Origin of the sequence: Achromobacter sp. Bel (assembly GCF_012928505.1) — a bacterium.
Classification (GTDB): Bacteria; Pseudomonadota; Gammaproteobacteria; order Burkholderiales; family Burkholderiaceae_B; genus Achromobacter.
The window spans coordinates 1-113378 of the sequence record NZ_JABBJN010000012.1; the positions used below are offsets into that span (position 1 = coordinate 1).

The 113378-nt window shown below is 66.3% G+C and carries 103 protein-coding genes and 1 riboswitch (1 of these 104 running past the window's edge); of the genes, 41 read left to right on the forward strand and 62 right to left on the reverse strand.

Annotation, left to right across the window (positions count from 1 at the left end; translation table 11 throughout):
* Positions 1-6081: filamentous hemagglutinin N-terminal domain-containing protein (locus tag HG262_RS09950; RefSeq protein WP_169270862.1), on the reverse strand; the 6081-nt coding region annotated here is incomplete at its 3' end.
* A gap of 24 nt (positions 6082-6105) precedes the next feature.
* On the reverse strand, positions 6106-7791 hold the full coding sequence (locus tag HG262_RS09955) for a ShlB/FhaC/HecB family hemolysin secretion/activation protein (protein WP_348984380.1): 1686 nt from the start codon (positions 7789-7791) through the stop codon (positions 6106-6108).
* Positions 7792-8147: 356 nt separating this feature from the next.
* Here HG262_RS09955 and HG262_RS09960 point away from each other — a divergent pair, with 356 nt between their 5' ends.
* The 7 genes from HG262_RS09960 (at position 8148) to HG262_RS09990 (ending at position 16384) form a co-directional block, all read left to right on the forward strand.
* Positions 8148-8660, forward strand: a complete 513-nt coding sequence (locus HG262_RS09960; protein WP_169270863.1) for a winged helix DNA-binding protein — start codon at positions 8148-8150, stop codon at positions 8658-8660.
* Between the two features lie 9 nt (positions 8661-8669).
* On the forward strand, positions 8670-10523 hold the full coding sequence (locus HG262_RS09965) for a dipeptide ABC transporter ATP-binding protein (protein ID WP_169270864.1): 1854 nt from the start codon (positions 8670-8672) through the stop codon (positions 10521-10523).
* Between the two features lie 51 nt (positions 10524-10574).
* On the forward strand, positions 10575-12107 hold the full coding sequence (locus tag HG262_RS09970; protein WP_169270865.1) for an ABC transporter substrate-binding protein: 1533 nt from the start codon (positions 10575-10577) through the stop codon (positions 12105-12107).
* 161 nt (positions 12108-12268) lie between these two features.
* Positions 12269-13192, forward strand: a complete 924-nt coding sequence (locus tag HG262_RS09975) for an ABC transporter permease (RefSeq protein WP_105556445.1) — start codon at positions 12269-12271, stop codon at positions 13190-13192.
* A 5-nt stretch (positions 13193-13197) separates the two neighbouring features.
* The gene (locus tag HG262_RS09980; RefSeq protein WP_169270866.1) at positions 13198-14073 is read left to right on the forward strand and encodes an ABC transporter permease; all 876 of its coding nucleotides are present in this window, start codon (positions 13198-13200) and stop codon (positions 14071-14073) included.
* A 70-nt stretch (positions 14074-14143) separates the two neighbouring features.
* The gene (locus HG262_RS09985; RefSeq protein ID WP_169270867.1) at positions 14144-15883 is read left to right on the forward strand and encodes a peptidase M14; all 1740 of its coding nucleotides are present in this window, start codon (positions 14144-14146) and stop codon (positions 15881-15883) included.
* A 63-nt stretch (positions 15884-15946) separates the two neighbouring features.
* On the forward strand, positions 15947-16384 hold the full coding sequence (locus HG262_RS09990; protein WP_169270868.1) for an acetyltransferase: 438 nt from the start codon (positions 15947-15949) through the stop codon (positions 16382-16384).
* On the opposite strand, the gene HG262_RS09995 is transcribed toward HG262_RS09990, so the two are convergent.
* The 6 genes from HG262_RS09995 to HG262_RS10020 form a co-directional block, all read right to left on the reverse strand.
* Entirely contained in the window at positions 16359-16562 is a 204-nt protein-coding gene (locus HG262_RS09995; protein WP_169270869.1) for an oxidoreductase-like domain-containing protein, read from the reverse strand. The genes HG262_RS09990 and HG262_RS09995 overlap by 26 nt on opposite strands.
* 30 nt (positions 16563-16592) lie before the next feature.
* Positions 16593-17150 (reverse strand): GNAT family N-acetyltransferase, encoded by a 558-nt coding sequence (locus HG262_RS10000; protein ID WP_169270870.1) that lies wholly within the window; start codon positions 17148-17150, stop codon positions 16593-16595.
* Positions 17151-17270: 120 nt separating this feature from the next.
* The gene (locus HG262_RS10005; RefSeq protein WP_169270871.1) at positions 17271-18818 is read right to left on the reverse strand and encodes a lytic murein transglycosylase; all 1548 of its coding nucleotides are present in this window, start codon (positions 18816-18818) and stop codon (positions 17271-17273) included.
* Positions 18819-18906: 88 nt separating this feature from the next.
* A complete protein-coding gene (locus HG262_RS10010; RefSeq protein ID WP_169270872.1) occupies positions 18907-20283 on the reverse strand; it encodes an MATE family efflux transporter in 1377 nt (458 codons plus the stop codon).
* Between the two features lie 8 nt (positions 20284-20291).
* The gene (locus tag HG262_RS10015; RefSeq protein WP_169270873.1) at positions 20292-20654 is read right to left on the reverse strand and encodes a sel1 repeat family protein; all 363 of its coding nucleotides are present in this window, start codon (positions 20652-20654) and stop codon (positions 20292-20294) included.
* A 69-nt stretch (positions 20655-20723) separates the two neighbouring features.
* A complete protein-coding gene (locus HG262_RS10020) occupies positions 20724-21431 on the reverse strand; it encodes a hypothetical protein (protein ID WP_169270874.1) in 708 nt (235 codons plus the stop codon).
* A 158-nt stretch (positions 21432-21589) separates the two neighbouring features.
* On the opposite strand from HG262_RS10020, the gene HG262_RS10025 reads away from it, so the two are divergent.
* The 6 genes from HG262_RS10025 (at position 21590) to HG262_RS10050 (ending at position 29103) form a co-directional block, all read left to right on the forward strand.
* On the forward strand, positions 21590-22525 hold the full coding sequence (locus HG262_RS10025) for a LysR family transcriptional regulator (protein WP_169270875.1): 936 nt from the start codon (positions 21590-21592) through the stop codon (positions 22523-22525).
* Positions 22526-22571: 46 nt separating this feature from the next.
* On the forward strand, positions 22572-23522 hold the full coding sequence (locus HG262_RS10030) for an adenosine deaminase (protein ID WP_169270876.1): 951 nt from the start codon (positions 22572-22574) through the stop codon (positions 23520-23522).
* A 157-nt stretch (positions 23523-23679) separates the two neighbouring features.
* A complete protein-coding gene (locus tag HG262_RS10035; protein ID WP_169270877.1) occupies positions 23680-24948 on the forward strand; it encodes a carboxylesterase family protein in 1269 nt (422 codons plus the stop codon).
* A 43-nt stretch (positions 24949-24991) separates the two neighbouring features.
* Positions 24992-25939 carry a tripartite tricarboxylate transporter substrate binding protein gene (locus HG262_RS10040; RefSeq protein ID WP_169270878.1) on the forward strand — a complete coding sequence of 316 codons (948 nt, stop codon included), beginning with the start codon at positions 24992-24994 and terminating at the stop codon, positions 25937-25939.
* Positions 25940-26078: 139 nt separating this feature from the next.
* Positions 26079-27572: a DHA2 family efflux MFS transporter permease subunit gene (locus HG262_RS10045; protein ID WP_169270975.1), complete on the forward strand. Its 1494-nt coding sequence runs from the start codon at positions 26079-26081 to the stop codon at positions 27570-27572.
* A gap of 142 nt (positions 27573-27714) precedes the next feature.
* Positions 27715-29103: an amidohydrolase gene (locus tag HG262_RS10050; protein ID WP_169270879.1), complete on the forward strand. Its 1389-nt coding sequence runs from the start codon at positions 27715-27717 to the stop codon at positions 29101-29103.
* Positions 29104-29115: 12 nt separating this feature from the next.
* Here the strand turns inward: HG262_RS10050 and HG262_RS10055 are convergent, their stop codons facing one another.
* Positions 29116-29613 carry an N-acetyltransferase gene (locus HG262_RS10055; RefSeq protein WP_169270880.1) on the reverse strand — a complete coding sequence of 166 codons (498 nt, stop codon included), beginning with the start codon at positions 29611-29613 and terminating at the stop codon, positions 29116-29118.
* Positions 29614-29788: 175 nt separating this feature from the next.
* Here HG262_RS10055 and HG262_RS10060 point away from each other — a divergent pair, with 175 nt between their 5' ends.
* On the forward strand, positions 29789-30592 hold the full coding sequence (locus HG262_RS10060; protein WP_169270881.1) for an aspartate dehydrogenase: 804 nt from the start codon (positions 29789-29791) through the stop codon (positions 30590-30592).
* A gap of 45 nt (positions 30593-30637) precedes the next feature.
* Here the strand turns inward: HG262_RS10060 and HG262_RS10065 are convergent, their stop codons facing one another.
* Positions 30638-32470 carry an ABC transporter ATP-binding protein/permease gene (locus tag HG262_RS10065; protein ID WP_169270882.1) on the reverse strand — a complete coding sequence of 611 codons (1833 nt, stop codon included), beginning with the start codon at positions 32468-32470 and terminating at the stop codon, positions 30638-30640.
* Positions 32471-32602: 132 nt separating this feature from the next.
* On the reverse strand, positions 32603-33490 hold the full coding sequence (locus HG262_RS10070; protein ID WP_169270883.1) for a LysR family transcriptional regulator: 888 nt from the start codon (positions 33488-33490) through the stop codon (positions 32603-32605).
* Positions 33491-33606: 116 nt separating this feature from the next.
* Between HG262_RS10070 and HG262_RS10075 the strand changes: the two genes are divergently transcribed.
* The 5 genes from HG262_RS10075 to HG262_RS10095 all read left to right on the forward strand — a co-directional run bounded on the left by HG262_RS10075 (position 33607) and on the right by HG262_RS10095 (position 36680).
* Positions 33607-34443, forward strand: coding sequence for an amidohydrolase family protein (locus tag HG262_RS10075; RefSeq protein WP_169270884.1), 837 nt, complete (start codon positions 33607-33609; stop codon positions 34441-34443).
* Positions 34440-35429, forward strand: coding sequence for a tripartite tricarboxylate transporter substrate binding protein (locus HG262_RS10080; protein ID WP_169270885.1), 990 nt, complete (start codon positions 34440-34442; stop codon positions 35427-35429). Before HG262_RS10075 ends, HG262_RS10080 begins: the two co-directional genes overlap by 4 nt.
* Before the next feature lie 144 nt (positions 35430-35573).
* Positions 35574-35957 carry an RNA-binding S4 domain-containing protein gene (locus HG262_RS10085; protein WP_169270886.1) on the forward strand — a complete coding sequence of 128 codons (384 nt, stop codon included), beginning with the start codon at positions 35574-35576 and terminating at the stop codon, positions 35955-35957.
* The gene (locus tag HG262_RS10090) at positions 35954-36310 is read left to right on the forward strand and encodes a translation initiation factor Sui1 (RefSeq protein ID WP_169270887.1); all 357 of its coding nucleotides are present in this window, start codon (positions 35954-35956) and stop codon (positions 36308-36310) included. The genes HG262_RS10085 and HG262_RS10090 overlap by 4 nt, the downstream gene beginning before the upstream one ends.
* Before the next feature lie 16 nt (positions 36311-36326).
* The gene (locus tag HG262_RS10095) at positions 36327-36680 is read left to right on the forward strand and encodes a DOPA 4,5-dioxygenase family protein (RefSeq protein WP_169270888.1); all 354 of its coding nucleotides are present in this window, start codon (positions 36327-36329) and stop codon (positions 36678-36680) included.
* Between the two features lie 4 nt (positions 36681-36684).
* On the opposite strand, the gene ppk2 is transcribed toward HG262_RS10095, so the two are convergent.
* Complete coding sequence (gene ppk2, locus HG262_RS10100; protein WP_169270889.1) at positions 36685-37848, reverse strand: polyphosphate kinase 2; 1164 nt, start codon at positions 37846-37848, stop codon at positions 36685-36687.
* 163 nt (positions 37849-38011) lie between these two features.
* Positions 38012-39202, reverse strand: a complete 1191-nt coding sequence (locus HG262_RS10105) for an aminotransferase class I/II-fold pyridoxal phosphate-dependent enzyme (protein ID WP_169270890.1) — start codon at positions 39200-39202, stop codon at positions 38012-38014.
* 152 nt (positions 39203-39354) lie between these two features.
* Here HG262_RS10105 and HG262_RS10110 point away from each other — a divergent pair, with 152 nt between their 5' ends.
* Positions 39355-40104: a hypothetical protein gene (locus HG262_RS10110; RefSeq protein WP_248293315.1), complete on the forward strand. Its 750-nt coding sequence runs from the start codon at positions 39355-39357 to the stop codon at positions 40102-40104.
* Between the two features lie 37 nt (positions 40105-40141).
* On the opposite strand, the gene HG262_RS10115 is transcribed toward HG262_RS10110, so the two are convergent.
* From HG262_RS10115 to HG262_RS10170, 12 genes are all read right to left on the reverse strand, one after another.
* Positions 40142-40798: a methionine ABC transporter permease gene (locus HG262_RS10115; RefSeq protein WP_169270892.1), complete on the reverse strand. Its 657-nt coding sequence runs from the start codon at positions 40796-40798 to the stop codon at positions 40142-40144.
* Positions 40779-41882, reverse strand: a complete 1104-nt coding sequence (locus tag HG262_RS10120; protein ID WP_169270893.1) for an ATP-binding cassette domain-containing protein — start codon at positions 41880-41882, stop codon at positions 40779-40781. The genes HG262_RS10115 and HG262_RS10120 overlap by 20 nt, the downstream gene beginning before the upstream one ends.
* A gap of 1 nt (position 41883) precedes the next feature.
* Positions 41884-42645 (reverse strand): MetQ/NlpA family lipoprotein, encoded by a 762-nt coding sequence (locus tag HG262_RS10125; RefSeq protein ID WP_248293319.1) that lies wholly within the window; start codon positions 42643-42645, stop codon positions 41884-41886.
* 253 nt (positions 42646-42898) lie between these two features.
* Complete coding sequence (locus HG262_RS10130) at positions 42899-43324, reverse strand: CopD family protein (protein WP_248293316.1); 426 nt, start codon at positions 43322-43324, stop codon at positions 42899-42901.
* Between the two features lie 96 nt (positions 43325-43420).
* On the reverse strand, positions 43421-44323 hold the full coding sequence (locus tag HG262_RS10135) for a DUF2242 domain-containing protein (protein ID WP_169270895.1): 903 nt from the start codon (positions 44321-44323) through the stop codon (positions 43421-43423).
* Positions 44324-44425: 102 nt separating this feature from the next.
* Positions 44426-45412, reverse strand: a complete 987-nt coding sequence (locus HG262_RS10140) for an ABC transporter ATP-binding protein (protein WP_169270896.1) — start codon at positions 45410-45412, stop codon at positions 44426-44428.
* Positions 45409-46467: an ABC transporter ATP-binding protein gene (locus tag HG262_RS10145; RefSeq protein ID WP_169270897.1), complete on the reverse strand. Its 1059-nt coding sequence runs from the start codon at positions 46465-46467 to the stop codon at positions 45409-45411. Before HG262_RS10145 ends, HG262_RS10140 begins: the two co-directional genes overlap by 4 nt.
* The gene (locus tag HG262_RS10150) at positions 46464-47360 is read right to left on the reverse strand and encodes an ABC transporter permease (RefSeq protein ID WP_169270898.1); all 897 of its coding nucleotides are present in this window, start codon (positions 47358-47360) and stop codon (positions 46464-46466) included. The genes HG262_RS10145 and HG262_RS10150 overlap by 4 nt, the downstream gene beginning before the upstream one ends.
* Before the next feature lie 4 nt (positions 47361-47364).
* A complete protein-coding gene (locus tag HG262_RS10155; protein WP_169270899.1) occupies positions 47365-48318 on the reverse strand; it encodes an ABC transporter permease in 954 nt (317 codons plus the stop codon).
* A 62-nt stretch (positions 48319-48380) separates the two neighbouring features.
* Positions 48381-50048: an ABC transporter substrate-binding protein gene (locus HG262_RS10160; RefSeq protein WP_169270900.1), complete on the reverse strand. Its 1668-nt coding sequence runs from the start codon at positions 50046-50048 to the stop codon at positions 48381-48383.
* Between the two features lie 194 nt (positions 50049-50242).
* A complete protein-coding gene (locus HG262_RS10165; RefSeq protein ID WP_169270901.1) occupies positions 50243-51517 on the reverse strand; it encodes a Zn-dependent hydrolase in 1275 nt (424 codons plus the stop codon).
* A gap of 55 nt (positions 51518-51572) precedes the next feature.
* Positions 51573-52949 carry an MFS transporter gene (locus HG262_RS10170; protein WP_169270902.1) on the reverse strand — a complete coding sequence of 459 codons (1377 nt, stop codon included), beginning with the start codon at positions 52947-52949 and terminating at the stop codon, positions 51573-51575.
* A gap of 120 nt (positions 52950-53069) precedes the next feature.
* Between HG262_RS10170 and HG262_RS10175 the strand changes: the two genes are divergently transcribed.
* The 3 genes from HG262_RS10175 (at position 53070) to HG262_RS10185 (ending at position 56258) form a co-directional block, all read left to right on the forward strand.
* Positions 53070-54053, forward strand: coding sequence for an AraC family transcriptional regulator (locus HG262_RS10175; RefSeq protein WP_169270903.1), 984 nt, complete (start codon positions 53070-53072; stop codon positions 54051-54053).
* A 103-nt stretch (positions 54054-54156) separates the two neighbouring features.
* On the forward strand, positions 54157-55254 hold the full coding sequence (locus tag HG262_RS10180; RefSeq protein ID WP_169270904.1) for an NAD/NADP-dependent octopine/nopaline dehydrogenase family protein: 1098 nt from the start codon (positions 54157-54159) through the stop codon (positions 55252-55254).
* On the forward strand, positions 55248-56258 hold the full coding sequence (locus HG262_RS10185; protein ID WP_211187136.1) for a 3-hydroxybutyryl-CoA dehydrogenase: 1011 nt from the start codon (positions 55248-55250) through the stop codon (positions 56256-56258). The genes HG262_RS10180 and HG262_RS10185 overlap by 7 nt, the downstream gene beginning before the upstream one ends.
* A 3-nt stretch (positions 56259-56261) precedes the next feature.
* On the opposite strand, the gene ampC is transcribed toward HG262_RS10185, so the two are convergent.
* Positions 56262-57437 (reverse strand): class C beta-lactamase, encoded by a 1176-nt coding sequence (gene ampC / locus HG262_RS10190; RefSeq protein ID WP_211187143.1) that lies wholly within the window; start codon positions 57435-57437, stop codon positions 56262-56264.
* 106 nt (positions 57438-57543) lie between these two features.
* Positions 57544-57634, forward strand: a riboswitch (glycine riboswitch).
* A 140-nt stretch (positions 57635-57774) separates the two neighbouring features.
* Between ampC and HG262_RS10195 the strand changes: the two genes are divergently transcribed.
* A complete protein-coding gene (locus tag HG262_RS10195; RefSeq protein ID WP_169270907.1) occupies positions 57775-59004 on the forward strand; it encodes a D-amino acid dehydrogenase in 1230 nt (409 codons plus the stop codon).
* Between the two features lie 123 nt (positions 59005-59127).
* Here HG262_RS10195 and HG262_RS10200 read toward each other — a convergent pair whose 3' ends face one another.
* The 3 genes from HG262_RS10200 to HG262_RS10210 form a co-directional block, all read right to left on the reverse strand.
* Entirely contained in the window at positions 59128-63840 is a 4713-nt protein-coding gene (locus tag HG262_RS10200) for an autotransporter domain-containing protein (RefSeq protein WP_169270908.1), read from the reverse strand.
* Positions 63841-63853: 13 nt separating this feature from the next.
* Positions 63854-64183, reverse strand: coding sequence for a hypothetical protein (locus HG262_RS30840; protein ID WP_211187138.1), 330 nt, complete (start codon positions 64181-64183; stop codon positions 63854-63856).
* Between the two features lie 163 nt (positions 64184-64346).
* Positions 64347-65672 carry an MFS transporter gene (locus HG262_RS10210; RefSeq protein WP_169270909.1) on the reverse strand — a complete coding sequence of 442 codons (1326 nt, stop codon included), beginning with the start codon at positions 65670-65672 and terminating at the stop codon, positions 64347-64349.
* A 97-nt stretch (positions 65673-65769) separates the two neighbouring features.
* Between HG262_RS10210 and HG262_RS10215 the strand changes: the two genes are divergently transcribed.
* Positions 65770-67287: a PLP-dependent aminotransferase family protein gene (locus HG262_RS10215; RefSeq protein ID WP_169270910.1), complete on the forward strand. Its 1518-nt coding sequence runs from the start codon at positions 65770-65772 to the stop codon at positions 67285-67287.
* A gap of 46 nt (positions 67288-67333) precedes the next feature.
* On the opposite strand, the gene HG262_RS10220 is transcribed toward HG262_RS10215, so the two are convergent.
* The 4 genes from HG262_RS10220 to HG262_RS10235 form a co-directional block, all read right to left on the reverse strand.
* Positions 67334-68662: an aspartate aminotransferase family protein gene (locus HG262_RS10220; RefSeq protein ID WP_169270911.1), complete on the reverse strand. Its 1329-nt coding sequence runs from the start codon at positions 68660-68662 to the stop codon at positions 67334-67336.
* Positions 68659-69741 (reverse strand): phosphotransferase, encoded by a 1083-nt coding sequence (locus HG262_RS10225; RefSeq protein ID WP_169270912.1) that lies wholly within the window; start codon positions 69739-69741, stop codon positions 68659-68661. The genes HG262_RS10220 and HG262_RS10225 overlap by 4 nt, the downstream gene beginning before the upstream one ends.
* Positions 69738-71036, reverse strand: coding sequence for an ArgE/DapE family deacylase (locus tag HG262_RS10230; RefSeq protein ID WP_169270913.1), 1299 nt, complete (start codon positions 71034-71036; stop codon positions 69738-69740). The genes HG262_RS10225 and HG262_RS10230 overlap by 4 nt, the downstream gene beginning before the upstream one ends.
* A gap of 111 nt (positions 71037-71147) precedes the next feature.
* On the reverse strand, positions 71148-72110 hold the full coding sequence (locus HG262_RS10235) for a helix-turn-helix domain-containing protein (RefSeq protein WP_211187139.1): 963 nt from the start codon (positions 72108-72110) through the stop codon (positions 71148-71150).
* Between the two features lie 231 nt (positions 72111-72341).
* On the opposite strand from HG262_RS10235, the gene HG262_RS10240 reads away from it, so the two are divergent.
* Both HG262_RS10240 and HG262_RS10245 read left to right on the forward strand, forming a co-directional pair.
* Positions 72342-72698 carry a DUF1428 domain-containing protein gene (locus HG262_RS10240; RefSeq protein ID WP_169270915.1) on the forward strand — a complete coding sequence of 119 codons (357 nt, stop codon included), beginning with the start codon at positions 72342-72344 and terminating at the stop codon, positions 72696-72698.
* A gap of 120 nt (positions 72699-72818) precedes the next feature.
* The gene (locus HG262_RS10245) at positions 72819-73331 is read left to right on the forward strand and encodes a VOC family protein (RefSeq protein ID WP_169270916.1); all 513 of its coding nucleotides are present in this window, start codon (positions 72819-72821) and stop codon (positions 73329-73331) included.
* A 94-nt stretch (positions 73332-73425) separates the two neighbouring features.
* Here HG262_RS10245 and HG262_RS10250 read toward each other — a convergent pair whose 3' ends face one another.
* On the reverse strand, positions 73426-73938 hold the full coding sequence (locus tag HG262_RS10250) for a DUF1993 domain-containing protein (protein ID WP_169270917.1): 513 nt from the start codon (positions 73936-73938) through the stop codon (positions 73426-73428).
* On the opposite strand from HG262_RS10250, the gene HG262_RS10255 reads away from it, so the two are divergent.
* On the forward strand, positions 73937-74098 hold the full coding sequence (locus HG262_RS10255; RefSeq protein ID WP_169270918.1) for a hypothetical protein: 162 nt from the start codon (positions 73937-73939) through the stop codon (positions 74096-74098). The genes HG262_RS10250 and HG262_RS10255 overlap by 2 nt on opposite strands.
* Here the strand turns inward: HG262_RS10255 and HG262_RS10260 are convergent.
* Positions 74095-75111 carry a PHB depolymerase family esterase gene (locus tag HG262_RS10260; RefSeq protein ID WP_248293317.1) on the reverse strand — a complete coding sequence of 339 codons (1017 nt, stop codon included), beginning with the start codon at positions 75109-75111 and terminating at the stop codon, positions 74095-74097. The two genes, HG262_RS10255 and HG262_RS10260, sit on opposite strands and share 4 nt — an antisense overlap.
* A 189-nt stretch (positions 75112-75300) precedes the next feature.
* On the reverse strand, positions 75301-75480 hold the full coding sequence (locus tag HG262_RS10265) for a hypothetical protein (RefSeq protein ID WP_105556490.1): 180 nt from the start codon (positions 75478-75480) through the stop codon (positions 75301-75303).
* A gap of 279 nt (positions 75481-75759) precedes the next feature.
* Here HG262_RS10265 and HG262_RS10270 point away from each other — a divergent pair, with 279 nt between their 5' ends.
* Positions 75760-76404 (forward strand): hemolysin III family protein, encoded by a 645-nt coding sequence (locus tag HG262_RS10270; RefSeq protein WP_169270920.1) that lies wholly within the window; start codon positions 75760-75762, stop codon positions 76402-76404.
* A 7-nt stretch (positions 76405-76411) separates the two neighbouring features.
* Here the strand turns inward: HG262_RS10270 and HG262_RS10275 are convergent, their stop codons facing one another.
* The gene (locus HG262_RS10275) at positions 76412-77593 is read right to left on the reverse strand and encodes an NAD(P)/FAD-dependent oxidoreductase (protein ID WP_169270921.1); all 1182 of its coding nucleotides are present in this window, start codon (positions 77591-77593) and stop codon (positions 76412-76414) included.
* Positions 77594-77661: 68 nt separating this feature from the next.
* On the reverse strand, positions 77662-78429 hold the full coding sequence (locus HG262_RS10280; protein ID WP_169270922.1) for a helix-turn-helix transcriptional regulator: 768 nt from the start codon (positions 78427-78429) through the stop codon (positions 77662-77664).
* A 155-nt stretch (positions 78430-78584) separates the two neighbouring features.
* Between HG262_RS10280 and HG262_RS10285 the strand changes: the two genes are divergently transcribed.
* The 3 genes from HG262_RS10285 (at position 78585) to HG262_RS10295 (ending at position 80863) form a co-directional block, all read left to right on the forward strand.
* Entirely contained in the window at positions 78585-79403 is an 819-nt protein-coding gene (locus tag HG262_RS10285; protein ID WP_169270923.1) for a sulfite exporter TauE/SafE family protein, read from the forward strand.
* Between the two features lie 229 nt (positions 79404-79632).
* Complete coding sequence (locus HG262_RS10290; RefSeq protein ID WP_169270924.1) at positions 79633-80025, forward strand: DUF4168 domain-containing protein; 393 nt, start codon at positions 79633-79635, stop codon at positions 80023-80025.
* Between the two features lie 139 nt (positions 80026-80164).
* Positions 80165-80863 carry a glutathione S-transferase family protein gene (locus HG262_RS10295; protein WP_211187141.1) on the forward strand — a complete coding sequence of 233 codons (699 nt, stop codon included), beginning with the start codon at positions 80165-80167 and terminating at the stop codon, positions 80861-80863.
* Here HG262_RS10295 and HG262_RS10300 read toward each other — a convergent pair whose 3' ends face one another.
* From HG262_RS10300 to HG262_RS10325, 6 genes are all read right to left on the reverse strand, one after another.
* On the reverse strand, positions 80864-81625 hold the full coding sequence (locus HG262_RS10300; protein ID WP_006225709.1) for an ABC transporter permease: 762 nt from the start codon (positions 81623-81625) through the stop codon (positions 80864-80866). It lies immediately after the preceding gene.
* Positions 81622-82545 (reverse strand): ABC transporter ATP-binding protein, encoded by a 924-nt coding sequence (locus tag HG262_RS10305; RefSeq protein ID WP_169270925.1) that lies wholly within the window; start codon positions 82543-82545, stop codon positions 81622-81624. Before HG262_RS10305 ends, HG262_RS10300 begins: the two co-directional genes overlap by 4 nt.
* Positions 82546-82640: 95 nt before the next feature.
* A complete protein-coding gene (locus HG262_RS10310; protein WP_169270926.1) occupies positions 82641-83579 on the reverse strand; it encodes a dihydrodipicolinate synthase family protein in 939 nt (312 codons plus the stop codon).
* An 8-nt stretch (positions 83580-83587) separates the two neighbouring features.
* Positions 83588-84760 (reverse strand): L-rhamnonate dehydratase, encoded by a 1173-nt coding sequence (locus HG262_RS10315; protein ID WP_169270927.1) that lies wholly within the window; start codon positions 84758-84760, stop codon positions 83588-83590.
* A 9-nt stretch (positions 84761-84769) separates the two neighbouring features.
* Positions 84770-85798, reverse strand: a complete 1029-nt coding sequence (locus HG262_RS10320) for a 4-hydroxythreonine-4-phosphate dehydrogenase PdxA (protein ID WP_169270928.1) — start codon at positions 85796-85798, stop codon at positions 84770-84772.
* An 8-nt stretch (positions 85799-85806) separates the two neighbouring features.
* On the reverse strand, positions 85807-86793 hold the full coding sequence (locus HG262_RS10325; RefSeq protein WP_169270929.1) for a tripartite tricarboxylate transporter substrate binding protein: 987 nt from the start codon (positions 86791-86793) through the stop codon (positions 85807-85809).
* A gap of 123 nt (positions 86794-86916) precedes the next feature.
* Here HG262_RS10325 and HG262_RS10330 point away from each other — a divergent pair, with 123 nt between their 5' ends.
* Positions 86917-87843: a LysR family transcriptional regulator gene (locus HG262_RS10330; RefSeq protein ID WP_169270930.1), complete on the forward strand. Its 927-nt coding sequence runs from the start codon at positions 86917-86919 to the stop codon at positions 87841-87843.
* Between the two features lie 88 nt (positions 87844-87931).
* A complete protein-coding gene (locus HG262_RS10335) occupies positions 87932-88273 on the forward strand; it encodes a zinc ribbon domain-containing protein YjdM (RefSeq protein WP_169270931.1) in 342 nt (113 codons plus the stop codon).
* 84 nt (positions 88274-88357) lie between these two features.
* Here the strand turns inward: HG262_RS10335 and HG262_RS10340 are convergent, their stop codons facing one another.
* The 10 genes from HG262_RS10340 to HG262_RS10385 form a co-directional block, all read right to left on the reverse strand.
* Positions 88358-88594: a hypothetical protein gene (locus HG262_RS10340; protein WP_169270932.1), complete on the reverse strand. Its 237-nt coding sequence runs from the start codon at positions 88592-88594 to the stop codon at positions 88358-88360.
* A 13-nt stretch (positions 88595-88607) separates the two neighbouring features.
* On the reverse strand, positions 88608-88844 hold the full coding sequence (locus tag HG262_RS10345; RefSeq protein WP_169270933.1) for a FixH family protein: 237 nt from the start codon (positions 88842-88844) through the stop codon (positions 88608-88610).
* A gap of 20 nt (positions 88845-88864) precedes the next feature.
* Positions 88865-90355, reverse strand: coding sequence for a cytochrome c oxidase accessory protein CcoG (ccoG, locus tag HG262_RS10350; protein WP_169270934.1), 1491 nt, complete (start codon positions 90353-90355; stop codon positions 88865-88867).
* Positions 90356-90431: 76 nt separating this feature from the next.
* Positions 90432-91433: a cytochrome-c oxidase, cbb3-type subunit III gene (ccoP, locus tag HG262_RS10355; RefSeq protein WP_169270935.1), complete on the reverse strand. Its 1002-nt coding sequence runs from the start codon at positions 91431-91433 to the stop codon at positions 90432-90434.
* Positions 91430-91606, reverse strand: a complete 177-nt coding sequence (locus HG262_RS10360) for a cytochrome oxidase (RefSeq protein ID WP_006225697.1) — start codon at positions 91604-91606, stop codon at positions 91430-91432. Before HG262_RS10360 ends, ccoP begins: the two co-directional genes overlap by 4 nt.
* A 2-nt stretch (positions 91607-91608) precedes the next feature.
* On the reverse strand, positions 91609-92346 hold the full coding sequence (gene ccoO, locus HG262_RS10365) for a cytochrome-c oxidase, cbb3-type subunit II (RefSeq protein WP_169270936.1): 738 nt from the start codon (positions 92344-92346) through the stop codon (positions 91609-91611).
* Between the two features lie 10 nt (positions 92347-92356).
* Positions 92357-93844, reverse strand: a complete 1488-nt coding sequence (gene ccoN, locus HG262_RS10370; protein ID WP_169270937.1) for a cytochrome-c oxidase, cbb3-type subunit I — start codon at positions 93842-93844, stop codon at positions 92357-92359.
* Between the two features lie 253 nt (positions 93845-94097).
* Entirely contained in the window at positions 94098-94259 is a 162-nt protein-coding gene (ccoS, locus tag HG262_RS10375; protein WP_006225694.1) for a cbb3-type cytochrome oxidase assembly protein CcoS, read from the reverse strand.
* Positions 94256-95230, reverse strand: a complete 975-nt coding sequence (locus HG262_RS10380) for a hypothetical protein (protein ID WP_169270938.1) — start codon at positions 95228-95230, stop codon at positions 94256-94258. The genes ccoS and HG262_RS10380 overlap by 4 nt, the downstream gene beginning before the upstream one ends.
* 101 nt (positions 95231-95331) lie before the next feature.
* Entirely contained in the window at positions 95332-96600 is a 1269-nt protein-coding gene (locus HG262_RS10385) for an adenosylmethionine--8-amino-7-oxononanoate transaminase (protein ID WP_169270939.1), read from the reverse strand.
* A gap of 147 nt (positions 96601-96747) precedes the next feature.
* Between HG262_RS10385 and HG262_RS10390 the strand changes: the two genes are divergently transcribed.
* The 3 genes from HG262_RS10390 to bioD are packed head-to-tail and all read left to right on the forward strand — an operon-like array spanning position 96748 to position 100070.
* Complete coding sequence (locus HG262_RS10390) at positions 96748-97935, forward strand: aminotransferase class I/II-fold pyridoxal phosphate-dependent enzyme (protein WP_169270940.1); 1188 nt, start codon at positions 96748-96750, stop codon at positions 97933-97935.
* Entirely contained in the window at positions 97932-98609 is a 678-nt protein-coding gene (locus HG262_RS10395) for an alpha/beta hydrolase (RefSeq protein WP_169270941.1), read from the forward strand. Before HG262_RS10390 ends, HG262_RS10395 begins: the two co-directional genes overlap by 4 nt.
* 24 nt (positions 98610-98633) lie before the next feature.
* Positions 98634-100070: a dethiobiotin synthase gene (bioD, locus tag HG262_RS10400; protein ID WP_169270942.1), complete on the forward strand. Its 1437-nt coding sequence runs from the start codon at positions 98634-98636 to the stop codon at positions 100068-100070.
* 39 nt (positions 100071-100109) lie between these two features.
* Here the strand turns inward: bioD and HG262_RS10405 are convergent, their stop codons facing one another.
* Genes HG262_RS10405 through HG262_RS10415 form a run of 3 tightly spaced genes read right to left on the reverse strand, consistent with a single transcriptional unit; the run spans position 100110 to position 103225 of the window.
* On the reverse strand, positions 100110-101306 hold the full coding sequence (locus HG262_RS10405; protein WP_169270943.1) for a CoA transferase: 1197 nt from the start codon (positions 101304-101306) through the stop codon (positions 100110-100112).
* Positions 101303-102190: a CoA ester lyase gene (locus HG262_RS10410; protein ID WP_169270944.1), complete on the reverse strand. Its 888-nt coding sequence runs from the start codon at positions 102188-102190 to the stop codon at positions 101303-101305. Before HG262_RS10410 ends, HG262_RS10405 begins: the two co-directional genes overlap by 4 nt.
* 42 nt (positions 102191-102232) lie before the next feature.
* The gene (locus HG262_RS10415; RefSeq protein ID WP_169270945.1) at positions 102233-103225 is read right to left on the reverse strand and encodes a tripartite tricarboxylate transporter substrate binding protein; all 993 of its coding nucleotides are present in this window, start codon (positions 103223-103225) and stop codon (positions 102233-102235) included.
* A 135-nt stretch (positions 103226-103360) separates the two neighbouring features.
* On the opposite strand from HG262_RS10415, the gene HG262_RS10420 reads away from it, so the two are divergent.
* Positions 103361-104224 (forward strand): LysR family transcriptional regulator, encoded by an 864-nt coding sequence (locus HG262_RS10420; protein WP_169270946.1) that lies wholly within the window; start codon positions 103361-103363, stop codon positions 104222-104224.
* 49 nt (positions 104225-104273) lie between these two features.
* On the opposite strand, the gene HG262_RS10425 is transcribed toward HG262_RS10420, so the two are convergent.
* The gene (locus tag HG262_RS10425) at positions 104274-105170 is read right to left on the reverse strand and encodes a LysR family transcriptional regulator (RefSeq protein WP_169270947.1); all 897 of its coding nucleotides are present in this window, start codon (positions 105168-105170) and stop codon (positions 104274-104276) included.
* A gap of 106 nt (positions 105171-105276) precedes the next feature.
* On the opposite strand from HG262_RS10425, the gene HG262_RS10430 reads away from it, so the two are divergent.
* Positions 105277-106341, forward strand: a complete 1065-nt coding sequence (locus HG262_RS10430; protein ID WP_169270948.1) for an NAD(P)-dependent alcohol dehydrogenase — start codon at positions 105277-105279, stop codon at positions 106339-106341.
* A gap of 103 nt (positions 106342-106444) precedes the next feature.
* Here the strand turns inward: HG262_RS10430 and aceA are convergent, their stop codons facing one another.
* The gene (aceA, locus tag HG262_RS10435) at positions 106445-107764 is read right to left on the reverse strand and encodes an isocitrate lyase (protein ID WP_169270949.1); all 1320 of its coding nucleotides are present in this window, start codon (positions 107762-107764) and stop codon (positions 106445-106447) included.
* A 323-nt stretch (positions 107765-108087) separates the two neighbouring features.
* On the opposite strand from aceA, the gene queF reads away from it, so the two are divergent.
* Positions 108088-108912, forward strand: coding sequence for an NADPH-dependent 7-cyano-7-deazaguanine reductase QueF (queF, locus tag HG262_RS10440; protein WP_169270950.1), 825 nt, complete (start codon positions 108088-108090; stop codon positions 108910-108912).
* Between the two features lie 21 nt (positions 108913-108933).
* Here queF and HG262_RS10445 read toward each other — a convergent pair whose 3' ends face one another.
* Both HG262_RS10445 and HG262_RS10450 read right to left on the reverse strand, forming a co-directional pair.
* Entirely contained in the window at positions 108934-109938 is a 1005-nt protein-coding gene (locus HG262_RS10445) for a cytochrome-c peroxidase (RefSeq protein WP_169270951.1), read from the reverse strand.
* 158 nt (positions 109939-110096) lie between these two features.
* A complete protein-coding gene (locus tag HG262_RS10450) occupies positions 110097-111005 on the reverse strand; it encodes a LysR substrate-binding domain-containing protein (protein ID WP_169270952.1) in 909 nt (302 codons plus the stop codon).
* A gap of 98 nt (positions 111006-111103) precedes the next feature.
* On the opposite strand from HG262_RS10450, the gene HG262_RS10455 reads away from it, so the two are divergent.
* Positions 111104-112180 carry a tartrate dehydrogenase gene (locus HG262_RS10455; protein ID WP_169270953.1) on the forward strand — a complete coding sequence of 359 codons (1077 nt, stop codon included), beginning with the start codon at positions 111104-111106 and terminating at the stop codon, positions 112178-112180.
* A gap of 73 nt (positions 112181-112253) precedes the next feature.
* Here the strand turns inward: HG262_RS10455 and HG262_RS10460 are convergent, their stop codons facing one another.
* A protein-coding gene (locus HG262_RS10460; RefSeq protein WP_169270954.1) for an MFS transporter crosses the window boundary here: on the reverse strand, positions 112254-113378 show its 3' portion. It continues 174 nt past the right edge of the window; only the last 1125 of its 1299 coding nucleotides appear in the window; its start codon lies beyond the right edge, outside the window; it ends in the stop codon at positions 112254-112256.

The following is a 113378-nucleotide window of genomic DNA, read 5'->3' on the forward strand; positions in this document are numbered from 1 at the left end:
AGTCAACGTTCCTGCGGCCTGGACCTGGCCATTCTGCTTCGCGATCAGGTCGCGTCCGGCCGTGATCGTGGCATTGCCGGCCGCGCTCTCGCCCAACGCGGCCACGACGCCGCCCAAGCGGGCGTCGCCGGTTGCGGTAAGCGTCAGGCCGCCGCCCGCGGCAATGACGCCATCGGCGTCCAGGTCCGCGCCCGCGCTGGCGCTCAAGCCGCCCGAAGCCTGCATTCTGCCGGCCGTGCCAACGCGCAAGTTCTCGCCGGCATTGGCCGTCAGGCCGCCCTCGAGCGCCGTGGCGATGCCGTCGATGCGGATATCGCGCAAGGCGCCCAGGACGATGGGAGAGCCCGCGGTCGCCGTTCCCGTGATGAACAGGTCGCGGCCCGCCTGAGCTTGCAGTGCGCCGCCGCCGCCCCCCGCGCCCGCCGCGGTGCCCGCGATGCCCGCGATGCGCAAGTCCTGGCCTGCGTTCAGCAGCAGCCCGCCGCTGCCCTGGGCCAGGCCCACCTGGCCAACGGTCAGATTGTCGTGCACATCAGCGTTGAGGGTGCCGTTGGCCACCGTCTTGCCGTTCAGCTCAGCGTCCGTGCCGGCCTTTAGAACGATGTCTTGCTGGCCAGAGATCGTGCCGTTCGCCAGCAGCTTGCCGCCGGCTTGCGCCTGCAACAGCCCGCCCGCTTGCAACGCGCTTTGGCTGCCCAGCGTGATGGCGCCGCCGCCGCGGGCCATAAGCGCTCCCGCATCGGCCAGAACCGTGCCATCCACCGACAGGTCCTTGTCGATTTGCAGCGTCGCGGATTGCCCGGCCACCAGCGTGCCGGCCAGCGCCGCGCTGTCGGCTTGCACATCGACGGAACCACCGGCCTGCTGGCTCGAATCCGCCACCGTGGCCAGTGCGCCGCCGGCCTGGATCGTCAGCTTGCCCGCAGCCAGATTCTGTCCCGCCAGGCTGATGTCGGAGGCCGCGTCCAGTATCAAGTCCGCCAACGAGGATACGGTGCCCGCCGTTGTCAGCGTGCCGCCTGCGCGCGCTTGCAGCACACCGCCCGCCAGCGCCCGGCTACCGGCCGCCAGTGCCATATCCAGGCCCGCGATCAGGTCCAGCGCACCGTTGGCCGACGCGGCCGTTCCGGATAGATCCATCCGGCCGCCCGCTTCCAGGCGCGCGCCCTTGTCCCCGCGCACGGCCCCGGCCAGTTCCAGATTGCCCGCAGCCGCCACTCGCGCTTGCTCCGACGCGTCCAGTTGCGCCGCTGCGCCGACGCGCAGGTTGCCCCCTGCGCTGAAATCCAGCGCGCCGTCGGCGCCCAGTCTGCCGTCCACGCGGATGTCGCGCACCGCGTGCAACGCCGCATCGGCGGAGGACACGAGGATGCCGTCCAACGCCAGATCGCGGCCGGCTTCGGCCTGCACGCCCTTGCCTTGCAACTGGCTGGCGGCGCCCAGCCGCATATCGTTGCCGCTCTTCAGGTCCAGCACACTGCCATAGGCGAGCGCGTTGCCGTCCACGCGCAGGTCGCGCGCGGCCTCCAGCGTCATGCCACCTTCGGCCAGCGCCGTGTCGGCAAGGTTCAGGTCCTGCCCGGCCCGCAGCGTCATCGACGCGTCGGATTGAAGGTGCGAACCGCCCGCGGCCGTCAACGCCTGCCCCGCGCTCATGTCCACGCCGCGCGCCGCGTAGACCTGCCCTGCCAAGGTCGCGGTACGCGCGGCCTGCATGGTCAAGGCATCCAGCGAACTGAGCGCACCCGCCACGCGCAGGTCACCAAGCGTCGTCACATTGACCGGACCCTTTGCCGCCACCCGCGCAAGTTCGCTCATCGACAGGTCGCCTCCGGCGTCCAGACTCAGGCGGCCGCCGCTGGCGGCAAGCGCGCCATCGACGGACAACTTGCCTGCGGCGGCCATGGTCATGTCGCCGTTGCCGCGCCATACACCGGCCAGCGTCATATCATTGCCGGCCCGGGCCTGCGCTCCCCCTTCGGCATCCCATTGCGCCGTCGTGCCCATGGCGATGTCGCGCCCGGCGGCCAACGACAGATTGCCAGTGGCCGCGGCCTTGCTATCGACGCGCGCGTCGCGTCCCGCGGTCAACAGGATGTCGCCGCGCGACGCCATCGCGCCGCCCGCCAGCAAATCGCCCGCCGCGCGCGCCGACACACCATCGCCCTGCGTGCGACTGGCGTCGCCCAAGCGCAGGTCGTTGCCTGCATCCATCGTCAACGGGCCGCCATAGGCCAGCGCCGCACCATCCACGCGCAGGTCGCGCGCGGCCTCCAGCGTCAGGCCCTTATTGGTTTCGGCCTGGCCGGTAAGGATCAGGTCCTGCCCGACACGCAGGGTCATGCCCCCCTCGGATTGCAGACGCGCGTCGACGCCCGCCAGCAACTGTCCCATGGCTTCCAGCAGCAGCGGGCCGTCGGCCAGCAGCTTGCCCGTGACCGTGGCATCGGTTCCGGCCTGAGCCGTCAATCCGGCCAGCGACGACGCCGTGCCCGCCACGCTCAGCGCGCCCTTTGCCACCATGGACAAAGGTCCGCCCGCCTGCGCGCGGCCGCCCACGGCCATGTCGCCCTCGGCGGTCAGGGTCAACGCGCCTTGGGCCGCGCCGGCCGCGCCGCTGACATCCAGCGCGCCTCCGGCACGCACATCGGTGCCTTGATTACTCAGCAGGCTGCCTGACAAGGCCACATCGCCCCCGGCCTGCAGACTGGCCGCACCCGTCGTTTCGCCCCCGCCCGTGAGCGTCGCCTTGTCCTGCGCCCGCAGTGCCAAGTCGCCATCGGCGCTGAGCCTGGCGCCGAACACCGCGTCGCGGCCGGCGGTCAGGGAGGCCGATCCTGCCGACACCATCTCGCCGCCCGCGATGAGGTCCCGCGCCGCCAGGGCGGCAACACCCTTGCCCTGCGTCTTGCTGGCGTCGCCCAGCAGCAGATCGCCGCCGGCGTTCATCGTCAATACGCCACCGTAGGCCAGCGCGCTGCCGTCCACGCGCAATCCACGCACGGCGTCGATCGCGATGGCGCCGTCACTCAAGGCCGTGCCCGCCAAGCTGATGTCCTGACCCGCGCTCAACGTCAGGCTCTTGGACGATTGCAGTTGCGCGGCTTGGCCTGTCTGCAAGTCCGTGCCTGCATGCAGCGACAGGGTGTCACCGGAGAGTAGTTGTCCCCCCACCTTTGCGCCGCCCGCCGATACCAGGGTCAACGCCCCCTGGGAGGCCAGTTCGCCGTCCACCGTCAAGGCGCCGCCGCTTTCGGCGCGCAACGCGCCACCTGCCTGCACCTTGCCCTGGCTGCCCACCGTCAGGCCACTTCCTGCCAGCAAATCGATCCCGCCCGAAACCGCAGAGGTTTCACCGTCCAGCCGCACGGCGCCGGCGGCTTCGATGCGGTTTCCGTTGTTGCTGCGCACGGTGCCCGCCAGCGCCACGTCCTGCCCCGCCTTGAGTTGCGCTTTGCCTTCGGCATCCAGTTGGGCGCCCTGCGCAACGGCCAGATTGCGGCCGCTTTCGAGTTTCACGTCGTTCGTGGCGGCGGCTTTGCCGCCCAGGCTGGCATCGCGGCCGGCGTTCAGTACGATATCGCCGCGCGCGGTCATTGCGCCGTCGGCCTGCAGATCGCCCCCGGCACGCGCCGTCACGCCTTCGCCCTGCGCACGGCTGGCGCTGCCCAGCCGCAAATCGTTGCCTGCGTTCAGGGACAACTTGCCGCCATAGGCCAATGCGGCGCCGTCCACGCGCAGGTCGCGGCCCGCGTCCACGTCCAGGCCCGCATTGGTTTTCGCCATGCCGGCCAAGGCCAGGTCGCTCCCAGCGCGCACTTGCATCGCGCCATCCGATTGCAGGCGCGCGTCCACGCCCGCCGCCACCCGACCTATCGCGTCCAGCAGCAACGGGCCGCCGGCCAGCAGCTTGCCGTTGATGGTGGCATCGCCCGCGGCCTGGGCCGTGAGTCCGGCCAGGGATGACACGGTACCTGCGACGTTCAACGCGCCCTTCGTGCTCAGCGCCACCGGGCCGCCCGCCTGCGCGCTGCCGCCCACGGCCAGATCGCCGTCCGACGCCAGGGTCAACGCGCCTTGGGCTGCGCCGGCCGAGCCGTTGACGACGAGCGGCCCCGCCGCGCGCAGTTCCACGCCCTGATTGCCGCTCATGCTCCCCGCCAGCGTGGCGCCGCTGCCCGCATGCAACCGTGCAAGCCCCAGGGATTCCAGCTGTCCGGTGACCACCGCGGCGCCCTGCGCGCGCACGTCCAGATCGCCGCGCGCCAGCACCCGCGCGCCTACCGCGGCATCGCGTCCCGCCTTGATTTCTACAGCGCTCTCGGACACCAGTTCGCCGCCGGCCCGCAGATCGCGCGCCGCATCGAGTCCGACGCGCTTGCCCTGCGCTTTGCTGGAATCACCCAGGCGCAAATCTGCGCCACTCTTCAGGTTCAGCGCGCCGCCATAGGCCAGCGCGCTGCCGTCCAGGCGCAGGTCGCTAGCGGCCTCGATAGCCAGCGCGCCGTCCGTCAGGGCCGCGCCGGCGAGTGTGACGGTCTCGCCCGCGCGTATCGTCATGCCGCGTGCCGACTGCAGCTGCCCGCCGGCATCGGACACGACATCTGCGCTAGCCCGCGCCTGCAGCGCGCCGGACGCGTACACCCGATTCGGCAACACCAGATCACGTCCCGCCTGCAGCGTGACGCCCTCCTTTGCGGACACGATGCCCGCCGCCAGGGAAGCGCCGCCGCCCTGCCCACCGGGCGTGGCGGGATCCGGCGTTTTGCCGGATGGATTGCCAGCGTTTTCCGCACCCGTGCCGGAATCCGTACCCGTGCCGGAATCCGTACCCGTGCCGGAGCCGTTTCCGCCGGCATTGCCGCCGGTCCCGCCCTGGCCGGGCTGCGGCGCGACCGCCTGGCCCGCCACCTTCAGGTGGCGGCCAGAGGTCGCGCTCACGTTCTGATCGGAAGTCAGCAGATTGCCCGACAGTGACAGATCCTTGCCGGCCGCCACGCGCAAGGCGCCTTGCGTGCGCAGGCTACCCTGCGTGCCCACGACGGCGTCGCCGCCCGCCCCCACGCTCAAGGCCCCGCCCGCCGCGACGGCGCCCTGGACGGAGATGTCGCGCACTGCGCCGAGCGCAACGGTTTCCCCGGCCTGCGCCGCTCCCTGCACGGCCAGGTCACGGCCGCTGTCCACGCGCAGATTTCCCGCCGCTTGCACGGTGGCGCGCGGGGCAATGCGGACATCGCCCGCGGCATTGACCTGCAGGTCCCCGGTCAGGGCGACCAGATTGCCGCCGATGTTCACGCCCACTCCTGCCTCGGTGCCGATCAGGCGCACGCTGTTGGCGTACATGCCGCCCAGCGCCGCGGTATCCAGGGCGACCTCGGGCACGGCGCCTTCACCCACCCGAGCGGAAACGTCGCCGGACGCGTAATCCACTCGCGCCGCGCCCACGCTCACGTTGAGCCGGTCGGCCCATACGTCCGCATTGATTTCCAGCGTGCGCGCCAGCAGGTCAACTTGGCTCAGGTTGGTGCCGTTCAGTCCCGCGCCTTCGACGCGGATCTTGCCGGAAGCAATGTCGAAACCGATGCTGCCGTCGGCGCCGACCTGCGGCCTGCCCGTGGTCAGGGTGGCACGATCGGCGTTGAGAAAGCCGCAGCCGTTGCAGGTAATGCCCGCGGGATTCGCGACGATCACGTTGGCCCGGTTGCCGGCCACTTCCAGGGTGCCGAGCAACTGGGACGGATTGGGCGCGGTGACCTGGTTCAGGATGGTGCTGGCGCGCCGATTACCCAGCATGGGGTTGCCGCCCACCTGGCCCGCCAGTTGCGTCTGGCTGGCGCCGCCGCTGTTGTTGAGCACGGCGCCGGACGGGCCGACATTGAACTGCGTGTAGCGGTTGTTGGATACGCCGCCAGCCGAAGGCGGCGCGATGTTGATGACGGGTACGCCATTGTTGACGCCCACCGACGGCTTGGCGCCAGGCACGCTCTTGTCCACCGAGATCGGCAAGGTCTGCGCCCACACCGGCGACCAGATCTGCGTGAAGACAACGGACCAGACAATCAGAGAGCGTAGCTTGAACATCGTGCGCATCCGGGGGAAGTGAGATCAGAACTCGAACATCAGGACCGCCGCGAACACGGTAGACGCGGTCTTCAAGGATTCAGGCTTTTTCAAGGGCCAGCCGGCCGACAGGTCGTAGCTGGCGTTGACATAGGGCATGCCGACCCGCCCGCGCAGCCCGGCAACGGCGCCGACCAGCGCGCGGCCGGACAGCGACGCGGCAGACGGACCGCCCACGCGCCCCGCGTCCAAGCCCGCGTACAACTGCTGGCCGGGCACGCGCAAGAGCTTGTCCAGGCCGAGCGACAAGTCATTGCGAAGCGTCCAGCCATCCTCGGCAGCCAATGTCAATTGCCCGTCAAAACCCCGCACCGCGTAACGGTTGCCGATGGTGAAGTAATCGGACGGCACGATTGGAGTCTTGGCATGCTGAATCTGCCAGTTCACCTGGTAGGCCCAGGGCTGGTCCGCCAGCTCGAACGGCAGATGCAGGCCGGCATTCGCCGAGAGAATCGTGCTGCGGCCGTTCCAGTGCGGATCACCGTAGACGTAGCCAGGCCTGTCGGACAGCCCCGCCAGTGTTCCCCGCACGCCCCCACCCACGTCCAACACGGCCCGGCCCAGATAGTGGCGGTGTCCGAGGTTGAACTCGTAGCCCGTGACGTCGCGCCGCTGCACGTCGATGTCTACGTCGTCAAGCGTGCTGGTGGTGCGCTTGCGCAGCAGCGTCAACGATGACGAGCCCTTGTAGGCAGGGCCGCGATAAGGCACCAGCGAGACGCCGGCCTGCACCTGCTTGGTGGCGCCGCCGTAGATGATGGGCTCGTCAAAGCCCGCCACGGTCTGCCGATAGGTTGACTTGCTGGCGCCCGCGAAGAACGTCCAGTAGCCGAAGGGAATGCTGTAATTCAGGGACGCCGCGCGCGTGTTTGAATTTGAGTCGCGCCAGCGCGCATTGCTGTTCCAGGACACCGATAGTTGGTCATACAGAAACAACGGTGAATCCAATGTCAGTCCGGCATTGACCTGATACTTGCCGATGGCGTCCATGCCGCCGTTGTCGCCGCCAACATAACCGTGCCAGCGCTTGCCGGAGCCCGGGCGGATGACGATGTCCGAATCGCCCAGTTCGGGGCCGGGCGCCACGTCTATCGTCGCATCTGCCTGACCGCCCAGCCGGCGGATATTCTCCAGCGCCTGATCCAGATCGCGCTGATTGAGTTCGCCGCCAGGGCCCGTAGGCACCGCCGTACGCCACCAGCCGACGGTGTTTTCGCCCTTGACGCCGGATATGCGCCCCGGCACATAGCGCAGCGTCAGCCTGCCCTCAGCCAACGACTGTTCGGGTACCAACACACGAGCGGTCACCCTGCCGCTATCGATCAGTTCGCCGGTCAGATATTCCTGGAAGGTCCGCAAACCTTGCCCGCCCACGCATAGATCCACCACCGGGCGGCTGGCTTGCAATACGAATGCGGGCGGCTGCGCGCCATCCCAAACCAGTTGTTTGATGACGAAGCAGGGAGTCTCGGCCGGAAATTGCAGGGCTTGTGCGGCACGCCGGGCTTCGGGAGTCAGGACGTCGGGACGTTCAGCGGCCCGCTGGCGCTGTGCATCGATTTCAAGTTCCTGCCGGCGCTGGATCTCAGCGGCGCGTCCGCCATCCGGCAGCGGCTGAGCAAAAACGGCTTTCCAACAGCCGACCACGGCGACGGCGACGGCGGCCAACACTCTCCCTCGCCTAAACAAAGCAACTCCCATACGTGTCTCTCGCCGAAAATCCGCGCTTTCTATCTGTTTTTGACACTTATAGTTACTAATTTCGCCGTGCCAGGACGGCATGTATCTATTTGTGTCTTTTATCTTGGAACTCTTGGCGCCCAAATTAGAAGAGTTTGCGCAGCAAAGAAATCGGATAACTCCGAATTTCGTGTCTTCTCGCGAGATTCCGGACTGTCGACACCGACCATCACCGACAACGCACCTGACCCTTATTCCTGCGGGTTATCCCGAATGCCTCCATATCAACAAATCGTCAATAATTCGCCAACATTTTGTCATCGATACGTCCCTAATCTGCCTTGTCCATGTCTGTATCCGTCCGGGACGCCATTGTTTCCTCCGCCCATCTCGCCTCTTCCGCCCCGGAGCTGTCCGAGGTGGAGTTCGGGCTGATCATCGCGTCCCACGCTTTCAACCGCTGGATGGTGCGGTGCATGGCCTGCGCCGGCTTGCCCGAACTGACCTCGCTGGACATCCTGGTGCTTAACCACGTGTTCCATCGCGGCCGCGGCAAGAAGCTGGCCGACATCTGCTTCACGTTGAATGTCGAAGACACCCACCTGGTGAACTATTCGCTGAAGAAGCTGGAGCGGCTGGGCGTGGTGCAAAGCGCCAAGACGGGCAAGGAAGTGATCTACACGACCACCGAAACCGGCGCCGCCGCCATCCAGCGCTACGCCGAAGTGCGCGAGCAATGCCTCGTCAAATCGTTCATCGACTCGCCTGCCGCGGACGACGCCAACCATCAGTTGGCCAACACCCTGCGCACTCTGTCGGGCCTGTATGACCAGGCTGCCCGCGCCGCCACCTCGCTGTGAGAATCCACGTTGTCTAGCACTACTGCCTCTTCGTCCGCCCCGTTGTTGTCCGTACGCGGCGTATCGGTCGATTTCAATACCGAGACCGGCGTGTTCCGCGCCGTCGACGGCCTGGACTTCGACGTCCGGCCCGGCAGGACGCTGGCGATCGTCGGCGAGTCCGGCTCGGGCAAGTCGGTCACCTCCATGGCGATCATGCGGCTGACCGATTACACCAGCGGCCGCATCGCCACCGGGCAGATCCTGTTCCGCGACCACGACGGTCGCGAAACCGACCTGACGAAGGCCACCGACGAACAGATGCGCGCGATCCGCGGCAACGACATCGCAATGATCTTCCAGGAGCCGATGACGTCGCTGAACCCGGTGTTCACGATCGGCGACCAGATCGTCGAGGCGATCATGCTGCATCAGCAGCTGTCGCGCACCGCGGCGCGCCAATCGGCGCGCAAGCTGCTTGAGAAGGTGCGCCTGCCGGACGCCGAGCAATTGCTGGACCGGTATCCGCACCAGTTGTCCGGCGGCATGCGCCAGCGCGTGATGATTGCGATGGCGCTGTCCTGCCAGCCGCGCCTGTTGATCGCCGACGAACCCACCACCGCGCTGGACGTGACCATCCAGGCGCAGATCCTGAACACCATCCGCGAATTGCAACGCGACCTGGGCACGGCCGTCATCTTCATCACGCACGATATGGGCGTGGTGGCCGAGATGGCCGACGACGTGGTCGTGATGCTGCGCGGCAAGAAGGTTGAACAAGGCACCGTCGACGAGATCTTCAACGCGCCCAAGCACCCCTACACCCGCGCGCTGCTGGCCGCCGTGCCGCGGCTGGGCAGCCTGACCGGCAGCGACCTGCCGCTGCGCACGCCGCAAACCGTGCTGGAAGGCGACACCCTGCGCGAAGTGGGCGAAACGCGCGAACAGGATACGGCGCGCTACGACGAACCGGTGCTGCGCGTGGAAAAGCTGACCACCCGCTTCGATGTGGGCCACAACCTGTTCGGCCGCGTCACGCACCGCGTGCATGCGGTAGAAGAAGTGAGCTTCGACGTCTACCCCGGCGAAACGCTGGCCCTGGTGGGCGAGTCGGGCAGCGGCAAATCCACCATCGGCAAGACCTTGCAGCAACTGGTGGCGCCGACCTCGGGCGCGGTGCGCTACAACGGCCAGGACATTTTCTCGATGGACGCCGCCGGCCGCCAGCGCCTGCGCCAGGAAATCCAGTACATCTTCCAGGATCCCTACGCGTCGCTGGACCCGCGCAAGACGGTGGAATTCAGCATCGCCGAACCCATCCGCACGCACAGCCTCTTGCACGGCGACGCGGCCATTGCGCGCCGCGTTGGCGAACTGCTTGAGCAAGTGGGCTTGAAGCCCGAACACGCCAAGCGCTACCCGCACGAATTCTCGGGCGGCCAGCGCCAGCGCGTGTGCATCGCGCGCGCGCTGGCCAGCAATCCCAAACTGATCATCGCCGACGAATCCGTGTCGGCGCTGGACGTGTCCATCCAGGCGCAGATCCTGAACCTGCTGATGGACCTGCAGAAAGACCGCGGCCTGTCCTACCTCTTCATCACGCACGACATGGCGGTGGTGGAAAAGGTCAGTCACCGCGTGGCCGTGCTGTATCTGGGCCAGATCGTGGAACTGGGCACGCGCCGGCAGATCTTCGAATCGCCGCAGCATGCCTATACCCGCAAACTGCTGGCCGCGGTGCCGGTGGCCGAGCCCGGCCGCCACATCGACACGTCGTTGATCGAAGGCGAAATCCCCAGCCCGGTCCGCCGCGTGGGCGACGAGCCCGCCATCATCCCCCTGATCGAATTCGCGCCCGGCCACCAAGTGGCCCGGGCGGCCTGAAGCCCCCTTTTTTCCCTCGGCCCGATCCGACTTCCCGTCCCTGGAGCGAACATGCAATCCCTACGCACCACCTTCACCGCCGCCGCCCTGACCCTGGCGCTGGGCGGCGCGATGCCCGCCGTCTTCTCGACCGCGCATGCCGCCGGCACGCTCAGCGTAGCCATCAACCAGGACCCGGGAAGCTGGGATCCCATCGACACCTTCGTGACCTTCTGGGGTTCCGTGGGCGGCAACCTGTACGACGGCCTGACGATGCGCGGCGCCGACCTGAAGCTGCAGCCGGGCCTGGCCACCAGCTGGGAATACCTGGACGACAACAAGCGCCTGCGCTTCAAGCTGCGCGAAGGCGTCAAGTTCCACAACGGCGAACCCTTCGACGCCGAAGCGGTGAAGTTCACCTTCGACCGCCTGCTGGGCGCGGAAGGCGCCAAGGGTCCGCAGAAGTCCAACTATGACTCGATCGGCGAGATCAAGGTCGTGGACGAGCACACCGTCGACTTCATCCTCAAGCAGCCCGACCCGGTGCTGCTGACCAAGCTTGCCGGCTACGGCGCCATGATCGTGCCGCCGAAGTACATCAAGGAAAAGGGCGAAGACTTCTTCAACACGAACCCGGTCGGCACCGGCCCGTTCAAGTTCGAGAGCTACCAGCCCAAGGTCAACGTGACCCTGGCGCGCAATGACGAATACTGGGGCGGCAAGCCCAAGCTGGACAAGGTCGTGTACCGCTTCATCGGCGAACCCGGCACCCAGGTCGCCGAGCTGCAAGCCGGCCGCATCGACATCGCCACCCTGATCCCGCTGGGCCTGATCGAGACCGTGAAGAAGTCCGGCAACGCCGACGTCATCTCGACCGGCGGTCCCGTGGCCTTCGCGCTGCGCTACAACACCAAGGGCGGCATCACCCAGAACCGCGACGTGCGCCGCGCGCTGATCATGGCGGTCGACCGCGAAGCCATCGTCAAGCAGCTGCTGCTGGGCCAGGCCAAGGTCATCGCCAGCTTCCAGGGCCCGCAGTCCTTTGGCTACAACCCCGAACAGAAGCCCCTGCCGTTCAACCCCGCCGAAGCCAAGAAGCTGCTGGCCGCGGCCGGCGTGAAGCCGGGCGCCACCGTGCAGATCGACGTGCGCGGCAGCGATTCGAACTTCCGCGAAGTGGCGCAAGCCGTGTCGGGCTACCTGCAAGCCGTGGGCGTGCGCGCGACCATCAAGCCGTATGAAACCGGCGTGCTGCTCAACGACATCATCCCGGGCGGCAAGACGGGCGAAATGTGGCAGAACCAATGGGGCGGCTGGACGTATGACTACGACAACACCGCCTACCTGATGTACCACACGGGCCAGAAGTGGAACCCGTACGACAACGACACCAAGCTCAACGGCATGCTGGAAGCGCAACGCACCGTCTACGACGTGAAGAAGCGCGAAGCCATGCTGCAGGAAATCGCCAGCTATGTCGCCGACCAGGCGTTGGAATTGCCGCTGTACAGCCTGAACACGATCGTGGGCGTGAACAAGCGCGTGAAGAACCTGGAAGTGCCGGGCGACATCCGTTTCCGCTTCTTGAACGCCTCCGTGGAGTAGGTACCACCCCTGGAGCGCTGACGCGCTTCCCCCTCAAGGGAGCATGCCCAAGGACCGGCGGAGCCGGCTCCTTGGCATCCCGCTTGAGCGGTGCACGTTGCGATGCCTGTTGAAGCATTAACCCAACCTACCCTCTCCGGCGCAAGCCGGGGCGGCGCCTTATGACCGGATTTCTCATTAAACGCGTGTTGCAGGCGGTCTTCGTGATCGTCGCCGTGACGCTGCTTGTCTCTTATGCCGTGCGCCTGACCGGCGACCCCGCGCTGATGCTCAGCCAGGGCTCGGGCAGCGTCACCGAACAAGACCTGGCGAACATCCGCCAGGCGCTGGGCTTGAACCGGCCCTTCCACGAGCAATACCTGTCTTATATGCAGGGCCTGCTGCATGGCGACTTCGGCCGCAGCTTCATGGGCGGCACGTCCGTCGCCAAGCTGATCGGCGACGCCCTGCCCGCCACCCTGATGCTGGCCTTCACCTCGCTGATCTTCTCGATCCTGATCTCGCTGCCGCTGGGCATCCAGGCGGCCATCAAGCGCGGCAAGGCGACCGACCAGGCGATCCGCATCCTGTCGCTGGTGGGCCTGTCGTTCCCCAACTTCTGGCTGGCGCTGATGCTGGTACTGCTGCTGTCGATCACGTTCCCGCTGCTGCCGCCCTCGGGCTGGAGCGGCCCCGCCAGCCTGATCCTGCCGTCCTTGACGATGGCCATCATCCTCAGCGCCACCAACATCCGCCTGGTGCGCACAACGATGCTGGAGACGCTGTCGGCGCAGTACATCATGGTGGCGCGCAGCAAAGGCTTAAAGGAACGCGTGGTGCTGTACAAGCATGCGCTGCGCAATTGCGCGATTCCGCTCATCACCTATCTGGGCCTGCAGTTCGGCGGCCTGATCGGCGGCATCGTCGTCATCGAGATGGTGTTCAACTGGCCCGGCCTGGGCACGCTGGCGTTCGACGCCATTTCCGGCCGCGACTACCCGGTGCTGCAAGGCACGGTCACCGTGCTGGCCACCGTCATCGTCCTGGTCAACCTGATCGTCGACATCGCCTACGGCATCGTCGATCCCCGTATCCGCACGCGGTAAGCATCATGCAGACAACCACCCCCACCGCCGCCGCCGCCGCCCCCAAGCCCTTCAAGCCGCGCAGCCGCTACCGTTCGCTGGAATTCGTGCTGGGCGCCCTGCTGACCGGCGTCATGGTTTTGCTGGTGCTGAGCTCCGGCTGGCTGTTCCCGGATGGCGGCGAATCGATGGACCTGGCCGCCCGCTTGATGGCGCCCTTCTCGTCCGCCGCGCATCCGTTCGGCACCGACCCGCTGGGCCGCGACGTGCTGGCCCGCGTAATCGTCGGCGGCAAGATTTCGCTGATGGTGGGCTTCGCGTCCGTCCTGGGCGGCGCCCTGCTGGGCATCATCATGGGCCTCATCGCCGGCTACTACCGCGGCTTCTGGGACATGATCGTCATGCGTTTCGCTGACGTGCAACTGGCGCTGCCCTTCATCCTGGTGGCCATCACGTTCATCGCCATCCTGGGCGGCGGGCTGTACAACGTGATCTTCTTCATGATCGTGTCGCAATGGGTGCAATATGCGCGCCTGGTGCGGGCGCAGGTGCTGGCCTTGCGTGAGCGCGAATTCGTGCTGGCCGCCCGCGCTTTCGGCGTGCGCGACCTGGCGATGATCCGCCACCACATCGTGCCAAACCTGCTGGGTCCGCTGGTGATCCTGATGACGCTCAACGTGGCCAACAACATCCTGCTGGAAAGCAGCCTGACCTTCCTGGGCCTGGGCGTGGATCCCATGATCCCCAGCTGGGGCGGTATGCTTGCCGATGGCCGCACCTACATGCAGACCGCATGGTGGGTCAGCGTCTTCCCGGGCTTGGCGATCATGCTGACCGTGCTGGGACTTAACCTGCTTGGCGACTGGTTGCGAGACCGCCTGGACCCCACCGGAAAGGTGTGAGGAAAATGCCCCGCAAGGGGCATTTTTCCCTTTTACCGGATGACGAAAGAACACCGAAGGAACTGAAAGCATGTCTTTGCTGGAAAAAACATTCGACCGCACGCTGGACGCCTGGACCCACGCCTACATGGCACCCGCCTGGCGCGGCGCGGTCGTGGAAGGCTGGCTGTTCGAAGGCGTGGACGCCCGCCGCGCGGCCGAAGCCCGGCTCGCGCAGGCCGGCGTCACGGCACGCTTTCGCAGCGCCTACAAGCCGCTGGTGCACTTCTTCCTGGAAGAAGTGGAGCACGACGGGCTGGTGTCTGCCCTGGTGCGTTATCCGCTGCACGAGCATGCCCAGGCCAAGCGCTTCACGCTGGAAGCCTACCCGCTGGTGGCGCTGATGGCGGGCGTGCGCGTGGTCATGCAGGCCGGCGCATCCGACCTGCACTATGACGTCACGCTGACCTACGCCGACGGCCACAAGGTAGAGACGCGCGTCTTCGCCCCTAACCAGTTGGGCCAGGCCCAGGACGGCAAGCCTGAGCTGTCGCCCACCGGCTGGCTGCGGGTGCGCGACGCCGAAGGCCTGGTCCAGACCGACGCCGCCCAGGCCACCGAGTACCAGCAAGTGTTCCGCAGCATCGTCGACACCGTGCGCAACCACCCGTGGGGCGCGCACGAGCCGTACTTCGACCGCCTGGAGATCCGCGTCGACCTGCCCGGCATGGACTTCGCCCTGCCTGTGGACGAGGAGATCGTCAGCACCTTCGAAGCGCTGCACGAGGACGTGTACTTTTCGTTGCTGGAACACTTCCAGCACCACTCTGGGCGCCCCTCCGGCGACCGCGGACTGCAGCCGGGCCAGATCATCCCCGACATCCGGCGCCATGACGGCGCGGCACGCGTGCAGATTTCCGTGGAATCGTTCGAGGCGCCGGCTCCTGTCGTCGCCACGCCGCTCGATACCGCGCTGGCTCAGCGCCGCGAACCCTTGACCGCCGGCCACATCGCCAGCTGCATGGCGGCGTTCGGCGGCGACGCGTTCCAGGCCGTATCGCGCCAAGGCCGGCCCGTGCTGGGCACCTATGTACGCGGCCCCGGCCCGGCTGTCTTCATTTCAGGCGCGCAGCACGCCAACGAGACCTCTGGCGTCGTGGGCGCCCTGCGCGCGGCGCAGACACTGGCCGCCGGCGGCAACGCGCACTTTGCGCTGATCGCCGCCGAGAATCCCGACGGCTATGCGCTGTTCAACCGCCTGCGCGAACACCATCCCCGCCACATGCTGCACGCGTCGCGCTACAGTGCGCTGGGCGACGACATCGCCTACCGCGAACATGCGCCGTTCTTTGAACGCGATGGCCGCCACCAGGCGCATGCGATCAGCGGCGCGCAGCTGCATATCAATCTGCACGGCTACCCCGCGCATGAATGGACGCGTCCGCTGTCGGGCTACCTGCCCCGCAACTTCGAGCTATGGACCGTGCCCAAGGGCTTCTTCCTGGTGTTGCGCCACCATTCGGGCTGGAGCGAACGCGCGCGCCGCCTGATCGAAGGCGTGACGGCCCGGCTGGCCCGCAATGTGCCAGGGTTAGTTGAATTCAATGCGCGACAGCTGGAACGCTTTCAGGCGCACGCGCTCGAATCCGGCTTCGACGTGTTGAACGGCATTCCGGTGCAGATCACGGAAAGCGACCGCGAAGAATTGCCGCTGGCGTTGATCTCGGAGTTTCCGGATGAAACCGTCTACGGCGACCGTTTTGTTTTCGCGCATACTGTGCAAATGGAAACCGTCCTGGCGGCGACCGAGCTGTATCGCTCAGGGCTGTAGCAGGCATGAAGGCGCGGCGGCCAAGGACCGCGGCGCCTTTTGACAAACAGAATCAATAAGAAAATGAATATCCGAGAACGCAATCACGGCGACGACCTGGTCCTGGCGGACATCTGGCTCAGTTCGGTGCGGGCCACGCATTCCTTCCTGACCGAAAAAGAGATCCAGGCCATGTACCCGCAGGTGCTCAACACTTACCTGCCGTCCGTGCGCGTGTGGGTCTGTGAGGACGATGCCGGCGAACTCGCCGGCTTCATGGGATTATCCGGCAACAAGGTCGAAATGCTGTTCGTGGACGCCAACAAGCGCGGCAAGGGCGCCGGCCGCCGGCTGCTGAACTTCGCGCGGTCGCTGCACGGCACGCTGTTGGTGGATGTGAACGAACAGAACCCGCAAGCGCACGGCTTCTACAAGCACTACGGGTTCGAAGACGTGGGCAGGTCAGCCCAAGACGATGCCGGCCGACCGTTCCCGATCATCCACATGAAGTTGGTGGGTTGATCGGTACTTCGTGGCGGGCGCGCCAGGCTTTCAGCGCCTCGCGGTAGGCTTCCATGGCCTCGTCGTAGCGGTCGTACACGCAGGGAATGCAACCGCTGTTGCAGCATTCCTCGGGCGCGGGGCGCTCCGGGGGAACGGGCTGCGGGTCGTTGTCTTCGGGGAGGGTCGTCGTGCTCATGGCGCAATGTTAGCGCCGATCCGCCCGCCCTCAGGCACTGGCCGGCGAGTGGGCGGCCCGCCATTCCCGGCGGCGGATTTCGTAGCGGACCTTGGCGCTGGCGTCGTCGCCTGCCGTTTCACCCACATACCGCAAGCCGGTCTTTTCCATGACACGGCGAGACGCCGCGTTGGAGCGCAACGCCACGGCCGACAGCACGTCCACCGGCAACAGCTCGAACCCCATTTCGATCAGCGAGGTGGCGATCTCGCCCGCGTACCCCTGCCCCCAGCACTGGGGTTGGAAGGCATAGGCAAGCTCGATGGCGCCCTGGTCGCCGGACACCGTGTACTTCAGGCCGGCGCGGCCCGCCAGCGCACCCGTGTGGCGATCCTCCAGCACATACATGCCATACCCGTACTCGACCCAATGCGAGACGTTCTGCGCCACGTAGAGCCGGCTGGCGGCGGCATCACGCGTGCCGCCCATCGTCTCCATCAGATCGGCGTTGGCGTGCATGTCGGTAATGAACGGCAGGTGCCCCTGCCGCATGCGTTGCGCGCGCAGCCGGGGAGTCAGGAAAATGTCAGGAAACACGGATTGCGGCATGACAAACGGGCCTATGACGGGACGGCTCCATCATAGCGTCGCCGGGCCGCTACCGGCGTCAAGTCTGCCGGTGCGGCCCCGTGTTTTACGCCATCTTCGAAGCCGGAAACGATCCCCGCCTTATTTAGGCGGAAGCGCGCGCGCCGCCAACGGCGGATCGGCCTTCAGGATGTCGAAAATGCGCTTGCCCACGCGGCCGTCCTGCGGCAGGTTGCGGCGCTCTTGCTCGGCGCGCACCGCGTCGCGGGTCTTGGCGCCCGGGATGCCGTCCGCCACGCCGATGTCATAGCCGCGGCCGTAGAGATCTTCTTGCAGTTGCTTGATCTCGGCGCGCGACAGGCCGGGGTCGTCCGTCGGCCAGGCCGCGACGATGCCGGGGCCGCCCTGCAAGCGGTTCAGCAACAGCGACACCGCCAGGCCGTAGCGGCGCGACTGGTTGTAATGCAGGATGGCGTCGAAGTTCACCGTGGCCAGGAACACGGGCCCCTTGGCGCCCGTAGGCGCGAACAGATAGGCCTGCTCGTCGTTGCCGGACGGCAGCTTCAGCACCGAGCCGTCGCCTTGCTTCAAACCGGCTTGCGCCCATTGCGCGATGGTGCGGCGGTCTTGCGACCCCACGTATTCCGCGTCGGGTTCAGGCGGGATCGCGGCGGCCAATTCGGCCGGCACGCGCACTTCCACGACGGCCGGCAGGCCATGCGTCCACTTGGCGCGGCGCTTGCGCAAATGGTTGGCGGTGGAGGCCAGCGCGTCAGGCAGCGAGTTGTACAGGTCGATGCGGCCGTCACCGTCGCCGTCCGCGGCCAGCTCGTAGAACGAGGTCGGGATGAACTGCGTCATGCCGAACGCGCCGCTCCAGGAACCCACGAAGCTGTCCGCCGGCACCGTGCCGTCGCGCAACAGGCGCACGGAGGCGTAGGCGTTCTTTTCCCACAGCGTTTTGTTCTCGGTGCAGGCGCGCGTCAACCAGGCGTTCAGCACGTCGGTCTTGCCGATCTGGCGCCCATAGTTCGTCTCGATGCCGAAGATGGCGACGAGCGTGGCCGGATCCACCTGATACTGCTGGCCGATCGCGTTCAGTTGCGGCCCGACCTTTTTCATCACGGCGCGGCCATCGTTGACGCGTTCGTCGTCGACCGTCTTGGCAATGTAGTCCCACCAGCTTTCGCGCCCTTCCGGCTGGCCCTTGGCGGATGCCACGGTCGTCGGCAACAGTTTGGCGTTGGCGGTGTACTTGTCCCAGTCGGCGACGGTCAGGCCGTTGGCCGTGGCGCCTTTGCGCAGCTTCGCGATGCACGCCTTGGTGTCCAGTTCGGTCGGAATGATGACCGTGGGCGCCGCGGCAGGGGCGGCGGCAGGCTCCGGCGTGGCCGTCGCGGCGGGCACTTGGGCCGGGGTTGGGGTTGGAGCCGGGGTCGCCGTGGCGGCCGGAACCTGTGTGGCGGCGGGCTTTTTCGCCGCCTCTTGCGCGGCGGTCACGTCGTCGAAGCTGCGCTTCGGCGTCAAGGCCGGCTGCACCGGCGCCGGGGCGGGCGACTGGGTGCGCGATCCAGTCGCCGACTCGGGCGATTGCGCCTGCGCGGCGCTGGCGGCTGCCGCCATCATGGCGGCGGCCAGCAACACGCGGGAAAGGGTATCGATTCGAGGGCCTGAGGAACGCGGACGCATGGTAATCCTGAAAAATCGAAGTCAGGCAGGATCGTACCGCGACCAGCCGCCGAAATCGAACCGCAAAACGTCAAAGCGCAACTTGGCGCTACGCGGTCAGTTTGGTCACCCGCGCGCCCGGCGGCTCGCGCAGCACGCGCAGGCAGACGGCCATGGCAATCACGCTGAACAAGGCAAAGCCCAGGCTCTGCCCCAGCATCACCCCCTCGGGGCCGCCATAATGCGCGCCCAGCCACACAAACGGCAAGGTTCCCAAGGTGGAACGCAACCAGCCGATGACCGTGGAATAGGTGGCGTAGCCCAAGTTGTTGAACACGGCGATCGACACGAAGAACAGGCTGTTCACCGCCCAGGCGAAACTGCCGTAGCGGCAGAAGAAGATGACCAGGTCGCGCCCCGGGCCGGTGACCTGGAACACATCGGGCATCCAGGGCGCCAGCACCGCCAGCACCGTGGCGGCGGCAAACCCGTAGAGCAGGGCCCACCTCGATGCCAGTCTTACGGTCTGTTTCACACGGTCCCACTGCCCCGAGCCCAGGTTCTGTCCCAGAATGGGGCCAATGGCGCCCGGCAGCACGAAAAACAGCGAATAGGCCAGTTGCAGCACGCGGTCAACCACCGTGGCGCCCGCTATGACGCTAGGGCCGAAAGTGGCATAGGTGGATACGGTGAAGATCACCGCCGCCGGCGTGGCCAGCGTGGTCAGGGCGGCAGGCAGCGCAATCTTGCCGATTGCCGCGAGGTCGGCCTGCAATGCGCGCAACGCCGGCCAGGTCACCAGGCGATGCTTGCGAAATACCAGCCACGCGCCCAACGCCACCGTGGCCAGACGCCCCACCCCGCTCGCCCAGGCAATGCCCACCATGCCGCCGTCCAGCACGAAAATGACGATGGGATCCAGCACGGCCACCGTGGCGGTGCCCGCCAGCAGCACCCACATGGACTGGCGGCCGTGGCCCGCCGCCCGCAGCAGGTTCGACAGCATCATGCCGACCCCCATCACCACCGCGAAGGGCGTGGTGATCAGTACATACGACAGCAAGGGGCCGCGCACGTCTTCCGCCAGCGCGATGGCCGCGGTAAACGGCCCGATCGCCGCCAGGAAAATCGCCCCGGCCGCCACCGCCGATCCCGCCATCAGGATCAGCGATGCGCCGGCCAGCGTCCGCGCGCGCCGCGCGTCGCCAGCCCCCAGCGCGCGCGATACCAGCGCCGCGCCGCCCACGGTGACGCCGATGCACACCGACGTGATCGTGAACTGCGTCATCGACCCGAACCCGACCGCGCCCAGCACCGCTTCATCCTTCAACGTGCCCAGGTAAAACAGCGACAGGAACTCCACCGCGAAGACGGCCAGCATGCTGGCCCAGCCGGTCAGGATCATTTCCAGGACGTGCGGGCCCAACAGCCCGGAGACGAAGCGGGCGCGCGGATCGGCGGTGGCGGCGCGGGCAAGGGTGGCCAAAGCGCGGCCTACTGCGTCGAGGGCTGCTCGCGCAGCTGCCGCAAGCGCTCGATGGCGTCCTGGTAGCCCTGCGCCGCGGCCGCCTCGTACCAACGCAGCGCGGCCTTCATGTCCACCGGCTCGAGGATCATGGCCTGCATGAACTGCGCGCCGGGATTGCCGCGCTCGGCATCGGCCAGCAAGGCGCGTTGGGCCATGGCGTCCTGGCGCGGCGATTCGCCATAGATGTGCGTGTCGCCGCTCAATTCGCCCTCGATCTGATTGCGTAGCGAAGGCGGCGTGTGCGCGAATTGATGCCGCCAGAACAGCGCGGTCAGCACCAAAGCGACAAGCAGGAAGGCGATCGAGATGAACAGGCTTTTACGGGTCATGGATAGAGCAGGTTGAGGGCGACCACAGCCGCCCGAACATGAAAGACAGGCAGGGAACAGGAACCGCGCTTACCGCGCGGCCGGCGCGAACCAGTACTGGAACACGCTGCTTTCGTTGGAATACCAGGGCAAGAGGCCGATGGAATCGGACTCGCGCCGCACGGTCACCAGCAAGCCGCCGGCCTCGGGGCGAAACAACGCCACATGCCGCCGCACGCCCATGGATTCGTACTGGCGCCAGTCGTGCCGCACGCTGACCCACAGCCGGCCCTGCGCGCAACCGGTGTGCCGGCGAATGCCGTCCGGAATGCCGGGCCTGGCATCGTGGGCCAGGGCGGCCGTGTCCTGCGCGCCATTCAGCTCAGGCAGATACGCGGCCGACCGTGCCCCCCGTCCGTCAAGCGCCAGCACGTCCCATCCGCCCGCCGCGCGCGTGAAGGCCACGGTGGCTGCGGGCGTCGACTGCCATTCGGGCAGCACTTGGTCGCGCATGCCCTGGAGATCCAGCGGGTAGCTCAAGAAATTGCGGAGGTCGTTCAAGGATTTCGTTTCGCGGTCGCCCGAGCGGTAGTCGCCCTGCGCCAGGTACGTGCCCGTCAGGTCCGGGCATTGCGTCGGGTCCGAGGGCAGCACCACGGGCGTACCGTCCCGAAAGGGCGGCCACTTGACGGAGACCTCGTCCACCTTGGCCACGCCGCATGCGCTTAAGGCCAGCGCCATCAGCCCCGCGCTGGCAAGCCGGATTGTCCGTCCCGCGCCCAATACCGCTGCATTCATGGCTGTCTCCCTACGAGCCGGCTTGCGGGCCGCTCCCACTGGCGATCCCCGCGTATCCGTTGTTTTGCCTGGCGACGAACTATATCCGAATCCCGCGCCGTCGTTGCCAAGCGCCCGGCACGGGAGAATAATCGGCACATCCCCACCGACCGCGCGCCATGACACCCTTCCGAGGCAAGCTCCGCATCCGGCACCTGGAAATCGTGCTGACCGTCTCCGAATTGGGCAACCTGTCCAAGGCGGCGGCGCAGTTGCACAGCACGCAATCCGGGCTGTCGCGCGCGATCGCCGAGATCGAAGAGCTGGTGGGCGCCCGTCTCTTCGAACGCACGGCCAAGGGCACCACCTGTACGCCGCTGGGCGAAGCCATGTGCCGGCATGCCCGCCTGTTGTTGACCGACTTCCGCAAAGCCGAGATCGACCTGGCCGCCATGTCGCGCGGCGACGAAGGCAGCCTGACCGTGGGATGCTTTTCGATGTTTGCCGGCTGGCCGGTCGCACAGGCTGCGCGCGCCTTTCGGCAAGCCTGTCCGCGCATCACCCTGACCATTGAGATCGGCACGCACGAGCGCCTGATCGAAGACCTGGACGCAGGCGGCCTGGACGTGCTGATCAGCCGCTTCTCGTCCACGGTCAACCCGCAGATCTACCGTTCCACCCCCTTGCTGGAGGACCCCGTGGTGCTGGCCTGCGCCACCGGCCATCCGCTGGCGGGGCGCACCGGCACCACGCTGGCGGACTATGTGGCCTACCCGTGGATCACCGCCCTGCCAGGCAGCCGCATCCGGGGCGAACTGGAAATGTCCCTGCGCAAGGCTGGCCTGGCGATTCCGGATATGATCGGCGCCCTATCCCTGGAATTCGGCCGCGAAATACTGCTGGAGGGGCAGTATCTATGGATGCTGCCGGGCAGCGTGGCCGCCGTGCGCCAGGCACGCGGCGAACTCGTCGTGCTGCCCGCCCGCCCGGCCATTGGAAAGTCGCCCCTGGCCGCCATCTGGCGCCGCGACCGCCCCAGCACGCTGCAGGCGCGCGCCTTCATCGCACAGGTCGAACACGCCATCCAGGCGGACAATATCGCACTGGCCGCATAAGCGCGCGGCCCCTGCCTTTGCATCACCCATTTTTATCGGAGCACCCATGTACGACTGGCTCAACGCATTGCCCAAGGCGGAACTGCACCTGCACCTGGAAGGCTCGCTGGAACCCGAGCTGCTCTTCCGGCTGGCGCAACGCAATGGCGTGGCGCTGCCCTGGCCCGACATCGATGCCCTGCGCGGCGCCTACAACTACGGCAACCTTCAGGAATTCCTGGACCTGTATTACCTGGGCGCCGACGTGCTGCGCACCGAGCAGGACTTCTACGACCTGACCTGGGCCTATCTGCTGAAGTGCCGCGAACAGAATGTGGTGCATACCGAGCCCTTCTTCGACCCCCAGACCCATACCGACCGCGGCGTGCCGTTCGCCGTCGTGCTCAACGGCATCCGCCAGGCGCTGGAAGACGGCCGCAAGCAGTTGGGCGTGACCAGCGGCCTGATCCTGAGTTTCCTGCGCCACCTGCCCGAAGCCCAGGCCATGCGGACGCTGGAAGAAGCCCTGCCCTTTCGCGACGCCTTCATCGCTGTCGGCCTGGACAGCAGCGAGAAGGGGTTTCCGCCCCGCCTGTTCCAACGCGTGTTCGACCGCGCCCGCGCCGAAGGCCTGCCGGCCGTTGCCCACGCGGGCGAGGAAGGTCCGCCCGAGTACATCTGGGAAGCGCTGGACCTGCTGAAGGTGCTGCGCATCGACCACGGCGTGCGTGCCGCCGAAGACCCCGAACTGATCGCCCGCCTGATCGACGAGCAGATCCCGCTGACCGTCTGCCCGTTGTCGAACACCCGCTTGCGCGTCTTTGAACACATGCGCGACCACAACATCCTGACGCTGCTGGACGCGGGCGTGAAGGTCACGGTCAACTCCGACGACCCGGCCTACTTCGGCGGCTACGTCAACGAGAACTTCCACGCGCTGTACGAGCATCTGGGCATGTCCCAGGCGCAGGCGCAAGCCCTGGCCGACAACAGCCTGGACGCGCGCATCGCCAAGTAGGCAGCGCCAGCCACCCTGCGGCGCCCCGGCCATGCGGATTCCGCATGGCAATGTTCAAAACCGGCATGGCCGCCCTGCCCCGATCCTCCCTACCATAGCCCCACGGCTGCGGCGCCTTCCGGCGCCGGCCGCACGACAACGATGCAAGGGGCAGGATATGAATCAACCCGTCCGGGCGGTGCTGCAGGCCGGCACGCTGACTGGCGAGCGCGATGCGGGCGGCATCTGCCGCTATCGCGCCATTCCCTATGCGCAGGCCCCTGTGGGCGCGCTGCGCTTTGCGCCACCGCAGCCGGCAGCATGGCGCGGCCCGTTCGACGCCACGCGGCCCGGGCCTGTCGCGCCGCAACTGCCTTCGCGGCTACGCGGCGCCATGGGCGACTTCGACGCGCCACAATCCGAAGACTGCCTGCACCTGACCGTGTGGACGCCCGGCGCGGACGCCGCGCGGCGGCCCGTGGTGGTGTGGCTGCACGGCGGCGCCTGGCAAAGCGGCGGCGGCGCGCTGGACTGGTACGACGGTTCCCATCTTGCGGCCCGGGGCGACCTGGTGGTCGTGGCCGTCAACTATCGGCTGGCCGCGCTGGGCTGGCTCTATGTACCCGGCCAAACCGCCAACGTCGGCCTGCTGGATCAGGAAATGGCGATCGATTGGGTGCTGGACAACATCCAGGACCTGGGCGGCGACCCCGAGCGGGTCACGGTCATGGGCCAATCGGCAGGCGCGTCATCGATCTGCGCGATGCTGGCCCGGCAGCCCCGCTTTTCGCGGGCAATTCTGCAAAGCGCGGCGTTGGGCCGGGGCTTTCGCAGCGCCGCGCAAGCCGACGCGCTGGGGCAGACGTTCCTGCAAGCCGCCGGCGCCGACTCGCTGGACGCGGCGCGCGGCTTGCCCGTGGCCGCCCTGCTGGCGGCGCAGCAAGCCCCCGCCGTGCAGGAGGTGCTGCGCGCCGAAGGCAGCAGCCGCAGCCAGTTCTGCCCGGTGCTGGACGGCCATACGCTACCGCACGATATCGCGCCCGCGCTGCAACGGGCCGCTTCCCGCGCGGATGTACTGGTGGCCTATACCCGCGACGAAATGGCGGCTTTTCCCGGCCACGCGGCCGATGCCGAAGGCCGGCAAGTCGGCGAGCAGGTCTTCGGCGCGCCTTCCCGCCAATGGGCGACGGATGCCGTGGCGAGCGGCCGGCAAGCCTGGCTGGCCCGCTTCGACGTCGCGCCGACGGCGCGCTTTGGCGCCTGCCATTGCATCGAGCTGCCGTTCGTCTTCGACACCGTCGACGCTTACACCGCGCCCATGCTTGCAGGGTTGCCCGAGGCCCAGGCCGCCCAACTGACCCGCCGCACCCAAGACGCGTGGATCGCGTTCATTCGCGGCGATGCACCGGGCTGGCCGATGGCGCCGCACCAGCACGTCCTGGCCTGAAACCGCGGCCGCCGCACACACCAACAATACAAGGGGAAATTCCATGTTCAAGCAAACCGCGCTGGCGCTTGCGCTGCTGGCGCCATTGGCCGCGTCGGCCGCCTATCCCGACAAGCCCGTGAAAATCATCGTGTCCAACCCGCCGGGCGGCCCGGTAGACGTGATGCTGCGCGTGCTGGCCAGCAAGCTGGGCGCCGCCTGGGGGCAGCCGGTCGTGGTGGAAAACCGGCCGGGCGCCTCCGGCATCATCAGCACCAGCGCGCTCGTCAAATCCGAGCCCGATGGCTACACGCTGGGCATGGTGGTGGCGTCCACCGTCACCATCGTGCCGTTCGCGGTCGATGCGCTGCCCTTCGACACGCAGAAGGACCTGCAGCCGATCTCCCTGGTGGCGCGCACGCCGTTCATCTTCATCGTGGCCAAGGACAGCCCGATCAAGACTTGGGAAGACTTCGTGCGCGAAAGCCGCGCGCGCAACCTGAGCGTAGGCTCGTTCTCCATCGGCACGGCATTTCATCTGGTGTGGGAACAGACCGCCCGGCGCGCCGACATCAAGGCCCTGTACGTGCCGTCGTCCTCGTCCGGCAAAACGCAGAACGACCTGATCGGCGGCCAACTGGATGTGGGCCTGGATGCGCCGTCCAGCGCCAAGGGCCTGATCGACAGCGGCCGCCTGCGCGCCATCGCCATCACCAGTCCCCAACGCTTCGGCGGCCTGCCCGGCACGCCTACGCTGAAGGAGTCCGGCCTGGACTATGCGCCACAACCTTGGATCGGCTTGATGGCGCCCGCCGGCGTGCCGAAGGAACGCGTGGCGTTGATCCAGAAGTCGGTGTCCGACATCCTGAAAGACCTTGCGATGCGCAAGCAGATGGAAACGCTGGGCATGATCCCGATCGGCAGTTCGCCGCAAGAGCTGGGCGCGACGATCGAGGCGGACCGCGCCGAAATGGCGCCGCTGATCAAGGAGCTGGGCATCAAGTTGCAATAGGCCCGCGCTTCCCGGCAAGGGCGGCCGCCCGCTGTCCGCGCTTGCCGGATTGGTATCGAGAATGCGTTCTTTTCAATTGACCGACGGTCAGTCGATATCTAGAATGGCCTTTTCGCCGCTGGTTCTTCCCTCCATGCCATTGCCATCCTCCCGACGCCGCGCCCTGGCCGTCGCCGTCAATCTGGGCAGCTTCATCACCATCCTGGACATCAGCATCGTCAACGTCGCGTTGCCGACCATGCAGACCGCACTGAAAATCGACATGGCCGGCCTGCAATGGGTGGTGGACGCATACGCCTTGTTCCTATCGGCCTTCATGCTCTCGGCGGGGCCGCTTGGCGACCGCTATGGCCGCAAACGCTCGTGGTTGGCCGGCGTGCTGTTGTTCACGGCCGGCTCGGCGATTTGCGGATGGGCCGGCAACCTGCCCGTGCTGCTGATCGGGCGCGCCGTGCAGGGCCTGGCCGGCGCGTTGCTGGTCCCGGGCGCGCTGTCGCTGCTGACGCAGGCCTTTCCCGATCCGAAAGCACGGGCGCAGGCGATCGGCGTATGGGCGTCCTGCAACGCGATCTCGCTGATCTTGGGGCCGATGCTGGGCGGCTTGCTGGTGGCGCATCTGAGCTGGCAGAGCATCTTCCTGATCAACCTGCCGGTAGGCGCGCTGGCCGTCGCCCTGGGCGCATGGAGCATCCAGGAAAGCGCAGACCCCGAACACGCCGCCTTCGATCCTGCGGGCCAGACGGCGAGCGTGGTCTGGCTGGGCGCGCTGACCTACGGCTTGATCGCCGCCGGCGAACACGGCTGGCATGCGACGGACGCCGTTGCCTCCCTGTGCGTGGCGGCCGCGGGCCTGGCCGCGTTCCTGATGATCGAACACCGCGCGGCGCGACCGCTGCTGCCGCTGGGCCTGTTCCGCGACGCCGGCTTCGCCGCGGCCAACTTCGCGTCCTTCGTGCTGGGATTTTCCGGCTATAGCAGCTTGTTCTTCTTTTCGCTGTACCTGCAGCATGTGCAAGGCTTGTCGGCGCTGGAAGCCGGGTGGCGGCTGGCGCCGCAGTTCGTCGCGGCCGGGCTGGTATCGACGGTGTTCGGCCGCCTGAACCTGCGCTTCGGCCTGCCCGCGCTGATGATCGCCGGCTACAGTCTGATCGGCGCCGCCATGCTGGGCATGATGCGGTTCGAAGCGCATACGCCGTGGCTCGTGTCCGGATCGCTGATGGTGATGCTGGGCTTGGGCATGGGGCTGGCGGTGCCGTCGACCAGCATGGCCGTCATGGCGACGGTGCCGCGCGAACGCTCGGGCATGGCATCCGCCACCATGAACGCGCTGCGCCAGACCGGCATGACGATAGGCATCGCGTTGCTGGGCGCGCTGATGAGCGGGCGCGCGATAGAGACGTTTGCCCGCATGCTGGCCGGCATGGGCGTGGCCGATGCGGCGGGCGTGGCGCGCGCCGCCGTCACGCGGCACGTGATGCCCGCCCAACCTGCTGGCGCCGCCGCCGGCTTCGCCGATGCCCTGGCCGGCGGCTTTCATGCCGCGATGCTGATCGCGGGCAGCGCATCCGTGTTGGCGGCATTGCTGCTGTGGATCGTGGCGCGCGGCGCCAAGCCCGCGTTGCATACGGTTTGAACACCTGATTGCGCCGCACGGAATTCCACCTTCCGGAATCAAACCGCGGTGATTTTAAGCATCCGTAACAAAGCTGCCGGGCGCGCGTCGCTTGGGTAAGATCCTCACCCAATAACAGGTTAACAACCACGAGGAGAAGACCATGCAGTCACGCAAGACGTTGTTCCGGCTGGCCCCGCTGGCGCTTGCCGCCCATCTGCTGATGGCCGGCCCCGCCGCCGCGCAAAGCGCGCCGGGCACGCAAGGCCCGTTGGCCCCCGCGCCCAATGCCGCGCTGTCCGAACAGATCGACCAGCGCGCGAAAGCAATCGAAGACAAGCTCATCGCCTGGCGCCGCGACATCCATCAGCACCCCGAACTGGGCAATCAGGAAACGCGCACCTCCAAGCTTGTGGCGGACCATCTGCGCGCGCTGGGCATGGACGTGAAAACCGGCGTGGCCGGCACGGGCGTGGTCGCCGTGCTCAAGGGCGGCAAGCCCGGCCCGGTCGTGGCGCTGCGTGCCGACATGGACGCCTTGCCCGTCAAGGAGCAAGTGGACGTGCCCTTCGCCTCGAAGGCCAAGGGCACCTATCTGGGCAAGGAAGTGGACGTGATGCACGCCTGCGGTCACGACACCCACACCGCCATCCTGATGGCCACGGCCGAAGTCCTGGCGGGCATGAAAGACCAGTTGCCCGGCAGCGTGAAATTCATTTTCCAGCCCGCCGAGGAGAGCCCGGCCGACTTCGAGCCCGACGGCAAGAAAATCTGGGGCGCCAAGATGATGGTGCAGGAAGGCGTGCTGGACAATCCCAAGGTGGACGCCATCTTCGGCCTGCACGTGTCCAGCGCCTATCCGGCCGGCTGGCTGTCGTGGCGCAGCGGTCCGGCCATGGCCGCCGCCGACCAGTTCTGGATCGACGTCACCGGCAAGCAGACGCACGGCGCGCGCCCCTGGTCCGGCATCGACCCCATCGTCGTCAGCTCGCAGATCATCCTGGGCTTGCAGACCATCCCCAGCCGCCAGATCAACAGCATGCTGGAGCCGGCCGTCATCACGGTGGGCGCCATCCATGGCGGTAACCGCATGAACATCGTGCCCGACAACGTCGCCATGACGGGCACCATCCGCACGTATGACGAAGGCATGAAGAAGGACATCCATCAGCGCATCGCCCGCACCGCCGAGATGATCGCGCAAAGCGCCGGCGCAAAGGCGGATGTGCGCGTGGTCGAACTCTACAACGCCACCGTCAACAACCCGGCGCTGACCGAGCAGATGGGTTCCACCTTGCGCCGCGTGGCGGGTGAAGGCAACTACGGCCTGCAACCGAAGTCCACCGCGTCGGAGGACTTTTCCTTCTATCAGGAAAAGGTGCCCGGCATGTTCTTCTATTTGGGCGTGACGCCCAAAGGCACCGATGTCGAGAAGGCCGCCCCCAACCATTCACCGCGCTTCTATGTGGATGAATCGGGCCTGATCAACGGCGTGCGCGCCCTGTCGAACCTGACCATCGACTACATGGCCCGCGCGCAAAAAGGCAGCTGAACGGCGCCCCGCCTATGCGGCGGCTTCGAATCCCTTGTGATAGGCGACCCGGCCTTGCGCCGGGTGCGTGAATACCTGCGCCATGAAGTACGCCGGCGGCACGCCGGGATACGTCAGCGCCGGCATCTGCGCGAAACCGAAACGCGTGTAGTACGCCGGCTCGCCCATCACCACGCAGCCCGCCGCGCCCATCGCCTTCAAACGGTCCAGCCCTTCCCGGATCAAGGCTGCGCCGATGCCTCGGCCTTGCATGCCGGGCAGCACCGCGACGGGCCCCAACCCGTACCAGTGGGCCGACCCATCGCTGATCTGAACGGGAGAGAAGGCGATGTGCCCCGCGATGCGCCCATCCACCCGCGCCACCAGCGACAGCGTCAGCGCGCCCGCCTCGCGCAGCGCATCGGTAATATGGCCTTCGGTCTGCAGGCTGTGCGGGTGGTCTTTGAACGCGGCTTGCGTCAGCGCGAAAATCGCGTCGTGGTCGTCCGGGGTTTCCGGCAGGATCAACATGCTTGCCCTCCCTGGGATCAAGCGGGAAGTGTAGCCGCGCCCTGCGGTCATTGCGCATTGACGCCCGCCGGCACGGTGGCTACAGTGGCCGGCAACCCTGCGCCGTGATCGGCGCGCGTGTCCCTGAATCGCCCGCGGCCCGCCGCGCCCCTTCTCCTAGCCCCTCTGGACCCTTATGAACAGCTACCGCGTCGGCATCGCCGGCTTCGGCGCCATCGGCCAAGCCGTGGCGCAATCCCTGGACGCCGGCGTGCCCGGCCTGAGCTTGGCCGCCGTCGCGGTACGCGACCCCAAGGCCCCGCCCGCCTTTGCATGGACCCAGGCGGCCCCGGTCTTCACCACCCTCGACGCCTTGCATGAACAGTGCGACGTCGTGGTGGAATGCGCGCCTGCCGCCGTGTTCCGCGACATCGCCGAACCCGTGCTGCGCCACGGCAAGAAGATGGTGGTGCTGAGCTCCGGCGCCCTGCTGCGCCACGATGACCTGATCGAACTGGCGCGCCAGCATCACGGCCAGATCATCGTGCCGTCGGGCGCCATCCTGGGCCTGGACGCCATCACGGCCGCCGCCGAAGGCGTGATCCATTCCGTCACGATGATCACCCGCAAGCCTGTGCGCGGCCTGCTGGGTGCGCCCTACCTGACCGACAACAACATCGACATCGCGGACATCACCGAACCGCGCCTGATCTTCCGCGGTTCGCCGCGCGAGGCCGCGGTGGGCTTTCCGGCCAATCTGAACGTGGCGGTCAGCGTGTCGCTGGCGGGCATCGGGCCCGACCGCACCACGCTGGAGATCTGGGCCGACCCGTCGCTGGAACGCAATATCCATCGCGTGGAAGTCGTGTCCGATTCGGCATCGTTCTCGATGGAGATCCAGAACATTCCGTCAGCCAACCCCAAGACGGGTCGCATCACGGCGCAAAGCGTGGTCGCCGCGCTGCGCAAGCTGACTGGCCCGCTGCGCATGGGTACCTGAACGGGCGCGCCCGGCCCGCGAGGCCGGGCGTGTCGACAAGAAAAATCAGGCCGCGGCGCGCAACGCCGTGCCGGCGGCCGGCGGCGTCATCGAGGCTGCCGCCCAGCCGCCCGCGCCATCCAGCACCAGCCGATGGGTGTGGAACGGATCCAGCGTGCTCCGATGCCCCACGCTGACCAGCATGCAATCGGGCAGTGCGCTGCGCAACAGGCTATACAGCATGTGTTCCAGCCCTTCGTCGGTCGCCGAGGTAGCCTCGTCCAGGAACACGATAGCCGGCCGATTGAACAGCACCCGCGCAAACGCCACACGTTGCTGTTCGCCCAAGGACAGGATTCGGGACCAGTCCGCGACCTCGTCCAGACGGCCGGCCAGATGCCCCAGATTCACTTGACGCAACGCGTCGGCCAGGCGCGCATCGTCCTGCGGCTGCGCCTGCCCGGGATAGGCCACGGCGCCGCGCAGATCGCCCAGCGGCAAGTAGGGCCGCTGCGACAGAAACAGCGCCGATGCGCCCTGTGGCCGTCGCACATGGCCTTGCGCGTAGGGCCACAACCCGGCCAGCGCCCGCAGCAAAGTCGTCTTGCCGCTGCCTGACGGCCCCTTGATCAGCAAGGTCTGCCCCGGGTGCAGCTGCAGATTCAAGTCGCGCAGCAGCATGCTGCCGTCAGGCCGCGTCACCGTGACGCCGTCGATGCCCAAACCGTCCGGCCACGGCGCGGTCTGCACGGACGGCAGGCCGCGCGCCGCTTCGTTCGCATCCAGAAAGCCGTTCAACCGGTCCAGCGTGGCGCGGTACTGCGCGAAGGTGTCGTAGGACGTGCGAAAGAACGACAGCGCATCCTGCACTTGGCCGAACGCCTGCGACGTCTGCATCACATCGCCCAGCTTGATCGCGCCGCTGAAGAAACGCGGCGCCTGGAGAATGAACGGAAACACCACGGCGACCTGGCTGACCGACAAATTGAAGCCGTCGAACTTCAGGCCCCGGTAGACCCGCGCCCACAAGTTCGCGATGTAGGCCGTGAACCGCGTCCATAAGGTCGCGCGTTCCGCCGCTTCGCCCTGATAGAACGCCACGTTCTCGGCATTTTCGCGCAGGCGGACCAGCGCGTAGCGGAAGTTGGCAGTCAGCCGTTCAGAAAGGAAATTCAACTGGATCAACGGCCGGCCGATCTTGAAGGCGAACCACGTCGCGAGGATCACATACAAGAAGACCACGAACACCATGGCGCGAGGTATGTCGATGCCGCCGATCGACAAGGGGCCGGACAAGCCCCACAGGATGCCCGTGAACGCCACCAGCGACACCACGGCGCTAAGCGCGCCGACGGCCAGCGTGCGCGACCCGGTGACGAACATCGCGATGTCCTGCTCGATGCGTTGATCGGGGTTGTCGACGGGCGCGTCGACGAAGTGCCCGCGGTAGTACGCGCTGGCGCCCAGCCAATCGCGCGTCAGGCGGTCGTTCAGCCACACACGCCAATGGATATCGAACGACTGGCCGGCATAACTGTCGGCCAGCGAGCGCACCACGTGCAAGCAGGCCAGTATCGAGAAGATCCCCAGGAAACGCCAGAACGCGGTGGAGTCCAGCGCTTGCAGCGCGCTATAGAAGCCGTTGTACCAAAAGGAGAACAGCACGGTCATGCGCACCGCGGCCATCGCCAGGAACAGCAGCAGCGCCAGCATCAGCAACGGGCGCCAACTGCGCCGGGGCGTCAGGTACGGCCATGCCAGCCGCCAGAATTTTCGGCCCCAATCGGTCGTGCGGGCCAGCGCCACCGCCATCAGCGCGGTCCCGACGGCCGTGATGCCAAATGCGCGCACAAGCCACAGCGCGCTTTCCGCCAATTGCTGCTGCCAGTTCAGATCCATGGGCACGCCCCCGAAAAGCCGTTTCTGGTTAGACGGGGCGGCTGAGCGGGGTTCCGAAGAAAATGGCGTTTTAAGCGTGGCTTAAGCGTTCTGAAAGGGCTGGCGAATGCGTAGTGAAAGGCTGGCGCAGCATCAGCGCGGACCCAGATCCAGATTGGCGAACAGGTCAGCCAGCGTGGGCACCGAACGGGCCGGCCAGATGGCGCTGAGGTCGAAGCTGGGCAGGCCCTGGCCATCGCGCACTTCGCAGAAGCGCACGCCGCCGAAGTTCATCGTCTGGATCCAGCTGGGCAAGAGCGCAACGCCGCACCCGCCCGCCACGCACGACAGCACCGTCAGCGTCCGGTTGGCTTCCTGCGCCACGTGCACATCGTGCCCGCCCTTGCGCATCGCATCCAGGACGCCCGCGTAGAACGCCGGCAATTGCGCCTGCGGATACATCACCAGGCCTGCTTGGGCGATCTGCGCCATCGACACCTGCCCGTCTTGCGCGACGACGAATTCGTCCGGAACGGCAGCCACCAAGCGGTCCCGCAACAATTGCCGTTCACGCATGCGTCCGCCCACGGCGACAGGCGTGTGCATCAGCCCGATATCGATCTCGCCCGTCTGCAGGGCTTCGGCCTGTTCGGCATTGCTCATCTCGCGCAGGATCACGCGCACGCCCGGCGCCTGGCGCCGCATCTCGCGCAGTGCGCGAGGCAAGGTGTCGAACAGCGCGGATGACACCAGGCCCACCGTCAGTTGCCCCGCACTGCCCCGGCCGATCTCGCGCGCCCGCTGCGCCGCCGCGTCGATGCGCGCCACGCTCGTCCGCACGTCTTCCAGAATGGCCAGGGCGGCCGGCGTGGGCGCGGCGCCCCGACGCGAGCGCTCGAACAAGCGCACGCCCAAGTCCTTTTCCATGCGGGCCAGCGCCTGGCTCAAGGCGGGCTGCGCGATCCCCAGCCATTCCGACGCCCGGCTGACGCTGCCGTGGTCCACCACCGCCAGGAAATAACGCAGGTGGCGCGTTTCCATATCATTCCAATATATAAAAATCAATTTTCCACAATGGAAAACTATACCCCGACTTCTTAGAATCCCGCTTTATAGAACAGCGCGGGCCCCGTCCGTGCACAAGACAGGAGACTGCTTTGCCCCCGCTCGCGACCGGCGCCGCCGTCGACACCCACGCGCACGTATTCCAGCAAGGACTGGCGCTGGCTGACATCCGCCGCCACACCCCCGACTACGACGCGACGCTCACCGATTATCTGGCGCTGCTGGATAGGCACGGGCTCGGCCACGGCGTGCTGGTGCAGCCCAGCTTCCTGGGCACCGACAACCGTTATCTGCTTGATGCGTTGCGGACGGCGTCCGGCCGCCTGCGCGGCGTGGCGGTGATCGCGCCCGGCATCGCGGACGCCGAATTGCGGACCCTGGCCGATGCCGGCATCGTGGGCATGCGGCTGAACCTGATCGGGCTGCCCGTGCCCGATCTGGCCGCCCCCGGTTGGCAGGCGCTGCTTGCCCGCGTGAATGCGCTGGGCTGGCATGTGGAAGTCCATCTGCAGGCGGCACGCCTGCCAGACGCGCTGCCCGCCCTGCTTGCGGCGGACTGTCGCGTGGTCGTAGACCATTTCGGCCGCCCCGACCCGGCACTCGGCGTGGCCGACCCCGGCTTCCAATACCTGCTGCAACAGGCAGGCAGCGGCCGCGTGTGGGTCAAGCTGTCGGCGCCCTATCGCAACTGGCAGGCGGCCGACTGCGCCGCGTCCGGCAGGCAGGCCGCGCAGCGACTCTTGGCCGCCTATTCCGCCGACCGCCTGATGTGGGGCAGCGACTGGCCCCATACCGAACATCGCCATCTGGCGTCCTACCCTGCGGCGACGCAATGGCTGGACGCCTGGATCGACGATCCCACGCAACGGCACGCCGTGCTTTCCGGCACACCGCTCAAGCTGTTCCAATTCCAAGGAGACAACCCATGAACCCTCTGATCAAACGTCTGGCGCGCCGCGGCGGCCTGCTATTGGCTGCCGGCCTGCTGACCGGCGCCGCGGGCGCGGCGTCCGCCGCCTATCCCGAACGCGCCGTCACGCTGGTCGTAACCTATCCGCCAGGCGGCACCGTGGATGTGGTGGCCCGACTGATCGGCCCCAAACTGGCCGCCGAACTGGGCCAGCCCGTGGTCATTGAAAACCGCGGCGGCGCCGGCGGCATGATCGGCGGCGCGGTCGTGGCCAAGGCGCAACCCGACGGCTACACCTTGATGCTGGACGCCTCCAACCACGCGCAGAACCCCGCGCTGCATTCCAAGATGCAGTTCGACACGCTGACCGCGTTTGCGCCCGTCTCCCTGCTGCTGCGCGTGCCGAACGTGCTGGTCGTCACGCCGTCTTACGAAGTCAAGACGGTGGCCGACCTGATCAAACTGGGCCAACCCGGCGCCAAGGACCAAGTGTATTTCGCATCGGCCGGCCCCGGCTCGGCACAACATCTGGCCGGCGAATTGTTCAACCTGCTGGCCAAGACGCAGTTGCAGCACGTGGCTTACAAGGGCGGCGGCCCGGCCATGATCGACGTCATGTCCGGCCAGGTGCCCGTCATGTTCGCCAGCATGGGCTCGGCCTGGCAGCACGTGAAGAACGGCAAACTGCGGGCCGTGGCCGTCGGTGGCCTGGAACGCTCCAAGACCGCCCCCGACCTGCCGACCATCGCCGAATCGGGCGTCCCGGGCTACGAGACGTATGAATGGAACGCCGTGTTCGCGCCCGCCGGCACGCCGCCCGCAATCGTCGACCAGGTGTCGCAGGCGCTGGCCAAGGTGCTGAAGGACCCCGCCATCGCCGAGCAGTTGGCCGGCATCGGTGCGGAACCCATTGGCTCGACGCCTGCCGAACTTGACACATTCCGGCGTGCCGAAATCGCCAAATGGCAGCGCGTCGTGAAGGAAGCCGACCTGAAGCTGGATTGAGTACTGCCGGGCCGACAGGCCCGGTTGCCGGATAGCCGGACTTGCGGCGCTCGAAAGAGCGCCGTTTTTTTTTCCCCCGGGCGCAGCCATTTCGGCGCGGCTATCATCACGGCTTGAAGCAGATTTCCGCTTAGGACAGGCAAGATGGACAAGATTCGACTCGACAAGTGGCTTTGGGCTGCCCGTTTTTACAAGACGCGCAGCCTGGCGGTGCAGGAAATCGGCAAGGGCCGGGTATCCGTGAACGACCAGCCCGCCAAGCCCTCGCGCGAAGTCGCCCCCGGCGACCTGATCACCCTGCGCAAAGAGGATCCGGCGCTGCACGTGCGCGTCGTCGCCGTCAGCGGCGTGCGCGGCCCCGCGCCGGCCGCCCGGCTGCTGTACGACGAAACACCTGAGAGCATCGCAGCCCGCGCACGCGCGGCAGAAATGCGACGCCTCGCGCCCGAACCCGCGCTGGGAATCGAAACCGGCCGCCCGACCAAGCGCGACCGGCGGCTGATCGACCAGATGCGAGGCAAATCATGAAACGCAACGCGACGGGCGGCCTCGTCTATTCCACCGAAAGCGGCCGCATGTGCCCCGTTTGCCGGCAAGCGCTTGTCCAATGCCAGTGCAAAGCCGCCGCCGTGCCCACGGGCGACGGCGTGGCGCGCGTGTCGCGCGAGACCAAGGGGCGCGGCGGCAAGAGCGTGACGGTGGTGCGGGGGCTGGCGCTGGATGCGGTTGCGCTGGGCGTGCTGGGCAAGCAGCTACGCACCGCATGCGGGTCGGGCGGCACGGTGAAGGACGGGGTGATCGAAGTGCAGGGAGACCACTGCGACCGCATCATCGACGCCCTGACGAAAAACGGCCACCGCGCCAAGCGCGCCGGCGGCTGAACCTTAAGAGAAAACCATGAATGATGTCGCCATTGACCGCGTCGCCAGTTGGCACGCCCATGTGTATTTCGACGGCGCCAGCCGTGACGCCGCATTCGCGCTGCGCGAACGCGTGATCGCCCGGTTCGACGGCAAGATGGAAATGGGGCGCTTCCATGAGCGCCCCGTCGGCCCGCATCCGCAATGGAGCTACCAGATCGCATTCGCCCCGGCGCACTTTGCCGAGATCGCGACCTGGCTGACCTTGAACCACGGCGCGCTGGATGTCTTCATGCATCCGAACACCGGCGACTCGCTACGGGACCACCGCGACCGCGCCGTGTGGATCGGGCGCAGCTACACGCTGAACCTGCAGGCGCTGGGCGCCTGAACGCCTACAGCGCCCGGCCCACGATCAGCGAATCCAGTGCCATGCCGGCGTCGCCGCTCTTGCCTTCGTACGGCAAGCGGCTCAGCACATAGCGCATCGCATTCAGGCGCGCGCGCTTCTTGCAATCGGACTTCACGACGATCCACGGCGCATCCGCCGTGTCAGTGTGCGCGAACATCGCTTCCTTGGCGCGCGTGTAGTCGTCCCACTTGTCCAGCGAAGCCAGGTCCACCGGGCTCAGCTTCCACTGTTTGAGCGGGTGCACCTTGCGCTGCAGGAACCGGCGGCGTTGCTCTTCCTGGCTGACCGAGAACCAGAACTTGACCAGATGGATGCCGCTCGTGACCAGATGGCGTTCGAAATCAGGCACCTGGCGCAGGAAATCCAGATACTCCTGCTGCGAGCAAAAGCCCATCACGCGTTCCACGCCGGCGCGGTTGTACCAGGACCGATCGAACATCACGATCTCGCCCGCCGTGGGCAAGTGCTGCACATAGCGCTGGAAATACCATTGGCCCTTTTCGGTGTCCGACGGTTTTTCCAATGCGACCACGCGTGCGCCGCGCGGATTCAAGTGTTCCATCATGCGTTTGATGGTGCCGCCCTTGCCCGCCGCGTCGCGCCCTTCGAACAGAATCACCACGCGCTGGCCGGTCGCCTTGACCCAGGCTTGCAGCTTCAGCAGTTCGACCTGCAACTGGTACTTCTGCTTTTCATAATTGCGGCGCAGCATGCGGTGGCGATACGGATAGATACCTTCGCGCCAATCGGTCGCCAGCTCCTCGTCGGGGTTGCGGCGCCCGCCTGGTCCCTGCGTATTGGCGTCCAGCAGCGCGCGATGCACGGCGCGGGCGTCATCCGGCGACAGTTCCTCGATGACGGAGCGCAGGGCTTCGTGGGCCTGCGCGTCAGGGCCGACCGTGTAGCGGCGCGCGATATCGGACAGCACCGACACGGTTTCCTGGCGAGCGGCGTTTTCGCGGGCGGCCACGCGCTTGCGGGCCTGCACTACGGGCTCGATGGGCGGTACCGTCGCCGGCTGCCGCTGGCGCGTGCCCGTGCCCGTGCCGGCACGGGTGCGGGCGGTGCGTTTGGCGGCGGCACCGGCGCGCGGGTTCGGCGCGGCGGCAATGTCTTCTTGTCCGGCTTGGGGTCTCTTGTCTGTCATGAATCCTGTCCTTGCTGCGCTTGTCGCCTGCCCACGCCCGCCGGCCAAACGCCGGCGGCCCATCAGGCAAAGGCGAAACCCTAACTCGCGCGCCGTGGCGTGGATTTGACGAGAATCAAACGTTGTAACATTTTTTACAGAATCAGGGTCCGCACGTCGAGACCTACACCCGGTCCAGCCCCTGCTTGAGGTCGGCCAGGATGTCGTCTGGCGTCTCCAGCCCCACGGACAGGCGCAGCAGCCCTTCCGACAGGCCGTACTTCTCGCGGTCTTGCGCCGAATAGCTGGCATGCGTCATGGACGCTGGATGCTGGATCAGCGTTTCCGGGTCACCCAGGCTGACGGCGATGCGCGCCAGCTTCAGGCTGTTCAACAGATTCCGGCCCGCGGCCAACCCGCCCTTCAGCTCGAACGCCACCAGGCCGCCGCCCGCCGCTTGCTGGCGCTGCGCGATGTCCGCGCCAGGAGTGCCTTCCAAGCCCGGGTAGAACACGTCGGCCACGGCCCGATGTTCGCGCAGCAGCTTGGCCACTTTCAAGGCGGATTCGCTATGGCGCTGCACGCGCAGTTCCAGCGTCTTGATGCCGCGCAGCACCAGAAAAGCGGTGAACGGCGACAAGGTCGCCCCCGTGAAATAGCGCAGCCCCTGCAACCGGATGGCGTCAATGTGCGCCTTGCTGCCCACCACCGCCCCGGCCAGCAGGTCGCCGTGGCCGCCCAGGTACTTGGTGGCGGAATGCAACACGATGTCGGCGCCATGCGCCAACGGGCGCTGCAGCACCGGCGTGGCAAAGGTGTTGTCCACGATGGTCAGCGCGCCCTGGCCGCGCGCGATGGCGGACACGGCGGCGATGTCGACCAGCCGCAGGTTGGGGTTGGCCGGCGTCTCGAAATAGACGGCGCGCGTCTTGGGGCCGATCACGGCGGCGACGGTCTCGGGCCGCGTGAAATCGGCGAAGACCGCGCGGATGCCGAAGCGGCTCAACCCCTGCGTGAACAAGGTGAACGCGGTGCCGTAGACGATTTGGTCCACGACGATCTCATCGCCGCTTTGCAACAGCGAAAACAAGGTGGCGGAAATGGCCGCCATGCCGGAGGCCGTGACGACGCCAGCCTCGGCCCCCTCCAGCGAGGCCAGCCGCTCTTCCAGCAGCGCTTGCGTCGGGTTGCGCGTGCGGCCATAGACATAGCCTTGCTTTTCGCCCAGGCGGATCTGATCGAAGGCCTCGATGCTGTTCTGGGTGTATGTGGACGTCAGATACAACGGCGGGGACAACGCGCCTTGTTCCTCCCGCGGGTCATAGCCCAGATGGATGGCACGGGTGGAGAAACCTTGCTGAGGGGTGTCGGACATTGTTGAACTCCTGTCATCGAATATTGCAAAGGCCTCGCGCCCTTGCCGGAAAACTGCGTTACATTCAAAACCATGTCCCCAATATCTGGTGCGCCATGATTTCCCAGGACAAGCCCCTGCAATCCCCGCGCGCGCGGCCTCGCTGGCTGCGTATGGCGCTCATTGCCGTGCTGGCGGTGCTGGCGTCGGCCGTGGTGATCGGCCTGCGCAACGCCGGCGAACGCGAACAGGAACAGGTGGCCGCCACCGAAATCCGCAAAGTCGCGGACACGTTGAGCCTGATGGTCGGCAACCCGGACGGCGGCCCCCAGGCCGTACCCGACATCGACCCGACGCCCAAGGCCACCGGTTTCTACGGTGAACTGGAACGCGTCATCAAGACCGTGGCCGGTGAACGGCTGGCGCAGCACAAGGCCTATCTTCAGGATCTGAACGACATCGGCATGCCCCGGCTGCTGGATGCGCACCGGCTGGCGCGCGACACCGGCCTGGTGGAAAGCCGCATGATCCTGGAGCAGGCCGAGCATCTGGTGCCGAAGTACCAGCAGCAAAGCCTGCAGGTACTGAAAGACATGCCCGCGCTGATCCGCTCGCTGGCGATCCGCGAGCCGGAAAAACAGAAGATGCTGACGAGCCTGGACGCGTCGCTGGCCCAACGCAGCGCCAACCTGGAACAGGTCTGGTCGCTGGAGGCGCGCATCCTGCGCGAGTTCGGCCAGATGATCACGTTGCTGGACGACAACCGCCAGCACTGGTACGCCGACCACGACGAATTGCTGTTCGACCGCAATGACGACCTGAACCGGTTTCATCAGCACATGGCGGCGATCGGCAAACTGTCCGCCGAGCAGGAAAAACTGGGCAGGCAGCAGTTGGCGAGCATTCTCTCGGCGCTGCCCTGACCCGGTTTGTCCGCGCGCCCGCATCGCCACGCCCGGCCTATCGCTTATGGTCGGCGCGGCGCGACAGCCATTCGCCGGTGAACTGCACGATGGACACCAGCGCGATCAGGATCACGATCACCTCGAACATCACGCGGGTTTCGTAACGTTCGTAGCCGTAGCGGATCGCCAGGTCGCCCAAGCCCCCTGCACCGACCGCGCCCGCCATGGCCGACGCGTTGATCATGGCGATGACGCTGACGGTCATGCCGCCGATGATGCCCGGCAAGGCCTCGGGCAGCAGCACGTGGCGCACGATGTGCCAGCGCCGGCATCCCATGGCGCGCGCCGCCTCCACCAGCCCGTGATCGACATCATTCAGGCTGACCTGCGCGATGCGCGCGAAGAACGGCACCAGGTTGGCCGACAGCGGCACGATGGCCGCCCAAGTGCCCAAGGTGGTGCCCACCAGAAAGCGCGTGAACGGCAGCATGGCCACCAGCAGGATGATGAACGGAATGGCGCGGAATGTGTTCACCGTGATCGACAGCGCCTTGTTCAAGCGCGGCTTGGGGTACAGATTTCCCGCTGCGGTCACCGTCAGGACGACTGCCAACGCCAGCCCCGACACGATCGCGATGACGGCGGACACGCTGACCATCGCGAGGGTCTGCAGGAACGCCTGCAGGTATTTATCAAACATCGGCAGCGACATAACCCAGCACCTTGATCTGATCCGCCAACCGCGCGGCGCGCGCGGCCTCTTCCTGTAATGCGCCCGCCGGCACCGACACCAGCAGACTGCCCTGCGCATGCCCGCGCAGCCGGTCCAGGCCGCCATGCAGCAGCGTCGCGGCCGGCCCCATCGCGGCCAATGCCTGCAACGACACGCCGTCGGGCCGCCCATGCCCCGTGAAGCGCAGCCGCAGCACGGCGACGCCTTCGCGGCCATGCAGATCGGGCACCAGCCTGGCTGCCAGGTCGGCCGGCAGTTCATGCTGCAACGGACGCAGCAACGCGCGCGTGGCGTCCGCCTGCGGATTGCCGAACACGCGCCAGACCTCGCCCAGTTCCACCTTGCGACCGCCGTCCAGCACCAGCACCTGATGGCAGACTTCGCGGATCACCGCCATGTCGTGCGTGATCAGCACGACCGTCAGCCCCAGCTTGCGGTTGATGTCCTGCAGCAACGCCAGGATCGAATGCGTGGTCTCCGGATCCAGCGCCGAGGTGGCTTCGTCGCACAGCAGGATTTCCGGCTGATGCACCAGCGCGCGCGCAATGCCTACGCGCTGCTTCTGGCCGCCCGACAGTTTGGACGGATAGACATCCGCCTTGTCGCGCAACCCCACCATGTCCAGCAGCGCGTCAACCCGCACACGCGCGGCGGCGGACGCAACGCCGGCCACGCGCAGCGGCAGCGCGACGTTCTCGGCCACCGTCTTGGCGGAAAGCAGGTTGAAGTGCTGGAAGATCATGCCGATGCGGCGGCGCAGGCCCACCAGCGCGTCTTCGTCCAGTTGGCCCACATCCACGCCGTCCACCAGCACGCGGCCGGCGGAAGGCCGCTCCAGCATGTTGATGGAGCGCAGCAATGTGGACTTGCCCGCGCCGCTGCGCCCGATAATGCCGAAGACTTCGCCGCGCGCGACCTGGAACGACACATCGGACAGCGCCGTCACCGTGCCCTGCGCACTTTGATAACGTTTTTGCAGCCCCTCGAAGACGATATGGGCGTCCGGCCCGGGCGTCTGCCCGGCCGCCGTGGCCGGACCGGGGTGGGAGAACTCGTACTGCATCTCAGAAAACCGGAATCACGGAGCCTTCGTACTTGCTCAGGATGAACTGGCGGACTTCTTCCGAGTGGTAGGCCTTGATCAATTCGGGCACCCACGGCGCATTCTTGTCTGTCTCGCGCACGGCAATGATGTTCACGTAGGGATTGTTTTCCTTCTTTTCCACCGCGATACCGTCGCGCGTGGCGATCAGGCCGGCCTGGTAGGCGAAGCTGTTGACGATCGCGGCGGTGTCCACGTCCGGCAAAGACCGCGCCAACACGACGGACGCGCTTTCGACAAAATTCAGCGCCTTCGGATTCGAGGTCACGTCGGCCAGCGTGGCCGTGCCGGTCGCCGGATCAAAGCCATCCTTGAGCGTGATCAGGCCCTGGTCGCGCAGGATCACCAGGGCGCGAGTCTGATTGCTGGGGTCGTTCGGGATGCCCACGCGAGCGCCGTCCGGCAGATCCTTCAGCGACTTGTACTTCCTGGAATAGAAAGCGATGGGCGAGATCAGCGTGTTAGCCACCGGCACCAGCCTGTAGCCGCGCTGCTTGATCTGGTCGTTCAGGAAAGGAATATGCTGGAAGGCATTGGCTTGCAGGTCGCCGTTGTTCAACGCTTCGTTGGGGCTGGCAGTGCCCGTGATGACCACGGGTTCGACCGCCAGGCCGTTCTTCTTGGCCACCTGCGTCACCACTTCCCAGATCTGCTCGTCGACGCCGCCCCGCACGCCCACTTTGAGGGGCTGGGAGTCGGCGGAAAACGCCGGGCCATGGAACATCGCGGCGGACGCCAGCACGGCGCCCAGCAATGCCTTAAGGACGAGACGCGTCCGCTTGAGGGGCGCGGTCCGGCCCTGCGCGGCGCGCGCGCCCTGAATACCGATAGTCATGGTGGAATCGCCTCTGCGTCAATGCGGTGATGAGAGAGACGATTCTAGGGACGGCCCCGGCGGCCACGAACGAATACTTCGTTGAGTCCTTATTACGGGGATCTTTGGATATGGTCGGGCGGCATAAGCCGTCCGCGGCGGATCAGAACGGCTTGACGACGACCAGCGTCACGATGACGGCACAGGCGACGACGGTGATCGGCGCGTAGAAGTCCACCCCGGGCGGCCGCTTCGGGCTGCCATTGGCCATGCGGCGCAATGCGCCGCTCTGGATGCCCAGCAAGGCCGACAAGGCCAGCGCGGCGCCAACCTTGATCCAGATCCAGTTCATGGCAAACCAGCCAAAGGTCATCGCCAAATGCAGGCCGATCAGCCACGAGACGATCATTGCCGGCGTGGTTACCCAGAGCGTCCAGCGGCGTAGCGCGCCCAGCATCCTGCGTTCCTTCGGCGCGTCGTCGCCGTCTTGTGGCTGCGACGACAGCAGGAACAGCGAAACGAATAGCGACCCGACGATCCAGGTGACGACGGCCGCCACGTGGGCCATCTTGAGAAGTTGGTATGTCATGGCCGGCATTATCACCGCTTGCGCGCAACCTGAAGCGCCGAAAGCGGGCGCCGGGTTGCGCCAAGGCAAATCGGCGCCGCGTGATCGAGGCGTGGGTTAGTTGCCGGGAGCCGCCGCAGCCGGCGTCACAGCCGGCGTCACAGCCGGCGCCGCGGCCGGCGGGGTCGCCGACGCGGCAGACGTGGCGGGAGCCACCGTCGTGGTGCCAGATGACGGCCCGACCGCCGGCGTCAGCACCGGCTTTGCCGCGTCGGCTTCCGTATTGCCCGGCGCGGCCGGCGATGCCGCGTGATTCGGCTCCGCTGCGGCCGCCGGCTTGTCGCCTGCCCCGGAGGGTCCGTTCGCGACGGCCGGGTTCAGGGTGTCGGCAGGCGTGTCCGGCGCAACCACCGGATCGGCAGGCGCAGGAGGCTTGGGCGCGTTGGCGCGGGCCCGGGCGGGCGGCGGCACGTGCGGCGCGGCGGCCGCTTCGGCGTCCGGCAGGAAGCGCTGCAGCAGCTGGAAGAAGCCTTCGTAGAATTTCGGCCGCGACACGGTCTGGCTGGCCGTCTTTACCAATGAATCGTCGCTGGATCCGAACGGCATGGACACCTGGCCCAGCACGCTCACGCCCACGCTGGCGGAACTGCTGGTGCGCTTGATCGAGTAGCGGTCCTGCACGGCGTTGGCGAACACCGTGGCACGCTGGTTGGCACTGCCGTCCGAGGCGCAGTCGATATTGAAATTGATCTGGGTATGCAGCCCGTCTTCACCCTGGAAATTCTTGTGCCCCGACACCCGCGCCGGATCGAACCGGTCGATGTTGTAGCCCTGGCTCAGCAAAGCGCGGCGGCCCGCGTCGCAGGCGGTGGTACTGGCGGTGGGGAACGTGCGGGAAAACACCTCGTTCTGGGTGAAATCCTCTCGTTCGTAGGCCGGCTTGGGGGAGGTACATCCGGCCAAGACGGCCGTCAGGACGGCGAACAGCGGCAAAGCAACACGACGGGTAACGCAGGGCATAAGGGGTCCGGCTGGGAGCAACAGCCAGCATTATCGGCCAATAATCAAAACCCATATCAGGGACAGATTGCACCGGTGATACGTTGAAACAGGTTTGGCCGGCTATTGCGTCTCGGCCACCCGAATGCACCGCACCTCGTGCCCCGGCGCCACGGGCTCGATGCCGGGCACCGCCGCCTGGCAGCGGGGCTGCGCCAAGCCGCAACGCGGCGCGAACGAACAGCCGGGGGGCAAGGCGGCCAAGTCAGGCGGGGACCCCGGAATGGTTTCAAGTCGTTGCCCTTTGCGCATCGCGCCATGCGCCCTGCCCTTCAGCAAGGCCAGGGTGTAAGGATGACGGGGCGCGCGCAACAGGTCGGCGACGGTACCTTGCTCGACGATCCGGCCGCCATACATGACGGCGACGCGGTCCGCGATCTCGGCGGCCGCGCCGATGTCATGGGTCACGAACACGATGGACAGTCCCAGTTCACGCTGCAATTCGCGCAACAGCAGCAGGATCTGGATCTGGACGGTGGCGTCCAGCGCAGTCGTGGGTTCATCGGCCAACAGCACCTTGGGATTGCAGGACAAGGCCAGCGCGATCATGGCGCGCTGGCGCATGCCGCCGGACATCTCGTGCGGAAAGGCCTGCAGGCGGCGCTCCGGGCTCGGAATGCGGACCCGTTCGAACAACGACAAAGCCTGCGCGCGCGCCTGGGCGGCCGTCTTGCCCGTATGCCGGCGGACCATCTCTTCAATTTGACGGCCCACGGTGTAGACCGGATCCAACGCCAGCAGCGGTTCCTGGAACACCATGGACACCACGGGCCCGCGCATGCCCGCCAGCTCGCGCGGGCTCATCGCCAGCACGTCGCGCCCGTCCACCTGCATCTGGCCGCGGATGCGCGTGCGGCGCGGTGGATGCAGGCGCATCAGTGCACGCAGCGTCACGCTTTTTCCCGAGCCCGATTCGCCGATCAGCGCGACGGCCTCGCCGCGCCCCACTTCCAGGTTCACGCCATTGAGTGCATGCACGGTCTTCGCGCCGGCCTGGAAAGCGACTTCCAGGTTGCGGATACTGACGAGCGGTTGCGGGGCGGACGTCATGCCAGCGCTCCTGAAGCGGCGTAGCCGGAATCGGGTTGATGGATCAGGCAGCGCACGGCATGGCCGTCGCCCTGCCGCGTCATGGCGGGCGCCTGTTGCGCACAGATTGCGCGAGCCTGGGCGCAGCGCGTATGGAAGCGGCAACCCGAAGGCGGATCGATGGGATTGGGCGGATCGCCCGACAGCGGCGCCGATTCGGTGCGCTGCCCCGGCTCCATCGACGGCATCGACCGCAGCAACGCTTGCGTGTAGGGATGGCGCGGCGCGTCGAACACCTGGTCGACGGGGCCCAGCTCGACGACTTCGCCCAGGTACATGACCATTACCCGATCCGAGATGTACCGCACCACGTTCAGGTCATGGCTGATGAACAGGTACGTCAGCCCGAAATCGTCCTTCAGGTCCAGCAGCAGGTTCAACACCTGCGCTTCCACGGATTTGTCCAGCGCCGACACCGCTTCATCCAGGATGACCAGCCGCGGATGCAACGCCAGCGCGCGCGCGATGTTCACGCGCTGGCGCTGGCCGCCGGACAATTCATGCGGATAGCGGCCGGCAAAGCGCTGCGGCTCCAGGCCCACGCGGCCCAGCAAACCGCGCGCCACCGCGATGGCGTCGTTCCGGGCCGTGCCGTGCACCCGGGGGCCGAAGGCGACCGAATCTTCGATGGTCATGCGCGGGTTCAGCGACGAATAGCTGTCCTGGAACACCATCTGCGTCTGGCGCCGGAATTCCCGCAACGCCAGCGCGCGCGAGCCGACCGCCATGCCGTCGAACACCAGTTCGCCCTGGTCCTGCGCGATCAGCTGCATCACCAGCCGCGCCGTGGTCGACTTGCCGCAACCGGATTCGCCGACCACGCCCAGGGTCTCGCCCTTCTTCACGTCGAAGTCGACGCCGTCCACCGCGCGCACGGCGTTGCCGCCCCGCTTGCGCGACAACGGATCCCGTTTGAGCGGGAAGTGCTTGACCAGCCCGCGCACGCTCAGCAGCGGCTGGGCCGGGCCACCCACATCGTCGTGGGCGGCGCGAGCCGTTTCGATCAGTGCGCTCATTCCTTGACCTCCATGGCAGACCGCAGGCCGTCGGACAGCAGGTTGAACGACATGGACGTGATGAAGATCATCACGCCGGGCAACGCCGCCACCCAGGGTTGCGTATAGATCGCAGTGCGCAGCGTATTGAGCATCAACCCCCATTCGGGTTCGGGCGGACGCACGCCCAGGCCCAGGAACGACAGGCCGGAAGCCAGGATCATGGACACGGAGATCAGGCTGGTCGAATACACGAATATCGGACCCAGCACGTTGGACAGCACGTGCGCCCGCACGATGGTGAACGGCGATGCGCCCGAGGCCCGGGCCGCGTCGACATAGTCGCTGCGCCGCACCTGCGCGGTAACGCTCTCGGCCACGCGCACGACCTGCGGGATGAAGACGATGGTCAGCGACACGATGGCGTTGAAGATGCCTGCCCCCAACGTGCCCGACAGCGCGATCGCCAGCAGCACGGACGGAAACGCGTAGAACACGTCCACCACCCGCATGATCAGCGTGCTGGTCCAGCCCCCCACGTACCCTGCCAGGATGCCGATGGCGCTGCCTGCGGCGAAAGCCGCGATGACCGGCACAATGCCCATGAACAGGGACAGCCGCGCGCCCAGCATCAGGCGCGACAGCATGTCGCGGCCCAGCTCGTCGGCGCCCAGCGGATAGCCTTCGGTGCCGATGGGCCGCAAGCGCTTAAGCATCGACGCCTGGAAAGGATCGGCGGGAGAAATCCAGGGCGCCAGGACCGCCATGACGATCAGCGCCAGGATGACGGCGCCGGCGGCCACGGCCACGGGATCACGGCGCAAGCGGCGCCACACGTTGGACCAGTAGCCGGGCGACCGGGCGACCGGCACCGCAGCTGGCGCGGCCGCCGGGCTTGCAAGGGAATGGGTCATGCGATCAGCTCCTTTCGATGCGCGGGTCGAACAGGCCTTGCAGGATGTCGACGGCCAGATTCAGGACCACGAAGAACAGCGCCAGCACCAGGATCGTGCCTTGCAGCAGCGGCAGGTCGCGCTGGAAGATCGCGGCGTTCAGCAGGAAGCCTGTACCCGGCCAGGAAAAGACGGTCTCGATCAGGATGGAGCCGCCCAGCAGGTAGCCCAGCTGCAGGCCCATCACGGCCAGCGCCGTGGGCGCGCAGTTCTTGGCCACGTGCAGGAAAACACCCAGGTCGGTCAGGCCGCGCGCGCGCAGCCCGACCACGAATTCCTGCGACAGGGTCTCGGCCACCAGGGCGCGCACCGTGCGGGCGATGATGCCCATGGGGATCACCGACATGGTCACGGCCGGCAGGATCATGTGGCGGAAATGCGCCCAGTCCGCGGCCCATTCGCCCGAGCCGCCCGGCCCCGCGCCGGTAGGCGGCAACCACATCAGTTGCGTCGAGAACACGATGACCAGCACCATGCCCAGCCAATAGTGCGGCACGCTGACGCCGATGACGGACACGAACGACGCCAGGCGGTCCATGGGCGAGTTGCGGTAATAGCCGCCGACGAAACCCAGGAACGCTCCCACGACAAAGCCCAGCATCGTCGCCAGACAGGCCAGCCGCAAGGTATTACCCACCGCGTTGAGCACTTCGGCGGCGACGGGGCGGCCGGTGGCGATGGAGGTGCCCAGATCGCCATGCAGCGCGCGCCACAGCCAGCCCGCGAACTGCTCGATGAGCGGACGGTCGAAACCGTACAACTGCATCAGTTGCCGCTGCAGGTCGGCGGACGCGTCGGGCGGCAGGATCGACACCAGCGGATCGCCAGGCGCCAGATGGATCAACAGGAAACAGAGCAGCGCGACCCCCGCCATGATGGGCAGGGCGTACACCACGCGCCGGAAGATGTAGGACAGCATAGGCGTCACCGGCTAATGCGAGCAGGACGCCGCACGGCGCAGCGTCCTGCTCGCGTTCAACATCAATCCATCGACATCGTGGCGATATCGATGAACCAGCTCTTGGGCTGCACCACGCCCTTGACCTTCGGGGACATCGCGCGCGGCCCGACGTCATGCGCGATCCAGACGAACGGCGCCTCCTCCACCACGCGCGCATGCAGCTTGGCCAGCGCGGCGTCGCGTTCCGCGGGCGTGAAGGTCGTGCGCGCATCCTTGATCAGGCCGTCGATCTCGGCGTTGCCGAAGTAGCCCCAGTTGTTCGACGTGGGCGGGAAGGTCTTGGTGCTGACGAACCGCACGATCGCGAAGAAGGGATCCATGGCCGCGAAGCTGACGTTGATGGCGTCGCTGCCGTTGGCCGACGGGTCCTTCGCGCCCTTGCGCCAATTGGTGAACAGGGTGTTCCACTCCACCACGTCGAAGCTCACGTCGAAGTAGCAGTCTTTCAGATTCTGCTGCACTAACTCGTTCATGGGCAGCGGCTGCATCTGGCCCGAACCCGACGCGGAGGTCTGCACCTTGACCTTCACCGGCTTGGCCTTGGAGTAGCCCGCGTCCGCCATCAGCTTGCGCGCGGCGTCCGGGTCGTACTTGATGTCGAACTTGGGGTTGCCCCACCAGGGATGCCCCGGCGGGACGGTGCCCTTGGGCTCGGCCATCATGCCGCCCAGCAATTGCTTAAGCTCGCCCCGGTTCACGCAAAGGTTGGCGGCCTGGCGCACGCGCTGGTCCAGCCACGGGGACCCTTCCTTGAACGACAGTTGCCACGGCCACACGTGCGGCTGCTCGTTGGAATAGATGACAAAGCCCCGGGCCTTGATCGCCTCGAACGCGTCGGGCGCCGGCGCCTCGATCCAGTCGACCTGACCGGACATCAGCGCGGCGGTGCGGGAATTGGCCTCCGGCAGCGGCAGCATCACCACGCGGTCGATCTTCGGCCGGCGCTTCTCGTCCCAGTACGCGTCGTATTTGACGACTTCCAGCCGTTCACGCGGCACGAACTTGGCCATCTTGAACGGGCCGGTGCCCGCCGCGTCGGCCGCAAACGCGGCCCAGGCCTTCTGCGACCGCTCTGCCGCATCCGTCACGGACGCCGGCACCGCGGCCAGCTTCTTTTGCCACTGCGCAGGCGACGCCATGTACAGGTTGGTCAGATTGATCGGCAGAAACGAATCCGGCTCCGAGGTCTTGAGTTCCACCGTCAGGTCGTCGATCTTGCGGGCCGACACCAGCGTCGGCATGCGCGAGGCGGTCACGCCTACCTGGCTGGGATCGAACTGCGGCGCGCTCTTATCCAGCACCTTGCCCACGTTCCACACCACCGCGTCCGCATTGAAATCCGATCCGTCATGGAACTTCACGCCCGGACGCAACTTGAACACCCAGATCGTCTTGTCGGCGGCGTCCACCTCCCAGGACAAGGCCAGGCCCGGGATCAGCACGCTGGGCCCGTCCTGCTTGGACAGGTCCCATTGGGTCAGTCCGTCGTACATCGGAATACCGGTGAACCGGTTGCCCTCGAAGCCCTGATCGGGCTGACCGAGCGTGCGCGGAATGTCTCCCGCCGTCATGCCGATGCGCAGCACCTTTTCGGCACGCGCCATGGCCGGCGTGAGGATGGCGGCGCCTGCCGCCGTCAGCGCCAGCGCGGCGGCCAGGGATTTGATGCGGATACTCCGTGTCTGCATTGCGGTTCTCCAGGGTCACGTGCACAGACTTAGTACACAGAATTTGTATAAGCAAATTCTGTGCCATATGCAGGGCACTGGAGCCCCCAGGGCTTGGCCTGGGAAATGCAGTCAGGAACGGCGCGCGGCGCCGGCGGACGGCACCACGGCAGCGCAAGATGCGCCGACGTGGTGCGGGTATGCGCGCAAGCGGATCATGCCGCCACGCCGGCTTGCGCCAGCATGGCGCGCAGCAGGACGTTGCATCCTGCTTCCAGATGCTCGGGACGCGCGTCCTCGATCTCGTTATGGCTGATGCCATCCTTGCACGGGACGAAGATCATCGCCGCCGGTGCCACGCGCGCCAGGTAGACAGCGTCATGCCCTGCGCCGCTGACCACGTCCAGGGCGGACATCGACAAGGCCTTGGCGCCTTCGCGTACCGAATCCACCAGCGCGGGCGCGAACGGCTGCGGCGGGAAGTACACCACTTGATCCACCTGGGCGGTAACGCCCCGCGCCGCCGCTGCCGCCTCAGCCGCCGCGCGTAACGCGGCGTCCATCGCCGATAGCGTGGCGTCGTCGGCCGCCCGCAGGTCAACCGTCAAGCGCACGCGGCCGGGAATCACGTTGCGGGAATTGGGGAACACGTCCATCCAACCTACCGTGCCGCGCGCGTTGGGCGCATGCGCCAGCGCGATCTGGTTCACGGCCAGCACCAGCTCGGAAGCCGCCAGCAAGGCATCGCGGCGCAGCGGCATGGGCGTGGGGCCCGCATGCGCTTCCACGCCGGTCAGCACCACGTCGTACCAGCGCTGGCCCAATGCGGCCGTCACCACGCCGATCACGGTATCGGCGGCTTCCAGCACCGGCCCTTGTTCGATATGCGCCTCGAAGTACGCGCCCACCCCGTCCGGCTGCGCCGGAGGCACGGCGGCGGCGCCGTCATAGCCAATGCCGCACAAGGCTTCGCGCACACTGACGCCGTCGCGGTCCTGCTGCGACAATGCGTGCTCCAGCGTGAAGGCGCCCGCGTATACGCCGGACCCCATCATCACGGGCACGAACCGCGAGCCCTCTTCATTGGTCCACACCGCCAGTTCCAGCGGCGCGTCGGTCTGCACCCCCGCATCGTTCAGCGTGCGCAGCACTTCCAGCCCGGCCAGCACGCCATAGTTGCCGTCGAATTTCCCGCCGGTGGGCTGGGTGTCGATATGGCTGCCCGTCATGACGGCGGGCAAGCTGTTGTTGCGGCCCGGCCGGCGCGCGAAGATATTGCCGATGGCGTCGACGCGCACCTCGCAGCCGGCCTCCATCGCCCAATTGACGAACAGGTCGCGGCCTTGCCTGTCCAGGTCAGTCAGGGCCAACCGGCACACGCCGCCTTTTTCGGTGCCGCCGATGCGGGCCAGGTCCATCAGCGATTGCCACAAGCGCGCGCCGTCCACACGCAGGTCGGCCAGGGAGGGGGTTGCGGAGGCAAGCGTCATGGAAGTTCCTGTTCAGGTGACGGCCGCGGCGTGCGGCATCGATGCAGGCCATTTTTCACTGTGTACCAGCGCCCTGCAAGTGCGCAAACGCCGCGGCGTCCTCCAATGCCAGGCTGCGCCGGTAGCGGGCACATCCCGCCGCCAGCAACACGATGCACAGCACCGTCGCCCCTCCGACCAGGATGGACAGCGACTGCCCCACGGCCGCCGGCTGTTTGAACAGGCGGTCGGTCAGCAAGGCGACCGCCGTGGTCCCCAGACCCAGGCCGATCAAGTTCGAGATCAGCAGGAACAGGGCCGACACCTGGGCGCGGATCTGGTTGGGCGGCAGGATCTGCATGGCCGCCGTGGACGTGGGCATCGGGAAGGATGCGAAGAACATCGCGGGCAGCAGCAGGCCCACCGACAACCACAGGCTGTCCACCTGCGTGAAGGCCACCGCCGGCAGGGCCATGCCGACCGCGCCAATCACGCCAGCGCGCAGCGGCGCATCGCTATAGCCCCGCCTGGCCAGCCAGTCCATCAGCCAGCCGCCACAGAACACGCCCGCGGTATTGGCCACCAGCACCACCACGCCCAGCATGTAGCCCACCTCCACCGGCGACATGCCGAACTTCCGTATGTAGAACGCGGGCGTCCAGCCCAACAGCGCGAACAGCACCATGGCGTAGAACGAAAAGCCCAGGTAATGGCAGAAGAACGTGCCCCGGTGCCGGCCCAGGAAACGCGCGGTGTCGCGCAACGTGGGCTTTTGCGCCTGGCCGGCGGCATTGCGGCGCAGGCCAAGCCGCTGCGGATCGCGCACCGTCAACAGGATCAGCAGCGCCACCAGCAGGCCGGGTAGCCCCACGATGAAGAACGTGACCTGCCACGGCCGCATCGCGCCGATCCACGGCACCACCACGATATCCACGCTTTTCAGCAGGTTGATCACGTAGCCACCGATCAGGAAGGCCATGCCGCCGCCGATGAACGACCCGATCGAATAGATGCCCACCGCGCGCCCCAACCTGTCGCGCGGGAACATGTCGCTAAGCATGGAATAGGTGGCGGGCGACAAGGCGGCTTCGCCCACGCCCACGCCAATGCGCGCCAGGAACATCTGCGCAAAGTTGCGGGACAAGCCACAGGCCGCGGTGGCCAGGCTCCAGAACGCCACCCCGATCGCGATGATCTTCGGGCGCGAATAGCGGTCGGCCAGCAAGGCGATGGGAATGCCCATGAAGGCGTAGAACAAAGAGAACGCTAAGCCGTGCAGCAGGCTGAACTGGGTGTCGGACAACTGCAGATCCTGCTTGATCGGCTCGATCATCAGCGCCAGGATCTGTCTGTCGACGAAGGAAAATATGTACGCTAGCATGCAGATCACGACGACGTACCACTCATAGGCGTAGCTTCGTCCTGCCTCTTGCTGCCGGGTGGCGTCAGTCATGTTGTTCCCTTGGAGTGTGCCGGGATCGGACTGCGTCCCGTTTGTCCATCTGTTGTAGGTCTTTGCGCAAACCGGCTCTATACGCCGGACGCAACGACTGTTCCCACCGCGCAGGAAAGCATGTTCAACGACACCTATCCGCTGAACCGCCATTGCTTGCTGGACTCGGGCAACGCCACCGAGATCAAGGACCAGGTCAGCCAGCACCTGTGGTCGCACCGCATGTGCGTCGCCCAGGGGAAACCCTTGCAATCGCGGCTGTACGGCGTGTTCTTCGGCAGCGCGGCGCTGTTCGACCTGCACTACGGCGCAGAGGTTGAAATCGACGCCGGAGACATCGCCAGCTATTACCTGATCCGCATCACGCTGCAAGGGACGGGCCTGGTCACGCTGGGCAAGCGCCGCGCCCCGATGCGCGAAGGCGGCCTGACGATCTCGTCGCCGTCGGAACCCAGCGTGATCAGCATCGGGCGGGATTGCCGCAACCTGATCCTGCGCGTGGAACGGCAGGCGCTGGAACAGCAGCTGCAACGCCTGCTGGACCGGCCGATCCGCCACGCCCTGGTGTTCGACCTGGAGGTGGACGCCGACGCCCCCGGCCTGGCCGCCGTGCGCGAAACGCTGGACTACCTGTGCCGGCTGTACCAGCATCCCGCCATCGACGGCGTCACCCAGACGCTGGCCGCGGGCTTTTCCGATTATCTGCTGGCCTTGCTGTTGACCCAGCTGCCCCACAACTATTCGGCGCAACTGCGCGCGGACCGCCGGCAGCCCCTGCCCCAGCATGTGCGCCGGGCACGCGAATACATCGAGACGCATGTCGACGAAGCGATTTCGCTGGCGGATCTGGCCGCGTATTGCGGCGTATCGATCCGCACTCTGCAAAACGGCTTCACGCAGTTCTTGAAGCAAAGCCCCAGCGACTATGTGCGCAACCAGCGCCTGGCACTGGTCCATGCGGCGCTTGAAGCCGCGCGCACGGGCGACAGCGTGACCGACATCCTGCTGCGCCATGGCGTGGCGAGCTTCGGACATTTCGCCACGCACTACCGCAAGCGCTACGGCTGCCTGCCGTCGGACACCTTGCGGCGGCATCGCGGATAGGCCCGGCCATTCCCTTGCCGGATCGGAACGGCGCTTGCGCGTTTAGCGCAGCCCCCGCAGGTCACCGTCGCTAGGATCAAGCTTTCATAGAAGGAGCTTGATCATGCGAATCAGCGTCATAGGCGGCGGCCACGGCTGCTACGCGGCGGCGGGCGAGCTGGCGGAGAAGGGGCACGACGTGCGCTGGTGGCGGCGCGACGGCGCGGCGTTCGAAGGCTTGCGTGACGAGGGCGCGCTGACCCTCACCGACTACCGCGGCACGCGCCGCGTCCCGCTGGGCCACGGGTCCGGCCAGTTGCAACTGGCCGACGCCTTGGGCGACGCGGTGGCCGATGCGCAACTGCTGGTCATCCCGTTGCCCTCCACGACGCACGACGCGCTGGCCCCTGACTTGGCGCCGCTGTTGCAGGACGGGCAGGTGGTATTCCTGCCGCCGGGCACCTTCGGCAGCTACCTCTTCGCCCGCGCGCAGAAGCACGCCGGCAACCCCGCCCGCGTGGCCTACGCGGAAACCGGCACCCTGCCCTACCTGGCCCGCAAACACGGCAACGCCGTCGTCGTCAGCGGCTACGCGACGCGCCTGCCTACCGGCGTGTTTCCCAGCCGCCTCTCTGAAGAGGCGCTGGCGCTGCTGCGGCAGGCCTACCCGGCCATCGAACCGGTCGAAGACGCCCTGTCCGGCGCCCTGATGAACGCCGGCCCCATCATCCACCCGCCGCTCATCATGATGAACGCCGGTCCGCTGGAACACTTCGACAAGTGGGACATCCACAACGAAGGCACGCAGGCCTCGATCCGCCGCGTGACCGATGCGCTGGACGCCGAACGCATCGCGATCCGCGAGGCGCTGGGCTACGCCGCGCCGCACTTCCCGCTGGCCGATCACTACGCCAGCGAAGGCGACGAATGGATGTACGGCCGAGGCGCCCACGGCAAGCTCACCGACAGCGGCGACTGGCGCGAAACCATCGACCTGCACACCCACCGCTATATGCTGGAAGACACGCGGCTAGGGCTGTCGTTCCTGGTGTCTACCGGTCGGTGGGCGGGCGTGCCGACCCCGGTGGCGCAAGGCTTGCTAAGCGTGGCCAGCGCGATCACCGGCCGGGACCTGTACGCGGAAGGCCGCACGTTGGAACGCCTGGGGCTTGACCGCCTGTCGCGCAGCGGCATGGCCGAACTGCTGGCGCAAGGATGCTGACCATGGCCGACAGAATCTGCGTAATCGGCGCCGGCCGCATGGGCGAAGGCATCACCTTGTCGTACCTGTTGGCCGGGCGGGACGTGACGCTGATCGACATCAAGCCGCGATCATCGGCTGAACAATCGGAGCACGACGCGCGCGTAGCGGCCAACCTGCGGCGCGAGCTCGCCACGCTCAGCCGGCTGGGCCTGTTGGACGCCGCCCAGACGGACGCCGCCATGCGTCGCGTGCGCCTGTGCCGGCGCGACAACGCCATGACAGACCTGCGGGCGGCGCGCATCGTATTCGAAGCCGTACCGGAACGGCTCGACGCCAAGCGGGACGCCTTCCAGTGGTTGGGGCAGACATGCGCGCCGGACGGTGTCATCGCTTCCACCACGTCCACCTTCCTCGTCACGGAACTGGCCGAACTGGTGCCGCACCCCGAGCGTTTCCTGAACGCGCACTGGCTGAATCCGGCCGCCTTGATCCCGCTGGTGGAAGTCAGCCGCGGGCCGACGACAAGCGACGCCGCCCTGGAGCAGTTGTTGGACACCTTGCGCCAGGCCGGCAAGGTGCCGGTGCAGTGCGCGCCGTCCGCCGGCTACATCGTGCCCCGCATCCAGGCCCTGGCCATGAACGAGGCCGCCCGCATGGTGGAGGAAGGCGTCGCCAGCGCCGAAGACATCGACACCGCCGTGCGGCTGGGCTTCGGGCTGCGCTTTTCGGTGCTGGGATTGCTGGAGTTCATCGATTGGGGGGGTGGCGACATCCTTTATTACGCGTCGCGCTACCTGGCCGCCGAAATCGGCCCCCGCTTCGCCTCGCCAGACGTCATTGCCCGCAACATGGAGGAAGGCCGCAACGGCCTGCGCGACGGCCAGGGCTTTTACGACTACGCCGGCATGGACGTGGACGCCTACAAAATGGAGCGTCTCGGACAGTTGTGCGAGCGGCTGGACGTGATGGGATTGCTGCCGCGCGCGGGCGGCGCCCCTGCCGCCCCTGAACCCCGGCGCTGACGCTCAGCGCAGTGCTTCCAATATCCGGTAAGCCAGCCTCACCCGGGCCTCGTTCGGATAGTTCTTGTTGGCCAGGATCACGATGCCCATCTTCCTGGCCGGCACGAACGCCACATACGCGCCGAAGCCGTTGGTCGATCCGGTCTTGTTGATCCACACCGCCTGCTGCGGCGCAAGCGGCGGATTCAACGCGGTCGCCGGATGGCTCTGGCTATTCAGCGTGCCCGCGTTGGCCGTCAGCAGTGCGTCCAGCGCGACAGGATAGGCCAGTTGTTCCCACGCCAGGTCCTGCGTCATATCCCCGATCCGGTAGTAGCCCACATGGGTGCGCGCGACGGCGCGCTGGATGGCCGAGTCGCCCGACGTATCCATGTTGGCCTCGACAAAACGCAAGAGATCGCGCGCGCTGGTCTTCACGCCATAGGCTTCTGCCGCCAGCACGCCGGGATTCACGCGGACCGGCGCATCCTGCTTGTTGTAGCCCTGCGCGTAGTCCCCCAACGCGTCGGCCGGCACGTCGATGTACGTGTGCGTCAGACCCAGTTTCGGGAACAGCGTTTTTTCCATCGCCTGCGCGAACGGTTGGCCCAGGCTTTTGGCCGCCACCACGCCCAGCATGCCGATACTGGGGTTGGCGTAGGTGCGGTGCGTGCCTGCCGGGTACTGGGGCGTCCAGGCCTTCAGGTAGTCCATCAACTGCGCGTCGTTGCGCACGGCGTCGGGCACCTGCAGCGGAAAGCCCCCGCCCGTGTGCGTGCCCAGATGGACGAGCGTCAGCTTCCCGAAAGCGGACCCCTGCAAGACGGGCAGGAACCGTGCCGGACTGTCGTTCAACGACAACTTGCCCAGCACTTCCGCATAGGCCGCCAAGGTGGCGGTGTAGGTCTTGCTGATCGAGCCCACCTCGAACAGGGTATCGCGGCTGACGTTGGCCTGCGTCTGGCGCGACGCCACGCCGTAGCTGTAGAACTGCTGCCGGCCGTCCCGGGTGATGGCGATCGCCATGCCGGGCACGCCGTATTCGCGCATCACGGCCTGCGCGGCGTCGTCGATCGTGCGGCCGGCCTCGGTCGGGTCCACGGGATGCGTCGGCGCGGCAAAGACCTGCGAGGCGCCTGCCGCCAGGGCAAGAAACGCCAGCCCCGACAAGGCAAGGCGCCGGGTCCGCTCAACGTTCAATCTCATGATCCTATTCCTTCATTTCGGGCTGCTGTTGATCGCCCGACATAGTACTTACCCTGAATCCAATCCGACAAGAACTTGGCTATTCTCTATTCCGTCGATTCAAAACCGCGCAGAAGAGACTGGCCCTTGCGGCCGGCGCCGACGGAGCAACCGCCCCGGAAACTCTCAGGCAACAGGACTGCGCGCGTCTAGACAATCTGGAGAGAGGCGCCGTGCGCGCCCACCGAAGGGGATCCCGCCGCCGTCAGCGCAGCGGGTGAAGCTCTCAGGTACCAAGACAGATGGGGTGCAACGGCCAGTTCGGGCCGCGGCCACTCAATCTGGAGCCATCATGCCCCGCATCGCCATCATTGGCGCCGGTATCACCGGCGTCACGTCCGCCTATGCCTTGTCCAAACTGGGATACCAGGTCACCGTCTACGACCGGCAGCGATATCCCGCCATGGAAACGTCCTACGCCAACGGTGGCCAGCTGTCGGCCAGCAACGCCGAAGTCTGGAACAGCACCGCCACGGTCCTGAAAGGATTGCGCTGGATGTGGCGCAAGAACGCGCCGCTTCTGCTGAATCCCGCGTTCAGCTGGCACAAGTATTCGTGGCTGGCGCAGTTCATGGCGCAGATCCCCAATTACCGGGAAAACACCATCGCCACCACGCGTCTGGCGATCCAAGCGCGGCAGCACCTGTTCGACATGGCCGAGGCCGAGGGCATCGATTTCGACCTGGAGCGCCGGGGCATTCTGCATATCTATCACGACGCGGCCAGTTTCGACGCGGCCCGCCGTTCAAACACGCTGCTGCAGGCAGGCGGCCTGGAGCGCTTTGCCGTGTCGGGCAGCGAAGCCCGCAACATCGAACCCACGCTGCAGACGGATTGCTATGGCGGCTTCTACACGCCGTCGGATGCCACCGGCGACATCCATAAATTCACCAGTGGGCTGGCGCGGGCATGCGCACGCCTTGGCGTCACCTTCATGCAGGATGCCGATGTCGGCCAGATCAGCCGCGACAACCATCCTTATGTGCTGGACGTACTGCGCAACAACGGCACGGTGCGCGAACAGCACGAGACCGATGCCATCGTCATCTGCGCTGGCGCCGTCAGCCGCAAGTTCGCGCGGCAACTGGGTGATTCGCTGAATATCTATCCCGTCAAAGGCTATTCCATCAGCGTGCATCTGGACGACGCACAAAGCCAGGCGGCCGCGCCCAGCGTCAGCTTGCTGGACGAAGCCTCCAAGATCGTCACCAGCAGGCTGGGCGACCGCTTCCGCGTGGCAGGCACGGCGGAGTTCAACGGCTTCAACATGGACATCCGCGCCGAACGCGTGCAGCCGCTGGTCGATTGGACGCGCAAGCACTTTCCCGGCATCCGGACATCCCGCGTGGTGCCGTGGTGCGGCCTGCGTCCCATGACGCCCAACATGATGCCGCGCGTCGGTCCGGGCAAGCGGCCCGGCGTGTTCTACAACACCGGGCATGGCCACCTGGGGTGGACCCTGTCGGCAGCCACGGCGCAGATGCTGGCGGCAAGCGTCGGGAAGGCGCTGCCGACGACCTGAAACGGCCCTTGAAACGGCAGACGCCGCCCGCAGGCGGCGTCTGGCCTTGCACCGGGCACTGCCACGAAAGCCTCTCGGCCCCCGCGGCGACCCGGCCTCAGCGACGGTCTTGCTTACGCACGCTCAGTACCGCCAGGTCACGCCCACGGAACCGGCGTTCTCGCGATTGCCGCCGCCGAACTGGCCGCTGTAGGTGATGCCGATGGTGGCAGAACGCGACACTGCGATATCCACGCCCAGTTCGGTGAATGCCGCGTCACGCGCCAGCGGCGCACCCGAGACCGTGAACGGCTGGCTGCCGTTGAACGCCAGGCGCGTTTGCGATTCGACGTCGCCGAACGCATGGCGCCAACCGGCGGCGGCGCGCAGCACGCCTTCCGTCTTGCCTGCGATGAACGTCGTCTTGCCGCGCAGGCCCAGCGTCGTCGTGGTCAGCGAATTGCGGTTGCTTTGCCCGCTCAGCGCCGCCACGCCACCCGACTCCTGGAAGCCGCGGGTACGCGTGTCGGACCACGCCACGCCCGCGAAGGGCTCCAGCTGCGTCCGCTCGGCCACCGGCCACGCATAGCCCACTTCAGTGAAGAGCTGGCCCGTGCTGGCGCCGTAGTCGGCGGTCAGCTTGTCTTGCTGGCCCGCGACCGCGACGTTGCGCGTCGTGGAAATGTCGTGCCAGGTGTAGCCGGCGCCGACCAGCAGGTTGATCTTGCCCGGCCCGGCCTGGAAGGCCTTGCCACCGTAGACCGTGGCGCTGTAGCTGTCGACATCCGCCTTGGACGAATTCGCATCGACACGGATGCGGCTGTCGGTATAGCCCAATGCGCCGCCGAGACGCCAACCCCCGCCCACCGCATGGTCCGCGCCGACGAACAAGCCGCCGGTTCGCTGATCCACGCGAGATGCGTTGTCGTTGCCGCCAAGCGTCTGCCAGGTGCCGACGAGCTCGGCCCAGGCGGGTTGCGCCATCGAACCCGGCAACGCCGACGCCGGCGTCGTGCCGCCTGCCTGCGCAGTGGCGGCGCCCGGCGCAAGGCCGGCATCCAGATTGGCGCGCAGGCTCTTGAACGGCAGGTTCCGCGACAGTCCGCTCAGATTGTTCAGCCCGGACGTCACGCTGGCGTGCGCTTCACCGGACAGGCTGTCGAACACGCCGGCGGGTGCGCCCTCCGGCAAGGTCAGCACGTACTGATACAGCGGGTTCGCACCGGACAGGCTGTCCAGCGCATTCGCGGCGCCGCGCTGGTTTGACGTGCCTGCCGCGTCGGCAAAGCGCATCGGACGGGTGCCCGGCGTGGACGGCGTGGAGGGTTCTACCGGCACGCGCTTGCGGTCCAGGCGCAAGGTGACGGCCTGCGCCTCGTAGCCCAGATTCGCGTCCAGATACGCAAACTCGGACGACGCGGAGGAGAATGCCCCGTTGATCTGGTTGGCGGTCAGGATGGTATAGCTGCGCTCGCCCGCCAGATTGCCGTCCGGGCCCACATGCAGCACCGAACCGCCCAGATTGGCCGTGCCGCTGACGGCAATGCGGTCGCTCTCGTTGGATTGCGAGTCCGCCTCAACGCGGTATACCGAACCGGCTTCCAGCGTCAGGTCGCCCGCCACATGCAGCGTGCCGATGGAGTTCCCTGGCGCGATGACACCACCCGCCTGCACGGTGGTGCCGCCTACGGTACCCGTGCCTTGCAACACGCCGCTTTGGGCCACCGTCACTTGGCCACCCAGCTTGCCTTGCCCATTGATGCCGACCGACAAGATGCCTTGATCAATGCGGGTGGTTCCGGCAAAACCCGCGCTGTCGCCGATCAATGCCAACATGCCTGCGCCGGTCTTGGAAAAGCCGCCCGTGCCGGACAGTACGCCCGAATAGGTACTCGATTGCGGGGCGTCCAGATGCAACGCCCCGGCCGCTCCCACGTCCACATTGCCGGACAAGGCGCCGCCCGAGGCGGCCAGCGTACCAGCCGTCACGCGCCAGTTCTGCGCACTGCGGCCCGACAACGTCAGGACACCCGCGCCAGCCTTGGTCGCTTCGCCCGAGCCCGAGATGTCGCCGCCGAACGTTCCGCTAGTGGCCTGATTGAACACGACGAAACCGTTGTTCTGCAGATTGCCGCGGATCGAATCCGTATTGCCCACCAGCGTGCCTGCTTCGACACGCGTGTTGCCGTAGGCGTTGTTGCCCGTCAGCACCAGCGTGCCCGCGCCGAGCTTCACCAGATCGCCGGCGCCCGACAGCGCCTGGCTCACGGTGAAGACATTGGTGGCCGACGCGATATCGAACGCGCCGCCCTGCGTGCTCCATTGCAGATTGCGCGACGTCTGCGAGAAGCTCTGGCCTGTCACGCGCAGCGTGCCGCCGTTGAACATCAAGTCGCTTGCGCCATCGCCCAGGCTGGCGTCCTGCGACACACTGAGCACGCCTTCGGACAACCGGGTGCCGCCGGTGTGGACATTCACGCCGTTCAGCACCAAGGTACCCCCGCCCGTCTTGTCCAACACGCTGGAGCCCTGAATCGGCGCGCCCACCGTGGCGGTCACGCCGGCAAGCACACGCAGTTCGCTGCCGTCGCCCACCGTCTGCAACGCCCCGCCGGCGCCTGCGAGCGGGCCGATCTGCCATCCGTCGGTCAGGAATTGCAGGCCCTTGAATGCCTGGGTGCCAGAGACCGACACCTGGCCGGCGGTGCCTTTGAATACAGCATGCTGCTGGCCCCACGTGCCCGACCAGCCTGACTGTCCATCCGCCTCCCACTGCATGCCACCAGATCCCCATGTTCCTGAGCCACCGGTCCAGACGAGCAAAGCACCAGGCGTAGTGAGGGGAGCCACGCGCAGGTCGACGAAACCGGCACGCGTGGTGTCGATCAAGAACTGGTCCCGCGTATGGTTTGCCGGGATCGTGTCCAGCGTCAGCCCGTTCCCGCTCAACGTACCGCCGTAGGTGAACAAGCGGTAGTAGCCGATGGTCGGCTGCGCATTGTCGCGAATCTGCAGCTTGGCGTTCAAGTCAAGGTTGCCCACCACCCGGGTGGAACCGGTCGTGCCGGCGTTGGCCGCGTCGGGGCCAGGATCGCCCAGGTAGTAGCGGAACGTGGATCCGTCCTTGAGCGACAAATCGCCATTGATCCGCAAGCGGGAATAGCCCGAGCTGACCAGCATGCCGCCCGCCAGGATGTCCGTCGTCCCGACGCGGCCCGTGCCCTGCAGGCGTCCGCCGGCGTTGATGGTCACGGTGCCGCCCAGCGCGCCGTTCGCCAGATAGAGTTCTCCCCCGTCGACAATGGTGGAGCCGGAAAATCCAGAGCCGTCTCCCGAGTAATGGAATCGGGCCGCACCTGTCTTGCGGATCGTCCCCTGCCCCGTAAACCGCTCGCCGGAAGGAAAGATCTCGGCATTATCAAAAACCACTTGCGCACCCTGCGCAATATTAATGTTTCCCGGTGGGATCATCGATGAGCCCGGCCCGTTCACATAGCGGATCGTGCCGCTCTGGATGTCCACCAGTGCATTGAAACCACCCGTAGAGCCCGTGACGGTCATCGTGCCGGCGCCCTGTTTGATAAGGGTCGACTCCGAATACGACATGTTGTTAGCCACAGAGAAATCATCGCCACGATTGAAGATCAGCGTACTCCCCGCAGCGGCGGTCAAATATCCCGTTCCCAGACTGCCCGCCGAACCGCCGGTGCCGATTTCCAGCGTACCGCCGCTGGTGATTTCCGTGCCGCCGCTGTAGGTGTTGTCTCCCGCCAGTGTCAACCAGCCCGGGCTACTGTGAAATACCGCTCCATACCCCGAGATGCCATTGGCAATGAGCGTGCGGCCGGCTCGTTGATTGCTGAGCTTGCCTTCATTCAAGACCGCACCCGTTCCCAGCGTACTCGACGAGTCCACCGGCGCCCCCGCGTCGGCAAGGATGATCTGCGACGTAGGGTCGATTTTCGTCGTGCCGGTGTACGTGTTCGTGCCGGTCAGCGCGACCAGCGAATGTTCTGTCGCGCTGAGGTTGCCGGAGCCCGAAATATCCCCCGAAACACCGCCCGTGAACCCCTTGAACACCAGCGAGCCGTTATTGAGGATGCCCTGTCCCGAACTGCCGTAGCTTCCCGTTCCGCCCACTTGCAGCGTTCCGTCCGCAATTTCGATGGCGCCGGCGATGCCCTGGTCATGTTGGAGCACAAGCGTGCCGGAGGAGACCTTCTTGAACATGGACCCGCCAAGCAGCGCGCCCGCAAAGTTGCCCTGCTCAACGACTAAGGCTTCCTGCGAACCGAATCCGACATTGACGGTTCCACTTCCCTGAAGGTTCTTGATGTAAGCGGTGCCGCCCTGAAAGTCCAATGTGCTGTCCCGCCATACAACGGTGGACGTCGCCTGGCGAGTCAGCTTGCCAAGCGCGTCTTGCCCTGCGGCATTGGCCAAGGTGCCGCCGAGTACGATCAATGTACCCTGCGGACCGACGGAGATTGGCCCGCCATCCGTCAATTGAATAACGCCCTCCCCCCCCATGTCCCCAAACTGCGCAATGCCCTGCAAATCCACGCCGCCACCGATCGTCAGCGTGGCAAATTGGCTTGCCTTCACCACGTTACCCGTATTCTCGTCGAACACGAGTTTTTGCAACGGCGTAAGGGCAGCGTCCAAATGCGCCACCAATGTGCCGCCCGCCATATGGACCGGCGCGTTGCCCAGGGGATTAAATGGCAGCTCGTATATATCACCGACGGCAATCACCGTCCCATGCGCCATCGCCGAGCTCAGCAGCATCGCGCCGCCCACTGCCCATGCCGGGACAAAACTGCGGGAGATCGCGAGTGCCAGCGGGCGGCGCGTCATACCTGGGGGAAATTCATTTCTGGCCAACTCGCCATATTGCGTGGCGTAATGCGGTGCTTTCTTGTTTCTCGTTTTCATACCGGATTTTGAATCTGACGGTTATTAACCCAGGCGTATGCCTGATGCGGCTTTCATTCAAATCACGCAAGCCGCGAGATAATAACCTACAAATTTTTACATCAAAATTCAAACCGATACGCTTGCCTGACGCGCAGCCGACAATCGGCCGCGCATCGCCCCTGAGCGTCACCGTCAGGTCCTTGCCCCCGCACAGCGGTTCGACATACTGGGTGGTCTTGGCGGCCTCTTCGCGCAACGACATGTCGTTCAGGTCCATCGCCATGCGGCCGACTCACGCATGCGACAGGAACAGCAGGTCGTTGATGATTGACGTCATGCGCTCAAACCGCGTGCTGGCCACCTGCCATCAACGCACCGGGGCGGCGGGCACGTGGCATTGATCCCGGCTACGAACCGGGACGCACCTCAGCTCGTAGCTGGCCGACTCACGACCGCTGCGGCGTCAAGCTGCGGTTGCGGGCCGCGGCGCGCGCGGCGTCGCGCTCATCCGTGGGCAGGTACACCGCGCACAGGAAGTTCGCGCCCGCGATGATGGCGAACATCAGCGCCAGGGGCGGCCAGTTCAGGCCGAACTTGTGCGCCACCCACAGCCCCACCAGCGGCGTGGTGCCGCCGAAGATCGCGCCACAAAGCTGGAAGCTGAGGGAAATGCCGGTATAGCGCATCTCGATCGGAAACGCGCGCGGCAGGTACGGGGCCAGAACGGCGTAATACGCGCCGATCAGGAAGATGGCCACGAGGATGCCGATCGCGATGTTGGTGATGTTGCCCGTCAGGATGAGCATCATCATCGGCACGGACCACAGCGTGGCCAGCGCCGTCACGTACACCAGGAAGCGGCGCTCGCCGATCTTCATCGCCACGTAGGAAGCGAGAGGGAAGCTGATCAGTTCGACCACGCCGGCCCAGGTCACCACGTCCAGGATCTGCGGGCGGGTGATGTTCAGGTACGTGGTGGTATAGGTGATCATCAGGGTCGTCACGAAATAGAATCCCGAGATTCCCAGCAGGCACAGACCGATTCCCAACGCCAGCGCGCGTTTGCGCTCGCGCAGCACCAGGCTGATCGGCGCAATGTGCTCCTTGCGCTTTTCCTTCAGGCGCTCTTCCAGTTCCGGGCTTTCGTTCACGCCGCGGCGGATGACGAAGGCCACCAGCACCAGCAGGCCGCTCACGATGAAGGGCAGGCGCCAGCCCCAGCTCAGGAAGTCTTCCTTGGGCAGGTCGGAGACGATGCGGAACACGCCGGTGGCGAGGATCAGGCCAATCGGGCTGCCGTACTGCGGCGCGGACGCGAGCAACGTGCGCCACTTGGGTGGCGCGTGCTCGGCCGCGATCAGCACGGCGCCTCCCCATTCCCCGCCCACGGCGATGCCCTGCACCAGCCGCAACGCCACCAGCAGGATGACCGCTGCCAGGCCAATGGAGTGATAGGACGGCAGCAGCCCGATCAGCGTGGTCGCAATGCCCATCACCATCAGAGTGATGATCAGGCTCTGCTTGCGACCGACGCGATCGCCCAGGTGGCCGAAGATCAATGCGCCGAACGGGCGCGCGAAAAAGCCGATGGCAAACGTGCCCAGCGAAGCCAGCGTACCCATGAAGGGATCGTCGGTCGCGAAGAACACATCGCCGAACACCAGCGCCGCGGCGGTGGCGTAACAGTAAAAGTCATACCACTCGATCATGGTGCCAAAGAATGCCGCCGAAGCTGCGCGAACCGGCTGGCGCCGGCTGCTCTTGCTGTCCATTTAATTCCCCTTGTATGCCTTGATGGCTGTGATTGACGATAGCAGCGACTGGCTATATCTTGTATAGCCACAAATGCCAATGTTCTAAGGCCACTTGATGAAAGAAGTGCTTCTCTCTGATCTCCTTGCCGGGGCCCTCTCGCGGCAATCCGAGCAGCCCTTGCAACGGCAGATCTACGAGATCGTGCGCCGGGCAGTGCTCGACCACACCCTGGTCGCCGGGCAACGGCTGCCGTCCTCGCGCGCGCTGGCCGAAGAGCTTGGGATTTCACGCATAACGATCTCCCTGGCTTACGACAGGCTGATCGCCGAGAGCTATCTCACCGCCCGCGAGGGCAGCGGCACCTTCGTCGAACACACCGGCGAACGTCCGCTGGCGGCGCCTTCCCCGGAAACGGCGGCCCGCCAGCGCCTGGGGCTGTCCACCCGCGGCGAAGTCACGGGCGGCGGCACGGGCGGACTGGGGCAGCACACGGGCGCCTTCGTGCCGGGCATTGCGGACGCGACGCTGTTCCCTTTCCATGTCTGGAGGCGGCTGCTGTCGCGCCACCTGGGCAAATCGAACCTGGCGTTGGCTGGCTATTCCAAGGATGGCGCGGGCTTCGCGCCACTGCGCGAGGCCATCGCGAACTACCTGCGCATTTCGCGCTCGGTCGTCTGCCAGCCGGAACAGGTCATCGTGACTGCCGGAACCCACCAATCCGTCGACCTCTGCGCCCGCCTGCTGGCCGACACCGGCGACGCCGCGCTGGTGGAAAGCCCCTGTCACTGGGCCTTCCCGCCGCTGCTGACCGCGGCGGGCATCCGCGTCCATCCCGCCCACGTCGACGAAGGGGGCCTGAACCTTTCCACCAGCAAAGTGCCGAAACGCACGCGCCTCGTGATCAGCAGCCCTTCGCATCAATATCCCACGGGTGTCGTCATGCCGCTGGCGCGACGCCTGGAACTGCTGCAAGCCGCGCGCACGAGCGGGTTGTGGATCATTGAAGACGACTACGACAGCGAATTCCGCTACGACGGTGCGCCGATTCCGTCCCTGCAGGGCCTGGACACCGACGGCCGCGTCATCTACATGGGTACGTTCAGCAAGACCATGTTCGCCGGGCTGCGCATGAGCTACATGGTCGTTCCAGAACATATCGCGCACGCATTCTCCAACGCCTGCTCGCGTATTTACCGGCCAGGGCACCTGCATCTGCAGGCCGCGCTGGCGGATTTCATGGATGACGGGCATTTCTCGCAGAACATCAAGCGCATGCGGCTGGAGTACGCGGAACGCCAGCGCCTGCTGCGGGAAGAACTGTTGCGGCAAGTCGGCCCGATGGTCGAGCTGTCGCAGGCCCGGGCGGGGCTGCACGTGTATGCGCGCCTGTCGCCGCGGGTGTCGGTATCGCAACTGGTCGCCCACGCGCAAGCCGAGAATATCGTGCTGGGCCAGCCCCACTTCCTGCCCGATCACGCCCAGGGAGACCGCAACGCGGTGGTGCTGGGCTACGGCGGCGTGCCCGGATCGCAGATTCCGGCGGGCGTGGAGCGCTTCGCGCGCGCGCTTGACCGCGCCAGCAGCACGGCGCCCGCAGCACGCCCCAGGCGACGCCGCGCGGCGCCGGCCTGAGTGGACCGTCGCGCGGGCAAGCCATGGCTCCCGCGCCAGCCCGTCCCTACAGCTTGGCAAACACCTCGTCGGCCGCATGCATCAACTGGTCCGCGTTGTCCAGGCTGAACGGCAGTTGCGGCCGCAGCTTGATGACGTTGCCGCGCAGGCCGGTGGCGCTCAGCAGCACGCGGTGTTCGCGCATCAAGTTCACGAATCGGTGCGTCTCTTCGGTGGCCGGCGTTTTGGCCGCCTGGTCCTTGACCAGTTCGATGCCCATGAACAGGCCGTCGCCGCGCACATCGCCGATCCAAGGATGCTTCTGCGCCATCTCGCGGAACTTATCCCGCAGATAGGCGCCGGTGCGCGCCGCGTTTGCCTGCAGGCCTTCGTCCTGGATGACATCCAGCGTCGCCAGTGCCGCCGCGCTGGAGACCGGATTGCCACCGAACGTGTTGAAGTAGCGCGCGTCGCGGCCGAAGCGTTCGAAGATCTCGGGACGCGCTACCACACCGGCTATCGGATGGCCGTTGCCCATGGGTTTGCCCATGGTGACGATGTCGGGCACCAGGCCATGACGCTGGAAGCCCCACATGCACGAACCGGTGCGCGCGAAACCCGCCTGCACTTCGTCGGCGATGAACAGCCCGCCGGCGGCGCGGATGGCCTCGACGGCGGGCGCCAGGAACGGCGCGGGATCGGTATAGACACCGTCGCTGGAGAAGACCGTATCCACCAGCAGCGCTGCCGGACGTATGCCATGGCGCAACATATCGTCGATGGCCTCCTGCACCCGGGCGGCAAACCACGCGCCGATCGTTGCGGGATCGTGCCGGTAGGTGTCGGGCGCGCTCACGGCACGCACGTCGACGCCCAACGGCACGGTCTTGCCCAGCGAGGGCGACACCGCCGCGACAGCGGCCGTAACGCCGTGGTAGGCCAGCTCCGTCACGATGACGCCGCTGGCGCCCGTGTGGCTGCGCGCGATGCGCAGCGCCAGGTCGTTGGCCTCGCTGCCGGTGCACGTAAACATCGCTTGCGACAGCGCGGACGGAAACGTGGCCACGAGGCGCTCGGCGTACTCCACCACGCCGTCGTGCAGATAGCGCGTATGCGTATTGAGCACCGCGGCCTGCTCGGCAATGGCCGCGACCACGCGCGGATGGCTATGCCCCACCGACGCCACATTGTTGTAGGCGTCCAGGTAGCGTTCTCCGGCGGCGTCATACAGCCACACGCCCTCGCCGCGCACGATGTGCAGCGGATTGTCATAGAACAGCCGATAGGCCGTTCCAAGAACGCGTTGGCGCCGTTCGATCAGGGCTCGCTCGGCGGCGGGCAGGCTGCCGGCGGCAGCGGGGTCGAACGCGTTCAACATGGCCTTGTCCTTGCTCATGCAGGATTCTCCAAAGTGGCGCCGCAGGCCCGCGACAGAATGTCTCGGGCGCGCCCTTGCGGCAAAGCCGCCAGTCGCGCCAGGCCGATCCAGGCCGGGGCGTTGTTGCGCAGGATGTAGGTACGGTTTTCGGGGTGCTGCTTGGCACGCCAGCCCGTGATGGCCACGGTCAGCAGCAGGCGCGCGGCAATCAGGTCCGGCAGCAGCGCGATCTCCGGATACGTCAGCGGATTCAGGCGGTGGTAGCGGGCCACGCACAGCGCAGCGCGATCCAGCGGGCTGGCCGAATCTTCCAGCAGGTACGAGCAGGCCACCGCGAGGTCCTGCACAAGCGGCGCCTGCACCATGTCGCCGAAATCGAGGATGGCCGAAATACGGTCGGGCTGCGCCGCGTCCACCAGGACGTTGTAGGGGTTCAGGTCATTGTGGATGACCTGGCGGCGCAGGCCCGGCAGCGCCGGCCGGACATGCGCCATGAACCGCGCCAGGGTGCGCTCGGCCAGCGCGCGCTGACCAGCGTCTTCGATGTCGGCCAGCAGATCCGCCATCTGTTCAGCGTGCTGAAGATCCCACAGCAGCGTGTGGTTCGCAGTCGGATGTTCGAACCCCCGCAAGGCCAGATCGAAGCCCGCCAGCGCATGACCTAGGGCTTGCGCCTGCGACGCGCTGCGTGGGGTCCTGTAGAGCGGCGTGCCGGACAGAAAGGTGATCACCCGGATGGCGCGGCGTACGCCCGCCGGCCCATCGTGCCAATGCACGTAGCGGCCGTCGCGCGTCAACAGCAGGTGCGGCACCGGCAGGCTGCTGTCGGCGCGCATCAGGTGAAGCTGCGCCTGCGTCTGGAAGTCCGTCACCGCCGGATCCTCGGCGGGATGAGTGGCCTTCAGGACATAGGCGCTGCCATCGTCCAGGCGCAGGTGAAAGTTCTGGTCGCGCTCGCTGCTCAGCAATTCCGCCTGGGTACGCAGCCCGAAGACGTCCCAGGCAATCGCCTGGGCATCGTCGATGGTCAGTTTCGGGGCTTCGGCCGCAAAGAGCGCCTGTTCGGTCGTCGGAGTCGCCGTGCTGCGGATCGTCATGCGGCGATCTCTTCCAGGCCGCACCATTCGGCAATGAACAATGCGATGGTCTGCGTCACCTTGCGCACCGATTCCAGGTTCACCGACTCGTCGTTGCCGTGCGGCATGCGGCATTCCGGGCCGTAGACGATGGCCGGCGTATCGGCGTAGAGGCCGTAGAACCGGGCATCGGTCGCAGCCGAGGTGACGTATTCCTGCAGCGGCTCATTGAAGACCGCTTCATGGCTGACGCGCAGCGCCGCCTCGACGTCCTCGGAATCCTTCAGTTCATAGCCTTCGGCCATGAAGCCGTGGTAGATCACCTTGGGCGGGTGCTTGGCGAGGAAAGGATCCCGCGCGGCCACTTCCGCGACGAACGCTTCGATCTCCGCGCGGGCGGCCTCCAGGCTCTGGCCCGGGAACACCGCGACGCGCATGTCGAAGGTACACCAGGCGGGCACGCTCGAAGGCCAGTCGCCGCCGGCGATCTTGCCCAGGTTGAAGCGGATGGGATGCGGGTGGTCGCAGAAATGGGTGTGCTCGCATTTGCGGCCGTTCCAGCGTTCTTCCAGTTCGTCCATCGCCTGGATCATGAAGATGGCTTTCTGGATGGCGTTGGCGCCTGCGCCGGAAAACGCCGCCGACGCGTGCTGGGGATCGCCATCGACCTGCACCTGGAACCACATGGGCCCGACCTGGGCCCGCATCAGCATCGGCAGCAGGGGTTCGGGAATGAATGCGGCATCGGCGCGGTAGCCCCGCTGCAGGCAGGCCAACGCGCCGTTGCCGGTGCATTCCTCTTCCACCACGGATTGCAGGAACACGTCCGCCGCCGGCTGCAGCCCTACCCGGCGCAGCGCGTCCAACGCCGCCATGCAGGCGATAAGGCCCGATTTCATGTCGCCCGCGCCGCGGCCATGCATCCAGCCGTCGATGATGGCGGGGTCGTAGGGATCGCGGCTCCACTGCGACCGGGGCCCCACCGGCACCACGTCGATATGGCCGTTCAGGATCAGCGACCGGCCCTGGCGCGTTCGCGAGCGGTGGGTGCCTACCACGTTGAACGCGTTGTCGTACGAAACGGCTACCGGCGAGAAGCCCGGCATGTGCTTGATGGCATCGATGTCGATCTGCCAGCGGTCCACCTCATAGCCCCGCGCCTCATACTGCGCCGCCATGAAATCCTGCGCGGCTGCCTCTTCGCCGCGCTGGGACGGGATTCGGACCAACTGCGCCAGCGTATCGGTCTGGTCGGCATAGCCGTCATTGACGGCCGCGAGAATGCGCGCTTTCAGCGCTTGGGTCAGCTCGGGCATGGATGTTCCACGGTTAGGGACAATGCCAAAGATGATAGGGGAAATTGGCGCTAAGTCAGATAGCCAATCCCAAGCAGTTCATATAGCCACTTTTGGAATCCGCGCGCAGGGTCATTGATAGCGTTCGCGATAGCCCACCGGCGACATGCCGCAGTATTTATTGAAGATGTCGCGAAACGCCTTGGTGTCGTTGTAGCCCACCTCGTACATCACTTCCGACACGCTTTTGCGCGAGGTCTCCAGCCGCTTCTTCGCGGCTTCGATACGGACCCGCTGCACGTATTCCACGATGCTGTTTCCCGTGGCTTGCCGGAACCGCCGTTCCAGCGTGCGGCGGCCCATCGCATGACGGTCGGCCAGCGCTTCCACGGTGATCTTCTCCGTGTAGCGGCCTTCAATCTCATCCTGCACGGCCCGCACGACATCGTCCGCGTGGCCCTTCTGGCCCATGAACACCGCGAAAGGGAGTTGGCTCTGCCGGCTCCAGTCCAGCTGGAAGTATTTGGCGCACCAGATGGCGGTGTCGCGGTCCGTGTATTTCTCGATCAGGTGCAGCACCAGATGCGCCGCTGAAAACGCGCCGCCGCTGGTGTAGATGCCGTTGTCGGCCATGACGATCCGGTCGCTGACCCACTGCACGTTCGGGAACAGGCTGGCGTACAGGTTCTGCGCCACCCAATGCACCACGGCCTGCTGCCCGTCCAGCACCCCGCCCGCCGCCAAAAGCGCGGCGCCCATGCACAGGCTGGCGACTTCGCCGCCTTCGCGGTGGTGCCGCGACAACCAGTCGATGAGTTCGCGGTTGGACAGCACGGCATCCGACACGGCGCCCAGCAACGGCGGCGCGATGCAGATGTCGATGTCCGTGGCGTCGGCCAGCACCATGTCGGCCTGCACCTTGATGCGCCCGTCGTCCAGGCTGACCTCGCGGGTCAGCGCCAGCGTACGCACCCGGAAACGCGGTTCACGCCCCTGCGCGGCCAGGTATTCGTTGGCGACCAGGAAGCCATGGCGCGCGGTCTCCAAGGAAGCGATATTCGTTCCTGTCGGCAATAGGAAAGCGACGTTTTTCATTGGGGCGGAAAGTCCGGGCAACGGGTGCCGCGGAGCGGCGATTTTCATGACGCCAAGCATACCCCCGCGGACTGTCGCAATCTACCCGCAAGAATGTCGCAATCCCCTATCTGAAACCGCCGCCAATCCCGATACAGTGGCATCTGCCGGCTCTCATGCCGGACGGCGGCGGCCCTGGCCAGCGGGCATGGCCGCCGCCGAATAGAACAACATGGATCAAAGGAGCGTTTGATGGAAAAGTACATAGATGGTTACCTCCTCGCCGTCCCCACGGCGAATCTGCCGGCGTACAAAAAAATGGCCGAACAGGCCAAGGACGTCTGGCTGGAACACGGGGCATTGGACTATCGCGAAGGCGTGGCCGACGACATCGACAAGGAGGGCTTCGGCTCATTCACGGCCGCCGCGGGTGCGAAGGAAGGCGAAACGGTGGTGTTCGCCTGGGTCTTGTTCGAAAGCAAGCCTGAACGCGACCGGATCAACGCCAAGGTCATGGAGGACCCCCGGCTGACCGGCATGTCCTGCGACGGCGTGTTCGACTTCAAGCGCATGTGCCTGGGCGGCTTCAACACGCTGGTCGGCAAATAAAAAATTCCGACGGCGTGTCGAAACCGGCACCGCTCGTTCGTCGTATCAGCAGGAGCTGCCTGACCACATCGGCCCAGGCGCTCCGTCCCCACCGACAGTCAACGATTCTGGAGAGACAACATGGCTACGCCTGCAAAGCAACCTATCCCCGACGGCATGCACACGCTGACTTCGCACATCGTGTGCGAAGGCGCTTCGGATGCCATCGCCTTCTACAAGAAAGCCTTCAATGCCGAAGAGCTCGCGCGCTTGCCCGGGCCCAACGGCAAGATCATGCATGCCGCCATCCGCATCGGCGACTCCGTGCTGATGCTGATGGACGACTTCCCGGAATGGGGCAGCCTTGGCCCCAAGGCGCTGAAAGGCTCGCCGGTGACGCTGCACCTGTACATGAACGACGTGGACGCCGCGATGAAGCAGGCGGTGGCGGCCGGCGCCACCGTGACGATGCCCGTCGCGGATATGTTCTGGGGCGACCGCTACGGCCAGGTAGTGGACCCGTTCGGCCACCGCTGGTCCATTGCCACGCACAAGTTCGATTACTCGCCCGAAGAAATCCAGCAGAACATGGCCAAGATGGGCGAAATGACCGGCTGCGGCGACGCGGCGGCGGCAGCAGCCGCCAAGCAATGAACGCATCGCGTCGACGCGTGGACAGCTGAAAGCCCGCAGCGGCCGGACCCAAGAAGATCCAGCCACTGCGGGCCTTTCTACGTCTGTCCGGGGCCTACTGCGGGTACGGCCCCAGGAAATCCAGCTTGCCGATTTTCACGCCCGCGTTGCGCAGGATCGCATAGGCGGTCGTGATGTGGAAATAGAAGTTCGGCAGCGCGAACGTCAGCAGGTAGCCATCGCCCTGGAATTCCGGCTTGAAGTCGCCGAAGTTCACGACGATCTTGCGGCTTTCCGCGCCGTCCACCTGTTCAGGCGTCACACTTTGCAGATAGGCAATAGTGTCGGCGATGCGCTGCTGCAACTGCGCGAAGGTCGTCTCTTCGTCCGGGAACTTCGGAGCCTGGCCTTGAGACAAGCGCTGCACCGCGAACTTGGCGGCATCGCTGGCGCGCTGTACCTGGCCCGACAGCGGATACATGTCGGGCGCCAGGCGTGCATTGACGAGCGCGGCGGGGTCGAGCCCTTCAGCCTGGGCATGGGCGACGGCCTTTTCCAGCAAGTCGGCCAGCACGGTCATGCCGCGAACGAAGACAGGCACGGACGCCTGATAGATAGAGAGGGACATGGCGAAGATTTCCAAAAAAGCCGGCCTGGGCGAAGCACGCGCTGCGCCTGCATCGGGAATGCGGCGATCTTACCGCTGCGCCGCGCCGTTTCCCCGGCAGCCGGCCTCGACAACAGCATTCCCGATTTCCGAACAATCGTACCTGCGCAATGGCGCCTAGGATTCCGGCCGGCCCGCGCCCGTGCGGCGCAAGCCCTGGAAAAAACGCCATACCAGCGCCGACGCGTCCGGGCCGCCGCGCGCATGGTATTTCACGGACGCGTCGCCGCCGCTCCAGGCATGCTCCAGCCGCGTGATTTCGCACAGGCGCAATACCGTCTTGCGCCCACGCAGCAGGTCCACGCGGCGGTATGCCTTGTCGGTGCCCAGGCCCAGCACGCGCTCGACGGGGATGTCTTCCGGACGCACGTCGTTCAAGGCGCGGAACTGTTCAAACAACTGTTTGGCATTGCGGGGCGCCACCGCCGGATCCAGTTGCCCCTGCAAGATCAACGCGGGCATGCCCAGGCGGAACACAGCGGGATCCGCCACGCCTTCCACCAACGGCAGCAACGGCTTGAGGCTGCCGCGGCGCATCGTGCCGATGCCGCTGGCCGCGCTATGCGCATCGCCCACGACAGGGCCGGAATGCATCGCCACGGCGGCGATCAGCGAGGGGTGCCGCAACGCCACCAGCGCCGCCATGCCCGCGCCCGCGGACAACCCCGCGATGTAGACCCGTTCCGGGTCCAGGCCGTGCCGCGCAACTTCCGAGCGGATCAGCGCCGCGATCAGATCGGCTTCCGCACCGCCGTGCTGGGCGTCAGGCTGGAACCAGCGCCAGCAGCGCTGCACCTGGCGTGTCATCGACTGCTGCGGATACAGCACCATGAAGCCACCCGCATCCGCCCACTGGTTCATGCGCGTGCCGCGCGCGAACGCCAGCGACGTCTGCCGGCAACCATGCAGCATCACGACCACCGGCATGTCGGCGCGCGGCCCCGGCACCGGCGTATAGCGCGCGAAAGTCAATTGGCGCCCTTGGCCATCGGAGAACTGCCGCGACGATTCCCAACGCCCGCCGCCCAATGACGGCGTGGCCGCCTGGCGGGGTGCCGCGGCTGGCGGCGCAAGCTTGGCCGCCGTCTTGCGCGCGGAAGCGGGGCGTTTCCTTGCGGTCTTGGGGGACGCCATGCGCAGCGCTGCGCGCTGGAGTTTGCTTAGTTTCTTTGCGGCTTTGAAAAACAGACTGGTAAAACTGCGTGCCATTGCTAGGCCTCGGCCAGTAAACCTTCTTGACTTCGCGTCGGCGCACGGGCGCCGCGGGGCCGCTCGCCGCGGCACGCCGGCCATCGCGCCCGCACGGTCACGGACGCCTGGAATTCAGAATCTTGCCGCGGGACCGGCACCGCCCGTCAACAATTGCAGACAGGACATCAACGCCACGGCGATGGTCAGCACGGACAATACCCTGACCACTTTACTGGAGTCGGGACGCGTCAACATGGCGGTCATCCGCGTGACGATGTACGCCCCCACCATAAGGCCAATTGCCGGAATCATCGGTGCCTCCCCTAAGAGTATCTGTTGTGCGGGCGCGCATGCGCAGCCGCGGACGCGAGCCTGGGAAATAGAACGTGCGCCGCCTCTGCGGGCGGATCAATTCGTGCGTGAAATGTATCACAGAGTAACTACTCGACTGCGTATTTCCTTGCGCTCGGCATTGGCCGGATTTGCACAAAATCAAGCCGCGCCGCATCAGCTGCGCCGCATGTGCACGGCCCCTTGAGCCTGCGGCGCAAAGCGCCTATGGTGTAAGCCTCGCACCAACAAGACGCATTCATGTTTCCCAACGACAGACCCCAGACGCTGGGCGAAGAGATCGCCAACACCATCAGCCACGGCGTGGGCGCGGCAGGCGCCGTGGCCGCCGCCCCCTTCCTGATCGTCGCCGCCGTCCGCCAGGGCGACGCCGCCTTCATCGCGGGCGCCGCCGTCTTCGCCGCCTCGATGTGCCTGCTATATCTGGCTTCCACCATTTATCACGCGCTGCCGCTTTGCCGCGCCAAGCAGATCTTCAACGTGCTGGACCACTCGGCCATCTACCTGCTGATCGCGGGCACCTATACGCCATTTGCGCTGGGCGCGTTGCGCGGCCCATGGGGCTGGACCCTGTTCGGGCTGGTATGGGGGCTGGCCCTGCTGGGTGTCGGGCTGAAGGCCAGCAAGCGGCTGAACCGCCCGGCTATCTCCACAGGGCTGTATCTGGCGATGGGCTGGCTGGTGATCATCGCGGTGAATCCGCTGATCGAACGCGTCCCCACCGGCGGGCTGTGGTGGCTGGTGGCCGGCGGCCTGGCCTACACGGGCGGCGTGGTGTTCTTCGTGTTCGACAACCGCTGGCGCTACAGCCATTTCGTGTGGCACCTGTTCGTGCTTGCCGGCACCGTCTGCCACTTCTTCGCGGTGCTGTGGTACGCCGCCTGACGGCGATTCAAGGGCGGCGGGCCGCTTCCGCTTCGGGCATGGCCAGCAGGCCGCGCTTCATCAATCCGCGCACCCCGGGCAGCAGCAGCGAACCGCCGAACAGCAGATCGCGCCACAGCCCCGGCCCCGAAGACTGGAAACACGGCGTCAAGGCGCGGCTCAAGGTCTGGTACATGCGCGACGGCAGCAGCCGGCTGCGCGCATAACGCGCCGGCCCCTCGGCCGCGCCGTGCTGCCCCAGCGCACGAGCCAGCGCCAGCGCATCCAGCACGGCCAGCGTTGCGCCCAGGCCCAGTTGCGGGCTCATTGCGTGGCCGGCGTCGCCCACCGCGCAATACGGCCCGGCGGCCAGCCCGCGCGGCCAGGTATGGCGGTAGGTGGCCACGGCCAGGTCCTCGTGCCGGGACACTTGTTCAACGATCGGGGACGCTTGCGGCCACAACGCCAGCAGTTGGTCCTTCCAGTGCCCGATCGGTGCCGCGCGCCACGCAGGCAAGGCATCGTGGCGGATGCTCCAGAACAACGACAGCCGGACGCCCTTCGGCCCCGTCTCGGTGGGCAGCAGGCCCATCATTTGCCGGGTGCCGCGAAAGCGCTGCAGCAGCTGCGTCGCGCCTGGCCAGTCCGGCACCCAGAACTGCCCCCACAACGCCCCCCATTGGTAGACACGGGAACGGGAGGCCAGCCCCACCTGTTCGCGCAGCGCGGATGCAGCCCCGTCGGCCACCACGAACACGTCGAACGAGGATTCGGCCTGGCCGCCGCTGTCGCCATGGACCACGTGCGCCCTGCCCCCCTGGCGGCCCAGCGTCTGGACTGGACAGCCGAACGAGAACGCAACACCAGCGCGCTGGCAAGCGTCGAACAACACGCGGCCCAATGCCGCCCGGGTGACCGCGCGCGCGCCGTCGCCCACGTAATCGATATCGACGATGCGCCACCCCCGATGCGACACGCCCAGCAGGCGGTCGATCGGTGCGCCGACATTCAGCGCGGCCACGTCCACCCCCAGCGTGCGCAGTGCGCGCACCCCGGGCGGCTGCAGTAGCAAGCCCGCGCCCATCGTCGTGAAATCGGGGTGCTTTTCAAAGATGCGCACCTGATGCCCGGCCTGGGCAAGCGCCAGCGCGGTCGCCAGCCCGGCGCTGCCCGCGCCGGCGATGCCCACGGAAAGCGGTGATTGCGGCAAGGTTTGGAATCCGTATCGGCGAAGGGCCCGGCATGGGCCACCATTCGTGCCGCGATAGTACCAACAGACTAGTCCTGCCGCAGGTACTCGGTAGGAGGCCGGCCCAGCACGCGGCGGAACATCGTGGAGAAAGCCGCCGGGCTTTGATAGCCGAAATCCAGCGCGATGACAGTCACCGGTTGCCCGGCGGCCAGCCGCGCCAGCGCCAGCACCACGCAGGCGCGCTGCCGCCACGACGAAAACGGCATGCCCGTCTGCTGGCGGAAATGGCGGCTGAAGGTCCGCAAGCTCATGTGCAAGCGGTCGGCCCAAGCCTGCGGCGGCACGCGCGCATCGGGCGCGGCGATGAACGCCCGGCACAGCGATGCCAGCCGCTTGTCCCGCGGCAACGGAATATGCAGCGGCAGCACCGGCGCGCGATCGACCTCATGCAGCAGCAGGGCCGCCAGCGCCCCGTCCCGGCCGTCCAGGTCGTAGGCGGCAGGCATGTCCACCGCTTCCAGCAGCAGTTGCCGCAGTAAGGGTGACACCTCGATCACCTCGCAGGCGTCGCGCTCCGCCCGCGCCGCCCCGGGTTCGATGTAGGCGCTGCGCGTGCTGACTTCCAGCATGCGCACCTGATGCGTCACGCGGGCGGGAATCCACACGGCGCGCTGCGGCGGCACCACCCAGTTGCCGTCACGCGTCTCCACCTGCATGACGCCCGTGGCGCCGTACAGCAATTGCGCGCGCCGGTGCGCGTGAGCCGGCAGCAACTGGCCCGGCGCATAGTCGTTGCCGATGGCGACCACGGCGCGGTCCAGCGAGTCGTAGCGGTCGATATGGGTATTGCGCATGGGCGTGACTACGCCGGGAAGGCGGCAGTATGGGTGTCGGAGGGTGTCGAACCATCGGCCGGCTTGGCCGAAACAAGAACATTATTGTCCAATCCTATAAAGCAGGCCAATCCGTCGCACCGTTTCGTGACGGTTCTCCAGAAAGGATGGACGGCATGCTGTATCTCGTATTGGCTTTGTTCGGCTGCGCAAGCGGCGTCACCACGGTCCTGTTCGGCTTCGGCGGCGGTTTCGTCGTGGTGCCGGTGCTATATGGCGTGCTGACCGCCACGCATAGCACGGGCGACGCCATCGGCCAGTCCGCCATGCATATCGCCGTGGCGACCTCCACCTGCGTCATGATCGTGAATTCCATCGCCGCGACGCGCAAACATCAGCGCGCCGGCAATATCGTGCGCGCCTACGTCTGGCCGCTGGCCGCCTTTATCGCGGCAGGCGCGCTGCTGGGCGCGTGGGCTGCCACCCGCGCCAGCGGCGACCTGGTGCGCTGGATCTTCATCGCCTATCTGGGCGTGACGATCCTGGACTGCCTGCTGCGGCAGGGTTTCCTGGCGCAGCAGCATGAGACGCAGGCGCCGCAGCCCTTGGGACAAGGCGTCGTGGTGGGTGGCGGCGTGGCCATCGGCGCCATCGCGACCTTCCTGGGGGTGGGTGGCAGCGTGATGACCGTGCCCTTGCTGCGCCGGCGCGGCCTGCCCATGGCCAAGGCGGCGGCAATGGCCAACCCGCTGACGCTGCCGGTGGCCATCGTGGGCACGCTCGCCTACATGGCGGCGGCGCGCGGCCTTCCCACCGCGCTCGCGCCGTGGATCGTCGGCTATGTCGATCTGCTGGCTTTCGCGGCATTGGCTCTGGGTTCGCTGGCCGGCATCCGCCTGGCCGCCCCGCTGATTCCCCGCATTCCCGACCGCTTGCATGCCCGGGTCTACGTCCTGCTGCTTGCGCTGGTGATGCTGAGCATGCTGCTGATCTGAGCGCGGGGCGCCTGTCCATGGCCGCCGTGCGCAAACCTAAGGACACATCGCGGCCAGCAGCGACTACGAAACCGCGCAAAACGTTTCTGGCGCCGCCCCTGGGGCCACCCTCCCGCAGCGCGCCCGGATCCCGTGGCCTGCCGACACAGGAAAACACATCGCGAAACTTGTCCCGTCCCGGGTCCCGTAGTCATTATGGTCGGACATTCAACCGGAACAAGGAGGTTTCATGCAGCGTTCCACTTACGCATTCCTATCCGCCGCCATTCTGACGACGGCGCTGTCCGGTGCCCCCGCCATGGCGCAGAACGCCAGCCAGCCGTCGGCTCAACCGCAAATGGCCCCCGCCATCACGCAGCCCACCGACCAGCAGCTGCAACGCTTCGCGTCGGCGTCGCAGAAGGTGTCCGGCGTGGTCGACGAATACCGTCCCAAGGTCGACGCCGCGAAGTCGGACGACGCCAAGCAGAAGGTCGTCCAGGAAGCGGACGCCAAGATGGTGCAACTGGTCCGTGCGGACGGACTGACCGTCGAAGAATTCAATGGCATCGGCCAGGCCGTGCAGCAAAACCCGCAGTTGAAGCAGCGGGTCATGAACATGAGCCAGGGCGCGCCGAAGTAACCCAAGGTCGGACCGGGGATTGTCCGGCCTGCGCCACGCGTCCTCGGGCGTGTGGCGCTTTTTCTTGCGCCGCGACGGGGGGAAAGCGTTATCCTGAATGCCGTCCTTATCCACTGGCATGTCCAAGGAGCGCGGCATCTTGACCCCGGATCTCACCCTGTACGATTTGGCCGGCGCCGACGCGTCGCTACGCTTCAGCCCGCATTGCTGGAAAACGCACATGGCGCTGGCCCACAAGGGCCTGTCCGCCAAGACCGTGCCCTGGCGCTTCACCGAAAAGGAAGCGATCGACTTTTCCGGCCAGAAGCTCGTTCCCGTGCTGGTGCACGACACCCATGTGGTCAGCGATTCGTGGCAGATCGCCTGCTATCTGGAAGACACGTTTCCCGAACGGCCGTCCCTGTTCGGCGGGCCGGGCGGCCGCGCGGCCACGCTGTTCATCAACGCCTGGGCCGATACCACCTTGGTGCCGGTGCTGGCGCGTCTGCTGCTGCCTGCCATCCATGGCCTGATCCACGAAAAAGACCAGGAGTATTTCCGCGCCTCGCGCGAAAAGCGCTTCGGCAAGCTCGAAGACCTCGCCGCAGGCTACGCCGACCAGATCGCCGCGCTGCGGACGGCCTTGCTGCCGCTGCGCCTGACGCTGGGCAAACAGCCCTTTCTGGCGGGCAGCCAGCATGGCTATGCCGACTATGCGGTGTTCGGCATGTTCATGTGGGCCCGCTGCACCAGCCCGCTGGAACTGCTGGCCGAGGACGACGCCGTCCACGCATGGCGCGAACGGCTGCTGGACGCCTTCGACGGCCTGGCGCGCCGTGCGCCCACCGCGGCTGGCTGATCAGGTCTTCAGGCGATAGCCCGTCTTGAAGATCCAGCGCACGCCGATCAGGCACGCCACGAGGAACACCAGCGTCATGCCGACGCTGACGCCCACGCTGACATCCGACACGCCGTAGAACGCCCAGCGGAAGCCGCTGACCAGGTAGACCACCGGGTTGAACAAGGTGGCGGTCTGCCAGAACGGCGGCAGCATCTTGATGGAATAGAAGGTGCCGCCCAGGAAGGTCAGCGGCGTGATGATCATCAGGGGAATGATCTGCAGTTTTTCGAAGCCGTCGGCCCAGACGCCGATGATGAAGCCGAACAGGCTGAACGTAACGGCGGTCAGCACCAGGAAGCCCAGCATCCAGATCGGATGCGCGACCTCGAACGACACGAACAGGCGCGCCGTGGCCAGCATGATCAGCCCCAGGATGATGGACTTGCTGGCGGCCGCCCCCACGTAGCCCATGACGATCTCCACATACGAGATGGGCGCCGAATGGATTTCGTAGATGGTGCCCGAGAACCGCGGCATGTAGATGCCGAAGGACGCGTTGGCGATGCTTTGCGTCAAGAGCGACAGCATGATCATGCCGGGCACGATGAACGCGCCGTAGCTGACCCCGTCGATCTCGACCATGTGCGAACCGATGGCCGAGCCGAACACGACGAAGTACAGCGACGTGGAAATGACCGGCGACAGCACGCTTTGCATCAGCGTGCGCCAGGCGCGGGCCATTTCAAACAGGTAGATAGCGCGGATGGCGTAGAAGTTCATGATTGACCGTGTACCAGGCTGACAAAGATATCCTCAAGCGAGCTTTCCGATGAATTCAGATCCGTGAATTCGATCTCGAGCCGGCTGAGGTCGTGCAGCAGCTGGGAAATCTGGCCGCCGCCCTGGTTATCGTAGGTATAGACCAGCTTGTAGCCGTCGGCGGACAAGTCCAGCTGATACGCGTCCAGCGCGGTCGGAATGCCCGGCAACGGCGCTTTCAAGGTCAGGCTCAGCTGGCGCTTGCCCAGCTTGGCCATCAGCGCGTCCTTTTCTTCGACCAGGATGATCTCGCCCTTGCGGATCACGCCGATGCGGTCGGCCATTTCCTGCGCTTCTTCGATGTAGTGCGTGGTCAGGATGATCGTGACGCCGCTTTCACGCAGGCGCCGCACCATTTCCCACATGCCGCGTCGCAGCTCCACGTCCACGCCCGCCGTGGGCTCGTCCAGGAACAGGATGGCGGGTTCGTGAGACAGCGCCTTGGCGATCATGACGCGGCGCTTCATGCCCCCGGACAGCGCCATGATGCGGCTGTCCTTCTTGTCCCACAAGGACAAGTCCCGCAGCACCTTTTCGATGTAGGCGGGGTTGGCCGGCTTGCCGAAAAGGCCCCGGCTGAACGTCACGGTGTTCCAGACGCTTTCGAACGCGTCGGTGGAAATCTCTTGCGGCACCAGGCCGATCTTGGAACGCGCGGCGCGGAAATCCGACACGATGTCATGGCCGTCGGCCAGCACCCGGCCGTCGCTGGGGTTGACGATGCCGCAGATGATGCTGATCAGCGTCGTCTTGCCCGCGCCGTTCGGCCCGAGCAAGGCGAAGATCTCGCCACGCTGGATTTCCAGGTTGACGCTCTTTAGCGCCTGGAACCCCGACGCGTACCGCTTGGATAAACCCTGAACTGATATGACCGGCTGCACTCGAGCCCCCGACGTGATCGATAGCCGGAGATTTTACCCGCCACGCCGTTACAGCTTGTTCGGCGTGGCGGAACGCAGTGTTCCCGTTTCAGGGATTAACGCCCCCAGCGCAGCACCAGGGGGTCCAATCGGCGGGCGGTTTCCAACAGACCCTGGCGGACCTCCGCGCGCATGGGCGGGAATGGATGCCTGGGCGCCTCGCAATCGATCACGCCGCCGGCCCGCATCAAGGCCTTCGCCGTCAGGATGCCGCCCTGGCGGTTTTCGTAGTTGATCAGCGGCAGCCAGCGCTCGTACAGGCGGTAGGCCTCGTCGCGCCGGCCCGCGCGGTGTGCCTCGATGATGGGACGGATGCCGTCGGCAAAGCCGCCGCCCGTCATGGATCCAGTGGCGCCCGCGTCCAGGTCGGGCAGCAGCGTGATGGCCTCTTCGCCGTCCCAGGGCCCTTCCACCGCCGCCCCGCCCAGCGCGATCAGGTCGCGCAGCTTTGAGGCCGCGCCCGCGGTTTCGATCTTGAAGTACGACACCTGGGCGATCTCGCGCGCCATCTTGGCCAGCAGCGCTGCCGGCAACGGCGTGCCCGCCACGGGCGCATCCTGGATCATGATCGGGATGTCCACCGCGTCCGACACCTGCTGGAAGAAGGCCTCGACCTGCGCCTCGGGCACGCGGATCGTGGCCCCGTGGTACGGCGGCATGATCATCAGCATGGCCGCCCCCAGGTCCTGCGCCTGCCGGCTGCGCGCCGCGCAGACCTGGGTGCTGAAGTGCGTGGTCGTCACGATGACCGGCACGCGGCCCGCCACGTGTTCCAGGATGGTCCGGGTGAGCACCTCGCGTTCCTCGTCCGACAGCACGAACTGTTCGGAGAAATTCGCCAGGATGCACAGGCCGTCCACGCCGGAGTCGATCATGAAGTCCACTGCCCGCTTCTGGCTGGGCAGGTCCAGCTCGCCCGCCTCGGTAAACGGGGTGGGCACCACCGGGAAGATGCCGCGATAGCGCGGCGCCTGGGTCGTGGGGGTCGTTGTCATCCGCGGTCCTATTCGATGATGTTGAAATCGTTCAGATACTCGGTCTTCAGCGTCAGCCCCAGGCCCGGCTTGTTGTCGTCCAGGTCGATGAAGCCCTCTTTGGCCACCGGTTCGCCGTCGAAGATGTAGTAGAACAGTTCGTTGCCGACTTCCACGTCGAACATCGGGAAATACTCGCTCATGGGCGAGGCCAGCGTGCTCATCGTCAGGTGGTAGTTGTGCATCTGGCCGGCGTGCGGAATGACGGGCACGCTGTAGGCCTCGCACAGCGCATTGATCTTGTGCGCCGCCGTGATGCCGCCCACGCGGTTCGTGTCGTACTGCACCACCGACACCGCCTTCCTGTCCAGCAGCTGCTTGAACCCGTACAGCGAGAACTCGTGCTCGCCGCCCGAGATCGGGATGGACGTCAGCTGGTTCAGCTCTGCATAGCCGTCGACATCATCGGCGATGACGGGCTCTTCCAGCCAGCGGGGTTCGAACTTCTCAAGCTTGGGCAGGATGCGCTTGGCGTATTCCAGGTTCCAGCCCATATAGCATTCCAGCATCAGGTCCGTGTCATACCCGATGACTTCGCGCACGGCCTCGACCGACTTCAGGTTTTCGACCACGCCCTTCTGCAGATGTGCCGGGCCATAGCCGAAACGCATCTTGAACGCGGTGAATCCCTGGTCCAGGTACGTCTGCGCCTCTTCCTGCATGGCCTTCAGGTCCGTGCGGTACAGCTTGGAGTAGTAGACGGGGATCTTCTCCTTGGTGCGGCCGCCCAGCAGCTTGAAGACAGGCTTGTTCACCGACTTGCCCAGGATGTCCCAGATAGCGAGGTCAATGCCCGAGATTGCCGCCATCGTCACGCCCTTGCGCCCCCAGGCGTGCGTGGCGCGGTACATGCGCTGCCACAGGTATTCGTAGTCCCAGGGGTCGTGCCCCACCACCAGCGGCGCCAGGTACTGGTCGATGATGGCCTTGGCCACGCGCGGGGCCAGCGCCACATTGCCCAGGCCCACGATGCCGTCATCGGTTTCCACTTCGACGACGGTCCAGCCGTGGAAGCGGAACGTGCTCATGGTCTCTTGCCTGGAATACAGCAGGTCCATCGCGTTGGAGCAGAAGTTGCCCTGCGGCGGCACGGTCTTGCCGGTCCATTCGAAAACGCGGGCGCGGACGGATTTGATCTTCATGTCGGGTTCCTACTGGGAAGACGGGAAACGGTGCGATGCGCCCATGCGGCAGGCGATCTGGAAGGCTTGCCAGGTGGCCTCCACATTGGCGCGGCCCTGGCCCGCAATGTCGTAGGCGGTGCCGTGCGCTGGCGTGGTGATGGGGATGGGCAGGCCGCCCTGCACCGTCACCCCGCGCGCAAAGCCCAGCAGCTTGATCGCGATCTGCCCCTGGTCGTGATACATGGTGACGATCGCCTGGAACTCCCCGGCCTGCGCTCTCAGGAATATGGTGTCGGCCGGAAACGGCCCCTGCACGGGCAGGCCTTCCTCATTCATCTGGCGTACCGCAGGCGCAATGATGTCGACCTCTTCGCGCCCGCAAGTACCGCCGTCGCCGCCATGCGGGTTGAAGGCGGCAACCGCCACGCGCGGCGCGGCGATGCCGTTGGCCTCGAGCGACCGGTAGATCAGGCGCGTCGCCGCCTTGATGCCATCGACGCTGAGCGCCGCCGCAGCGTCCTTGAGCGGGATATGGGACGAGACGCGCGACGTCCACAGCTCGCCCAGCGTATTGAATTCGCAGAAATAGCCGTCGACGCCCAGGTACTGCGCGAAGTGGTGCAGTTCGTCGTCGTGCGCCAAGCCGCCCAGCTTCATGGCGAACTTGTTCAGCGGCGCAAAGCAAATGGCGTCCACGTGGCCGTCGCGCGCGGCGTCCATGCAGGCGTCCAACACGCGCAGCACCGATGCGCCGCCCGCTGCCTGCGCTTGGCCAACCGTCACTTGGTCGGGCCGGACCGTGTCCCTTTCCAACCAGGCCGGCACGCCGGTGTCGGGCCGGGCGCGCACCGCCTCGAAGCTGTCCACCGGCTGGGTCGCCACCTGCACGCCGGCCACGCGCTGGCCTTCCCGCCAGAGCCAGGCGTCGCCCACCAGCACGATGTTGGCGCGTTGGCAGGCCTCCGGCTTGGCAAGCAGGCGGGCGATCAGTTCGGCGCCGATGCCGGCGGGGTCGCCCAGCGTCAGGGCGATAACGGGTTTTGGCTGCGGATTCATGCTGGGATTCATTCCACGGAAATGTTGTTTTTCTTGATGATGCCGGCGTAGCGCTGGTTCTCGGCTTGGTGGAACTGCGCGAACTGCTCCTGGCTCATCGGGGTGATGTCGGCGCCGATCGCCTGCAGGCGGGCCTGTGTGTCGGGCAGCGCCAGGATCCGGTTGACGTCGTCATGGATGCGTTTCTGGATGGCGGCGGACGTGGCGCTGGGCATGTAGATGCCGTACCAGGCGCTCATTTCGACGCCAGGCACGCCTGCCTCGGCCATCGTCGGTACGTCGGGCAGTTGGGCGTTGCGGCGGGCGCTCAACACCGCCAGCGCACGCACCTTGCCGCTCTTGATGTGGGGGATGACGGACGAGGCGGTTTCAAAGGCGATCTGCACCTGCCCGCCCATCAGGTCAACCATCGCCGGGCCGCTGCCGCGGTACGGAATATGCGTCATCTGTACGCCGGTGGCGTCCTTGAAGAGTTCCGCCGCGATGTGCTGGGTGCTGCCCGAGCCGCTGCTGGCGAAGTTGTATTCGCCCGGTTTGCTTTTGAGCAGCGCGATCAGTTCCTGCACCGATTTCGCGGGCACCTGGTTGTTCACCACCAAGATGTTCGGCACCGCCCCCACGAACACCACGGGCGTCAGGTCGCGGTCGTTGTCATAGCCCAGTTTCAACAGGTGGGGCGCAATCGCATGCGCCGTCGACACGCCCATCACCATGGTGTGGCTGTCCGCCGACTTCGCGGCCAGGTCGGCCGCCAGCGTGTTGGATGCGCCGGGCTTGTTCTCGACCACGACCGTCTGCTTGAGCATGGGCCCCAGCTTGTCCGCCACGGCGCGCGCCATGGCGTCGGTGCCCCCGCCGGGCGCGGACCCGACCAACAGGCGTAGGGGCTTGGCGGGCCAGTCGGCGGCTTGCGCCTGAGCCTGCGCCGTCCCGGATGCCAGGGTCGACAGACACAGGGCGCCCGCCGCCAATGCGGCCAATGCGCGGATCTTCATGGTTGTCTCCTTGAGTGGTTCTTTGCCGCTGATGGGCAATTTGTTGTGAAGTCATCTTAGGGAGAAGATCTGTTTCCGTAAAATGAAACTTTTGCACCAACTGTTCACCTCAGGCGATCAATCATGGAACGCAACCTGAACGTCTCTGCCCTGCTGGCTCGACTGCGCATGCGCCAGGTCGTGCTGCTGCTTGCCATCGACGACCGCGGCACGCTGCGCGCCGCCGCGCAGCAGCTGAACATGACCCAGTCCGCCGCCAGCAAGATGCTGCACGAGCTGGAATCGGCGTTAGGGCAACCGCTGTTTGAACGTGTGGGCCGCGGGCTGGCCCTGACACCCGCCGGCGAGTGCGTCATGGGACATTTCCGCGGCATGCGCGGAACGGTGTCGTCGCTGGCGCGCGAACTGGATGAGCTTCGGCTGGGCAGCGCCGGCAAGCTCTTCATCGGCAGCATCATGGCGGCCTCGCCCGGTCATCTGACCGATGCGCTGCTGCGCCTGAAGCAGACCTATCCGCTGTTGGCCGTGGAAATATCCACCGGCACCAGCGACCTGCTGATCGCGCAGTTGAACGAGGGCAAGCTGGATGTGGTGATCGGCCGCATGCTGACCCTGTCGGACCGCAACTACGTGTTCCGCCCGATCGGCGACGAGGCTCTGTCGGTGATCGCGGCGGTGGACCATCCGCTGGCCCGCAAGCGGCGCATCGGCTTCGAGGCGATGCAGGCGTATCCGTGGATCCTGCAACCGCAGGGCAGCCCGATGCGCGAGGTGATCGAACACGAGTTCCGGTCGCACAATACGGCCCTGCCGCCGGGGCTGATCGAATCCGCATCCATCCTGACCACCACCAACCTGGCCATGAAGTCGCACATGCTGGGCGTGATTCCGGAATCGGTCGCCAGCCGGTATGCCCGGCATGGCCTGCTGGCGATCCTGCCCTATCAGATCCGGCAGTCGCTGGCGGCGTTCGGCAGCATCGTGCCGCGCGACCGCCCCTTAAGCGCCGCAGGGCAGCACTTTGTCGACTTACTGCACGAAAATGCGTGAAGATAGGCGCCTGTTAGGGAAAAAATAGACACTGCGAGCAGTACAATCAAGCATTGCGCGATTCGCGCGTTTCACCTGAGGTACACCCGTGAGTGCATTGCCCGCCTGTCCGAAATGCCAATCCGAATTCACCTACGAGGATGGCGGCGGCTACGTCTGTCCGGAATGTGCGCATGAATGGTCGGCGCAAGACGCCACGCCCTCGGACGACGACGCCCGCGTTTACCGCGATTCAGCCGGCAACGTCCTGCAGGACGGCGACACCATTACCGTCATCAAGGACCTGAAACTCAAGGGGTCCGGCGGGGTGATCAAGATGGGCACCAAAGTCAAAGGCATCCGCCTGGTCGACAGCGACCACGACATCGATTGCAAGATCGACGGCTTCGGCCAGATGAGCCTGAAGTCAGAGTTCGTCAAGAAGGTCTGACGCGGCGCCCGCCAGATTGGCGGGCCCCTCTCTCTCAGCCCCGGTCTTTCCCCCCTCCTCCCGCCCCACAGGCAGGCCGAGGGGTTACAGCGGGTCTTCCTCGGCGGCTTTCGGCATCAGGTATGCCGTCAGCGTGCTGGACAGGCCAGCCATGACCCACAACACAAAGAACGACACCGTGTAGAAGCCCACGCGCCCGGTGGGGACGTGCCCGAATATCGCCACGTCCAACGGGTCGATCAGGGCGAATATCAAGGCGCTTCCCGCCGCGGCCGCCAGGAACGACGGCCACAATATCCACATCAATGAACGCAAGCCCATCTGTGTCCTCCCATCAGGGATTGGCGCGCACGGCGCCCGCGCCTTCGCCGGCTTTCGGCGCGACCTGTTCAATCACCAGGCCGCGTTTGACCACGCCCTCCACGATCGGCTCGTGAGTGAAGTTGGAGTAGGCGAAGTAGATCGTGATGAAGCACCCGACCATGGCCACGAACGGGCCGGCCATGAGGATCCAGGGCCACGGTTCGTAGTACCAGGGCTTGGACGCCGGGGCGGTTTGTGCAAGGGTCATGAGGTTTGTCCTTTACGTAGTCAATCAGGCACGTAGAAGCTGGCGGGTTCGTCGGTTTCAATCGGCTGGTTTCCACCGTCGTGACCGCGCGCGCGCAATGTGATGGCATGTGCGCCGGGTTCGGCACCGGCTGGCGCCCGGATCACCATCGGAACCAGCTTGTTGGCGGCGGGCTCCACCTCCACCACATCCGACCCCTGCTGGCCCGTCATCACAACCAGTCCCGGCATGCCGTCGGCCGACAGTCGCAGCCGCATGGCGGTGTCCGACGTGTTGATGATCTGCAGCCGGTAGACGTTCTCGATCTGGCCGCCCGCCACTTCGCGGCCCAGCGCCCCGCGATCGCGGATGACGTCCACCCGCAGCGGGTTACGCATCGCCAACGACGCCACGAACGCCACCGCCATGATGAGGATCAGCGTGCCGTAGATCAGCACGCGCGGGCGCAGCAGGTGCGAACGCGCGCTTTTGGCCGACAGGCCGTCCTGCATGGCGCGGTCAGACGTGTAGCGGATCAGGCCGGGCTCGTACTGCATCTTGTCCATCACCTGCTCGCAGGCGTCGATACAGGCGCCGCAGCCGATGCACATGTATTGCAGGCCCTCGCGAATGTCGATGCCGGTGGGGCAAACTTGTACGCACAGGCTGCAGTCCACGCAATCGCCCAGACCGGCCGCCTTGTGGTCGACCTTGCGCGAACGTCCGCCGCGCGGGTCGCCGCGGCGCTTGTCATAGGTGACGACAAAGGTGTCGGGGTCGACCATCACGCTTTGGAAGCGGGCGTAGGGGCACATGTACTTGCAGACGGACTCGCGCATGAAACCCGCGTTGCCCCAGGTGGCAAAGCCGTAGAACAGCATCCAGAACCATTGCCACGGTCCCAGTTGCAGTGTGAACAGCTCATGGCCCAGCTCGCGGATCGGTGCGAAATAGCCGATGAACGTGGAGCCCGTCCACCAGGCCAGCGCGATCCACAAGAAATGCTTGGTGATCTTCAGGCGCGCCTTGCGCCAGGTCCAGGGTGATTCATCCAGGCGGATGCGCGCGATGCGGTCGCCTTCGACCTTGCGTTCGATCCACATGAAGATCTCGGTGTAGACCGTTTGTGGACAGGCGTAGCCACAGAACAGCCGACCCGCCACGGCGGTGAACAGGAACAGCGCCAGCGCCGATATCACCAGCAACACGGCCAGATAGACGACGTCCTGCGGCCACAGCACCAGCCCGAACAGGTAGAACTTGCGTGCGCCCAAGTCGAACAGCACAGCCTGGCGGCCGTTCCATTGCAACCAGGGCAGGCCGTAGAAGATCAGTTGAGTAATAAAGACGAAAGCGATGCGCCAGCGGGCAAAAATGCCGCTGACGGATCGCGGATAGATCTTGCTGCGTACACCCGCCAGGGTCTGTTCCAGCGTTTCCTGCCCGGGGCGTGGCGGCCGCGTGTGCGGCCGCCAGGGCGGCGGGTCGCCGTCAGGCGGTGTGCCGACGCTTGCGGTTGACCCATCTTCCATTTGCTGCTCCGTCCTGTAAGTCCAATGATGTGGGGGCCGCATGACGCGCCCCCCACTTAAGCACCTGCTTGCCGCGTTACTTGGCGGCGGCCGGCGTTGCGGTATTGGCGGCGACGGGTGCCGCCGCCGTCGCCGCGCCTTGCGCTGCCGCTTCCGGCGCGGTGGTGCCCGGCTTGTTCGACAGCCCCCACACCCAGGCCGTCAGCACTTTGATCTGCTCGGGGTTCAGGATGTGTTCGTGCGCCGGCATGCGGTTGTCGCGGCCATCCAGGATCGTCTTTACGATCGTGGCTTCCGAACTGCCGTACAACCACACGTCGTCCGTCAGGTTGGGCGCGCCCAGCAACGGGTTGCCCTTGCCGTCCACGCCGTGACAGGCCACGCAATAGTTGGCGAACTCGCGCTTGCCGCGGAACACGCGGATATCGTCAGAGGTCAGCCCCGACAACGAGCGCACGTACTGGGCGATATCACCGGCGGTCTTGGCGTCGATCGCGGCCTTCCAGGGCGGCATCACCCCGTGGCGCCCCTTGGTGATGGTCTCCATGATGGTTTCGGGCGAACCGCCGTAGAGCCAGTCGCCGTCGGTCAGGTTGGGAAAGCTGGGGCCGCCCTTCGCGTCCGAACCGTGGCATTGCGCGCACGTGTTCAAGAACAGGCGCTGCCCCATTTCCAAGGCGGCCGGGTCCTCTGCCACCTGCGGCACCGTCATGGTTTCGAAGCGCGCGTAGATCGGGCGAACGGCCTCGGCCATCTTCGCCTGGTGCCGCGCGACTTCTTCCGTGCTGCTGTAGCCCAGTTGGCCCTTGTACGAACCCAGGCCCGGCATGAAAAACAGGTAGCCCAGCGCGAACACGCACGCCAGCAGGTACATCCAGGTCCACCAGGTGGGGACCGGGTTGTTGAGTTCGGTCAGGTCGCCGTCCCAGACATGGCCGGTGTCTTCGACCTGGCCGCTGGCCGGCTTGGTGCTGAGCCAGCGGCGCTGCGTGTACAGCAGCCACAGGCACCAGACCACGCCGCCCACGGCGACGACCGAGATGAAATACCCCCAGAAGCCATTAACGAAATCGCTCATGACCGATTCGCTCCATCTTGTTGTGCCTGGCCGAACTCGTCGGGCAGGGCGAACGGCAGCATGGCCGATTCGCGGTTGGCGCTCTGGCGGCCGCGCGAGCAGGCCCACCAGACGATGCCGAAAAAGGTTGCCATCGAAATGGCGGTGACGATCGCGCTCAGGTAGCCCACCATGATCAGCCTCCCGTGGCCGCTTGCGCGGCGGGTTGCACAGCGGACTGCGCGGTAGGTGCTGCCGCCTTCTTGGCCGCTTCGGCCTTCCGGGCGTCTTCGGCCAGCTTGGCCTGGGCCTTGCGCACGCCTACGCCAAGCTCCTGCAGGTAGGCGACCAGCGCGTCCTCTTCCGTCTTGCCCTCGATGGCCTTGGGTGCGGCCGCGATGTCGGCATCGGTGTAGGGAACGCCCAGGGCGCGCAGCGCCCGCATGCGTTCGGCCACGTTCTGGCCGGTGATGACCGTCTTTTCCAGCCAGGGATAGGCGGGCATGTTCGACTCGGGCACCACCTTGCGCGGATCGCGCAAGTGGATGCGGTGCCAGTCGTCGGAGTAGCGTTCGCCCACGCGGGCCAGATCCGGGCCGGTGCGCTTGGAACCCCACAGGAACGGATGGTCAAAGACCGATTCCGCCGCCGTCGAGTACGAGCCGTAGCGCTGCACTTCCGCCGCCAGCACACGCACTTGCTGCGAGTGGCAGCCGACGCAGCCTTCACGGATGTACACGTCGCGGCCCATCAGCCGCAGCGGGCTGTAGGGCTCCACGCCGGCGACGGGCTGGGTCGTGCTGTGCTGGAAGAACAGCGGAACGATCTGAACCAGGCCCGCGAAGGACACCACCAGGATGCTGGCGATGATCATCCAGCCGATGTTCTTCTCAAGCGTCTGGTGAGAAAAGAAGCCAGGTTTCTTGTTGGCCATGATGTCCTCGTCAAACAGTAGCCGGCGCGGCGGTCGCAACAACCGGCGGGCGAGCGGCGTGGGGGTCGTCTTGCGGAATGGCGGGGTTAACGGGTTGCGCACCGCGCACCGTCATCCACACGTTCCAGGCCATGACGAACACGCCGGACAGGAACAACGTGCCACCCAGCAAACGGATCAGGTAGTACGGGACGCGCGTCTTCAGTTCTTCGACAAAGCTGTAGACCAGCGTGCCGTCGGAAGCGGTATCGCGCCACATCAAACCTTGCTGCACCCCGGCGATCCACATGGCGGCGATGTACAGCACCACGCCGATGGTCGCGATCCAGAAGTGCAATTCGATCGCCTTCACACTGTGCATCTTCTCGCGGCCATACAGGCGCGGGATCAGGTAGTACAGGGAGCCGAACGAAATCATGGCGACCCAGCCCAGCGCGCCGGAGTGCACGTGGCCGATGGTCCAGTCCGTGTAGTGCGACAGCGCATTGACCGTGCGGATCGACATCATCGAACCTTCGAAGGTCGACATGCCGTAGAACGACAGCGCCGTCACCATGAACTTCAGGATCGGATCGGTGCGCAGCTTGTACCAGGCGCCCTGCAGGGTCATGATGCCGTTGATCATGCCGCCCCAGGAAGGCGCCAGCAGGATCAGCGAGAACGTCATGCCCAGCGACTGGGTCCAGTCCGGCAGCGACGTATACAGCAGGTGGTGCGGGCCCGCCCACATGTACGTGAAGGCCAGCGCCCAGAAGTGGACGATGGACAGGCGGTACGAATAGATGGGGCGGCCAGCCTGCTTGGGCACGAAGTAATACATCATGCCCAGGAAGCTGGTGGTCAGGAAAAAGCCCACCGCGTTATGGCCGTACCACCACTGCACCATGGCGTCCTGGACGCCGGCGTACGCCGAATACGACTTCCACAACGACACCGGCATTTCGATGTTGTTGAAGATGTGCAAGATGGCGATAGTCAGGATGTACGAGCCGAAGAACCAGTTGGCCACGTAGATGTGCTTGGACCGACGCTTGATGATCGTGCCGAAGAACACGATGGCGTAGGCGACCCAGACCAGCGTGATCAGGATGTCGATCGGCCATTCGAGTTCCGCGTATTCCTTGCTGCTGGTGAAACCCATCGGCAGCGTGATGGCGGCGGCGACGATGACGATCTGCCAGCCCCAGAACGTGAACGCGGCCAAGGGGCCACAGAACAGGCGGGCCTGACAGGTGCGCTGGACGACGTAGTAAGACGTCGTGAACAGCGCGCTGCCACCGAAGGCGAAGATCACCGCGTTGGTGTGCAGCGGACGCAGGCGGCCGTAGCTCAACCATGCGGTATCGAAATTCAACTGAGGCCAAATCAGCTGCGCGGCGATAAAAACGCCCACAGCCATGCCGACAATGCCCCAAACCACCGTCATGAGCGCGAACTGCCTCACGATCTTGTAGTTGAAGGTATCGGCCTTGCTTGCGATTGCGGCGCAATCGTTCATCACCCTTCCCCTAAAGTAACAAATAGCTCCAGGCTCAGATGATGGGACTAGTCACACAAGTCGGCGTTGATATGGATCAAGCGCCAGAGGTCCGGACGGGGAACGCGGCGCACGCACAACGGAACGGCAAGGAGAAATGCGAATGTTGTGGTCGAATTGCGATCGCGTTGCGCTCGAATTGAAGCCGACTTGCCGTCGGCGCGACGCGAATCGGGCGCATGGCCCGCCCCAGAAACGCGATGCGCAGCGGCGTTCAGCCGCGGCTTGCCGGACCGCTGTCGTCGTCGCGCAGGATGGCTGTTCCGGCGTTGTCGGTATCGTCGTACTGGCCGTTGAACACGGCCCACCACAGCGATATGCCGATGGCCAGCACGAACAGCAGGGACAGCGGCAACAACAGGTACAGGATGGTCATTGGGCGGCTTCCAGCATGCCGGACGGCGTGGCGTCGCCGGACCAGTCCCGGCGGCACAGGCGCCAGGAGTTGTAGGCTACCGCCAGCGACGACACCAGCATGGTGATGGCGGCCAGCCACGGCGTGACCCACCCCACCAGCGCCAGCGGCGTCATGAGCAGATGCCAGACCAGCGACCCGTAGAGGTTCTGGCGGGCCTTGTGGCGCGCCTGCTGCAAAAGCGCGTCCAGCGCGGCGTCGGGCATGGACGGGTGGGCCGCCAGCGCGGAGTGCGCCGACGCCATGGCCGTGGGCACCGCCATCGACATGGCGCAGGGGCAGCTCATGACCAGCAGCGCCACCATCACCGGAAGGCTGTGCGCAGGATCGATATAGGCCCAGGCAGCGGCCGCGGCAAGCGCAAGGGCCACCTGCGCCATGACGAAACGGGATGCCAGCCGGTCGGCGCGGGCGCCCAGGTCCAGGCGTTGCGCCTCGACCCGCTCATGCCGCTGCCCGCCCGACGCGCCGCCGAAGGATTGGCGTGCGCAGAGTTCCAGGTAGCGCGCCGTCAGCAGGAACGCCACGAACATCGTGACGGAATCGAAATAGACCTCGCCGCGGCCCGTCCAGGTGGCGTGAACGCTGGGGATGAAGGCGGCGACGATGCCAAGCGCCACCGGGACGTCCATGCCGGCGCGGCCGTGGCGCAGGTTGTCGCCGGCATGGCGCCAGATGGGCCAGGCCGAATAAAGCACTACGGGGATGGTCAGCGCGAAGCTGGCCCAATTCATCAGCACGATGGCCCAGTCCAGCGTTTCCAGGGCGTCGGCGGGCATGCTGTCGTGGCGCAGGTAGCCGGGCCACGCGAACATCATGACCTGCATCATGGCCAACCAGGCGAGCGACAGCCGCACCAGCGCGTGGCGGCGCTGCTGGCGGTCGGCATCCGGCAGGCAGGCAGGGACGGCGAAGATCGATTTTGCTCGCATGGCCCGATGGTAACCAGCCCCCTGGCGTGGCGCCTTGATCTGGATCAAGGCGCTTTCCGCCTCTTGCCGGGGCCCTGACGCGGCCGAAGCCGCCGGCCGCGTCAGGGCCGTTGCTGGCGCAACACGTCCACCACGGCGCGCATCAATATCGCCAGTTCGTCGTCGGCGATTGTCAATGCCGGCGTCAGGTAGACCACGTTGCCGAACGGGCGCACCCAGACGCCGGCCTGGACCAGCCGACGCTTCAAGGCCTCGCGGTCGGCGATGCCGTCCAGTTCCACCACGCCGATGGCGCCCAGCACGCGCACGTCGCGCACCCAGGGCAAGTCGCGACAGGGTTCCAGGCCGGCGGCCAGCGCCGTTGACAGGCGTTGCGCCTGCGCCAGCCGGGGCTCGGACTCGAACAGGTCCAATGAGGCATTGGCGGCCGCGCAAGCCAGCGCGTTGCCCATGAAGGTAGGGCCATGCATCAGCGCGTGCGCCGGGTCATCAGACCAGAACGCCTCGAACACGCGGTTGCTGGCCACCGTGGCGGCCAAGGGTAGCGTGCCGCCCGTCAGCGCCTTCGACAGGGTGATGATGTCGGGCCGGATGCCGGCCTGCTCGAATGCGAACATCGTGCCCGTGCGCCCGAATCCGGTGAAGATCTCGTCGAAGATCAGCAGCAGGCCGTGGCGGTCGGCCAGCCGGCGCAGGCGGCGCAGCACTTCCGGATCATGCAGCAGCATGCCGCCCGCGCCCTGCACCAGCGGCTCGACCAGGATGCCGGCCAGTTGCGGCCCGCGCGCCTCAAGGAATTGGTCCAGTGCCGCCGTCGCAGCCTCGTCGCGCGGCAGGTCAACGATGTCGTGCTCGGCCAGCATGCCGCGGAACAGGCTGTGCATGCCCTCGTCCGGATCGCACACCGCCATGGTGCCGAACGTGTCGCCATGGTAGCCGCCGCGAAACGCCAGGAACCGGCTGCGGCCGCGCTCGCCCTGGTTCAGCCAGTACTGCACGGCCATCTTCATGGCGACTTCCACTGCCACCGAACCGGAATCGGTATAGAAGACCCGGTCCAGCCCCGGGCCCAGCAAGCCGGCCAGCCGGCGCGCCAGCTTCAGCGCGGGTTCGTGGGTCAGCCCGCCGAACATCACATGCGGCATGGCGTCCAGCTGCGCGCGCACCGCCTGGGCGATGTGGGGGTGGTTGTAGCCATGGCAGGCCGTCCACCAGGACGCCACGCCGTCGATCAGGCTGCGCCCGTCAGCCAGTTCCAGCCGGCTGCCGTGGCTGCGCACGACCGGCAGCGGCGGCGTGGCCGTCTTCATTTGGGCATAGGGAAGCCAGATATGGGGTTGGCCCTGGGCCACCCAGTCGGGCGTGTGCATGATTGGACTCCGCAAAAACCGGTTGCGGCCCGGGGCTCGGGAGGGGATTGCCCCCTGAAAGCCGCCGCGCGCGCCTCCACTACAATGGCCCGCATTCTACGGCCTGGCGCGGGCAGCCCCTGCAGCCGGCCGCTGCCGGATCGATTGATGTCAAAGCTGGATTCCCTGTTTTCCTCCGAGTTGGCCCTCGCCGACACCCGCCGCGTGCGACGCCGCCTGCGCACCGCCACGGCGGCGCCGCCCGGCCGGATCGTGCTGAACGGCGCGCCTGTGCTGAATTTTTCCAGCAACGACTATCTGGGCTTGTCCAAGCACCCGCTCTTGATCGAGCGTGCCCGGGAATGGGCGGCGCGACATGGCGCCGGCGCCCAGGCCTCGCGCCTGGTCTGCGGCAATCTGGACCTGCACGAGCAGGTGGAAGCCAAGCTGGCGCGCCTGAAAGGCACCGAGGCCGCGGTGCTGCTGGCCTCCGGCTGGCAGGCCAACGCCGCGGTGCTGCCCGCGCTGCTGCGCGCCGCCGCCACCCGAGGCGAGGTCGAGCTATATGCCGACAAGTTGAACCACGCCAGCCTGCACCATGGCTGCCAGGCGGCCGGCGTGAAGCAGATCCGCTTCCGGCACAACGACCTGGACCATCTGGAGCGCCTGCTGGCGGCCAGGGCCGAACAAGGGTCGGCTAAGCCCGCCTCCCGATTCATCGTCACCGAAAGCGTGTTCAGCATGGACGGCGACCGCACCGACGTCGTCCGGCTGGCTGAACTGGCTGACCGCTATCAGGCCTTCGTCTACCTGGACGAAGCCCATGCCACGGGCGTGCTCGGCCCCGGCGGCATGGGGCTAGCCGGATTGGCGCCCGGCCGCATTGATCTGGCCATGGGCACGTTCAGCAAGGCGCTGGGCGGCTTTGGCGCCTATGTGGCCGGCTCCAGCGCCCTGTGCGACTACCTGATCAATACGTGCTCCGGATTCATCTACACCACGGCGCTGCCGCCCGCCGTGCTGGGCGCGATGGACGCTGCCTTGGACCTGGTGCCCACGCTGGACGCCGAACGCGCCCGGCTGGCGGCCGCCGGTGACCATCTGCGCGCCGCGTTCCAGGGCCTGGGATTGGACACCGGCGCCTCGTCCACGCAGATTGTGCCCGCCATGGTGGGCGACGAAGGCCGCGCGCTGGCGATCGCCGCCGACCTGGAACAGCGAGGCCTGCTGGCCGTGGCGATCCGCCCGCCCACGGTGCCCGCCGGCACCAGCCGGCTGCGCGTGACGCTCAGCGCCGCCCACCGCGACGCCGACGTGGCGCAGCTGATCGCCGGCTTTGCGGCGGTGCTGGCATGACGGACGCCCGCGCCCTGCCCGCGCGCCCCACCCTGCTGTTCGTCCATGGCTGGGCTTTCGACGCCTCGGTCTGGGCGCCGCTGCGCGCCGAACTGCGCGATTGGCCGCACGCCGTCGCCGACGCTGGCTACTTCGGGCCGGCGCACTTCCCGACGACCAACGGCCCGGTCATCGCCATCGGCCATTCGATGGGCGTGCTGCGGCTGTTGCGCCGCTTGCCGGCGGATTGCCTCGGCCTGGTGTCGATCAACGGCTTCCCGCGCTTTGGCGCCGCGCCGGACTTCGACGCCGGCGTGCCGCGCCGCATGCTCGACCGCATGGCCAAGCGCCTGTCGGCCGATCCCGCCGCGGTCGTGCAGGATTTCCGCCAGCGCTGCGGCGACATCTCCACGTTTGGCGAACCGCAATTGGAATCGCTGGCGCAAGACCTGGAAGCCCTGCGCGACGAGGACCAGCGTAACGCGCTGGCGGCCTTGCCCGTTCCGCTACTGATCCTGGCGGGCCAGGACGACCCGATTGTGCCGGCGCCGATGACGCAGGCCGCGTTTGGCGGCCGCGCGGGCGACGAACGGCACGAGCGGGAACAGGGTGGCCATCTGCTGCCGGTATCGGACGCGTCGTGGTGCGCGCGCCATATCGCCGGATTCATCACCCGACTGACCCAGGCGGCCTGATTGCCTGGCCTGACCGCAAGCACCATGACGCAAGCCCCTCGCAACCTGCAAGTCGCCGCCCGTTTCGGCGCGGCCGCGCACCGCTATGAAGACCATGCGCCCATCCAGCGCACCACGGCCGAACGGCTGGCTGGCGACATCGCCCGGCTGCGCCTGCCCCCGCGCCCCCGCATCCTGGAGATCGGCTGCGGCACCGGGCTGCTGACCCAGGCGCTGGCGCGCCGGCTGGGGCCTGCCGACTGGACGATCACCGACATCTCGCCCGCGATGCTGGCCGCGGCGCAGCGTGGCCCGGCGCTGCCGGGCACGGCCAGGTATCAGGTGCTGGACGGCGAACATCCCGAGTCCCTTGCCGGCCCCTACGACCTGATCTGCTCCAGCCTGGCCGTTCAGTGGTTCACGGACCTGAACGCCGGCCTGGGCCGGCTGGCCGCGTTATTGGCGCCCGGCGGCCATCTGGCCGTCGCGACGCTGGCGGACGGCACCTTCGGCGAATGGCAGGCTGCGCACCAGGCCGCCGGCCTCGTGGCAGCCACGCCACCCTACCCTGCGCGAGCCACCATCCGTCCGGCCATTGGCAATCTGGCCGGTGGCGTGCGCGGCGAACGCCTGATACAAAATCATCCTGACGGCCTGAGTTTCCTGAAGAGCCTGAAAGGCATCGGCGCCACCACGCCCGCCCCCGGCCGCCCGCCGCTCGGCCCTGCCGCGCTGCGCCGCGTGCTGGCCGCATTTGACGAACAAGGAGCCACGGTGACGTATCACCTGGCCTACGGTATGTGGAAAAAAACGACGCAACGCCCCGCCGGGGTCTTCGTGACCGGCACGGATACCGGCATCGGCAAGACGCTGGTATCCGCCATCCTGGCGCGCGCCTGGAACGCCGACTATTGGAAACCGGTGCAGACCGGCGTCTCGGAAGAACCCGGGGACACCGACACCGTCGCCCAATTGGCCCGGCTGCCGCCCGAACGCCTGCATTTGCCGGCCTACGTGCTGCAAGCGCCGCTGTCCCCCTGGGCCGCCGCCAACCTGGAAGACACCGTGGTCGACGCGACCACCATCGTGCCTCCGAAGACGGACGCCCCGTTGATCGTGGAAGGCGCGGGCGGCCTATACGTGCCTATTGACGACACGCACATGATGATCGACCTGATCGCCCGCCTGGACATGCCGGTGGTGCTGGCCGCGCGCAGCGGCCTGGGCACTATCAACCACACGTTGCTGAGCCTGGAAGCGCTCAAGCGTCGCGGCATCCCCGTGCTGGGCGTCGTCATGAGCGGCCCGCTGTCGGCGGGCAACAAGGAAGCCATCGAACGCTTCGGCGACGTGCGCGTGCTGGCCGAAATCCCGCCGCTGTCAAAAGTGGACGCCGCCGCCGTCGACGCACTGGCGCGGACTATCCCGCCGCTGGAAGACTGCCTGGCGGCATTGGGCGGGGCGCCGGCGGTGGCCGGCTAATGGACTGCGGCCGCCCCCATCTTGCTGGCATACCCCTCCTCATCCCAGCGCCCCCCGTTCCCGCAACGCCGCCATCCGCTCGGCCGACACCCCCGCCTCTGTCAGCACCGCCTCGCTATGCTCGCCGAACGCGGGCGCGGCGCGGGGCGCAGCCGGCTGGCTGCGGCCGAACTTGATGGCTTGGGCGAACCCGCGGTAGCTGCCCACCACCGGATGCGTAAACGTCGTGACCATGTTTTCGGCCTGCACTTGCGGGAAGTCGAACATGTCTTGCACGCCGCGCGCGGCGGCGCAAGGCACCTCTTCGCCGAACCAGGCCTCCCATTCCAGCGCCGTGCGTGCGCGCAGCGCGTCGTGCAGGCGCGGCACGATCTCGTCACGGTGTTCGGCGCGTTTGCGCACCGAATCGTAACGTTCGTTGGCGGCAAGCTCTGGCAAGCCGGTCTTGGCGCACAGCGCCTGCCAGAAATGCGGCGTATTGGCCGAGATGTACAGATACCCCTCGCCGGTGGGATGGATGCCCGTGATGCCGCCCGAGCGCATGTCGCGCCCGATGTCACGCGGCTCGCCTTCGGCCCAGATCAACCTTGCGGACTGCAAGGCCAGCGCGCTACGCAACAGCGATACGCCCACGAACTGGCCGCGACCGCTGCGTTCACGCTCGTACAGCGCCGAGGCCACGCCCGCGGCCACCATCGATGAGGCGTAGTAGTCCACCACCGATCCGTACAGGATCTCGGGCGGCCCCTCGGCCTTGCCCTGCAACGCGCACATGCCCGTCATCGTCTGCAGCACCTGGTCGTAGCCGGCCTTGTCCTTCAACGGGCCGGTTTCGCCATAGCCGGTGACGGCGCAGTAGATCAGCCTGGGATTGATCTCGGCCAGTTGCTCATAGGCGATCCCGAGGCGGGCCGGCACGCTGGGACGGAAATTGTGCACCAGCACGTCCGCCTGCTGCGCCAGATCGTGCAGGACAGCCAGCGCTTCCGGGTTTTTCAGGTCCAGCACCAATCCGCGCTTGCCCCGGTTCACGCCAAGAAAGGCGCGGCTTTCGGCATCCAGCGTGGACGGGTACTTGCGCAGGTTGTCGCCGCTGGGCGGTTCCACCTTGATGACGTCCGCGCCCTGATCCGCCAACAACGTGCAGCCATATGGCCCGGCGATGTAGGCGCTCAGGTCCAGCACGCGGACGCCCGCCAGCGGACCGCCCGGCGATTGCGTTGCTGCCGTCATCATTGCGCCTCCGCCGCGTGCGCCGTCGCCAGCCCAAGCCCGGCGGCCGCCCGCAATATCGCCTCGGCGCGGCGCAGGAAGGGGCCATCGATCATGCGGCCGTCCACCACGAATGCCGCCACGCCCTGGGCCGACGCTTCCCGCGCGGCCTGCACCACGCGGCCCGCGTGCGCGATCTCGTCATCGGTGGGACGGAACGCCGCGTTGGCCAACGGCACCTGGCGCGGATGGATGCAGCTTTTTCCGATGTAACCCAGGCGGCGGGCCAATTCAGCCTCGGCCCGGTAACCCGCTTCGTCCTCGATATTGGCGAAGGCGGAGTCGTAGGCGAACACGCCCGCCTCGGCCGCCGCCAGGCGCAAGGCGAACATGGCCTGCTGCACCGCCACGGCCTCGCGGCGGGCAATGCCCGCCGGTTCGAAGAGATCGCCCAGCCCCAACTGCAAACCCTCCACGCTGGGATGCGCCGCCGCCAGGCGGGCCGCCCGGCGCAGCGCCCGCGGCGACTCGATGTTCAGCAGCAAGCCAACCGGTTGATCCACGCCGTTGGCGCGACGCGCCTGTTCCACCGCGCTGGCTGCCGCCACGACGTCGGCCTCGCTTTCCGCCTTGGGCAGGTTCACCAGATGCAGTCCCGGTCGCACCACGGCCTGCACGTCCGCATGGAACTGCCCCGAATCCAGCGCATTGACGCGCACAATCAGCGTCTTGCCCGACGCGGCGGCCTCGGGCGCGGCCAACATGCGGGCCAGATGGCCGCGTGCTTCGTCCTTGCGCGACGGCGCCACCGCATCCTCCAGGTCGAACGACAAGGCGTCGGCGGCGCCCGCCAGCGCCTTGGCGAACAACTCAGGACGCGATCCGGGTACGAACAGTTTGCTTCTCATGCTTGGCACTCAGGGAATCAGGGGTTGATGCGGAGCGGTCGTCTACTGGATGGAGATGCTGCGGTCGCGGGCCACCTGCTTCCATTTGGCGGCATCGGCCTTTACCAGTTCCGCGAATTGCGGCACGGTCAGCTCAGCCGGCACCGCGCTTTCTTCCGCGAACATGGCGCGCATCTTCTGGTCGTTGACGATGCTGCGGATCTCGGCGTTCAGCTTGTCCACCAAGGGCGCGGGCGTTCCCGCCGGCGCCAGCACGCCCCACCACAGCTCCACGGAATAGCCAGGCTGGCCTTCGCCGATGGTGGGCAGCGCCGGATAGAACTGCGACCGTTCGGGCGAGGTCACGGCCAGCACGCGCAGCTTGCCGCCCTTGAGCAGCGAGGCCGTGGATGCGAAGCTGCCGATCACGAAATCGACCCGGCCGCCGGCCAGGTCGTTCAGCGCATGCGACATGCCCTTGTAGGGCACGTGCGTGAACGATGTCTTCTCGCCCCCGGCCAGGATTTCGCTGGCCATCTGGTTGACCGAACCCAAGCCGGCGCTGCCGTAGGTCAGCTTGCCCGGCTCCTTGCGGCCCACCGCCAGCAGCTCGGCCATGGACTGGTAGGGTGAATCCTTGCCCACGACCAGCGCCATCGGGCTGCGCGCCAGCATCGCCACCGGCGCGAAACTGCGCACGACGTCGTACTTCAGGTTGGTCTGCACGGCGGCATTGGTCGTGAGCGTGGACGACGACAGCATCAGCACGGAGCCGTCCTTCGGTGCGCGGGCCACATATTCCGCCCCGATCGCGCCGCCCGCGCCGGGCCGGTTTTCGACAATGACGGTCGTGGACAGGCGCGCGCCCAGCTTTTCGGCCAGCACGCGGGCAAACACGTCGTTGCTGCCGCCCGGCGGGAACGGCACGACCATCGTGATCGTCGCGGGGACGGCGGGCGCCGCCTGCGCCGCAGCCAATCCTGGCGCGCCCAGCGCCACGGTCAAGGCCAAGGCGGGCAATAAGGCGGCGCGCAGGCCGGCAAAGGACTTCGTCATGGGGGTCTCCTCGGTTGCGGTCCGGCGGGCGTCCGACGCCTGCGTGCCGCTTGTCGTTTTGTCTGAAGCGAATACTAGGACGCCCGCCTGGTGATATAAAGCGAGGATTCTTAAAACACTACGTGAGGATTTCTGATGAAGATCGAATCTTTCCGTACGCTCAACGCCGTGCTGCGCGGCGGCAGCTTCGCGGCGGGCGCGGCGGACATGAACCTGTCGCCCAGCGCCGTCAGCCTGCAGATGAAGCAGATGGAGGAGTACTTCGGCCAGCCCTTGTTCGACCGGTCCGCGCTGCAGGTACGGCCCAACGCCTTCGCGGCCGAAGTGGATGCGGTGCTGCAGGAGGCCCTGGCGCGGCTGGACGAACTGCGGCGGCGCAGCACGCCCGCCGTGGAAGGCCGCGTCCGGCTGGGTACGATCGAACCGCTGCAAGTCACGCTATTGCCGCCGTTGCTGCGCACGCTGCGGGAACGCTATCCGCTTCTGGACGTGCGGCTGGTGCGAGGACGCGCCACGGAACTCACCGAAAAGCTGAAAAAAGGCGAGATCGACGCCGCCATCATCACGCAGCCCGAAACGGGTGGCTCGAGCCGCCTGGCCTGGACGCCGCTGTTCCGGGAAACGCTGGTGCTGATCGCGCCCCCCGACTCGCACGGGACACGCGTCGCCGATCTATTCCAGCAGTACGAATGGATCCGCTTCGACAAGACCACCATCGGCGGCCGGCTGGCCGCACGCTATGTCGCGCAGCATGCGCCGCACGCACGCTGCCGCATCGAAATGCAGTCGCTGGCGGCGCTGACGGCGCTGGTGTCGGCGGGCTTGGGCGTATGCGTGCTGCCCGAACCCGGCCCGAACCTGTTGAACGTGCACCCGGTACGCGTGCTGTCATTGGGCAAACAGGCGCCCTACCGCCAGATCTCGTTCGTCTGCCGGCTGACCGACCAGGACAACCGGCTGGTGCAGGCCTTGCTGGAAGGCGCTCGTCCGCACCCGTAAGCACCCGTACCCCCGTAAGCACCCAAAGACGCGTGAGCCGCTGCCGTGTTCAGGCGCCGCCTTCCAGCTTGGCCATGTCGATGAACGCGCGCAGCGCCGACGACACGCGCCGCTGCCGCGGGTAATACAGCATGAAGCCTCGAATCGGCGGGCACCAGTCCTCCAGCAGCCGCACCAGCCGGCCCGTTGCCAGCAGATCGTTCACGTAGTGTTCCGGCACGCTGCCGATCCCGATGCCGTCGACGGCGGCGCGCACCTCGGCGTGCACGTCGCTTAGCGCGATGCGGCCCGTGACGTCCACTTCGATCGCTACGCCGTCTTTCTCGAATTCCCATTTGTAGTAGCGGCCGCTGGCAAAGCGGTAGCGCACGCATTCGTGCCGCATCAGGTCGTTGGGATGGCGGGGAATGTCGCGCCCGGCCAGATAGGAGGGCGACGCCACGACCGCCGCGCGCAAGCTGGGGCCGATAGGCACGGCCACCATGTCTTCCGGCACGGCCTCCAGCAGGCGCACGCCCGCATCGAACCCCGACGCGACGATATCGACAAAGCTGTCGTCTTCGCCGATATCCAGCCGGATGTCCGGGTAGGCCGCCAGGAAGCGCGCGGCAAAAGGCATCAGCAGCATGTAGGAAGCCGCGCGCGACGTGTTGATACGCAAGGTGCCGGACGCCGCCCCGCGGAAGTGGTTCATTTCCTCCAGCGCGTCGCCCAGGTCGCTCAGCACCGGCAGCAGGCGTTCGGCCAGGCGCTGGCCGGCGTCCGTCAATGCCACGCTGCGCGTGGTTCGGTTGAACAGGTTCACCCCCAGCCGTTCTTCCAGGTTGCGGATGGCATAGCTGACCGCCGAGGTCGACAAACCCAGTTCCTCACCAGCACGGCGAAAGCTGCTGTGACGGGCAACTGCGGAAAAGGAGGCCAGGTGCGACAGGTTATCGGGCGACATGATTATGCAAATTATTCGAATAAAACATGCGGAAATTCTAGCTTGATACCCCGTGTTCGCAGGAATATTGTGAACGCTTGCTCAACAGAATTTATTCGAGACCGTCATGATCCAAGCCCGAGGCTACGCCGCCCACAGCACCGATACCCCGCTCGTTCCGTTCAGTTTCACCCGGCGCGAACCCGGCGACGACGACGTGCTGATCGACATCCTCTACAGCGGCATCTGCCATTCCGACCTGCACCAGGCGCGCGGCGATTGGGGTAACTCCGTCTATCCGATAGTGCCCGGCCACGAAATCGTCGGCCGCGTGGCCCAGGTGGGTAAGAACGTCACCAAGTTCAAGGAGGGCGACTACGCTGGCGTCGGCTGCATGGTGGATTCCTGCCTGCACTGCAAGGCCTGCCGCCTGAACCTGGAGCAATACTGCGAAGAAGGCGCCACGCTGACCTACAACGACCACGAGCGCGGCAGCGACCAGTTGACCTTCGGCGGCTATTCGGACCGTATCGTCGTGCGCGAACACTTCGTCGTGAAAGTGTCCGACACGCTGGACCTGAAGGCCGTCGCCCCGCTGCTGTGCGCCGGCATCACTACCTATTCCCCGCTGCGCCACTGGAAAGTCGGGCCAGGCCAGAAAGTCGGCGTCATCGGCCTGGGCGGCCTGGGGCACATGGGCGTGAAGTTCGCCCACGCGCTCGGCGCGCACGTGGTGATGATCACGACCTCGGCCGACAAGGGGCGCGACGCCAAGCGCCTGGGCGCCGATGAAGTCCTGGTCTCACGCGACCCCGAGGCCATGGCGGCGCACGCCGGCACGTTCGATTTCCTGCTGAACACGGTGCCCGTCAGCCACGACGTGAACCCCTACGTGGCGCTGCTGGGCCTGAACGGCACCATGGCGCTGGTGGGCGCGCTGACGCCGCTGGACCCGATCCCCGGCGCGAACCTGATCATGGGCCGCAAATCGCTGGCGGGCTCCGCCATCGGCGGCATGGAAGAAACGCAGGAGATGATGGACTTCTGCGCCGAACACGGCATCGTCAGCGATGTCGAAATCGTGCCGATCCAGTCGGTCAACGACGCCTACGAACGCCTGTTGAAGAACGACGTGAAGTACCGTTTCGTGATCGACATGGCCTCGCTGGCCACGGAACCGGCTGCGGCGTAGCACTCGTGCGCCGGTGGGGTGAAAAAAAAGGGTGCCCGAAGGCACCCTGAATCCACCCTACAACAGCACCTACAACTGCAACTGCAAATCCCTGCTCAAGCGATCAGGCCGCCTTCTGCGCCTTGCCGTGTTCGAACTGGGCCTCTTCCGTCGAGCCGGTCAGCGCGGTGGTCGAGGACTGGCCGCCTTCGATCGTCTGCGTCACGGCGTCGAAGTAGCCGGTGCCCACTTCGCGCTGGTGCTTCACGGCGGTGAAGCCCATTTCGGCGGCGGCGAATTCCTTCTGCTGCAGTTCCACGAACGCGCTCATCTGACGGCGGGCGTAGCCGTGGGCCAGCTCGAACATGCCGTAGTTCAGCGAGTGGAAACCGGCCAGCGTGATGAACTGGAACTTGTAGCCCATGGCGCCCAGCTCGCGCTGGAACTTGGCGATCGTCGCGTCATCCAGGTTCTTCTTCCAGTTGAACGACGGCGAGCAGTTGTACGCCAGCAGCTTGCCCGGGAATTGGCGATGGATGGCGTCCGCGAACTTGCGGGCGTATTCCAGGTTGGGCGTGGACGTCTCGCACCAGATCAAGTCGGCGTAAGGCGCATAAGCCAGGCCGCGGGAAATCGCCTGGTCGATGCCGGCCTTGGTGCGGAAGAAGCCTTCAACCGTGCGTTCGCCGGTGATGAACGGGCGGTCGTTGTCGTCGACGTCGCTGGTCACCAGGTCCGCCGCATCGGCGTCGGTGCGGGCCAGCAGCAGCGTGGGCGTGCCCATCGTGTCCGCCGCCAGGCGGGCCGACACCAGCTTGGCCACGGCCTCGCGGGTGGGCACCAGCACCTTGCCGCCCATGTGGCCGCACTTCTTCACCGACGCCAGCTGGTCTTCGAAGTGGACGCCCGCCGCGCCGGCGTCAATCATGGACTTCATCAGTTCGAAGGCGTTCAGCACGCCGCCAAAACCGGCCTCGGCATCCGCCACGATGGGGGCGAAATAGTCGATGTAGCCTTCGTCGCCCGGGTTCTTACCTTCCATCCATTGGATCTGGTCGCAACGGGCCAGCGAGTTGTTGATCCGACGGACCACTTGCGGCACCGAATTGGCGGGGTACAGCGACTGGTCGGGATACATTTCGCCGGCCAGGTTGGCGTCGCCGGCGACCTGCCAGCCAGACAGGTAGATCGCCTTCAGGCCGGCCTTGACCTGCTGCATGGCCTGGTTGCCGGTCAGGGCGCCCAGCGAATTCACGAAAGGCTCGCTATGCAGTTGTTCCCACAGACGGGTGGCGCCACGCTGGGCCAGCGTGTGCTGCACGCTGATCGAACCGCGCAGGCGGATGACATCCTCGGCGCTGTAGTCGCGCTTGATGCCCTGCCAGCGGGAGTTTTCAGCCCAGTCTTTCTGCAGATTGCGGATTTCGGTTTCGCGAGTGCTCATGGTGATGCTCCTGGTCAGTGATGAGAAGACTTCAAAAAGATTCGCGTCTTGCATTGCGTGAATCGTTGGACAAAGTCTATGCCTCTGCTGCGGAGCAATGCGGGCTTATGTCTTATAGAAGATGAAAAATGTTTATCTTTATAATCATCAACTTAGACTCATCGTTTCGCATTATGGAACGATATTGTCATCTGTGAAATGGGCGCTCGTTGCAGAGCAGCAGGGACTTTCACATGACGAGACTTACATTTCACAATACGAAAAATCACCGGTTTTCGGACCGCCTACAATGCCTCCATTCCCGCTGATTCCCTGATTCCGCTATGACCCTGTCTCACGGCCCGCTGGGCCAGAGCGTGGCCTACGCCTCGCAATACGACCCCTCGCTGCTTTTTCCCATTGCGCGTTCGCACAACCGCGCGGCGCTGAACCTCACCGCCGGCAACCTGCCCTTCACGGGTGTGGACCTGTGGAACGCCTACGAGCTCTCGTGGCTGGACGCCAAAGGCAAGCCGCGCGTGGCCATGGCCACGTTTTCGGTGCCGGCCGATAGCCCCAACATCATCGAATCCAAGTCGTTCAAGCTGTATCTGAACTCGTTCAACCAGACCCGCCTGGTCAACTCGGCCGCCCTGCGGGGCCGCCTGGAACGCGATCTGAGCGCCGCCGCCGGCGCGCCCGTAGGCCTGGACTTCTTCCTGCCGCAGCGCTTTTCCGAATTGCGCATGGGCGAGATGGACGGCATCTATATCGACAAGCTGGATATCGAGATCGATACCTACGAGCCCGCGCCCGACGTGCTGCGCACCCGCCCTGGCGACATCGTCGAAGAGACGCTGGCCTCGCGCCTGTTGAAATCCAACTGCCCGGTCACCGGCCAGCCGGACTGGGCCAGCGTGCAGATCCGCTACCGCGGCGCCCCCATCGACCGCGAATCGCTGCTGCGCTACGTCGTGTCCTTCCGCCAGCACGCGGAATTCCACGAGCACTGCGTCGAACGCATCTTCAGCGACATCATGCAGGCCTGCGCGCCCGAGCAATTGACGGTCTACGCGCGCTACACGCGACGCGGCGGGCTCGACATCAACCCGTGGCGCAGCAATGTCGAAGCCGCGCCCCCGGCGGACGTGCGCACCGTCCGCCAATAAGTGCCGCGCCCTGCCCCCGGCCTACTTCACAAAGGGCTCGGGCCGGGGCGTGCCGTCTTCGGACGGCGGCAGCACCGGGTATTGGATCACCGGCTGGTCGCCCGTCAGCGTCTTCAGGAACGCGACGATGTCCGCGTTCTCTTCCGGCGTGAATTTGCGGCCCAGTTGCAGGCGGCCCATCACATCCACCGCTTGCGTCAGCGTGGCGGCCTCGCCGTCGTGGAAGTACGGATAGGTCAGCGCCACATTGCGCAGCGTCGGCACCTTGAAGTTGAAACGGTCGGCGTCCTTGCCCGTCACCCCGGCCCGGCCCTCGGCCTTATTGTCGGTCTTGTAGGGCTCGACGAGCCCCATCTTCTGGAATGAATTGCCGCCCACGGCCACGCCGTTGTGGCAGGCAACGCAACCGCTGTTCTTGAACAGCGTGTAGCCCGCCAGTTCCTTCACCGTCAATGCCCGGTCATCGCCTTTGAGCCACTGGTCGAAACGCGAATTCGGCGTCACCAGCGTTTCCTCGAAGGCAGCCAGCGCGCCCGTCACCTCGTCGATCGTGATGCCGTCCTTGCCGAACACCTGCTTGAATTCCGCACGGTAGCCCGGGATGGAGTTCAGCACCTGCACCGCCAATTCGTGCGAAGACGCCATCTCCATCGGGTTGGCGATGGGGCCGCCCGCCTGCTCGCGCAGATCCTTCGCGCGGCCGTCCCAGAACTGTGCGATGTTCAGGCTGGAGTTCAGCACCGTGGGCGAATTGATCGAGCCCTGCTGCCACTTATGGCCGATGGAGGCCTTCAGGTTGTCGGAGCCGCCCATACCCAGGTTGTGGCAAGAATTACAAGAAATGGCGCCCGAGCGCGACAGGCGCGGATCGAAGAACAGCTTCTTGCCCAGTTCCACTTTGGCCGGGTCCTTGACCCCCGCCGCTTCGATAGGCTGGATCGGTTCCTGCCTGGGGTTCCCCGCCGCGTGGCCCGCCCACAAGCCCAGGACGACACCTGCCGCCAGCAACGCGCGCTGCTTTCTCATCTGCATTCTCCTGTTGAATAACCACCACTTGTCTATGGTTATTACATCGGGAGGAACCTGCCGCGGCCTTGCTGCGTGTCAACCCGCGGCGCAGCCCGGCAACCGGCGTAACGCCGGTTTGATATGCCGCAACAAGCGGATCAGCCTTTGGTCCGCAGTCAGTCGAGCGGCGCGTGGGTACGAAGATGGGCTTCCAGGAAGTCCACGCACACCCGCACCTTGGCCGACGCGTTCAGGCGCGTCGGATACACGGCCCACACGTTCGCTTCCTGGCGGTATTGCGCCAGCACCTGCACCAGCTTGCCCTGGGCGATCAGCGGCCCCACGTCCCACATCGAACGCAGAATGATGCCGCGCCCGTCCACGGCCCACTGCACCACCATTTCGCCGTTGTTGGCGGACAGGGGCCCGCGCACCTTTACGGTATGCGCGCTGCGCCCGCGATGCACGCGCCACACGCCGAAGGGATGGTCGCGCTCTTTGATGACCAGGCAGTCGTGCGCCGGCAAGTCGGCCAGCGTGCGAGGCACGCCGCGCGCCGCCAGATAGGAAGGCGCCGCGCACAGGACGCGATGATTGGTGGCGATCTTGCGCGCGATCACATGCGGGGCAATGTCGTCACCCACCCGCACGTCCAGGTCATAGCCTTCGGCCGCCACATCGATCAGGCGGTCGGCCACGTCGAAGCGCACCTGCATCGCGGGATGCTGGCCCACGAACGCCGACAGCGCCGGCGCCACCACGCGCCGGCCAAAGCCGAAGCTGCTGCATACCCGAAGCAGGCCACGCGGTTCGCGCCGCGCGACGCTGACCTCTTCGACCAGATGGTCCATGTCGTCCAACACCCGCTGCGCCCAGTGATAGACGCGTTCGCCGCCCTCGCTGATGACCACGCGGCGCGTGGTGCGGTGGAACAGCTTGATGCCCAGGCTTTCCTCCATCAGGCGGATGCGCTTGGTGACATAAGCGGGCGACATGCCCAAGTCTTCCGCAGCCTTGGAAAAGCTGGACGCGCGCGCCACCGCGTTGAAAACGCGGAGGTCGGCGGGGAGCAGGTCATTATTCACGATATGTGCATAGTCAATTCACGACATGGTCCATTGTAGATTGCCGCCGCCTCCGCCTACGATGGCCCATTCCATTTTCAACTCCGCTATCCCACACCATGACCCACGTTTTCAAAATCGCGGCCATCGCCGGCGACGGCATCGGCAATGAAGTCATGCCCGAAGGCCTGCGCGCCGTCGAGGCCGCCGCCAAGCGTTTCGGCCTGGCCCTGCAGATCGATACGTTCCCCTGGGCCAATTGCGACTACTACGCGCAACATGGCGAGATGATGCCGGCCGACTGGAAGGCCCAGCTGCAAGGCTACGACGCGATCTTCTTCGGCGCCGTGGGCTGGCCCGCGACCGTGCCGGACCACATTTCGCTGTGGGGTTCGCTCTTGAAATTCCGCCGCGAATTCGACCAATACATCAATCTGCGCCATGTGCGCCTGTTCGACGGCGTACCCTGCCCGCTGGCCGGCCGCCGCGCGGGCGACATCGACTTTTTCATCGTGCGCGAGAACACGGAAGGCGAATACACCAATCTGGGCGGCCGCCTGTTCGCCGATACCGACCGCGAAATCGTCATCCAGGAATCCGTGTTCACGCGGCACGGCACCGACCGCGTCATGCGCTACGCCTTCGAATTGGCCAACCGCCGTGAACGCAAGCAACTTACTGTGGCCACCAAAAGCAACGGCATCGCCATCAGCATGCCGTGGTGGGACGAACGCGCCGACGCAATGGGCAAGCACTATCCAGATGTCAAAACCGACAAGCAGCACATCGACATCCTGGCGGCGCGCTTCGTGCTGCAACCGCAGCGCTTCGACGTCGTGGTGGCGTCCAACCTGTTCGGCGACATCCTGTCGGACCTGGGGCCCGCGTGCACCGGCACCATCGGCATCGCGCCGTCCGCGAACCTGAACCCGGAACGCAAGTTTCCGTCACTGTTCGAACCCGTGCACGGTTCGGCGCCGGACATCTACGGCCAGGGAATCGCCAACCCCATCGCCATGATCTGGTCAGGCGCGCTGATGCTGCAGTTCCTGGGCAGCCAGGACGCGCACGACGCCATCCTGCGTGCCATCGAACACTGCCTCAAGGACGGCCCCCGCACGCCCGACCTGGGCGGCAACGCCCGCACCGAAGACATTGGCCGCGCCATTGCGGCGCACATCGAGGCGCACGCCTGACCCTTGGAAAGCAAAAAAGGCGCACCCTCGGGTGCGCCTTTTTTGCTGCGTGCCGCTTTAAGCGGCGTCCCGATCAGGATCGGGCGGCCACGCCCCCCGCCACGACGGGATCCGCGCGGCGCGCCTGCACCGCGATCCACTGGGCCAGCAACGCGGCCACGGCGAACGCCACGCCGGCGCCCACCCATGGGCCCTGGCGCAATCCCGCGTCCAGCAACAGGCCGAAGGCCAAGGGCCCCAGCGCCGACCCCACATCCATGCCCGAATACACCAGGCCGTAGACCGAACCGGTCGAGCCTTTCGGCGTCACGCGGCGGATCAGCATGTCGCGCGACGGCGCGGCCACGCCCGAGCAGAAGCCAGCCAGCCCTACCACGGGCGCCGCCAGCGCGGCAGGCACCAGGCCCAGCGCCAGCACCACCAGCGTCAGGCCGGCCAGCATCAGCGCCACCATCACCGTGCGTTCGGTGCGCGGGTTGGCGGACACCAGGAAGCCGCCGGCGGCCATGCCCACGGCGGACGCCACCATGTAGCCCGACAGCGCCGAACTGGCCAGCACTTCGGACAGGCCGTACAACTGGTCCAGCAACGGGATCGTGTAGTTCTGCACGGAAGACAGGGCTACCGACGTGCAAGCGAAGAACAGGAACGCGCCCCACAGCGCCGGCTTGGACAGCAGCGTCGCCAGCGTGGTCAGCACGCTCTCTTGCGGCCTGGCCGCCGGTTTCGCGGCCTTCGTGTCGCCGTGGGTATCCGTTTCCATACCCGTCGGGCCGCCAAGCAGGTCGCGGCCCAACACCGTCAGCAACAGCACCGCGGCCACCAGGCCGGCGGCGCTGTAGGCCGCCACGCGCCAGTCGGCCAGCAAGGTGATCGTCGTCATGAAGACCGGCGTCAATGCCCAGCCCAGGTTGCCCGTCAGCCCGTGCGCCGAGAACGCGTGGCCCAGGCGGGACGCCGTGATGCGGTGGTTGATGATGGAATAGTCGGCCGGGTGGAAGACCGAATTCCCGATGCCGCCAACCACGGCAGCCGCCATCAGCATGGTGTAGCCGTTGGCCGAGCCGATCAGCAGGCCGGACAGGACGAAGCACGTCAACCCGAACCAGAGCACGGGCCGCGCCCCGATGCGATCGACGACGAAGCCAGACGATGCCTGGCCGATGCCGGACACCACGTAGAAAGTCGCCACTAGCGC

What these genes read in the sequence shown, in the direction of transcription:
- HG262_RS09960 (WP_169270863.1), top strand. Translation starts at nt 8,148, where the DNA reads ATGTCTGTATCCGTCCGGGACGCCATTGTTTCCTCCGCCCATCTCGCC.
- HG262_RS10175 (WP_169270903.1), top strand. Translation starts at nt 53,070, where the DNA reads ATGTTCAACGACACCTATCCGCTGAACCGCCATTGCTTGCTGGACTCG.
- HG262_RS10130 (WP_248293316.1), bottom strand. Translation starts at nt 43,324, where the DNA reads ATGACATACCAACTTCTCAAGATGGCCCACGTGGCGGCCGTCGTCACC.
- HG262_RS09975 (WP_105556445.1), top strand. Translation starts at nt 12,269, where the DNA reads ATGACCGGATTTCTCATTAAACGCGTGTTGCAGGCGGTCTTCGTGATC.
- HG262_RS10050 (WP_169270879.1), top strand. Translation starts at nt 27,715, where the DNA reads ATGCAGTCACGCAAGACGTTGTTCCGGCTGGCCCCGCTGGCGCTTGCC.
- HG262_RS10105 (WP_169270890.1), bottom strand. Translation starts at nt 39,202, where the DNA reads ATGTCCGACACCCCTCAGCAAGGTTTCTCCACCCGTGCCATCCATCTG.
- HG262_RS10115 (WP_169270892.1), bottom strand. Translation starts at nt 40,798, where the DNA reads ATGTCGCTGCCGATGTTTGATAAATACCTGCAGGCGTTCCTGCAGACC.
- HG262_RS10025 (WP_169270875.1), top strand. Translation starts at nt 21,590, where the DNA reads ATGACACCCTTCCGAGGCAAGCTCCGCATCCGGCACCTGGAAATCGTG.
- HG262_RS10405 (WP_169270943.1), bottom strand. Translation starts at nt 101,306, where the DNA reads ATGATGACGGCAGCAACGCAATCGCCGGGCGGTCCGCTGGCGGGCGTC.
- HG262_RS10230 (WP_169270913.1), bottom strand. Translation starts at nt 71,036, where the DNA reads ATGCCCGAGCTGACCCAAGCGCTGAAAGCGCGCATTCTCGCGGCCGTC.
- HG262_RS10315 (WP_169270927.1), bottom strand. Translation starts at nt 84,760, where the DNA reads ATGAAGATCAAATCCGTCCGCGCCCGCGTTTTCGAATGGACCGGCAAG.
- HG262_RS10240 (WP_169270915.1), top strand. Translation starts at nt 72,342, where the DNA reads ATGGAAAAGTACATAGATGGTTACCTCCTCGCCGTCCCCACGGCGAAT.
- HG262_RS10160 (WP_169270900.1), bottom strand. Translation starts at nt 50,048, where the DNA reads ATGCAGACACGGAGTATCCGCATCAAATCCCTGGCCGCCGCGCTGGCG.
- HG262_RS10065 (WP_169270882.1), bottom strand. Translation starts at nt 32,470, where the DNA reads ATGGATCTGAACTGGCAGCAGCAATTGGCGGAAAGCGCGCTGTGGCTT.
- HG262_RS10320 (WP_169270928.1), bottom strand. Translation starts at nt 85,798, where the DNA reads ATGAATCCGCAGCCAAAACCCGTTATCGCCCTGACGCTGGGCGACCCC.
- HG262_RS10140 (WP_169270896.1), bottom strand. Translation starts at nt 45,412, where the DNA reads ATGACGTCCGCCCCGCAACCGCTCGTCAGTATCCGCAACCTGGAAGTC.
- HG262_RS10340 (WP_169270932.1), bottom strand. Translation starts at nt 88,594, where the DNA reads ATGGGCTTGCGTTCATTGATGTGGATATTGTGGCCGTCGTTCCTGGCG.
- HG262_RS10280 (WP_169270922.1), bottom strand. Translation starts at nt 78,429, where the DNA reads ATGCGCAATACCCATATCGACCGCTACGACTCGCTGGACCGCGCCGTG.
- HG262_RS10255 (WP_169270918.1), top strand. Translation starts at nt 73,937, where the DNA reads ATGGCGAAGATTTCCAAAAAAGCCGGCCTGGGCGAAGCACGCGCTGCG.
- HG262_RS10415 (WP_169270945.1), bottom strand. Translation starts at nt 103,225, where the DNA reads ATGACGAAGTCCTTTGCCGGCCTGCGCGCCGCCTTATTGCCCGCCTTG.
- HG262_RS10385 (WP_169270939.1), bottom strand. Translation starts at nt 96,600, where the DNA reads ATGCACACGCCCGACTGGGTGGCCCAGGGCCAACCCCATATCTGGCTT.
- HG262_RS10325 (WP_169270929.1), bottom strand. Translation starts at nt 86,793, where the DNA reads ATGAAGATCCGCGCATTGGCCGCATTGGCGGCGGGCGCCCTGTGTCTG.
- HG262_RS10235 (WP_211187139.1), bottom strand. Translation starts at nt 72,110, where the DNA reads ATGAAAAACGTCGCTTTCCTATTGCCGACAGGAACGAATATCGCTTCC.
- HG262_RS10020 (WP_169270874.1), bottom strand. Translation starts at nt 21,431, where the DNA reads ATGAATGCAGCGGTATTGGGCGCGGGACGGACAATCCGGCTTGCCAGC.
- HG262_RS10120 (WP_169270893.1), bottom strand. Translation starts at nt 41,882, where the DNA reads ATGCAGTACGAGTTCTCCCACCCCGGTCCGGCCACGGCGGCCGGGCAG.
- HG262_RS10330 (WP_169270930.1), top strand. Translation starts at nt 86,917, where the DNA reads ATGGAACGCAACCTGAACGTCTCTGCCCTGCTGGCTCGACTGCGCATG.
- HG262_RS10390 (WP_169270940.1), top strand. Translation starts at nt 96,748, where the DNA reads ATGTCAAAGCTGGATTCCCTGTTTTCCTCCGAGTTGGCCCTCGCCGAC.
- HG262_RS10180 (WP_169270904.1), top strand. Translation starts at nt 54,157, where the DNA reads ATGCGAATCAGCGTCATAGGCGGCGGCCACGGCTGCTACGCGGCGGCG.
- HG262_RS10035 (WP_169270877.1), top strand. Translation starts at nt 23,680, where the DNA reads ATGAATCAACCCGTCCGGGCGGTGCTGCAGGCCGGCACGCTGACTGGC.
- HG262_RS10000 (WP_169270870.1), bottom strand. Translation starts at nt 17,150, where the DNA reads ATGCCGCAATCCGTGTTTCCTGACATTTTCCTGACTCCCCGGCTGCGC.
- HG262_RS09980 (WP_169270866.1), top strand. Translation starts at nt 13,198, where the DNA reads ATGCAGACAACCACCCCCACCGCCGCCGCCGCCGCCCCCAAGCCCTTC.
- HG262_RS09990 (WP_169270868.1), top strand. Translation starts at nt 15,947, where the DNA reads ATGAATATCCGAGAACGCAATCACGGCGACGACCTGGTCCTGGCGGAC.
- ppk2 (WP_169270889.1), bottom strand. Translation starts at nt 37,848, where the DNA reads ATGACAGACAAGAGACCCCAAGCCGGACAAGAAGACATTGCCGCCGCG.
- HG262_RS10245 (WP_169270916.1), top strand. Translation starts at nt 72,819, where the DNA reads ATGGCTACGCCTGCAAAGCAACCTATCCCCGACGGCATGCACACGCTG.
- HG262_RS10260 (WP_248293317.1), bottom strand. Translation starts at nt 75,111, where the DNA reads ATGGCGTCCCCCAAGACCGCAAGGAAACGCCCCGCTTCCGCGCGCAAG.
- HG262_RS10195 (WP_169270907.1), top strand. Translation starts at nt 57,775, where the DNA reads ATGCCCCGCATCGCCATCATTGGCGCCGGTATCACCGGCGTCACGTCC.
- HG262_RS10095 (WP_169270888.1), top strand. Translation starts at nt 36,327, where the DNA reads ATGAATGATGTCGCCATTGACCGCGTCGCCAGTTGGCACGCCCATGTG.
- HG262_RS10360 (WP_006225697.1), bottom strand. Translation starts at nt 91,606, where the DNA reads ATGGTGGGCTACCTGAGCGCGATCGTCACCGCCATTTCGATGGCAACC.
- HG262_RS10145 (WP_169270897.1), bottom strand. Translation starts at nt 46,467, where the DNA reads ATGAGCGCACTGATCGAAACGGCTCGCGCCGCCCACGACGATGTGGGT.
- HG262_RS10030 (WP_169270876.1), top strand. Translation starts at nt 22,572, where the DNA reads ATGTACGACTGGCTCAACGCATTGCCCAAGGCGGAACTGCACCTGCAC.
- HG262_RS10220 (WP_169270911.1), bottom strand. Translation starts at nt 68,662, where the DNA reads ATGAGCAAGGACAAGGCCATGTTGAACGCGTTCGACCCCGCTGCCGCC.
- aceA (WP_169270949.1), bottom strand. Translation starts at nt 107,764, where the DNA reads ATGAGCACTCGCGAAACCGAAATCCGCAATCTGCAGAAAGACTGGGCT.
- queF (WP_169270950.1), top strand. Translation starts at nt 108,088, where the DNA reads ATGACCCTGTCTCACGGCCCGCTGGGCCAGAGCGTGGCCTACGCCTCG.
- HG262_RS10395 (WP_169270941.1), top strand. Translation starts at nt 97,932, where the DNA reads ATGACGGACGCCCGCGCCCTGCCCGCGCGCCCCACCCTGCTGTTCGTC.
- HG262_RS10085 (WP_169270886.1), top strand. Translation starts at nt 35,574, where the DNA reads ATGGACAAGATTCGACTCGACAAGTGGCTTTGGGCTGCCCGTTTTTAC.
- HG262_RS10455 (WP_169270953.1), top strand. Translation starts at nt 111,104, where the DNA reads ATGACCCACGTTTTCAAAATCGCGGCCATCGCCGGCGACGGCATCGGC.
- HG262_RS09970 (WP_169270865.1), top strand. Translation starts at nt 10,575, where the DNA reads ATGCAATCCCTACGCACCACCTTCACCGCCGCCGCCCTGACCCTGGCG.
- HG262_RS10135 (WP_169270895.1), bottom strand. Translation starts at nt 44,323, where the DNA reads ATGCCCTGCGTTACCCGTCGTGTTGCTTTGCCGCTGTTCGCCGTCCTG.
- HG262_RS10380 (WP_169270938.1), bottom strand. Translation starts at nt 95,230, where the DNA reads ATGCGAGCAAAATCGATCTTCGCCGTCCCTGCCTGCCTGCCGGATGCC.
- bioD (WP_169270942.1), top strand. Translation starts at nt 98,634, where the DNA reads ATGACGCAAGCCCCTCGCAACCTGCAAGTCGCCGCCCGTTTCGGCGCG.
- HG262_RS10270 (WP_169270920.1), top strand. Translation starts at nt 75,760, where the DNA reads ATGTTTCCCAACGACAGACCCCAGACGCTGGGCGAAGAGATCGCCAAC.
- HG262_RS10185 (WP_211187136.1), top strand. Translation starts at nt 55,248, where the DNA reads ATGCTGACCATGGCCGACAGAATCTGCGTAATCGGCGCCGGCCGCATG.
- HG262_RS10150 (WP_169270898.1), bottom strand. Translation starts at nt 47,360, where the DNA reads ATGACCCATTCCCTTGCAAGCCCGGCGGCCGCGCCAGCTGCGGTGCCG.
- HG262_RS10420 (WP_169270946.1), top strand. Translation starts at nt 103,361, where the DNA reads ATGAAGATCGAATCTTTCCGTACGCTCAACGCCGTGCTGCGCGGCGGC.
- HG262_RS10110 (WP_248293315.1), top strand. Translation starts at nt 39,355, where the DNA reads ATGGCGCTCATTGCCGTGCTGGCGGTGCTGGCGTCGGCCGTGGTGATC.
- ccoN (WP_169270937.1), bottom strand. Translation starts at nt 93,844, where the DNA reads ATGAACGATTGCGCCGCAATCGCAAGCAAGGCCGATACCTTCAACTAC.
- HG262_RS10090 (WP_169270887.1), top strand. Translation starts at nt 35,954, where the DNA reads ATGAAACGCAACGCGACGGGCGGCCTCGTCTATTCCACCGAAAGCGGC.
- HG262_RS10225 (WP_169270912.1), bottom strand. Translation starts at nt 69,741, where the DNA reads ATGACGATCCGCAGCACGGCGACTCCGACGACCGAACAGGCGCTCTTT.
- ccoO (WP_169270936.1), bottom strand. Translation starts at nt 92,346, where the DNA reads ATGGCCAACAAGAAACCTGGCTTCTTTTCTCACCAGACGCTTGAGAAG.
- HG262_RS10310 (WP_169270926.1), bottom strand. Translation starts at nt 83,579, where the DNA reads ATGACAACGACCCCCACGACCCAGGCGCCGCGCTATCGCGGCATCTTC.
- HG262_RS10430 (WP_169270948.1), top strand. Translation starts at nt 105,277, where the DNA reads ATGATCCAAGCCCGAGGCTACGCCGCCCACAGCACCGATACCCCGCTC.
- HG262_RS10015 (WP_169270873.1), bottom strand. Translation starts at nt 20,654, where the DNA reads ATGACCCGTAAAAGCCTGTTCATCTCGATCGCCTTCCTGCTTGTCGCT.
- HG262_RS10425 (WP_169270947.1), bottom strand. Translation starts at nt 105,170, where the DNA reads ATGTCGCCCGATAACCTGTCGCACCTGGCCTCCTTTTCCGCAGTTGCC.
- HG262_RS30840 (WP_211187138.1), bottom strand. Translation starts at nt 64,183, where the DNA reads ATGGCGATGGACCTGAACGACATGTCGTTGCGCGAAGAGGCCGCCAAG.
- HG262_RS10070 (WP_169270883.1), bottom strand. Translation starts at nt 33,490, where the DNA reads ATGGAAACGCGCCACCTGCGTTATTTCCTGGCGGTGGTGGACCACGGC.
- HG262_RS10165 (WP_169270901.1), bottom strand. Translation starts at nt 51,517, where the DNA reads ATGACGCTTGCCTCCGCAACCCCCTCCCTGGCCGACCTGCGTGTGGAC.
- HG262_RS10055 (WP_169270880.1), bottom strand. Translation starts at nt 29,613, where the DNA reads ATGTTGATCCTGCCGGAAACCCCGGACGACCACGACGCGATTTTCGCG.
- HG262_RS09995 (WP_169270869.1), bottom strand. Translation starts at nt 16,562, where the DNA reads ATGAGCACGACGACCCTCCCCGAAGACAACGACCCGCAGCCCGTTCCC.
- HG262_RS10285 (WP_169270923.1), top strand. Translation starts at nt 78,585, where the DNA reads ATGCTGTATCTCGTATTGGCTTTGTTCGGCTGCGCAAGCGGCGTCACC.
- HG262_RS10155 (WP_169270899.1), bottom strand. Translation starts at nt 48,318, where the DNA reads ATGCTGTCCTACATCTTCCGGCGCGTGGTGTACGCCCTGCCCATCATG.
- HG262_RS10300 (WP_006225709.1), bottom strand. Translation starts at nt 81,625, where the DNA reads ATGAACTTCTACGCCATCCGCGCTATCTACCTGTTTGAAATGGCCCGC.
- ccoS (WP_006225694.1), bottom strand. Translation starts at nt 94,259, where the DNA reads ATGACCATCCTGTACCTGTTGTTGCCGCTGTCCCTGCTGTTCGTGCTG.
- HG262_RS10060 (WP_169270881.1), top strand. Translation starts at nt 29,789, where the DNA reads ATGAACAGCTACCGCGTCGGCATCGCCGGCTTCGGCGCCATCGGCCAA.
- HG262_RS10005 (WP_169270871.1), bottom strand. Translation starts at nt 18,818, where the DNA reads ATGCGTCCGCGTTCCTCAGGCCCTCGAATCGATACCCTTTCCCGCGTG.
- HG262_RS10410 (WP_169270944.1), bottom strand. Translation starts at nt 102,190, where the DNA reads ATGAGAAGCAAACTGTTCGTACCCGGATCGCGTCCTGAGTTGTTCGCC.
- HG262_RS10265 (WP_105556490.1), bottom strand. Translation starts at nt 75,480, where the DNA reads ATGATTCCGGCAATTGGCCTTATGGTGGGGGCGTACATCGTCACGCGG.
- HG262_RS10445 (WP_169270951.1), bottom strand. Translation starts at nt 109,938, where the DNA reads ATGAGAAAGCAGCGCGCGTTGCTGGCGGCAGGTGTCGTCCTGGGCTTG.
- HG262_RS10210 (WP_169270909.1), bottom strand. Translation starts at nt 65,672, where the DNA reads ATGGACAGCAAGAGCAGCCGGCGCCAGCCGGTTCGCGCAGCTTCGGCG.
- HG262_RS10170 (WP_169270902.1), bottom strand. Translation starts at nt 52,949, where the DNA reads ATGACTGACGCCACCCGGCAGCAAGAGGCAGGACGAAGCTACGCCTAT.
- HG262_RS10040 (WP_169270878.1), top strand. Translation starts at nt 24,992, where the DNA reads ATGTTCAAGCAAACCGCGCTGGCGCTTGCGCTGCTGGCGCCATTGGCC.
- ccoG (WP_169270934.1), bottom strand. Translation starts at nt 90,355, where the DNA reads ATGGAAGATGGGTCAACCGCAAGCGTCGGCACACCGCCTGACGGCGAC.
- HG262_RS10290 (WP_169270924.1), top strand. Translation starts at nt 79,633, where the DNA reads ATGCAGCGTTCCACTTACGCATTCCTATCCGCCGCCATTCTGACGACG.
- HG262_RS10250 (WP_169270917.1), bottom strand. Translation starts at nt 73,938, where the DNA reads ATGTCCCTCTCTATCTATCAGGCGTCCGTGCCTGTCTTCGTTCGCGGC.
- HG262_RS10345 (WP_169270933.1), bottom strand. Translation starts at nt 88,844, where the DNA reads ATGACCCTTGCACAAACCGCCCCGGCGTCCAAGCCCTGGTACTACGAA.
- HG262_RS10125 (WP_248293319.1), bottom strand. Translation starts at nt 42,645, where the DNA reads ATGTTCCATGGCCCGGCGTTTTCCGCCGACTCCCAGCCCCTCAAAGTG.
- HG262_RS09985 (WP_169270867.1), top strand. Translation starts at nt 14,144, where the DNA reads ATGTCTTTGCTGGAAAAAACATTCGACCGCACGCTGGACGCCTGGACC.
- HG262_RS10215 (WP_169270910.1), top strand. Translation starts at nt 65,770, where the DNA reads ATGAAAGAAGTGCTTCTCTCTGATCTCCTTGCCGGGGCCCTCTCGCGG.
- ccoP (WP_169270935.1), bottom strand. Translation starts at nt 91,433, where the DNA reads ATGAGCGATTTCGTTAATGGCTTCTGGGGGTATTTCATCTCGGTCGTC.
- HG262_RS10080 (WP_169270885.1), top strand. Translation starts at nt 34,440, where the DNA reads ATGAACCCTCTGATCAAACGTCTGGCGCGCCGCGGCGGCCTGCTATTG.
- HG262_RS10200 (WP_169270908.1), bottom strand. Translation starts at nt 63,840, where the DNA reads ATGACGCGCCGCCCGCTGGCACTCGCGATCTCCCGCAGTTTTGTCCCG.